This is a genomic window from Arthrobacter sp. efr-133-TYG-118 (assembly GCF_030209755.1).
Taxonomy (GTDB): domain Bacteria; phylum Actinomycetota; class Actinomycetes; order Actinomycetales; family Micrococcaceae; genus Arthrobacter.
The window spans coordinates 1-102969 of the sequence record NZ_JARVRH010000014.1; the positions used below are offsets into that span (position 1 = coordinate 1).

General features: G+C 61.6%; 98 protein-coding genes, 1 pseudogene and 1 riboswitch. Of the genes and pseudogenes, 63 read left to right on the forward strand and 36 right to left on the reverse strand.

The features are described from left to right. The first annotated feature begins 532 nt into the window (after positions 1-532). The 10 genes from QRN59_RS13395 (at position 533) to QRN59_RS13440 (ending at position 8560) form a co-directional block, all read left to right on the forward strand. Positions 533-778: a Flp family type IVb pilin gene (locus QRN59_RS13395; RefSeq protein WP_284982996.1), complete on the forward strand. Its 246-nt coding sequence runs from the start codon at positions 533-535 to the stop codon at positions 776-778. 80 nt (positions 779-858) lie between these two features. Beyond that, the gene (locus tag QRN59_RS13400; protein ID WP_284982997.1) at positions 859-1104 is read left to right on the forward strand and encodes a Flp family type IVb pilin; all 246 of its coding nucleotides are present in this window, start codon (positions 859-861) and stop codon (positions 1102-1104) included. Between the two features lie 124 nt (positions 1105-1228). Beyond that, complete coding sequence (locus QRN59_RS13405) at positions 1229-1603, forward strand: TadE/TadG family type IV pilus assembly protein (protein WP_284982998.1); 375 nt, start codon at positions 1229-1231, stop codon at positions 1601-1603. After that, positions 1591-2619, forward strand: coding sequence for a Tad domain-containing protein (locus tag QRN59_RS13410; RefSeq protein ID WP_284982999.1), 1029 nt, complete (start codon positions 1591-1593; stop codon positions 2617-2619). Before QRN59_RS13405 ends, QRN59_RS13410 begins: the two co-directional genes overlap by 13 nt. Before the next feature lie 33 nt (positions 2620-2652). After that, a complete protein-coding gene (gene cpaB / locus QRN59_RS13415; RefSeq protein ID WP_284983000.1) occupies positions 2653-3423 on the forward strand; it encodes a Flp pilus assembly protein CpaB in 771 nt (256 codons plus the stop codon). After that, positions 3420-4613, forward strand: a complete 1194-nt coding sequence (locus tag QRN59_RS13420; RefSeq protein ID WP_284983001.1) for a CpaE/TadZ family protein — start codon at positions 3420-3422, stop codon at positions 4611-4613. Before cpaB ends, QRN59_RS13420 begins: the two co-directional genes overlap by 4 nt. Continuing rightward, positions 4613-6145 carry a TadA family conjugal transfer-associated ATPase gene (locus QRN59_RS13425; RefSeq protein ID WP_284983002.1) on the forward strand — a complete coding sequence of 511 codons (1533 nt, stop codon included), beginning with the start codon at positions 4613-4615 and terminating at the stop codon, positions 6143-6145. The genes QRN59_RS13420 and QRN59_RS13425 overlap by 1 nt, the downstream gene beginning before the upstream one ends. A 7-nt stretch (positions 6146-6152) precedes the next feature. Then, positions 6153-7085, forward strand: a complete 933-nt coding sequence (locus QRN59_RS13430; RefSeq protein WP_284983003.1) for a type II secretion system F family protein — start codon at positions 6153-6155, stop codon at positions 7083-7085. An 8-nt stretch (positions 7086-7093) separates the two neighbouring features. Next, the gene (locus QRN59_RS13435; RefSeq protein WP_284983004.1) at positions 7094-7978 is read left to right on the forward strand and encodes a type II secretion system F family protein; all 885 of its coding nucleotides are present in this window, start codon (positions 7094-7096) and stop codon (positions 7976-7978) included. A 126-nt stretch (positions 7979-8104) separates the two neighbouring features. Further along, a complete protein-coding gene (locus tag QRN59_RS13440; protein WP_284983005.1) occupies positions 8105-8560 on the forward strand; it encodes an Hpt domain-containing protein in 456 nt (151 codons plus the stop codon). Positions 8561-8571: 11 nt separating this feature from the next. On the opposite strand, the gene QRN59_RS13445 is transcribed toward QRN59_RS13440, so the two are convergent. Beyond that, complete coding sequence (locus QRN59_RS13445; RefSeq protein ID WP_284983006.1) at positions 8572-9414, reverse strand: response regulator transcription factor; 843 nt, start codon at positions 9412-9414, stop codon at positions 8572-8574. Between the two features lie 253 nt (positions 9415-9667). Here QRN59_RS13445 and QRN59_RS13450 point away from each other — a divergent pair, with 253 nt between their 5' ends. The 10 genes from QRN59_RS13450 to QRN59_RS13495 all read left to right on the forward strand — a co-directional run bounded on the left by QRN59_RS13450 (position 9668) and on the right by QRN59_RS13495 (position 18599). After that, positions 9668-11368, forward strand: coding sequence for a sensor histidine kinase (locus QRN59_RS13450; protein ID WP_284983007.1), 1701 nt, complete (start codon positions 9668-9670; stop codon positions 11366-11368). Between the two features lie 230 nt (positions 11369-11598). Continuing rightward, positions 11599-11991, forward strand: a complete 393-nt coding sequence (locus QRN59_RS13455; RefSeq protein WP_284983008.1) for a hypothetical protein — start codon at positions 11599-11601, stop codon at positions 11989-11991. Positions 11992-12566: 575 nt separating this feature from the next. After that, positions 12567-13562, forward strand: a complete 996-nt coding sequence (gene paaA, locus QRN59_RS13460; RefSeq protein WP_184738604.1) for a 1,2-phenylacetyl-CoA epoxidase subunit PaaA — start codon at positions 12567-12569, stop codon at positions 13560-13562. Then, a complete protein-coding gene (gene paaB / locus QRN59_RS13465) occupies positions 13559-13879 on the forward strand; it encodes a 1,2-phenylacetyl-CoA epoxidase subunit PaaB (protein ID WP_284983009.1) in 321 nt (106 codons plus the stop codon). The genes paaA and paaB overlap by 4 nt, the downstream gene beginning before the upstream one ends. Further along, complete coding sequence (gene paaC, locus QRN59_RS13470; protein WP_284983010.1) at positions 13876-14814, forward strand: 1,2-phenylacetyl-CoA epoxidase subunit PaaC; 939 nt, start codon at positions 13876-13878, stop codon at positions 14812-14814. The genes paaB and paaC overlap by 4 nt, the downstream gene beginning before the upstream one ends. A gap of 11 nt (positions 14815-14825) precedes the next feature. Then, the gene (gene paaD, locus QRN59_RS13475) at positions 14826-15365 is read left to right on the forward strand and encodes a 1,2-phenylacetyl-CoA epoxidase subunit PaaD (RefSeq protein WP_284983011.1); all 540 of its coding nucleotides are present in this window, start codon (positions 14826-14828) and stop codon (positions 15363-15365) included. A gap of 10 nt (positions 15366-15375) precedes the next feature. Then, positions 15376-16611, forward strand: coding sequence for a 1,2-phenylacetyl-CoA epoxidase subunit PaaE (gene paaE, locus QRN59_RS13480; protein WP_284983012.1), 1236 nt, complete (start codon positions 15376-15378; stop codon positions 16609-16611). An 11-nt stretch (positions 16612-16622) separates the two neighbouring features. Beyond that, positions 16623-17402, forward strand: coding sequence for an enoyl-CoA hydratase/isomerase family protein (locus QRN59_RS13485; RefSeq protein WP_284983013.1), 780 nt, complete (start codon positions 16623-16625; stop codon positions 17400-17402). Positions 17403-17496: 94 nt separating this feature from the next. Further along, the gene (locus QRN59_RS13490; protein WP_284983014.1) at positions 17497-17820 is read left to right on the forward strand and encodes a PadR family transcriptional regulator; all 324 of its coding nucleotides are present in this window, start codon (positions 17497-17499) and stop codon (positions 17818-17820) included. Beyond that, positions 17769-18599 carry a permease prefix domain 1-containing protein gene (locus tag QRN59_RS13495; protein WP_284983015.1) on the forward strand — a complete coding sequence of 277 codons (831 nt, stop codon included), beginning with the start codon at positions 17769-17771 and terminating at the stop codon, positions 18597-18599. The genes QRN59_RS13490 and QRN59_RS13495 overlap by 52 nt, the downstream gene beginning before the upstream one ends. Before the next feature lie 205 nt (positions 18600-18804). Here QRN59_RS13495 and QRN59_RS13500 read toward each other — a convergent pair whose 3' ends face one another. Next, entirely contained in the window at positions 18805-20361 is a 1557-nt protein-coding gene (locus QRN59_RS13500) for an HNH endonuclease (RefSeq protein WP_284983016.1), read from the reverse strand. A 204-nt stretch (positions 20362-20565) separates the two neighbouring features. Here QRN59_RS13500 and QRN59_RS13505 point away from each other — a divergent pair, with 204 nt between their 5' ends. The 3 genes from QRN59_RS13505 to QRN59_RS13515 all read left to right on the forward strand — a co-directional run bounded on the left by QRN59_RS13505 (position 20566) and on the right by QRN59_RS13515 (position 22570). Then, complete coding sequence (locus QRN59_RS13505) at positions 20566-21207, forward strand: cation diffusion facilitator family transporter (protein ID WP_284983017.1); 642 nt, start codon at positions 20566-20568, stop codon at positions 21205-21207. Further along, entirely contained in the window at positions 21204-21878 is a 675-nt protein-coding gene (locus QRN59_RS13510; protein ID WP_284983018.1) for a hypothetical protein, read from the forward strand. The genes QRN59_RS13505 and QRN59_RS13510 overlap by 4 nt, the downstream gene beginning before the upstream one ends. 461 nt (positions 21879-22339) lie before the next feature. Next, a complete protein-coding gene (locus tag QRN59_RS13515) occupies positions 22340-22570 on the forward strand; it encodes a hypothetical protein (RefSeq protein WP_284983019.1) in 231 nt (76 codons plus the stop codon). Here QRN59_RS13515 and QRN59_RS13520 read toward each other — a convergent pair. After that, a complete protein-coding gene (locus QRN59_RS13520) occupies positions 22555-23070 on the reverse strand; it encodes a DUF2127 domain-containing protein (protein WP_284983020.1) in 516 nt (171 codons plus the stop codon). The two genes, QRN59_RS13515 and QRN59_RS13520, sit on opposite strands and share 16 nt — an antisense overlap. A 121-nt stretch (positions 23071-23191) precedes the next feature. Between QRN59_RS13520 and QRN59_RS13525 the strand changes: the two genes are divergently transcribed. Genes QRN59_RS13525 through QRN59_RS13535 form a run of 3 tightly spaced genes read left to right on the forward strand, consistent with a single transcriptional unit; the run spans position 23192 to position 25625 of the window. Beyond that, positions 23192-24112 carry an ABC transporter ATP-binding protein gene (locus tag QRN59_RS13525; RefSeq protein WP_284983021.1) on the forward strand — a complete coding sequence of 307 codons (921 nt, stop codon included), beginning with the start codon at positions 23192-23194 and terminating at the stop codon, positions 24110-24112. Beyond that, the gene (locus QRN59_RS13530) at positions 24109-24918 is read left to right on the forward strand and encodes a DUF2705 family protein (RefSeq protein ID WP_284983022.1); all 810 of its coding nucleotides are present in this window, start codon (positions 24109-24111) and stop codon (positions 24916-24918) included. The genes QRN59_RS13525 and QRN59_RS13530 overlap by 4 nt, the downstream gene beginning before the upstream one ends. Beyond that, positions 24915-25625, forward strand: a complete 711-nt coding sequence (locus QRN59_RS13535; protein ID WP_284983023.1) for a hypothetical protein — start codon at positions 24915-24917, stop codon at positions 25623-25625. Before QRN59_RS13530 ends, QRN59_RS13535 begins: the two co-directional genes overlap by 4 nt. Positions 25626-25683: 58 nt before the next feature. Here the strand turns inward: QRN59_RS13535 and QRN59_RS13540 are convergent, their stop codons facing one another. Then, positions 25684-26049 carry an ArsR/SmtB family transcription factor gene (locus tag QRN59_RS13540; RefSeq protein WP_284983024.1) on the reverse strand — a complete coding sequence of 122 codons (366 nt, stop codon included), beginning with the start codon at positions 26047-26049 and terminating at the stop codon, positions 25684-25686. A gap of 47 nt (positions 26050-26096) precedes the next feature. Next, positions 26097-26271, forward strand: a riboswitch (M-box (ykoK) riboswitch). 244 nt (positions 26272-26515) lie between these two features. Between QRN59_RS13540 and QRN59_RS13545 the strand changes: the two genes are divergently transcribed. The 6 genes from QRN59_RS13545 (at position 26516) to galU (ending at position 31925) form a co-directional block, all read left to right on the forward strand. Beyond that, a complete protein-coding gene (locus tag QRN59_RS13545; protein ID WP_284983025.1) occupies positions 26516-28153 on the forward strand; it encodes an NRAMP family divalent metal transporter in 1638 nt (545 codons plus the stop codon). Positions 28154-28310: 157 nt separating this feature from the next. Continuing rightward, entirely contained in the window at positions 28311-28817 is a 507-nt protein-coding gene (locus QRN59_RS13550) for an LCP family glycopolymer transferase (RefSeq protein WP_284983026.1), read from the forward strand. Further along, on the forward strand, positions 28792-29604 hold the full coding sequence (locus tag QRN59_RS13555) for an LCP family protein (protein ID WP_284983027.1): 813 nt from the start codon (positions 28792-28794) through the stop codon (positions 29602-29604). The genes QRN59_RS13550 and QRN59_RS13555 overlap by 26 nt, the downstream gene beginning before the upstream one ends. Before the next feature lie 294 nt (positions 29605-29898). Beyond that, positions 29899-30294 carry a hypothetical protein gene (locus QRN59_RS13560; protein ID WP_284983028.1) on the forward strand — a complete coding sequence of 132 codons (396 nt, stop codon included), beginning with the start codon at positions 29899-29901 and terminating at the stop codon, positions 30292-30294. Positions 30295-30481: 187 nt separating this feature from the next. Further along, on the forward strand, positions 30482-30958 hold the full coding sequence (locus tag QRN59_RS13565) for a carboxymuconolactone decarboxylase family protein (protein ID WP_284983030.1): 477 nt from the start codon (positions 30482-30484) through the stop codon (positions 30956-30958). 76 nt (positions 30959-31034) lie between these two features. Beyond that, the gene (gene galU, locus QRN59_RS13570) at positions 31035-31925 is read left to right on the forward strand and encodes a UTP--glucose-1-phosphate uridylyltransferase GalU (RefSeq protein ID WP_284983031.1); all 891 of its coding nucleotides are present in this window, start codon (positions 31035-31037) and stop codon (positions 31923-31925) included. Here the strand turns inward: galU and QRN59_RS13575 are convergent. The 5 genes from QRN59_RS13575 to QRN59_RS13595 all read right to left on the reverse strand — a co-directional run bounded on the left by QRN59_RS13575 (position 31922) and on the right by QRN59_RS13595 (position 37469). After that, complete coding sequence (locus QRN59_RS13575) at positions 31922-32524, reverse strand: arsenate reductase/protein-tyrosine-phosphatase family protein (protein WP_284983032.1); 603 nt, start codon at positions 32522-32524, stop codon at positions 31922-31924. The two genes, galU and QRN59_RS13575, sit on opposite strands and share 4 nt — an antisense overlap. 80 nt (positions 32525-32604) lie before the next feature. Then, the gene (locus tag QRN59_RS13580; RefSeq protein ID WP_284983033.1) at positions 32605-33057 is read right to left on the reverse strand and encodes a VanZ family protein; all 453 of its coding nucleotides are present in this window, start codon (positions 33055-33057) and stop codon (positions 32605-32607) included. A gap of 243 nt (positions 33058-33300) precedes the next feature. Next, positions 33301-33915 (reverse strand): LPXTG cell wall anchor domain-containing protein, encoded by a 615-nt coding sequence (locus QRN59_RS13585; RefSeq protein ID WP_284983034.1) that lies wholly within the window; start codon positions 33913-33915, stop codon positions 33301-33303. Positions 33916-34098: 183 nt separating this feature from the next. After that, positions 34099-35985 carry a DUF4012 domain-containing protein gene (locus tag QRN59_RS13590; RefSeq protein WP_284983035.1) on the reverse strand — a complete coding sequence of 629 codons (1887 nt, stop codon included), beginning with the start codon at positions 35983-35985 and terminating at the stop codon, positions 34099-34101. 41 nt (positions 35986-36026) lie between these two features. After that, complete coding sequence (locus QRN59_RS13595; protein WP_284983036.1) at positions 36027-37469, reverse strand: sugar transferase; 1443 nt, start codon at positions 37467-37469, stop codon at positions 36027-36029. 278 nt (positions 37470-37747) lie between these two features. Between QRN59_RS13595 and QRN59_RS13600 the strand changes: the two genes are divergently transcribed. From QRN59_RS13600 to QRN59_RS13625, 6 genes are all read left to right on the forward strand, one after another. Further along, complete coding sequence (locus QRN59_RS13600) at positions 37748-38872, forward strand: glycosyltransferase (RefSeq protein WP_284983037.1); 1125 nt, start codon at positions 37748-37750, stop codon at positions 38870-38872. Further along, positions 38869-39534, forward strand: coding sequence for an acyltransferase (locus tag QRN59_RS13605; RefSeq protein WP_284983038.1), 666 nt, complete (start codon positions 38869-38871; stop codon positions 39532-39534). Before QRN59_RS13600 ends, QRN59_RS13605 begins: the two co-directional genes overlap by 4 nt. Beyond that, positions 39531-40673 carry a glycosyltransferase family 4 protein gene (locus QRN59_RS13610; RefSeq protein WP_284983039.1) on the forward strand — a complete coding sequence of 381 codons (1143 nt, stop codon included), beginning with the start codon at positions 39531-39533 and terminating at the stop codon, positions 40671-40673. The genes QRN59_RS13605 and QRN59_RS13610 overlap by 4 nt, the downstream gene beginning before the upstream one ends. Before the next feature lie 538 nt (positions 40674-41211). Next, positions 41212-41715, forward strand: coding sequence for a glycosyltransferase family 4 protein (locus QRN59_RS13615; protein ID WP_284983087.1), 504 nt, complete (start codon positions 41212-41214; stop codon positions 41713-41715). An 80-nt stretch (positions 41716-41795) separates the two neighbouring features. Next, positions 41796-43187: an O-antigen ligase family protein gene (locus tag QRN59_RS13620; protein ID WP_284983040.1), complete on the forward strand. Its 1392-nt coding sequence runs from the start codon at positions 41796-41798 to the stop codon at positions 43185-43187. A gap of 719 nt (positions 43188-43906) precedes the next feature. Continuing rightward, positions 43907-44083 (forward strand): hypothetical protein, encoded by a 177-nt coding sequence (locus QRN59_RS13625; RefSeq protein ID WP_284983041.1) that lies wholly within the window; start codon positions 43907-43909, stop codon positions 44081-44083. Between the two features lie 568 nt (positions 44084-44651). Here the strand turns inward: QRN59_RS13625 and QRN59_RS13630 are convergent. Continuing rightward, complete coding sequence (locus QRN59_RS13630; RefSeq protein WP_350225236.1) at positions 44652-45518, reverse strand: polysaccharide pyruvyl transferase family protein; 867 nt, start codon at positions 45516-45518, stop codon at positions 44652-44654. A 416-nt stretch (positions 45519-45934) separates the two neighbouring features. Further along, a complete protein-coding gene (locus QRN59_RS13635) occupies positions 45935-47395 on the reverse strand; it encodes a lipopolysaccharide biosynthesis protein (RefSeq protein ID WP_284983042.1) in 1461 nt (486 codons plus the stop codon). Between the two features lie 375 nt (positions 47396-47770). Between QRN59_RS13635 and QRN59_RS13640 the strand changes: the two genes are divergently transcribed. Continuing rightward, positions 47771-48751 (forward strand): nitroreductase family protein, encoded by a 981-nt coding sequence (locus QRN59_RS13640; protein WP_284983043.1) that lies wholly within the window; start codon positions 47771-47773, stop codon positions 48749-48751. Between the two features lie 509 nt (positions 48752-49260). On the opposite strand, the gene QRN59_RS13645 is transcribed toward QRN59_RS13640, so the two are convergent. Both QRN59_RS13645 and QRN59_RS13650 read right to left on the reverse strand, forming a co-directional pair. Further along, entirely contained in the window at positions 49261-50811 is a 1551-nt protein-coding gene (locus QRN59_RS13645; RefSeq protein ID WP_502871054.1) for a tyrosine-protein kinase domain-containing protein, read from the reverse strand. 785 nt (positions 50812-51596) lie between these two features. Further along, on the reverse strand, positions 51597-52061 hold the full coding sequence (locus QRN59_RS13650; RefSeq protein ID WP_284983044.1) for an Lrp/AsnC family transcriptional regulator: 465 nt from the start codon (positions 52059-52061) through the stop codon (positions 51597-51599). Positions 52062-52232: 171 nt separating this feature from the next. Between QRN59_RS13650 and QRN59_RS13655 the strand changes: the two genes are divergently transcribed. Genes QRN59_RS13655 through QRN59_RS13665 form a run of 3 tightly spaced genes read left to right on the forward strand, consistent with a single transcriptional unit; the run spans position 52233 to position 56034 of the window. Beyond that, positions 52233-53465, forward strand: coding sequence for a thiamine pyrophosphate-dependent dehydrogenase E1 component subunit alpha (locus QRN59_RS13655; RefSeq protein WP_284983045.1), 1233 nt, complete (start codon positions 52233-52235; stop codon positions 53463-53465). Beyond that, positions 53462-54589, forward strand: coding sequence for an alpha-ketoacid dehydrogenase subunit beta (locus QRN59_RS13660; RefSeq protein WP_284983046.1), 1128 nt, complete (start codon positions 53462-53464; stop codon positions 54587-54589). The genes QRN59_RS13655 and QRN59_RS13660 overlap by 4 nt, the downstream gene beginning before the upstream one ends. Before the next feature lie 2 nt (positions 54590-54591). Further along, positions 54592-56034 (forward strand): dihydrolipoamide acetyltransferase family protein, encoded by a 1443-nt coding sequence (locus tag QRN59_RS13665; protein ID WP_284983047.1) that lies wholly within the window; start codon positions 54592-54594, stop codon positions 56032-56034. Between the two features lie 357 nt (positions 56035-56391). Here the strand turns inward: QRN59_RS13665 and QRN59_RS13670 are convergent, their stop codons facing one another. Beyond that, complete coding sequence (locus tag QRN59_RS13670) at positions 56392-57561, reverse strand: hypothetical protein (protein WP_284983048.1); 1170 nt, start codon at positions 57559-57561, stop codon at positions 56392-56394. A gap of 1199 nt (positions 57562-58760) precedes the next feature. Between QRN59_RS13670 and QRN59_RS13675 the strand changes: the two are divergent. Together QRN59_RS13675 and QRN59_RS13680 are read left to right on the forward strand one after the other, a co-directional pair. Beyond that, a pseudogene (locus QRN59_RS13675) lies at positions 58761-58905 on the forward strand (transcriptional regulator); the annotation flags it as partial. Continuing rightward, positions 58888-59118 (forward strand): hypothetical protein, encoded by a 231-nt coding sequence (locus QRN59_RS13680; protein ID WP_502871057.1) that lies wholly within the window; start codon positions 58888-58890, stop codon positions 59116-59118. The pseudogene QRN59_RS13675 and the gene QRN59_RS13680, both read left to right, overlap by 18 nt. A gap of 1 nt (position 59119) precedes the next feature. Here the strand turns inward: QRN59_RS13680 and QRN59_RS13685 are convergent, their stop codons facing one another. From QRN59_RS13685 to QRN59_RS13710, 6 genes are all read right to left on the reverse strand, one after another. Further along, positions 59120-59725, reverse strand: a complete 606-nt coding sequence (locus QRN59_RS13685) for a YdcF family protein (protein WP_284983049.1) — start codon at positions 59723-59725, stop codon at positions 59120-59122. An 89-nt stretch (positions 59726-59814) separates the two neighbouring features. After that, positions 59815-61074, reverse strand: a complete 1260-nt coding sequence (locus tag QRN59_RS13690; protein WP_284983050.1) for a sensor histidine kinase — start codon at positions 61072-61074, stop codon at positions 59815-59817. 12 nt (positions 61075-61086) lie between these two features. Beyond that, entirely contained in the window at positions 61087-61602 is a 516-nt protein-coding gene (locus QRN59_RS13695; protein WP_284983051.1) for a hypothetical protein, read from the reverse strand. Further along, entirely contained in the window at positions 61599-62258 is a 660-nt protein-coding gene (locus tag QRN59_RS13700; protein ID WP_284983052.1) for a response regulator transcription factor, read from the reverse strand. The genes QRN59_RS13695 and QRN59_RS13700 overlap by 4 nt, the downstream gene beginning before the upstream one ends. 566 nt (positions 62259-62824) lie before the next feature. Then, positions 62825-62995, reverse strand: coding sequence for a hypothetical protein (locus QRN59_RS13705; protein WP_284983053.1), 171 nt, complete (start codon positions 62993-62995; stop codon positions 62825-62827). Between the two features lie 72 nt (positions 62996-63067). Then, a complete protein-coding gene (locus QRN59_RS13710) occupies positions 63068-63712 on the reverse strand; it encodes a hypothetical protein (RefSeq protein WP_284983054.1) in 645 nt (214 codons plus the stop codon). Positions 63713-64483: 771 nt separating this feature from the next. Between QRN59_RS13710 and QRN59_RS13715 the strand changes: the two genes are divergently transcribed. Then, positions 64484-65077 carry an NADPH-dependent F420 reductase gene (locus QRN59_RS13715; RefSeq protein ID WP_284983055.1) on the forward strand — a complete coding sequence of 198 codons (594 nt, stop codon included), beginning with the start codon at positions 64484-64486 and terminating at the stop codon, positions 65075-65077. On the opposite strand, the gene QRN59_RS13720 is transcribed toward QRN59_RS13715, so the two are convergent. The 3 genes from QRN59_RS13720 to QRN59_RS13730 all read right to left on the reverse strand — a co-directional run bounded on the left by QRN59_RS13720 (position 65043) and on the right by QRN59_RS13730 (position 68461). Beyond that, positions 65043-65909 (reverse strand): hypothetical protein, encoded by an 867-nt coding sequence (locus QRN59_RS13720; protein ID WP_284983056.1) that lies wholly within the window; start codon positions 65907-65909, stop codon positions 65043-65045. The two genes, QRN59_RS13715 and QRN59_RS13720, sit on opposite strands and share 35 nt — an antisense overlap. After that, positions 65854-66399, reverse strand: a complete 546-nt coding sequence (locus QRN59_RS13725) for a type IV toxin-antitoxin system AbiEi family antitoxin (RefSeq protein ID WP_284983057.1) — start codon at positions 66397-66399, stop codon at positions 65854-65856. The genes QRN59_RS13720 and QRN59_RS13725 overlap by 56 nt, the downstream gene beginning before the upstream one ends. A gap of 556 nt (positions 66400-66955) precedes the next feature. Further along, a complete protein-coding gene (locus QRN59_RS13730; protein ID WP_284983058.1) occupies positions 66956-68461 on the reverse strand; it encodes an FAD-dependent oxidoreductase in 1506 nt (501 codons plus the stop codon). Between the two features lie 243 nt (positions 68462-68704). Here QRN59_RS13730 and QRN59_RS13735 point away from each other — a divergent pair, with 243 nt between their 5' ends. Then, positions 68705-69304: a TetR/AcrR family transcriptional regulator gene (locus tag QRN59_RS13735; RefSeq protein WP_284983090.1), complete on the forward strand. Its 600-nt coding sequence runs from the start codon at positions 68705-68707 to the stop codon at positions 69302-69304. Between the two features lie 39 nt (positions 69305-69343). On the opposite strand, the gene QRN59_RS13740 is transcribed toward QRN59_RS13735, so the two are convergent. The 4 genes from QRN59_RS13740 to QRN59_RS24650 form a co-directional block, all read right to left on the reverse strand. Beyond that, positions 69344-70417, reverse strand: a complete 1074-nt coding sequence (locus QRN59_RS13740; protein ID WP_284983059.1) for an EAL domain-containing protein — start codon at positions 70415-70417, stop codon at positions 69344-69346. Positions 70418-70556: 139 nt separating this feature from the next. Further along, positions 70557-71375, reverse strand: coding sequence for a class I SAM-dependent methyltransferase (locus tag QRN59_RS13745; protein ID WP_284983060.1), 819 nt, complete (start codon positions 71373-71375; stop codon positions 70557-70559). A gap of 9 nt (positions 71376-71384) precedes the next feature. Beyond that, positions 71385-72923 carry a putative bifunctional diguanylate cyclase/phosphodiesterase gene (locus tag QRN59_RS13750; RefSeq protein ID WP_284983061.1) on the reverse strand — a complete coding sequence of 513 codons (1539 nt, stop codon included), beginning with the start codon at positions 72921-72923 and terminating at the stop codon, positions 71385-71387. Between the two features lie 39 nt (positions 72924-72962). Further along, positions 72963-73343, reverse strand: a complete 381-nt coding sequence (locus QRN59_RS24650) for a DUF7793 family protein (protein ID WP_502871055.1) — start codon at positions 73341-73343, stop codon at positions 72963-72965. A 265-nt stretch (positions 73344-73608) separates the two neighbouring features. Here QRN59_RS24650 and QRN59_RS13760 point away from each other — a divergent pair, with 265 nt between their 5' ends. Then, on the forward strand, positions 73609-74424 hold the full coding sequence (locus QRN59_RS13760) for an MBL fold metallo-hydrolase (RefSeq protein ID WP_284983063.1): 816 nt from the start codon (positions 73609-73611) through the stop codon (positions 74422-74424). On the opposite strand, the gene QRN59_RS13765 is transcribed toward QRN59_RS13760, so the two are convergent. Genes QRN59_RS13765 through QRN59_RS13775 form a run of 3 tightly spaced genes read right to left on the reverse strand, consistent with a single transcriptional unit; the run spans position 74421 to position 76386 of the window. After that, positions 74421-75005: a cation efflux transmembrane domain-containing protein gene (locus tag QRN59_RS13765; protein WP_284983064.1), complete on the reverse strand. Its 585-nt coding sequence runs from the start codon at positions 75003-75005 to the stop codon at positions 74421-74423. The genes QRN59_RS13760 and QRN59_RS13765 overlap by 4 nt on opposite strands. Beyond that, complete coding sequence (locus QRN59_RS13770; protein ID WP_284983065.1) at positions 75005-75955, reverse strand: cation diffusion facilitator family transporter; 951 nt, start codon at positions 75953-75955, stop codon at positions 75005-75007. Before QRN59_RS13770 ends, QRN59_RS13765 begins: the two co-directional genes overlap by 1 nt. Next, complete coding sequence (locus QRN59_RS13775) at positions 75952-76386, reverse strand: ArsR/SmtB family transcription factor (protein ID WP_284983066.1); 435 nt, start codon at positions 76384-76386, stop codon at positions 75952-75954. Before QRN59_RS13775 ends, QRN59_RS13770 begins: the two co-directional genes overlap by 4 nt. A gap of 139 nt (positions 76387-76525) precedes the next feature. On the opposite strand from QRN59_RS13775, the gene QRN59_RS13780 reads away from it, so the two are divergent. Continuing rightward, complete coding sequence (locus QRN59_RS13780; RefSeq protein WP_284983067.1) at positions 76526-76669, forward strand: hypothetical protein; 144 nt, start codon at positions 76526-76528, stop codon at positions 76667-76669. Positions 76670-76757: 88 nt separating this feature from the next. Here QRN59_RS13780 and QRN59_RS13785 read toward each other — a convergent pair whose 3' ends face one another. Further along, complete coding sequence (locus QRN59_RS13785) at positions 76758-78311, reverse strand: chitinase (protein WP_284983068.1); 1554 nt, start codon at positions 78309-78311, stop codon at positions 76758-76760. A 218-nt stretch (positions 78312-78529) separates the two neighbouring features. Here QRN59_RS13785 and QRN59_RS13790 point away from each other — a divergent pair, with 218 nt between their 5' ends. The 11 genes from QRN59_RS13790 (at position 78530) to QRN59_RS13840 (ending at position 91143) form a co-directional block, all read left to right on the forward strand. Next, on the forward strand, positions 78530-80881 hold the full coding sequence (locus tag QRN59_RS13790; RefSeq protein WP_284983069.1) for a glycosyltransferase family 2 protein: 2352 nt from the start codon (positions 78530-78532) through the stop codon (positions 80879-80881). 208 nt (positions 80882-81089) lie between these two features. Then, a complete protein-coding gene (locus QRN59_RS13795) occupies positions 81090-81440 on the forward strand; it encodes an ArsR/SmtB family transcription factor (RefSeq protein WP_284983091.1) in 351 nt (116 codons plus the stop codon). Further along, on the forward strand, positions 81437-82144 hold the full coding sequence (locus tag QRN59_RS13800) for an aquaporin (RefSeq protein ID WP_284983070.1): 708 nt from the start codon (positions 81437-81439) through the stop codon (positions 82142-82144). The genes QRN59_RS13795 and QRN59_RS13800 overlap by 4 nt, the downstream gene beginning before the upstream one ends. Further along, positions 82141-82563: an arsenate reductase ArsC gene (locus QRN59_RS13805; RefSeq protein WP_284983071.1), complete on the forward strand. Its 423-nt coding sequence runs from the start codon at positions 82141-82143 to the stop codon at positions 82561-82563. Before QRN59_RS13800 ends, QRN59_RS13805 begins: the two co-directional genes overlap by 4 nt. Before the next feature lie 20 nt (positions 82564-82583). Further along, positions 82584-83957 (forward strand): FAD-dependent oxidoreductase, encoded by a 1374-nt coding sequence (locus tag QRN59_RS13810; protein WP_284983072.1) that lies wholly within the window; start codon positions 82584-82586, stop codon positions 83955-83957. A gap of 38 nt (positions 83958-83995) precedes the next feature. Next, a complete protein-coding gene (locus QRN59_RS13815; RefSeq protein WP_284983073.1) occupies positions 83996-84418 on the forward strand; it encodes an arsenate-mycothiol transferase ArsC in 423 nt (140 codons plus the stop codon). Positions 84419-84425: 7 nt separating this feature from the next. Continuing rightward, complete coding sequence (locus QRN59_RS13820; protein WP_284983074.1) at positions 84426-84971, forward strand: DinB family protein; 546 nt, start codon at positions 84426-84428, stop codon at positions 84969-84971. Positions 84972-85260: 289 nt separating this feature from the next. Next, positions 85261-86574 carry a MinD/ParA family ATP-binding protein gene (locus QRN59_RS13825; RefSeq protein WP_284983075.1) on the forward strand — a complete coding sequence of 438 codons (1314 nt, stop codon included), beginning with the start codon at positions 85261-85263 and terminating at the stop codon, positions 86572-86574. Between the two features lie 296 nt (positions 86575-86870). Beyond that, positions 86871-87716 carry a glycoside hydrolase family 25 domain-containing protein gene (locus QRN59_RS13830; RefSeq protein WP_284983076.1) on the forward strand — a complete coding sequence of 282 codons (846 nt, stop codon included), beginning with the start codon at positions 86871-86873 and terminating at the stop codon, positions 87714-87716. Between the two features lie 727 nt (positions 87717-88443). Next, positions 88444-89664, forward strand: coding sequence for an MFS transporter (locus tag QRN59_RS13835; protein WP_284983092.1), 1221 nt, complete (start codon positions 88444-88446; stop codon positions 89662-89664). 156 nt (positions 89665-89820) lie between these two features. Continuing rightward, complete coding sequence (locus QRN59_RS13840; protein WP_284983077.1) at positions 89821-91143, forward strand: acyltransferase family protein; 1323 nt, start codon at positions 89821-89823, stop codon at positions 91141-91143. A 3-nt stretch (positions 91144-91146) separates the two neighbouring features. Here QRN59_RS13840 and QRN59_RS13845 read toward each other — a convergent pair whose 3' ends face one another. Then, on the reverse strand, positions 91147-91941 hold the full coding sequence (locus QRN59_RS13845; RefSeq protein WP_284983078.1) for an alpha/beta fold hydrolase: 795 nt from the start codon (positions 91939-91941) through the stop codon (positions 91147-91149). A 174-nt stretch (positions 91942-92115) separates the two neighbouring features. Here QRN59_RS13845 and QRN59_RS13850 point away from each other — a divergent pair, with 174 nt between their 5' ends. Continuing rightward, complete coding sequence (locus QRN59_RS13850; protein WP_284983079.1) at positions 92116-92898, forward strand: hypothetical protein; 783 nt, start codon at positions 92116-92118, stop codon at positions 92896-92898. A gap of 108 nt (positions 92899-93006) precedes the next feature. Here QRN59_RS13850 and QRN59_RS13855 read toward each other — a convergent pair whose 3' ends face one another. Further along, positions 93007-94989 carry an S-layer homology domain-containing protein gene (locus QRN59_RS13855; RefSeq protein WP_284983080.1) on the reverse strand — a complete coding sequence of 661 codons (1983 nt, stop codon included), beginning with the start codon at positions 94987-94989 and terminating at the stop codon, positions 93007-93009. Between the two features lie 384 nt (positions 94990-95373). Between QRN59_RS13855 and QRN59_RS13860 the strand changes: the two genes are divergently transcribed. The 3 genes from QRN59_RS13860 to QRN59_RS13870 are packed head-to-tail and all read left to right on the forward strand — an operon-like array spanning position 95374 to position 98432. Continuing rightward, positions 95374-96426 (forward strand): permease, encoded by a 1053-nt coding sequence (locus tag QRN59_RS13860; protein WP_502871056.1) that lies wholly within the window; start codon positions 95374-95376, stop codon positions 96424-96426. After that, entirely contained in the window at positions 96416-97186 is a 771-nt protein-coding gene (locus tag QRN59_RS13865; RefSeq protein WP_284983082.1) for a TIGR03943 family putative permease subunit, read from the forward strand. Before QRN59_RS13860 ends, QRN59_RS13865 begins: the two co-directional genes overlap by 11 nt. Further along, entirely contained in the window at positions 97176-98432 is a 1257-nt protein-coding gene (locus QRN59_RS13870) for a hypothetical protein (RefSeq protein ID WP_284983083.1), read from the forward strand. The genes QRN59_RS13865 and QRN59_RS13870 overlap by 11 nt, the downstream gene beginning before the upstream one ends. A 145-nt stretch (positions 98433-98577) precedes the next feature. Here QRN59_RS13870 and QRN59_RS13875 read toward each other — a convergent pair whose 3' ends face one another. The 3 genes from QRN59_RS13875 to QRN59_RS13885 all read right to left on the reverse strand — a co-directional run bounded on the left by QRN59_RS13875 (position 98578) and on the right by QRN59_RS13885 (position 102725). Next, positions 98578-99426: a phosphatase PAP2 family protein gene (locus tag QRN59_RS13875; protein ID WP_284983084.1), complete on the reverse strand. Its 849-nt coding sequence runs from the start codon at positions 99424-99426 to the stop codon at positions 98578-98580. Between the two features lie 104 nt (positions 99427-99530). Beyond that, positions 99531-100517, reverse strand: a complete 987-nt coding sequence (locus QRN59_RS13880) for a glycosyltransferase family 4 protein (protein WP_350225237.1) — start codon at positions 100515-100517, stop codon at positions 99531-99533. Positions 100518-100553: 36 nt separating this feature from the next. Then, positions 100554-102725 (reverse strand): amylo-alpha-1,6-glucosidase, encoded by a 2172-nt coding sequence (locus tag QRN59_RS13885; protein WP_284983086.1) that lies wholly within the window; start codon positions 102723-102725, stop codon positions 100554-100556. Between the last annotated feature and the right edge of the window lie 244 nt (positions 102726-102969).

Consider the following 102969-nt stretch of genomic DNA (forward strand, 5'->3'; position numbering starts at 1 on the left):
GCGCTCACTTATGTGGTGTTTCCGGCGGACGCCCGCTCACTTGATGTGAGCGAGCATCACGCCAGAAGGCCTTATATGTGAGCGGGCGTCCTGGGGTGATGTGCCGGGGACAGTCAATTAGGGCCCGACGGCGGCAGTCCCGTTGCACTGTTTTCCCACCTTTGGGGGTGCCTCCCAGACGCGCGCTCACTTATGTGGTGTTTCCGGCGGACGCCCGCTCACTTGATGTGAGCGAGCGTCCCGTCAAAGGGCCTTATATGTGAGCGAGCGTCCTGGGGTGATGTGCCGCGGACAGTCAGTTAGGGCCCGACGGCGGCGGTCCCGTTGCGCTGCTTTCCCACCTTTGGTCGCGCTCGGCAGGGAAGCCCAAGATCGCAGGGTTTCCCTAGGTTTAACCCAAGAAATGCGCAGGATCGCGAGTCTTGCCACAGGTTGTCCCAAGGACTGCTCCATGGCGTATTTGGCCTTGCTAAGTTGCTTGTGAGCTGGTGCTGGACCAGCCCACATTCCCCAACTCGCTCAGGAGTTTCACATGTTTTCTCTGGTCTCAAACACCGCGTCCCGCATCCGTCGCGACGAAACCGGCGCCACCGCCGTCGAATACGGCATCATGGTCGCCCTCATTGCTGTTGTCATCATCGTCGCTGTCACGCTGCTGGGTGGAACCCTGAAGGAGACCTTCAACAGCACCGCTTGCAGCGTCAAGGGCGGCGTCTGGACCGGTACGGTCGCCGCGTCCGGCTCGACGGCGGCAGTCCCCGGCAGCTGCTCGAAGTAATTCCAACTGAGCTGTACCGGATCAACTAACATCCGATGCTCTCACAGGATCATCCGCTCTTACCTCAGCAAGGAGCTTCAATGCTTTCCAATGTCCTAAAGTCAGCAATCCGCGCGCAGCGTGACGAGACGGGTGCCACCGCGGTCGAGTACGGCATCATGGTTGCCCTCATCGCTGTTGTCATCATCGTCGCCGTGTCACTGCTCGGCGGCAACCTCGTCGAGACTTTCAATAGCACGGCCTGCAGCGTCAAGGGCGGCGTTTGGACCGGTACGGTCGCAGCGTCCGGCTCGACGGCGGCAGTCCCAGGCAGTTGCTCAAAGTAGCCGTCACCACAGGAGCCAGTTCGGTGGGTGGGGCTCAAATCCCACCCACCGAATTCCCTTCCTTCTAAGAGCTCCCTTCTTGTTTCAAGCGCACGCGACTCCACAGGACGAAAGGCAGACTCCCATGGCCAGGGCATCAGAGCGCGGTGCCGTGGCGGTCGAATTCGCGTTGCTGGCGCCGGTCTTGATCATGCTGCTCCTGGGCATCATGGAATTCGGCAGGGCCTACAACGCGCAGATATCGCTCTCAAATGCAGCCCGTGAGGCCGTCCGGGTTATGGCGATTTCGAATGATCAAACAGCCGCAAAGACAGCGGCCAAGAACGCCGGCGTCTCACTGAATCCAAAACTACAGGACGTGAATTTCGTCTTCACTCCCACCAGTTGTACGTCGGGCGCCCAAATGTCCGTGACCATCAACTACACACTCAGCACCCTCACGGGAATCGCGGGCCCTTTTCCCATGCAAGGAGTAGGAGTCATGGTATGCAGCGGCTGAGGGGCGAGAACGACGGCGAGCGCGGAGCGGTAGCGGTGCTCGTCGCTCTCTTGTTGGTCGTGTTGCTCGGTTTTGCAGCCATGGCAGTGGATGTAGGAATGCTGTACTCGGAACGGGCGCAGGTCCAGAACGGGTCCGACGCCGCGGCCCTAGCGGTGGCACAAAAGTGCGCCGCCAACACGAGCGATCCGAACTGCTCATCGACGTCTCCAATCGCAACCAGCATCGCAAACAAGAACGCCATCGACGGCCTGAACAACATCAAGTCTGTCAGTCTGGACCTGACAAACCGGAAGGTAACGGTGACCGCCGGGGCCCAGCAGGCGGGCGGCGTGCCGAACGCCGTCTCGCTCTTCTTCGCGCGCGTCCTTGGATCCAACACTGCCGACGTCATAACCACCTCGACCGTCCAGTGGGGGAGCGCCGTCGCCGGCAGGACTGCGTTTCCCCTCGCGTATTCCATCTGCCAGGTGCAGGGATACATCGGCGGAGCGCTCCAGCTTCTTCAGGATCACGGCTCCGGTGCCAATCCCAGCTGCAACTACGGCCCTTCAGGCGCCACGGTCGCCGGCGGATACGGCTGGATAGTCCAAGACACCGGTGTGTGCGGGGGCACGATTAACCTCGCGGTCAGCGAAGGTGGGAGCGCCCCGGGTAACAGTGCACCGGGTAACTGCGCAGCCACCCTTCAAAAGTGGGCCGACACCATCAACGCTGGCCGCGACGTCGTCGTCCTCCTTCCGGTCTTCGACGCCGTCACAGGTACGGGAAGCGGCGCCGTCTACCATCTGGTGTCCTTCGCCGCATTCAAAGTGACGGGGTGGACGTTCAGCGGCAACAACAGTCTTCCGGACAGTTTCCACAACACAAGTCCCTATGTCCCTTCAGCAGTTTCCTGCAACGGCAACTGCCGCGGAATCATCGGGAGTTTCGTCAAGTACGTCTCGCTGGCGGACGGCTACACGCTGGGGCCCGTAGACGCCTATGGGGCCACCATTGTCCGCCTCACGAACTAGTTTTCATCCATTCTTTGAGCACAGGAGTAGTAAGTGAAGTCACGCTTGTTGGCCGGATCGGCAGCGGCACTGCTGGCCGTCGTCGGGGTGATTCTCGTATTCTCCTATGCGCAAGGAGCGGATCAGCGGGCAGTCCAGAACCTGGCGCCTGTTGACGTGTTGGTGGTCAAGACGGCCATCCCGGCGGGAACGTCTGTGGACGCCATGAAAGATTCCGTCGTTACCCAGCAACTGCCCGGATCGGCCGTCCCCAAAACTGCGCTACACACGCTCGGGGACTCAGCAGGCAAGGTCGCCGCCGTCGACCTCGTCCCGGGCGAGACGCTGGTGTCGGAAAGACTGGTCGCCCCGGATGCGCTCAAGACTCCTGGGGACGTCAAGGTGCCTGCAGGGCTTCAGGAGGTCTCCTTTCAGCTGGAGCCCCAGCGGGTGGTCGGGGGACTGCTGGTTCCAGGTGACCACATTGGAATATTCATCTCCATGCCGACCGGTGGAATCGAGGCGAAGCCGGACAAGCAAACTACCGAATTGGCGATTCACAAGGTTCTTGTGACCATGGTCCAACGCGCCCCCCAAGCAGCAGCGAGTGCTCAAGCGACGCCGAATCCCAGTTCCGGTTCAGCAGGATCCAAGGACAGCGCACTTCCCACCGGATCCCTCCTGCTGACCGTTGCCGTGAGCGATGTGGACGCATCCAAGATTGTCTTCGCCGCCGAGTTCGAAAAGATCTGGCTCAGCAAAGAGCCGTTGGATGCCAAGGACAGCGGCCCCACCATCATGCAGCAGAGCGGGGTATACAAATGAGCCGCTTTGTCCTGATCACCCCCAATACCGATTTTGACCAACGGTTGCGCCAAGCAGTCGCAGGCGGCCTGCCCGGAAGCGTGCAGACCTTCTTCACGAGCGTTTTGCCAGCTGATCCAGCCGAATTGTTCGGCGCGCTCAATCAGGAACAACTCGAAGTCCTGATTCTGGGACCCGACGTGCCCGTGGAGGACGCTCTTCGCCTGGCGACGGTTTTCGATGTGCAATTGCCGGAACTGAGCGTGATCCTTGTCAGCGAACTGGATCCCGCATTCGTCCTCCAGGCCATGCGATCCGGCATTCGCGACATCATGAGCCCGGCTGCGGACGTGGCCCAGATTCGGGTCATGCTTGAGCGCGCGTGCCAGTCTTTCGCCAGCCGTCAGCGCACCATGGAACCCAAGCAGGCGGGCTCCCCGAAAGGCTTGGTGATCGGTGTCTTTTCGCCCAAGGGCGGCGTGGGCAAAACGACTATCGCCACGAACATCGCCGTAGGGCTGGGCAAGATCGCGCCAATGAGCGTGGTGATCGTGGATCTGGACTTGCAATTCGGCGACGTCGCCTCAGGGCTCTACCTCAATCCGGAGCACACTGTCACCGACGCCGTTACTCCTTCGGCCAGCCAGGATTCCCTGGTACTCAAGGCCTTTCTCACCGTCCACCCGGCAAGCATCTATGCCTTGTGCGCGCCGAAGGACCCCATCGAAGCAGACGAGATCTCGCCGCAACAGGTGGGTCGGCTCCTCGAACAGCTGGCCCTAGAGTTCCAGTACGTGGTGGTGGACACCGCGCCCGGGCTACCCGAGATCGGGCTCGCTGCCCTCGAACAATGCTCGGACGCCGTCTGGGTGACTGGCATGGACGTTCCAAGCGTCCGAGGCCTCCGTTCCGGCCTGGACATCCTCCGTCGGCTGAACCTGTTACCTGAAACCCGGCACGTGGTGCTCAACATGGCTGATTCCAAGTCCGGTCTCTCGGTGCAGGACGTCGAATCGACCGTCGGTGCTCCGGTTGACGTGAGTATCCCTCGATCGAAGGCCGTAGCGTTTTCCACCAACCGCGGCATTCCCGTGCTCCAGGACGCCGTGAAGGATCCGGCCGTCAAAGGACTCAAGCAACTCGTAGAGCGCTTCAATCCCACGTGGCGTGCCAGGGCGCAGCGCAAACTGCACAGAAGGGTAGTGGTCTAATGAAGCTGTCTGAACGCCTGCGTGCTGCCGAGGACAAGGTCGAAGCGTCCTCCGGACCAGGGGAAAACCTTGGCCTTGGCGGATTCGCCGCAGCACAAGGCGGTCCTAAACCGACATTCGCTGAGTCCACTCAGCAAGCCAGGCCAAATCCGGCCGGGAAGCCTAGCGGTGCTGCAAAACCCCACACTTCAGTCAAGCTGTCCGACCTACCTGACTCGCCGAAGCTCAGGGCCCAGCAACCGGTGGACGCCTTCGCTGCCCTCAAGCAGCGCGCCGCAACTGCGCTTTTCGAGCGACTGGGGGCAAGGTTCAACGACTCGAGCGTCAGCGAACAGGAGTTGCGGTCAACTGCTCGGGAAGAACTCATCCGGATCATCGACGCCGAGCAGGTCCCGCTGTCCGCGGACGAGCGCAGCAGGCTCGTGGCGGACGTGGCAGATGATGTCCTTGGGTATGGGCCGCTCCAACGATTGCTGGACGACCCAGAGGTCACCGAAATCATGGTCAACAGGATGGACCAGATCTACGTCGAACGAAAAGGCAAGTTGACCCTGACAGATTCCGGATTCAGCTCCGAGGACCATCTCCGCAGGGTCATTGAACGGATCGTTTCGAAGGTGGGGCGCAGAATCGACGAGTCATCCCCGCTTGTTGACGCGCGCCTTGAGGACGGGTCCCGTGTGAACGCCGTGATCCCTCCGCTTGCGGTGGGCGGTTCGTCGCTGACCATCCGAAAATTCAGCAAAATACCGTTGACCGTCAGGAATCTGATCGATTTCGGCACGCTCACACCCGAGATGGCCGAACTCCTCAATGCTTGCGTCAAAGCGAAACTGAACATCATTGTTTCCGGAGGTACCGGAACCGGCAAGACCACGTTGTTGAATGTACTTTCTTCCTTCATTCCGGAAGACAACCGCATCGTCACGATTGAAGACGCCGTAGAACTTCAGATCCAACAGCAACATGTGGTCAGGCTTGAGAGCAGGCCGCCGAACACCGAGGGCAAGGGTGAAGTGACGATCAGAGAGTTACTCCGGAACTCCCTTCGTATGCGCCCGGACAGGATCGTCGTCGGCGAGGTCCGCGGCGGAGAGTCCCTCGACATGCTGCAGGCGATGAACACCGGTCACGACGGTTCCCTCTCTACGGTGCACTCAAATTCCCCTCGCGACGCAGTGGCGCGCCTCGAAACCCTGGTGCTCATGGCAGGCATGGACCTGCCACTGCGTGCAATCCGCGAGCAAATAGCGTCCGCCGTGAATCTCATCATCCAAATCTCCCGGTTGCGGGACGGAACGCGCCGAATCACGCATGTGACCGAGGTCCAAGGCATGGAAGGCGACATCGTTACCCTCCAGGACGCTTTTGTTTTCGACTACTCGGCGGGTGTCGACGCCCACGGGATGTTTCTTGGAAGGCCCGTCCCAACGGGTATCCGGCCGCGGTTCATCGACCGCTTCGATGACCTGGGCATCCGTGTTTCTCCCGGGGTATTTGCCGCTCCTTTGGCAACAGCAGAAAGGACATGAACGAAACATGATGCTCATGACTGGAATGGCATTAATGCTCGCAGCCATCCTGTTTTTCGGGGTGGCTGTGATCTTGCCGAAAACCCCGGAAGTTCCGCTGGATCGGAGACGGCCCTACCAAGTAGGCTCAGGTTCCCAACTGACGCGCTTTGCTGGTTCTACCGCCGAGGTAGTCCACGGGGTCCTCAGTAGGCGCAACGTTCGGCTCTTCAACCGCGAAGAACTGGAGAATGCCGGACTGCGAATGAGCCAAGCGGAATTCTTCATTCTTGTGATTGCCGGTGCTCTCGTGGGTGCATTGATCGGGCTCATCATCGGCGGCCCGTTCGTGGCCGTCTTATTCTTCGTCCCAGCGCCTCTTGTTGCACGGCTCGTCCTCAGCTCGTTGGCCAGCAAAAGGCGCGGGAAGTTCGATGCTCAGCTCGGTGACACCCTCCAACTACTGTCCGGTGGCTTGCGGGCCGGGCACAGCATACTTCGTGCCATCGACGCTGCGGCCACTGAATCGGCCAGCCCAACGGCCGAGGAAATGCGCCGGATCATTACAGAGACGAGTCTTGGCCGCGATCTCCAGGCCTCGCTCAACGATGCGGCGGATCGAATGCGGAGTGAGGACTTTGTGTGGATAGCGCAAGCCATACAAATCAACCGCGAGGTGGGTGGAAACCTCGCGGAAGTCCTGGACCAGGTCAACGAGACCATACGCGAACGCAGCGAGATCAAGGGACACATCAAATCGTTGGCAGCGGAGGGAAAGTTCTCGGGATACATCCTGATGGCTCTTCCCTTCGGTATCGTGACCATGCTCATGGTTGTCAACCCCGGCTACATGGACGTGATGTTTACCCATCCCCTCGGTTGGGGAATGATAGCGGGTTCAGCCATCCTCATGACCATCGGCGGTCTCTGGATGCGCAAGATCATCGACTTGAAGTTTTGAGGTGACGCGTGAATCCCTCTCTCCTGTTGTCCTTACTGCTGGTGTCCCTGCCAATTGCCTACCTCGCTTGGTCCTTCCTGTCGGTTGACCGCAAAGCCCAGCGCGCCGTCCGGGAGCTTTTGACGAGGGGTGAAAACACTGCCGAGGCCGGTCCACAAAGTCGTGGCGGCGCACTCGAGTTCATCGGCTACCGCCTGACCCCCGGAAGCTACGTCCAGAAGTTGGATCGGATGCTCTCGCGGGCCGGCCGTCCGCAGTCGCTCCCTTTGGGACGTGTCCTCGCAGCAAAGCCTTTCCTCGGATTGTGTGGAGCGCTTTTGGGTCTATTCATCAGTGCCAATAGCTCGAGCGGGATCATCAAGCTCGTGGGGATTTTTGTTGTGTTACTTGGCTACTTCATTCCGGATCTTTTGCTGTACAGCAAAGGACAGGAGCGTCAAAAAGCCATGCAATTGGAACTCGCAAATACCATGGACCAAATGCTGATATCGGTCGAGGCGGGCCTGGGTTTTGAAGGAGCAATGGCACGGGCCGGAGAAAATGGGAAGGGGCCGCTGGCTGAGGAGTTGGTGCGGACGCTGCAGGACATGCAGGTGGGACGGAGCCGCCGCGAGTCATATCTGGCACTGGCCGAGCGCACTAACGTTCCTGAACTCCGGAGCTTCGTGCAGGCTGTGATCCAGGCGGACACCTACGGCATTGCCATCAGCCGGGTCTTGAGGGTCCAGGCGAAGGTGATGAGGGTGAAGCGCCGCCAACGCGCCGAGGAAAAGGCGATGAAGCTTCCGGTGATGATTCTCTTCCCTCTTCTGTTCTTCATCTTCCCCGTGCTGTTCATTGCAATCCTGGGTCCGGCCGTCATCAACACCATAACCACCTTCAGCGGAGGCTGAGCCCAATATCGCATTGTCTTAATTGGGCGCACGCGATGAAAAGGGGTTAAATCAAGAAAGGCCTAAGATTTCCTTAAGATAAGCATAAGTTCGGTTTTTCCGGAATTCAGAAAGTAGCATTGGGCTATGTTCAGTTCAGGTTCCAGCGAGGTCAACGAGGATTCAGATCCGAGCCATCCGGGCTCATCTGATGACTCGAGCACGCGGCCCGCTGTCCCGCTTGCCGAACATCCCATACTGGACCTCGCAGAATTCCAACTCCTGGAAGATCAAGTGGACAATCCGCTGATCGCGCGCACGTTTGCAGGCGACTTCGCGAAACTCTGGGCGAGGCGATACGAAATCCTGGCGACCGCCGTCGAGCGCGGTGACGTGGCGGCGGCACTAAACGCGGTCCTAAGCCTCCGGACCTCGTCCACCATGGTTGGCGGCGTTCGCCTCGCGGTACTTGCAGCGCAGCTAGAGGAACGCATTCGAAAAAGTGAATTGCGTGAGGCCCGGCCCCTGCTCAAGGAAGTTGCAGAATGCGGGCACCTGACGGTCCAGGAACTAAAGGACAGCTACGTCCTCCGGAACGATTGACGTTCGCCCGCTTAATCCGATCTTTTCGGCGTGAGCCTATACCCGACTCCTCGGACAGTCTGTAGAAAGCGCGGCGATTGTGGATCTTCGCGGAGCTTTCGGCGGAGGTTCCCGATGTGGGTCTCAACAGCCCGTTCGTCGGCGTCGCTGATGTACGCATCGTCGTCGTAGTAGTCACCGCGCGCTGCCTTCACGAGGTCAGCGCGCGTCCGCACTTCCCCTTTGGCCCGAAGCAGGTCCAAGAGCAGATCGAACTCGCTTCTCGTCAAAGTCAGGGATGAACCTTGAAGCGTCACTGTGCGTGATTTGTAGTTCAGGGCCAAGCCATTGTGCTTGATCACCGCTTGTTCGGCCGTGTCTGAACCGGCCCCGCCTGAACCGCCCCCGGCCGAACCAGCACGGTAACCGCCCCCGGCCGAACCGCCGTCGTAACCGCCCCAACCGCCCCCGCGATCCTCCTCCGGCAACGCAAGCCTGCCTTCCGCGCGTGGCCGCCGCATCATGGCGGTGACCCTGGCCCTCAATTCACGAGGCAGGAACGGCTTCTTGACGTAGTCGTCTGCGCCGGTGAGGAATGCCGTCAATGTGTCGGGCTCGTCGCGCCTGGCCGTCAGCATCACGACATATGCGTCGCTGAATTGCCGAATTCGCCGCAGGACCTCGTGGCCGTCCATGTCCGGAAGCCCGACGTCGAGCGTCACCACGGAGGCGTGGTGATCCCTTACAACTTCGACGCCTTCGCGTCCGGTGGCGGCAGAATGCACCACAAATCCAGCTTCTTTGAGGATGGCGTCAACCAGATTTCGTACATCTTCGTCATCCTCAATGACAACAGCTACCCCAGGCTCGCTCATTGGACATCCTTGAGGGTGCACATCGCCGCACAGCCCAGCGCAATGCGGTAAATGCCACCCAAATACTCACGATACAAGCATTGAAGCCATCTGGCATCTAATATGTGGATTAAGCGCTGCTCCGAACTTCCAGTTTGATCGTTCGGGTCGTCGTATTGTGGTTCCTTGGGGGAATAGTGGACTCCATGCGCTTCCTTCGGGAATCGCGTGGAGCTGTAATTGGTTCGCGAATCTCCAACGAAGGGTCTCGACTTTGAGTGAGCAGCCATTTTTCCGCGCGGCCGCCCGTTTCTTCAGAAAGCTCACGCCTCGCGCCCGGCTGGCTGTCTGTGAATTGCCGCTAACGCTCATCATCGCGGGCCTGGCCATCGCGGCACCCAGTCTTTGGCCGGGGTTGATCCAAAATTGGTTGTTCGTCACGGGAGTCCTCCTCCATGGCATCCTCTTCCTGGGCTGCCTGCTGGTCCCGTGGGAGCGATTGGCGCCGAGCGCAGGCCTGGCAATCCCTATTTTGGATCTAGTCGCTCTCTGGTTCACGCGAAACGGCGCCTTCAGCGCGATTCCGGGCCTCATTACATTGGCTATCTTTCCCGTGATCTGGCTGTCTGCGTCAGGCATGCTGTCCAAGACAAGCCTGGTCCTCAGCTTTGTGGGTCCTTTCCTCATCGCGCTTCCGCCAGTCGTTTCGCACTTGCCCCGTCCCACCTCATCAGACATTTCTTCAGTGCTGCTTTTGCCCCTCATGATGTTCGCAATGGCAGTCTCCATTCGTTTGGCTGGCTCAAATGCCCGTCTCCAGCAACGACGGGTAAGCCAGCGGGATCAGGCCCTGCGGCAATTGTTGGCCGCCAGCAGGGAGCGGGAAACGCTGCTCAAGACAATCCTGGACACGATCGACGTCGGAATTGTTGCCGTCGATTCGAAGGGCGAAACCCTCCTGATCAACAACCAACAAAAGGCATTCTTACGGGTGGCAATACCGGCGGAAGGCTCGCGGGGACCAGCGGAACAAGTTCCGCTGGTTTTCGGCCAGGACCGGCGGACGCCGGTTCCGCTCGAAAAGGGCCCTGTTCGGAGGGCCGTTCAGGGGGAGACATTTTCCGACTATCTCCTTTGGTTCGGCGCAGGTACCGAACAACGGGCCATATCTACGGCCGCGCGGGGTATGAGAAACGACATTGATGAAGGCTTTGGTGGCGCGGTCATCGTTTTCAAGGACGTGACGGATGTTGTCGATGCCCTTGCGGCCAAGGACGAACTCGTTGCCAACGTTTCGCACGAATTCGGTTCGCCACTGACATCGATCTTGGGCAACATCGATCTTGTACTCCGCGGCGCCGAAGAGCTCCGGCCGGATACAAGGCGTGGCTTGGAAGTCGCGGAGCGCAACGCCGAGCGGCTCCGCGCCTTGGTTGAAGATCTCCTTATGTCAGCCGTCGCCGTCGAGAGCGTGCACCCGCGGCGCACCGATTTGGCTGGGCTGGTGGAAAACAGCTTGGTTTCTGCACGGGCGCAGGCCGACGCTGCCCACGTGGGCCTTGTCGCTGACGTGCCGGCACCGCTGTGGGCAAACGCCGACCCCTTGCGACTGGGACAGGCCCTGGACAATCTGGTTTCCAATGCCATCAAGTATTCGCCGGGGGGCGGACTGGTGACGATAAGGGCGGAGCGGAACGACGGCTGGGTCCAGCTCGAAGTGCAGGACACAGGAATGGGCATGACCACGGACGAGTCGACCAGGATCTTCACCCGGTTCTTCCGGACAAACGCTGCCCGTCAGGCCCGGATTCCAGGCGTGGGCCTCGGCTTGTCTATCACCAAGTCCATCGTGGAACGCCACGGAGGCAGCATCTCCTGCAGCAGCAAGCCCGGCAGTGGAAGCACCTTCACTGTGGCGCTGCCGGCTGGTCCGCCCCAAGAGCCTTCACGGACAGACGCGCCGGCACTGTATTAGGGCCGGCACTGTATTAAGCCGGGTAGCTGCCCGCCGTGCAAGTAGCCGGCCGGGCAAAGTAGAGTACCCACTACTCGTGACCGGCCTTGGAGCCAACGGATTGAATGGAACCCAGTTGGTCTCAAGCGCAGTTCCTGGTCTCTGGGGGTTATCCGTATGTGTGTTTCATGCAATCCTGTTGTGTCCTTTCCGCGTCCCATAGCGACGGCGGCAGTCCGTTGAGCGCGGGAATGGAATCCGCTTCCATGTTCGCCGGGTCGTTGCCCGGGCTGATCCTGATGGACCTGGGCCAGGCAATGGTGGTTGTATGCCTGTGTTTCGACATGGTTCGTGCCCTGTCCGTGCCACGTTCGCATCGGCGCTATGTGGCCAGCACAATCTTCAGGACCCTGGCGGTGCCATCGATTCTCGTCATGGGCGTCAGCGTGCTGGCTAAGGCAATCCAATGGTCGTGGATGGACGTGGCCATGGGCGTCCTCGTGATCGTGATGATCGTCTTCCGCTGGCACCACGACAAGGATGAGGACAACTGGTGGAAGGGCAAAGGCAAGAAACTGGCCCGCTGGGCGCGGAAGCAACTGGCACCACCGCCCGCCTTGACCCCGGTGTCGGCGTCGGCCTGAGCGCCACGCCCCCGACGCTCGCTCACTTTTGAGGTGTTTTCCGTCGATGCTCGCTCACATGATCTGAGCGAGCATCGCGGCATTTGGGCTTATATGTGAGCGAGCGTCCGGTCGATGTGCCCGGAACGGTCCGTTAGTGCCCGACGGCGGCAGTCCCGTTGCGCCGTCGTCCCGCCTTTGCGTCGTTCCCCGTCTGACGCTCGCTCACTTTTGAGGTGTTTTCCGCCGATGCTCGCTCACATGATCCGAGCGAGCGTCGCGGCAATTAGGCATTTATGTGAGCGAGCGTGCCGGTAGTTGGCCTTATATGTGAGCGAGCGTGCCGGTAGTTGGCCATTTATGTGAGCGAGCGTGCCGGTAGTTGGCCTTATATGTGAGCGAGCGTCCCCGCGCCGCCCCGCCCGCCCCGACCGCCCCGCCCCGACCGCCCGCCCGCCCCGACTGCCCGCCCCGACCCGCCCGCACCGACCCGCCCGCCCCGACCCACCCCGCGCCGCCGCCAACCCGAACGCTTGACGCATCTCGCGCCTTCCGCATATTCTGAACGAACGGTCGGTAAATATTTAGGAGCAACCATGGCATCGCAGAATCTGCAGTCTGTGCCCGCTGAGCTGTCCCCCGAAGAGCTTGAGCGGGAACAGGCCGGTCAGGCGTACTTTGACCGCATCATCTCCGAGGACTCGCGCATCGAACCCCGCGACTGGATGCCGGAGGCCTACCGCAAGACGCTGCTCCGCCAGATCTCGCAGCACGCGCACTCGGAGATCATCGGTATGCAGCCGGAAGCCAACTGGATCACCAGGGCTCCGAGCCTCAAGCGCAAGGCCATCCTGATGGCGAAGGTGCAGGACGAAGCAGGCCACGGCCTGTACCTCTACTCGGCCGCGGAAACCCTCGGCCAAAGCAGGGACAAGATGACCAGCGACTTGATCGCCGGAAAGGCCCGCTACTCGTCTATCTTCAACTACCCCGCGATTTCCTGGGCCGACATGGGCGCAATCGGCTGGCTCGTCGACGGTGCCGCTATCTGCAACCAGGTTCCCCTGTGCCGCGCCTCCTACGGCCCCTACGGACGCGCAATGGTGCGCATCTGCAAGGAAGAGTCGTTCCATCAGCGCCAGGGTTTCGAGATCCTCCTTGAACTGTCGAACGGCACGCCCGCCCAGAAGCAGATGGCCCAGGACGCAGTCAACCGCTGGTACGCGCCGGCGCTGATGATGTTTGGCCCGCCGGACGACGATTCACCCAACTCCAAGCAGTCCATGGCCTGGAACATCAAGCGGTTCAGCAACGATGAGCTCCGCAGCCGCTTCGTCGGCATGATGGTGGAGCAGGTCAAGGTCCTGGGCCTCACGCTCCCGGACAAAGACATCCGTTTCAACGAAGAAACCAAGAAATGGGAGCACGGCCCCCTGGACTGGAACGAGTTCAAAGACGTTCTCGCCGGAAAGGGTCCCTGCAACGCGCAGCGGCTTGAGCGCCGCCGTGAAGCGCACGACGACGGCGCCTGGGTCCGCGAAGCGGCCGCCGAATACGCGCGCAAGCAAGCAGAAAAGGAATACGCAGCATGACAACCTCTCCGGCCAACGAAGCCAACGAACCCCACGAAACTCCCTGGAGCCTCTGGGAAGTCTTCGTCCGCTCCAGCCGCGGCCTGTCCCACGTCCACGCCGGATCCTTGCACGCACCTGACGCGGCGATGGCGCTGCGCAACGCCCGCGACCTGTACACACGTCGCAACGAAGGCGTGTCCATCTGGGTGGTTCCAGCCGATGCCATTTCCTCGAGCGACCCGGATTCCAAGGGTTCCTTCTTCGAATCTCCGCAGGGCAAGGACTACCGCCACGCGACGTACTACACCAAGAGCGAAGGCGTGAAGCACCTGTGACCGCCCCCGAAAACGAAACCCAAGACTTCGCCATCGAGGGCCACGGCGACATCTCCGTCGGCGTCAGGGGTGCAGGTGCCTCCGGAGACGGTTCCGCAAGCGCTACGCGCATCACCCCCGGGAACGCCCTGCGCCCGGAAGACATTGCCCTCGAAATCCGCAAGGGACAAGTCAAGCCGAGCGACGACGTCGCGGAATACGCTTTGCGTATCGGCGACGACGGCCTGATCCTCGCCCAGCGCCTGGGCCACTGGATCTCCCGCGCCCCCGAGCTCGAAGAGGACGTCGCCTTGGGCAACATCGCCCTCGATCAGCTCGGCCACGCCCGTTCCTTCCTCACCTACGCCGGTGCGGCGTGGGACAAGTCCGAGGACGATCTGGCGTACTTCCGCCGCGAGCACGAGTTCCGTTCCGCCCACCTGTTCGAGCAGCCGAACGGTGACTTCGCCGTCACCATCGCCCGGCAGTTCATCGTGAGCTACTACCAGTTCGAACTCTACAAGCGGCTGACCGGATCCACGGATGCCACCATCGCGGCCATCGCGGCGAAGGCCCTCAAAGAGGTCGACTACCACCGCGACCACAGCGCCCAATGGGTCCTCAGGCTTGCCGGCGGCACGGAAGAGTCCCGCCGTCGTATCGTCCAGGCTTTCAAGCTCGTCTGGCCGTACGTGGAGGAACTCTTCGAAGACGACGAGCTCACGGCCCGCCTCGCGGAAAGCGGAGCAGGCGTTCAGCCGTCCAGTCTCCGCGCGGACTTCGACCAGCTCACAGGCGCGATCCTGAGCGAAGCCGGCCTCGATGAGGAACTGAACCTCGAGCGCATCCCGCAATCCTTGGGTGGCGGCCGCCAGGGCAAGCATTCCGAGCACTTGGGTTACCTGCTCGCCGAGATGCAGGTGCTTGCCCGCGAACATCCCGGCGCAAGCTGGTGACGGTGGTGGACATGTTCGTTCAGGACACAAGCGCCAGGACCAAGCAAACCGCCGAGCAGAAGGCCTGGGGGATTGCGGCCACGGTCTGCGATCCGGAGATTCCCGTCCTCACCATTGAGGATCTGGGGATTCTCCGTAACGTCCAACTGTTCGACGACGGCGGGCTGGTCCCCGCGGTCCAGGTCACCATCACGCCGACCTACTCGGGTTGCCCCGCGATGGACGCCATCCGCGACGACCTCAAGACCGCGTTCCACAAAGAGGGCTACCCGAGCGTCTACGTCGAGCTCGTCCTGGCCCCGGCGTGGACCACGGACTGGATGACCGAGCACGGCAAGGCCAAGCTGCAGGAATACGGCATCGCGCCACCGAGCGGCAGGGCGGCGGCCGGAGGCCATGCCGGCAAAGTCCGGCTCAACCTCGCTGTGAAATGCCCCCAGTGTTCTTCGCTGAACACCAAGGAACTCACCCGCTTTGGTTCCACCTCGTGCAAGGCGCTCTTCGTCTGCCAGGACTGCAAGGAACCGTTCGACTACTTCAAAGTCCTGTAAGGAATCCGATATGCCCGTTGTCCGCCAGACCGCAGCCGAACAAGCGCAGGCCACCGGCCGCCGTCGTGCGTCTTTCCATTCCCTCAGTGTTTCGGAAGTCCGCCGCCTGACTGAAGACGCCATCGAGGTGACGTTCGATGTTCCGGCCGAGCTCGCCGGCCAGTACGACTACCTTCCCGGCCAGTACGTGGCCCTGCGAACCACGCTTCCTGATGAGAGCGGCGAGCCGCACGAGGTCCGCCGCAGCTACTCCATCTGCGCAGAGCCTCGCAGCTTCGCGGACGGCAGCAGCGAGATCCGCGTGGCCATCAAGAAGGACCTGGGCGGCATCTTCTCGACGTGGGCGAACGCGGAACTCAAAGCCGGCGACACCTTGGACGTCATGAGCCCCATGGGCGCGTTCATTTCCAAGCATGGCAAGGACGGCAAGACTGTCCAGCAGAATGTCATGAACTCCATGAACAATCCGGAGGACATGGCGGGGGAGTTCGGCGACGCCGGATCGTTCGTGGCCATCGCGGCCGGTTCGGGCATCACCCCGGTGATTGCGATCGCCCGCACGCTGCTGGCCGCGAACCCGGAGACGCGCTTCGACCTGATCTACGCCAACAAGGCCGCGATGGACGTCATGTTCCTCGAGGAATTGGCGGACCTGAAGGACAAGTACCCGTCGCGCTTGGCCCTGCACCATGTGTTGTCGCGCGAGCAGCGCATCGCACCCCTCATGACGGGCCGTATCGACGCCGAGAAGCTCCAGCAACTGCTGGGCACCGCCATCCACGCGCAGGACGTGGACGAATGGTTCCTGTGCGGGCCGTTCGAGCTGGTCCAGCTGTGCCGGGATACCCTTGCTGCCCGCGGCGTTGAGCCCGAACACGTCCGCTTTGAACTCTTCACCACCGGCCGCCCGGACCGCCCCGAGGGCAATGCCGGCCGTCCCGTTGTGGAGGACGAGTCGAAGGACACGTTCAAGATCACCTTCAAGCTGGATGGTTTGACCGGCGATGTCGCCAGCCCCACCCACGCGCGGGAATCCATCCTCAACGCGGCGTTGCGCGTCCGCCCGGATGTTCCGTTCGCCTGCGCCGGTGGCGTTTGCGGCACGTGCCGCGCCAAACTGGTCTCGGGGACGGTCAGCATGGACGAGAACTACGCCTTGGAGCAGGATGAGTTGGACAAGGGCTACGTGCTGACGTGCCAGTCCCACCCCACCAGTGAATCCGTCACGGTCGATTTCGACGTCTAAGGAATATACGAATGATCGAGCTCTCCATCGCCAACGGCATCGCCGAAATTGTCCTTAATGCCCCGGAAAAGCTGAACTCTCTTGACGAAGCAGCGCTTGCGGAACTGGATAGAGCGTACGACGACGCCGCTGCCGCCGCCTCCCGCGGGATGGTGCGGGCGCTGCTCCTCCGCGGAGAGGGCCGCGCCTTTTGCGCGGGACGCGACATTGCCGGTGTGACGCCGGAGAGCGACGACGCGAAGGCGTACTTGAACGGGCTCGTGGAGCCACTGCTCAAGAAGATGGCAGCCTTCCCCGCCCCGACGTTCGCCGCAGCGCATGGCGCGTGCCTCGGCGTCGGGCTCGGCCTGTTGCTCGCGACGGACGTGGTGTACGTGGCGGAGAACGCCAAGTTCGGTTCGCCGTTCGCCAAGCTGGGCGCCACCTTGGACTCGGGCGGGCACTGGTACTTCACGGAGCGACTGGGCATGCACCGGACCTTGGACCTGATCTACACCGCGGACCTGATCAGCGGCGCCGAGGCCGTGGCGCAGGGAATGTTCAGCCGGGTCATGCCGGACAGCGCCTTGCTGGAAGCCACGCGGATCATCGTCGAGCGGGTGGCGGCGGGTGCCACCGGTGCGTTTACGGCCAGCAAGGAGCTCGTGGCCCATATCCGCGATGAGCGCCTGGGCTTGTGGGCCGCCATGTCCGAAGAGAACGACGAGCAGGCCCGGCTCTGCAAGACCGAGGACTACGCCGAAGGCTTCCGGGCGTTCCAGGAGAAGCGGGCGCCCGTCTTCAAGGGGTAGTGCGTCCCGGGGGGTACTCGCCCAAATTCCAGCCGCGGATAACCTGGTCGTTTGATCTTGTCAGGGCAACGTCCCATACCTAGACTCTCTAGGTATGGGACGAAGTTCAGTGAACGGACAGCTTGACCTTTTGCTGCTTGGCTCGCTCGGTGCGGGCGAGGCACACGGCTACGCGCTTATCGCGCGCATTCACGAGCGCAGCGGAGCGCGGCTCGAGCTTCAGGAGGGCTCGGTCTACCCCGCGTTGCACAAGCTCGAGGCGGCGGGGTGCGTCTCGAGTCGTTGGGCGGACGATGCCGGCGGCCGCCGAAGAGTCTATGCGATCACCGGCGCCGGGCACGCCGAGCTTGCCCGCATGGTGGAGGAATGGAAAGGCTTCTCGACGGCGGTGCAGGGCGTTCTTGGGGCGGCGTCGTGAACGCGGGGAGCGGGGCCGGGGCCGAAGAGGGGCCCATCGATGCATACCTCGACGAGCTCTTCGTGGCCGCGCGTGACGGCGATCCCGCTGCCGCGCGCAGGCTCCTCGCTGAGACCGAGGCGCATCTGCGCGAATGCGCCGCCCGGCTGCGTGGGCAGGGCCTGGACCCGGAGGACGCCGAGCGCGAGGCTGTCCGCCGCTTCGGACCGGTCGGCACCGTGACGCCGGTCCTGCGCCCGGCCCTTCGAGACCTCGCCCGGCTGCCGTTGCGCGCGTTCTTGCGCCCCTTGGTCGGGCTCGCGGCTGTTGGCGCGATCGCCGTCGGCGTGAGCGGCGCCATATCGGAGCTGTTCGGCCGGATCTGGGGCGCGGGCTTCGTGGCCGGCGATCTCCCCGGCGTCGCCTACACGGCCGCCAGGTGCGCGGTCCTTCAGGCACCTTATGCTGGCCTCGACTGTGCCCAGGCCGCGGCGGAGCACCACTGGGGCGAGGTCGTCGAATATCGCGTGGTTTTTGGTGTGCTGGGCTTTGTCCTTCTGCTCGTATGGCGGCTCCTGCCCCGTGAAGCCCAGCTTCCGGCGGGGCTCGCGCCGTCGCTCGCAGCCGCGGCTTTCCTGCTCGCCGCCGCGGCGACCGGCGTCCAGGCACTCAACGCCGCCGTCCAAGGCTGGCAGGGCACGGGGGCATGGCTGAGCGCCGTCGTCGTCGCTTTGCCGCTCGCCGTCGTGTTCGCGGTAGCCGCCCTGCGCAGCATGCGGATGAAGCCCGCGGGTTCATAAGTCCGCACGGCGGCGGTGGACACCACCGAGCCGAGGCACTCTTCCGGGCCGGCGGGTAGAGGAACGCCGTGGTGGTCCAGCCCGGACAGTCCGCAGCAAACTTCGGCCGGTTAACGAGGACCCCGGAAGCCAGGGGCGCCGGGCAGCAAGCCGATCTCCGCACCCATCTGGTGACCGCCACCCTTTGAGGACGCAGCCGAATGATTCAAGCGGCCTGGAGTTCCGTGAGATGGGCGTATTTCAGCGCCTTGGCTTGGTGGCGTAGTCGCCGCCGGTGGTGTCTGGAACGCGGCGGCGCGGTGTCGGATGGCTCGGTGCCGTGTATCCCGGCTCCGGGCAGCGGCGGGGCTGTTGATTGGTAGGTATGACCGGTGGGGGTGCGGATGTCGAGGACATGCCGTGTCCCTGTGCCGGTTTGTGCTGTGCTTGTTCTTGCTGTGCTGGGTTGTGCTGTCCAGCCGGGGAGTTCTTTGGTGTAGTTGCAGGCTTCGCAGAGCCCGGCCCCGTTGGCCAGGGTGGTGGGTCCGCCTTGGTGCCAGGGGACGATGTGGTCGAAGTGCCGGATGGGTGCGTCGCAGTAGGGGGTGCGGCAGGTGTCGTCGCGGGCCTGGATGAAGCGCCGCATGCCTGCCTGGAAGAGCCGTGCGCGGGAGTCGGCGGCGACAAGGTCCCCGGTCCCGGGGGCGGTGTAGAGGCGCCGGAGCCAAACCTTCAGGTCCTGATCCTGCCCGGCTTGGTCCTGGGCAAGTTGGCTGGCGGGTTCGTTGCTGCAGCCGGGTCCTTCGGCGAGGAGTGTCCGTGCCCAGCCTGCGGGGACGATTCCGTAGCCGGGCAGGCGTGCCGGTTCGGCATCGCCCTGGAAGAGGGTGCGGTCGGTCATCACGAGTTGGATCTCCACCCCGCTGATCCCGCCGGGGGTGCCGGTGGTGCGTTCGATGAGGGTGTCGGCCATGATCTGTCCGCGGGTGCGGGTCTCCCCTCCGGAGCGGAGGGTGTCGGCGTGCCGGGACAGGGCCGCGTGCACGGCCACCCCTTGGGCGACGGGGAGCAGGGCGGTGAGGTAGGTCATGGTGTCGGGGGCCGGGCGGAGGCTGACGTGCCGTTCCTCGGCGGCACGTACCGCGCGCTGGGTGACGGAGCGGGGATCCCGGCGGTAGGCCGCGGTCCGGGCCGCCGTGATGATGGCCTTGTCTCCGGCGCCGTCGAAGGTTCCGGTGTCGGCGGCGAGTTCCTCGTCCACGGCGCAGCGGTCTTCAGCGGACAGGCAGGCTGTTTCTTTCACGAGCAGGGTGGCGCGCCATTCGTTCAACCGTCCGGTCTCGAGGGCGGCGAGGGTGTGCGGCATTTCGGTGACGAGTGCTTTGGCGAGTCCGTGGAGCCGGGATCCGCGGGCGGGGGATTCCCGCCGGGCCAAGGCCACCTGGGCTCCGACGCCGCGGCCCTGTTCCTCGGCCGGGATGCCCAGGTCTTTCTCGGCGCTGCGTTGGGCGGCATCGAAGGCGACGGCGATCCTGGCCTGCGCCGCGGCGGCCGCGGACTTCAGGTCCTCCAGGGCGCGCAATTGGTCAATCAATTCGGCATAGTCCGTCAGCTCGGTGAGTTCGTTGCCGCCCGCCAGTTCGAAGGCAGCGGTGGCCGCGCGAAGCGAGTTCATGGCGTCGATCAGGTCGCGCAGCCGGGCGCCCGGGACGGAAACATCCGGACCCGCGCTGCCCGAACGCGCGCCTGCCCCGATCAGCTGTGTTCCCCGGTTCCCGTCCATAACCAAAGCATTCCAGAGGGGTACGACAGTATGGGTCGAAGAACAACCTTCCGCCGAAAACAAGGAAAATTAGTAGAACTTTTCGGGACAGATGTACGCGTTGTACCCGCCCGCGGGGATCAGGGGACGATCCTGCGCACCTCGATGGGCCACAGCCTTGCACTCCGAGCCTGCCGGCAGTCCCCTGATGGTTACCCTGAAGGGGTGACTCGTACTCGTCGGCTGAGCGTCGTTCTGATTTTGAACCTTGCACTGGTGGCCGGGTTGCTTGTTGTGGGAATCTCGGCGAACTCGCTGGGCGTGCTCGCAGAAGGCGCTGACTACCTGGCCGATGCTGCCGCCATCGGGGTGTCCTTGTTGGCCGTCCGGGTGTCCAAGCTGCCGCCGACCGCTCAGCGTCCGCAGGGATATCCGATGGCCACGACGTGGGCCGCAGGGGTCAACGCCGGCTGGTTGCTCGTCTTGAGCGTCGCGATTCTGGCCGGCGCGGCTGGACGCCTCCTCACCGGTACCAGTGAGGTTCACGGACTGCCGGTGCTCATCGTCAGCGGGATTGCCGCCGTCGTGATGTTCGCGGGCGCCCTTATCCTCGGCGGTGACGGCAGCAACAAAGCCGGCGGCGATCTGAACATGCGCGCCGTCCTTCTTGATACCGCCGGCGATGCCGCGGCTGCGGCCGGAGTCGCACTGGCCGGTGCCGTCATCTTTGTGACGAAGGGCCTTTACTGGCTTGATCCTGTGGTCGCGGCGATCATTGCCGTTGTGGTGGCATATCACGCGATCCGGTTGCTCATCGAGATCTTCCAGACCCTGCGGGCGCATCGACGCAGCACCTCGCGGCCATGAGCGTCCCGGCAATGCACGGGACCGAGCGTCTGTTGCGGGTGCTCGTGGTGACCGCGATCGTTGGCGGCCCGTTAGGGTACGTCGTCGGCGGGCTGCTCGCCCCGGCCGTCCACGCCTCCGGAGCGTCAACTATTGAGTCGAACGCAGCAGCTAACCCGGTCACTAACGCCGTGCATTTGGCAGCATTCGTGGCCGCTTCATTCCTGCTCCCCGTTGGAGCTGCCGGGCTCGCCTATCTCTGTTACCACCGCATGCCGTGGCTCGCCACGATCGGTGGGTTGCTTGGCGTGGTGGGCTGGCTGCCGTTCTCGGCCTTGGCGGCGTTGGACGATCTCGCCAGCACGATGGCCCAGGGTCCGGATCAGGGTTCTTACGCTGCGTTGTTGGATCGGTTCACCAATGACGAGGTCATGAACACCTACCTCGTGGTCTACGTGGTCGGTCACCTGGCGGCCTATGTGTTGTTCGGAATCGGGCTGTACCGGGCGGGGGCCATCCCACTTTGGGCGGCGTGGGCGATGATCGCCAGTAGCCCTCTCACGATCGCGGCGTTCGCTTTCCACGGCGGCGGGCGCACCGCCGTCGGTGTTGTTGCGCTGATCTTGTTGCTGATCGGCAGCTTGCCTGCAGCTCGAGCGATGGCTGTTCCGCGCAGCACCTCCGGGGTCTGAGGGGTTGGCGGGCTTCCGGGTTTCGTGCTCGGAAAGACCGGGGCCGGTACTAAGTAATGTACGGGCCGAACTCTGCCTCAGTGTCGCGCTTTCTCCCTGGGAATAGGGCGCGTCCTGCTTCGTCAATGGCGATTGCGGGGATCAGTACGAGGCCCACGGCGATGGACAGCATGGTCCACCCCGCATCTTGCAGGACATCTTTCGGTGACCGCTTTGGGGGTTCTGGCCGCCTTGGGCCTCCATGCATGAGGGTGATCATGGTTTGAGGGTAGGGACCAGCATGGCGTGGCGCTTGAGTGGTAACTACTTGAAAAGATGCGCCAGAAACCACCCGCTGACCTGTTTTTGCTCTAAACTAATGCCCAACCGATGACAGTAAGCATGCTTAGTGTCTGCCATCCGTGAGGAGCAAGAGAAAGAACGAGCTCAGTCGAACGGTTTCCTGCCTGGAGGAGGCGCACGTGGAGAACTTTCCCTGGATCATCATCATGCTGGTCCCGTCTCTGGGATTCTTTCTCTTTTTGATCTACGCAAACATTCGCCAATCCCGCAGGCCAGAGGCTCGCGGACTGCCGCCTACCGAACCCATCCCGCCCCGTTCCAGGAACGGCCGGAGAAAAAACATCACCTACATCGTCGTCGATGAGAACCGGCGGCGCCCGCGCGCGGACGAGCCTCAGCCAGTGGACTGAGGTGCCGGAGAGGCCTGTTGATTCCGCGCCTTGTGGATGCGGTATTCGCGGGCGGTGATCCAGACGATGAAGATGTCGAAGGCTGTCAGGAGGACAAGGCCCCAGGAGAAGGCGACGGCGATTCGGTAGCCCTGGTAAAGGATGAAGACCAGCAGGAACGCGATCATCCAGGGGTAGGCCCAGAGCTTGTCCTTCAGGACGGCCCAGACGAGGACAATTTTGACCAGTCCGTGGAGCAGTAGGTAGATGGCCCCGAACAGCGTCGCCGAACCTGAGAGGTTGGAGCTCAGGTGCACCAGGCTGTTCGCAAGGAAGTCGTGAGGATCCTGGGCGAGTTCGTGCTGCGTGAGGAACCGGACCAGATCTCCGATTTGCTGGGGCGTCACCACCAAAAGAAGGATGCCGCCGATCAGTTCCAGGACACCGTCCAAGCCCTTCAGGATGAGGCTCACGCGAAATGTCCGGTCGAGCAAGGAAGTTCCAGCCGGTTTCGTTTCCATCACACTTCCCTCCGCTACCTCAAGATACATTCTTTCTTATGTGGACACTGCGGGACCTCACTGCGAGGGAACGTCCATTCCCCGAAAGGAACTATTTCCATGAACCGCACGGATGTAGACCATGCCTGATCCCGCAGCAGTTTTCGCAATTGAAACACATGGCCTGAGCAAGCACTTTGGCAGGCATACCGCCGTCGATGGCGTGACCATGCGCGTGCCTGCGGGAGCCATCGCAGGTTTTATCGGTCCCAATGGGGCAGGCAAGACGACCACCATTCGCCTGCTCCTGGGGCTGGTGCGACCGGATGCTGGCAGCGCCACGGTTCTGGGCCACTCTCTTACTGAATTCGAGCGTTACCTGCCGAGCGTCGGGGCACTGGTCGAGGCTCCTGCGTTCTATCCGGGCCTCTCCGGGCGGACCAATCTGGAGGTGCTCGCCCGCCTTGGAGGCCATCCCGGGTCCCGCGTGAGCGAACTGCTGGAGGTGGTGGGACTCTCCGATCGGGCGCGTGATCGGGTCGGAACGTATTCGCTGGGCATGAAGCAACGCCTTGGGGTGGCGATGGCCCTGCTGCCCGATCCGGAGCTCCTCATTCTCGACGAGCCGGCAAATGGCCTCGATCCCCTCGGCATCATCGAGATGCGCGAGATGCTGCGCCGTTTGGCCGGCCAGAGGAAAACCATCCTGCTCAGCAGTCACTTGCTCGGCGAGTTGGAACAGCTCACCGACTGGCTGATCATGCTCAATCAGGGGAAGGCCCTGTTCTGCGGGCCGGCCCGCGAGCTGTTCGCTCAACGCGTCGAGGTAGTGGTCGAAGCCCAGGACGCGGTCCAGTTGGATCTGGTGGCCCGGATCGCGGGCGAGGCAGGCTATGCGGTCACGAGGGAGGATCAAGTCTTGCGCATCGCCTGTTCTGCCGGTTTCGCCGAGACCTTGAACCAGCAGGCCAAGGAAGCCGGCGCGCCGGACCTGACCTTCCGAGTAAGGGAAGCCAGCCTCGAGCAGCTGTTCCTGGCTTTGCTGAGAGGAGACCGTTCATGATTTCCGTGATCCGTGCGTTTCGCAGCGAATTGCTCAAGTTCCGCCGCTGGAGTGTTTTGGCGGTCGCCGGGGTGATGCTGGTGGCGAGCACCTTCATCGCATATCTGACGTTCCACCAGATCGCATCCGGAGCCACCGGCCGTGAGATGACCGGCCTGATCGCTGCGTTCCCCACACCTCAGGGATTGGTTTCGATCATTGGCCAGGCCCGTTCCCTGATCATTGCCATCGCGCTGGTGATGGTGACAGCCAATCTCGCCGCGGAATGGTCCCAAGGGACGCTGCGCAACCTGTTGGTCTGTGAGCCGCGCCGCCTGCGGTGGTTGGCGGGCAAAATGCTGGCGCTGGTGCTTTTTGTGCTGCTCTCGATGCTGCTCACCCTGCTCATGAGCGGCACCTTCATCCTTGCCGTTGCTCAAGGCCAGGGGATTCAGACGGCGGCCTGGACCTCTCCGGAGGGGCTGCAGGTCTTCCTGGCGTTCCTGGGCAATGAGGTGCTGTGCCTCATCGGGGTGAGTGCCCTGGGCATGCTCATCGCAGTGCTCACTCGTTCGGTCGCGGCCGGTGTCGGGATCGCCCTGGCCTATATCCTGGTGGTCGAAGGCATCATCGCGGTGGTTTTGCCGCAGGTCACCCAGTGGTTCCCAGGCCGGGTGTTCAACACCATCGTGGGGACCGCGGTGCCCATGGTTGGCCCGACACCTCCCCAAGGCTATCCGGCGGCCCTGGGGGCAGCGCTCCTGTGGATTGTCGGCTTCGTGGTGGTGAGCGCAGTCGTGTTCCCCCGCCAGGACATCAAGGCGTGACAGAGTGGAACACGCCCCGTCCGGAAGGTGAGCCATCCGGCGTCGTCGGCAACGAGCGCCTGACCGCCCTGATCGGGGCTGTGGTGCTGGTGCTCTCGGTGGCCGAGATCGCCACTGTTCCGACTCTGGGCAGCCTGATCGTGGCGCACTTCTTCGTTGGCGTGCTCCTGGCGGGCCCGGTCGTGGCCAAGACGGCCAGCACCGGCTGGCGATTCATTCGCTACTACTCGCGGGATCCCGCCTACCGCCGCAAGGGTCCGCCCCGGCCGCTTCTGCGCGTGATCGCTCCGCTGCTCGCCGCCTCGACGCTCACGCTGATCGGCAGCGGGATCGCCCTGGCCATCACCGGGCCTGCCCCCGAGATCCTGGTCCGGGTGCACGTTGTCAGCTTCTTGGTCTGGCTCGCCACCCTCGCAGTGCACGTCTTCGCGTACGTGAGGCGGGTACCCAGGCTAATAGCGGAGGACTGGCGCCGCCCCTTCCGCCTGAAGCACGACGACGGGGCCGCACCGGAGCCGTCGGGACGCCGGACGCGGCTGGCGGTCAACATTGCGGTGCTCGTGCTGGCTGGGATCCCTGCGGTGCTGCTTTTGCCGACTGCCGCACCATGGGAGGGGTGGCGTGGCCAGGCCGTGACCGGACCTGGGGTCCTCGCCGTCGCAGTGAGCATCGGGACCGCGGTCGCGGTGATGCTCAAGCGCCGCTAGACGGTGAAGAAGGGTTGAACCACGACGGCGGTGGGGCTCGCCATTGCGGGCTGCCGGCTCACACCTCGTCCATGACGTCAGCGTGGTGGTGGCGCGGAGTTCCGTCAAGGGAGTGTTCGGCCTGGAAGATCGCGTCGGTAACGAGTTGGCGGACGTGCTCGTTCGCGAGTCGGTAGTACACGCGGGTTCCGGCCTGCCTCGTGGTGACAACGCGTCCGAGGCGTAGCTTGGCCAGATGCTGGGATACCGATGCCTGGGATTTGTGGACTAGTTCCGCGAGTTGGTTGACGGGCAACTCGCCGTCGCGCAGCGCAAGAATGATGCGGACCCGGGTGGCGTCGGCGAGCATCGCAAAGACCTCTACGGCGAGCTCGACGTACTGGCTGTCCGGCTCACGTCCACACACTGCGTTATCTGCATCCATGCTTATATTGTTTCATACGGATAAAATGAGGTATATATGTTGAGCAAGGTGCCGTTCGTTAGCTGAGGCTCCTTCGCGGAAACATGCCAGCGACCCCCAACGTCGAGAGACGCCCCGGGTCAGGACAGGCCGCCCCGGCATTAAGGGGTGGTCCCGATTGGCTCCTGGACACAGTCCGGGTTCACGCCGCGAAGTGCCAAAGGTCTTACGAGGAGGGGCATGTGCAGGCTCCCATGCCTGCCCTCCCCGCGGCGCGTCCAACGGCAGCAGGAGGTGACGGTTCCATCATGAACGATGGTCATAAACGCAGTCTCCCGTCCCGTTTTCCGGACTCTGCTTCAGACTGCTGAAACCCTGCGCTGATTCCTTCCGGCGCGCCTGAACAACGCCCACCCATGCCAAATGGCCCGGTGAGGCTCATCCATGACTTTTTTGTGCCCGTTTCCGGGCAGAAGGCCGGTACATCATGACCGAAACCAAGACCCTGCCAACGCCCTCCGCAGCGCTCGACACAGCCCACATCGGTGACATCAAAGGCGCCTTCGGCACCATCCGCGTCAATGACGAAAAGCCGCGCTCGGGCACCAAAGCACGCCTGAAGACCCTGCTGGCGATCATAGGACCCGGACTGATCGTCATGGTCGGCGACAATGATGCCGGTGCTTTCGGTACTTACACCGAGGCCGGACAGAACTACGGAACCTCCCTGCTGTGGACTCTGCTGCTCCTGGTGCCTGTGCTGTATGTGAACCAGGAAATGGTGCTGCGCCTGGGGGTCGTCTCCGGCGTGGGACATGCCCGCCTGATCCTGGAGCGCTTCGGCAAATTTTGGGGCGCGTTCAGCGTCATTGACCTGTTCATCCTCAACGCCCTGACCATCGTCACCGAGTTCATCGGCATCAGCCTGGGCCTGGACTACCTGGGCATCCCCAAGATCCCGGGAATCCTCCTGGCCACCGCGGTGATCGTGGGCGCCGCGAGCACGGGTTCCTTCAAGCGCTTCGAGCGTGTCTGCCTGACCTTGGTGGCCGGGTCCCTGCTGCTGGTGCCGATCATCTTCATGGTCCATCCCGACGTCGGACAAGTCGCCCACGACTTCGTCGTACCCGGTATGCCCAAAGGCGCGGACCTGTCCGGGGTGACCTTGCTGATTATCGGGATCGTCGGAACCACCGTGGCGCCGTGGCAGCTGTTCTTCCAGCAGTCGTACATCATCGACAAGCGCATCACCCCGCGGTTCCTGAAGTACGAGAAGGCCGATCTCTGGCTGGGAATCACCATCGTCATCGTGGGCGCGGCGGCGATCATTTCCTTCACGGCGGCGACGTTCGCCGGCACCCCGGAGTTCGGCAACTTCACGGACGCAGGCGGTGTCGCCGTCGGCCTCGAACAGCACGTCGGAAAGGTTGCCGGTGTCTTGTTCGCCCTCGCACTGATTGATGCCTCGATCATTGGGGCCGCCGCCGTCGGGCTTTCCACCTCCTACGCGCTCGGTGACGTTTTGGGGCTCAAGCACTCCCTACACCGGAAAGTCTCCGACGCCAAAGGCTTCTACGCAGTGTTCGCCGGAGTCCTGCTCCTCTCGGCCATTGTGGTCCTGATCCCGGGCAGCCCTTTGGGACTGCTCACGGTCGGTGTCCAGGTGCTGGCCGGAGTCCTGCTTCCCTCGGCCACGGTGTTCCTTCTGCTGCTGTGCAATGACAAGCAAGTGCTGGGACCTTGGGTGAACGGGCGGTTCATGAACGTCTTCACCTCGGCCGTGATCGCGGTTCTGGTGATCCTTTCCTTGGTCCTGACCGCCGGAGTGTTGTTCCCGGACATGGGCTCGGACGCCATCCTCGGCATCCTCATCGGAGGCGCCGCCGTCTCCGCCGTCGCCGGGGTCGGGTTCCTGATCTATCGCAGGATCCACCCCGCAGCGCCGAGCCCCGATACCGTCGACCGGTCACAGCGGTCGACCTGGCGCATGCCCCCGGTTGCCCTGCTCACCGCCCCCAAACTGTCCACCGGGTACCGGATCGGTCTGACGGTCCTGCGCACCTACTTGCTGATCGCGATGATCCTGGTCATCGTCCGTGTCGTCCAGCTAGCCCTTGGCGGCTGATGGTTTCCCGCGTCTTCGAGACCATTACGTGGATGGCCGATTACAATCTGCTTACCCGCTGGTCGCGCCGCGGACCCAGCCACCACGCCAACCGCGGCGGGGACAGGAGAACTGCATGAATGATGGGCCCCATACAAGCTCTCAAGGTCCTCGCCACATGCGGCGCAAGTCCCGGCGCAAATCCATCATCCTGATCTCGGCCACGGCGGTCACGGCCGCCGTGGCCCTGGCCGCCGCCGTCGCGGTCACCTATGTGGGCGCGACAGCGGTTGCGGTCAACAACAACGTCCACCGCTCGGATGTCCTCAAGGATCTGAAAACGCTGCCCGCGGCGGTGCCGAAGCTGAGCCAGGACACGAACATCCTGGTCATGGGCCTGGACACAAGAGTTGACGAGAAGGGCAAGCCTCTTCCCCCGGAGATGTATGACGCCTTGCACGCGGGGGATGAGAATATCGGCGGTTACAACTCCAACGTCCTCATGCTCATCCACATCCCCGCGGACGGTTCCAAAGCCGCGGGCATCTCCATCCCCCGGGATGACTACGTCCAGGTCGACGGGATACCGGGAAGCGGCCCCTTCAAAGCCCAAAATCAAAGAGGCGTACGGCTACGGATTCGCGGCGGAGAAGACCTCCTTGATCAATGCGGGAAAGCCCGATGACGACGCGACGTACCAGGCGGCCCGCGACGCCGGGCGCAAAGCCGAAATAGCTACCGTGACCAAGTTCCTGGGCAGCGTCCACATCGACCACTTCCTCGAAGTCACCATGGCCGCGTTCTACCAGACGGCCCAGGCCATCGCACCCATCACCGTGTGCGTGAACAAGGCCACCCAGGACACCTTCTCCGGGGCCGACTTCAAAGCGGGCATGCAGCAGATCGATGCCAAACAGGCCATGGCATTCGTACGGCAGCGCCGTGACACCTCCGACCCGACGTACCTGTTCTCGGACCTGGACCGCGAACGCCGGCAGCAGGCCTTCATCGCCTCGGTCTCCCACCAGCTCAAAGACGCCGGGACCTTCACCGACATCGGGAAAATGCAGGGTGTCCTGGACGCGGTGAGCAAGAACATCGTGGTTGATTCGGACTTGAACCTGATCCAGCTTGCCCAGCAAGCCACGTCCCTGACCGGGGGCAACATCTCCTTCAGCACCCTGCCGATCACAGGCTTCGGCACCTCCCCGGATGGCGCCTCCATCAACACCGTGAACGTCACCCAGGTGCAGGCCACCGTGAAGGAACTCCTCACCACGGTCCCGCCGGCTCCTCCAGCTACGACGCCCCCGACGACGGCGGCCGCCTCGCCAGCGGCAGCCGCACCTCCTGCAGCACCCGCCCCTGGGGCGGCAACTCAAGCACCACCCACCCCGACAGCACCTGCGAGCAACGTCTACGCGGATTCCACCGGAGCCCTCCAGGGCGGCGCCATAGCCTGCGTCAAATAGCCGGCACCGACGGCGTCGATCAGCGCCTGTTGCGTTAGTTCATCACCGCTTTACTCGAACAATTCCGGTCGGTTTCGAGTGCCCGCCACTCTATGCTGCGCCCCGCCGAATGCTTACCCTCAGGACCGTACCCAATCGAGTTCGGCTGCGTTCACAGGAACGCAGCCTCATGCGGAAGCTACTCGCGCTTCCGAAGGTATGAAATGACTGGCGATGGAGCAAGCTATGAAGATTCTCGGAACAATTGCATTAAGCCGGAAGGCTGCATTTGCACTTTCTGCCTCAGCTGCGTTAGTGGCTGGCGGCCTAGGATTCGCCGCGCCGGCGTCCGCCTATGGCAACACGGCTGTCTATCAGATCGAATTGTCTGCCAACCTCAGCGGCCATGACGGCGGGGGCGCCTGGCTGTGGATAGAACTGGAAAGCAACCACACAGGCGACTACAAAGGCTCGGACTGTGGCCACGCAGGACAGGGCGCTGTGCCCGATTCGGGAGAGGTGACTTGGTCGGACAACGGCACTACCCTCACGATCAACGGCGTCATACTGAAAGGCTTGGGAGACTTCCCGACCACCATTACCGTGCCGGATACCTACGGTCACTACACCGGAGGCCTCACCAGCTTCCTGACCCTTCCGTTCCCCATCCCGGCAACCGTCGGGAACTCGCAGCTCCAGGTGGCTCCCTGAGCGCGGAGTATCGAGTACTGATCGCCGCCACGACTTCACCAGCTTGGTGCCCTGTATTGGTGGGGTCGTGGCGGGCCAGGGACTTCTTCTTGGCATCCGTCACCGCGCGGTTCGGGGTGGATTTCGTACCCATTTCACCCCCTTCAGCTGTCGTCGGCTAAGAGGTTCGCTCCGATAGGCTCGGCGAATGACTGAAAATACACCGCGGCTCGCAGGCTATTTGGACAAGCAACAGCCCGGACTTTATCAGGCACTGTCCGGCTATGCGGAGCAGGTCACTGCCGAGGCAGACAGGACCGGGATCCCGCGTCGCACCTTGGAGTTGTTGAACTACCGGGCTTCGCAGATCAACGGCTGCGCCTTCTGCCTGGATCTGCATCACCGCCGCGCCATCCGCTACGGCGAGACTGAGCAGCGGCTTTCCCTGGTGTCGGTGCATGGCGAGGTCGGCCTCTTTAACGAGGCCGAACAGGTGGCGCTTGAGCTGGCTGAACAGATTACGCGCATGAGCAGCGCCCGTCCGACCGCCGAGCTGTTTTCCCGCGCGAGGAAGGTCTACACCGAGGAGCAGATCAGCGTGCTGTGCATGGCATGCATCGGCATCAACGCGTTCAACCGGCTGTCCATCCTGAGCGAGCATCCGGTACGCAAGGCCCGGAGCTAGCGACTTCTTGACCCGAGAACCAGAAATCTTGCCTCGGGGATTCGCGCTTTTTGAAATCCATTCGTAGGATTTGCCTATGTCTATGGGGAGATTGGTTCGTAAAGCAGTTATTCCGGCAGCCGGATTGGGCACGCGCTTCTTGCCTGCCACCAAGGCGATGCCGAAGGAAATGTTGCCGGTAGTGGATCAACCGGCCATCCAATACGTGGTCGAGGAGGCCGTGAAGGCGGGCCTCAGCGACGTGCTGATGATTACTGGCCGCAACAAGCGCGCTCTTGAAGACCATTTCGACCGGGCACCTGATCTTGAACGCACGTTGGAGCTGAAGGGCGACGAAGCCCGTTTGGACGCCGTGCAGCATGCTTCCGGGCTTGGGCCCATCCACTATGTGCGGCAGGGCGAACCGAAGGGCTTGGGCCATGCGGTGTTGTGCGCCAAGCAGCATGTCGGTGACGAACCGTTTGCTGTGCTTTTGGGGGACGACCTGATTGACGAGAGCGAGCAGCTCCTGTCAACCATGATTGACGTTCAAGCGAAGACCGGCGGCTCGGTGATTGCTCTTATCGAGGTGGACCCGTCGCAGATCAGCGCGTATGGCTGCGCTGACATTACACCCATCGCGGGGGAAGACTACGTGCGGGTCAACAGCCTTGTCGAGAAGCCTTCTGTTGAAGAAGCCCCTTCAAACTTGGCTGTCATTGGACGCTATGTCCTGCACCCGGCTGTGTTCGATGTCCTCGAAGAGACCGGGCCCGGGCGCGGCGGCGAGATCCAGCTGACCGATGCCCTGCAGACGCTCGCGGAGGGCGAATGCGAAGGCGCGGGTGTTTACGGGGTCGTGTTCCGCGGACGTCGCTACGACACCGGAGACAAGCTCAGCTACTTGAAGGCCGTCATCACCATGGCGTCCGAGCGGGCCGAATTCGGTGAGGACCTCAAAACCTGGATGAAGGAATTCCTCGGCTAGGACGGCTGCATGCTTAGCCGTGCGTAGCGCAGAATCCTGAGGATGGCCGGAGCCAACTCGTCTTCCATCCGCAGGTACGCCTCGGCGCCTTGTTTGTAAGGGTCAGCGACGTCGTTGTCCGAGGATTTCGCCGCGAGGACGAGGTGGCGCACCGAGGAAGCCCGTGCTGGCAATTCTCGCCATAGTTGGGTGTAATCAGAGCCCGACGGCGATGCGTCGCCTCGTTCTTCAAGGGCCGTCACCATCCGTGCGAACTCCCGGATGGTGAACGTCCGCTTGAGCAGCGAGGCATCCAGTTGCAGCACTTCTCCGCGGTGGTGTGATGCCATGGTGAGTACCAGGTCCGCTTCCCTCAGGATTTTCGAGGTGAGCTGCCGGGCGGCAAAGTCATCGGGTGTTCCGCCATACGTCCGGATGATATCGGCAGACAGCGGTTGGATGGGGCTGCCCACCATGGCGCGGGTGCCGGCGCTCCGGACCTCAAAGCCGCCGGGGAGGACTTGGTCCAGGCCTGCCTGGAGCAAACGTTCGGCTACGGGGGAGCGGCAGATGTTGCCGGTGCAAACGGTCAGTATCCGAATGGGTTGGGGCGATTCCAAAGGTGTAGCTCTTTCACTAGCTGGCAGGCGCGCGTGACACCTGTGATTTACAACTTAACATGGCAGACATCGGGGGTCATTCAAGGCGTGGCGGCGCTGAATGGCAGCCGTTTCAGCACTGCCGCAAGCACCAGTCCGAGGCCGACTCCAAGGGTGTTCATGAGGATGTCCTGCACGCTTGAATACCGATGTGGCAGGAACAGCAACTGGCCGAGCTCTATCGTTCCTGATACTCCCGCACCGAGCGCCAGGAGCTGCCACCATCGCTTGCGCCGGAGGGAGAATGCAAGAAGAAGCCCTGCGGGTGCAAATAGGAGTACGTTGGCCGAGGCCTCGACGAATCCGTAGTTGATCCATTCTGGTATTCCGTTTTGGTGCAGCAAATCCAAGAGGACTGAAAGGTCGCCTGCTGCCGGCTGGTCCACTGGGGTCGGCCAAAAAGCGATGAATGCGAGTACTACGAAATAACCCAGAAGTGTCCAGTGGAGCGGTCTAACGCGGGTAAGCGATTTCTGGAAGGAGCCGGATTTCACGAGTGCCGCATCAGCGCGAAAGCAGCCACGCCGAAGGAAGCCGCGGCCAGCAGGATCAGAAAAATGACGGGCCACGCCTGACTCGGAATGGCCGGAATTCGTGGAATCGCAGGCAACTCCACTCTGAAGTGCAGCCTCTTGCGTCGCCGCCAATGTCTCCCCATGTTCATAAATTACCGTACGCACAAACAAGGAGGGGTTGTTTCCGGATTCACCGGAAACAACCCCTCCTTTGTGTTGCGATTAGGCTGCGGCGACGGTTTCGTTCTTTGCGCGGCGGCGAACCACCACTACGGAGGCCGTGCCTGCGACGAGTGCGCCAGCGCCAACCAAGCCCCACAGAATCAGGCTGGAGTCAACGCCGGTGTTAGCCAGGCCGGTACCACCGGTGTTGGCCAAGCCTGCACTGCCGGTGTTAGCGAGGCCCGCGGCCGGTGCGGCCGCAACGACGGTCGCCGTGACGGTGTGTCCAGAGGTCGCACCAACGGCGGTCAGCTGGTAGGTGCCTTCCTCGGTAAGTGTGACCGGCAGAGCGAAAGCGCCGTTGCCGTCGGCAACTGTAGTCACTTCGGTCGGAGCGAGCGAAAGCGAGCTGCCAACTGCCATGACTGCGGCACCTGCACCGGGTGCTGCCGCGCCCTGCGGCTTGCCGGGCGCTGTGATAACGATGCTGATGTGGATGGTTTCACCGTGGGCGAAGCCGGTTCCGGAGAAAGTAATGGTCGCGCCAGGTGTGACGATGGAACCTGAGACGGCGCCATGGTCGATCGGTGCCGGGTAATTAACGGCCATTGCCGGAGCCGAGCCGACGAGTGCGATGCTGCCCGCAAGCGCGAGCACTGCAAGTGTTTTCTTCAATTTGTCCCCCTGAGACCTTGGTACGTACTTGAGACCTGCTACGTAATTCATTGTGATGACATGATTTCATCCACCACGAACACGTGAACTGAAACCTGAGACCCACCCAACAGAGAAGCTATCATCCTAAGGGTGCTGACGGCAAAGTAAATCCAAAGACGTTACAAAGGGTTAACGTGCCGTCTATCCCGGAGCTCCGCATGTTTCCGATTGGGTCGGGAGGATTACATTGTCCATGGATTGGACTGTAGGAGTCACCACCACTTCAGGCTGGCTGTGCTGGACGATTTTGATAAAAGTGAATTCGATCGTGCTGCTCTGTCCTGGAGCCAATTGTTCGGAGAGCATGCCGACGGGCCGGTCGTCGTGGCGCTGTGCACCAAAGGGGACCGTTTTCCCGTCCTGCGTGGCAGATTCAACGTAGGCCTGGGCAGGACCATAGGCGATGACGTTGCTTTGGGCAGTGCCGGGCGGCACTCCGTAGGCTCCGCCGCCGGTAACGTATGCCGGCAAGGAAGTGGCCGCGTCGGCAGGAGCGGTATTGGTGCTGGTGATTCGAACCTTGACTGCCCCGTAACCGTCGGGAGTCGTGCACTGCTGGATAAGCTGAACCGTGCGTTTCACGTAGTAGTCCATTTTGGCGCCCGTGCCGTCATTGAAGTAGGCGCCGAATTGGGCCGCGGGAACGCTGGGACCGGAAATTGACCCGCTGAGGGTGTACTTCGTGAGAACGGACTGTTCGCTGGTGTCTGTGGACCAGAGCAGAACCCTGTGTTCGCCCACGCCTTTCTCGACTCCGGCAAGCAGGCTTTTCGCCTCGCCTTTGCCGGAAGAGAAGGCACTGAAGATTTCCTTGGCCACCGCTGCGAAGTAGACGTCCTGCGCCTTTGGATCCTTGATTTGGGCGTAGACATCCGATAGCAGGGTCTTCACCACGTTCTTCCCCGTGAGCTGGGTCGGCAGCTTTCCTTCAGTCAGTGCAATTATCTGCGGGTCCTGAAGGCTAACCGGTCCTGTGGCATCCAGGATGTAGCCGAGAGCCACAGGATCGATTGAAATCGCTCCATCAAGTTGTTCTCCCTTTTTCTGTTCCCACATTTTCAGCGCTGTAGTAGCGGAGGTGGGGAAATCGGGAGTGAAGTTGACGTCCTGCATGAACGTGCCCATGCGGTCCGAATAGATGCGTTGCTGCTCAGCATCGACGGCTACTGGCGGGTTGAACACTCCAAGCTCGGTGGCGCTGGTTTCAGCGGAGAGACTGATTTTGCCTCTGTCTGCAGTCAGTACCACCAATGCGCCGGGAATGCCGCCGGTGGCCCGGGCCTCGGCATTGTTCTGAACGAGGAGCAGGTAATGCCGCGGCTTGTCGGAACCCAACATGGCCGGGGCTAGGCCCGCTGCGTCGGATGCCGTGTCCAACTCATCCACAACGGAGCTGAGTTGCTGTCTGGCTTGTGTCAGCGGCCCGGCGATCTGGGGGAGAAGGCTGCTGGCGTCGATCCCATTCAGCCGTTCAGCCGAGGCGCTCACGGCGTGTGCAGCGGACGCAACGGCAGGGGCCGCCTTTCGAATCGGCTCCAAGTCCGTTCCGCTTCCACCCGGCATCAGCTTGTCCCAGTTCAGGGAGTCGTAAACCTTCACCAAAGGAGCGGCACCCTGAGTGGCGACGTCATCTGCTGAGCGCGCGATTTCCGCAGTCGCGGAAAAGTTCGCACCGAGCCAGGGAGCGGCCGATGCCAAAGTCCAGATGGGATCGGCTGCGGCGTCTCGTGCGGTCGCGGTGTGGCGCTGGAGTTCGTCGACCGCTGAGGATGCATCTGCCGGACGATTCTCGAGGATGCTCGCCTTGAGCTTGGGCACCAATTGTGTTGAGGCCTCAAGTTCCCTCTTGATGGTGGAAGCCTTTGCGCCCAGCCATAGAACAGCGGCTCCAGCGATCACCAGAAGGGTCGCAAGACAAATTCCTACTGTCAACAGACGACGACGGCCCTTGCCTGGAGCGCGTTGCGGCGGGGCTGGGTGCTGCTCGGTTTTGTCCGTGATCGTTTCGGATCGTTGGCTGTCGGTCATGCGTGACTAGCCCGGTTCAAAGTCATGGAATAGTTCCCCATCTAGTAGGCGCCGTTGCTGCCGAAGACCGCGCGAGCGGTACGAAGAAGGATGACAAGGTCGCCGGCCAATGACCAGTTTTCCACATAGTAGAGATCCAGACGGACCGAGTCCTGCCATGAGAGATTTGACCGTCCGCTGACTTGCCAAAGCCCGGTTAGTCCCGGCTTCACCAAGAGACGCCGGCGCACCTCCAGCTGGTATGCCTCGACCTCGCGCGGCAGAGGAGGCCTCGGGCCTACTAAGCTCATTGAACCGCCAAGAACATTGAATAACTGAGGGAGCTCGTCCAAGCTGTATCTGCGCAGAAAACCACCGACGCGCGTGACTCGAGGATCGTTCCGGATTTTGAAGAGTAGGCCGCTACCCTCATTCTTTTCGATGAGCTCCGCCAACTTTGCTTCGGCGTTCACCACCATGGAGCGGAACTTGAGCATGTTGAAACGAGTGCCTTCGATTCCCACTCGTTCCTGCCGGAAAAGGGCTGGGCCGGGGCTGTCGATTTTGACAAGAAGAACCAAGAAAGCCATCAGCGGGGAAGCCAGCAGTAGCAATGTGGCTGACACGGCAATGTCGAAGAGACGCTTGGCTACGCGTTGGCCAGCCTCCAGAGTGGGGGTGGTCACATGTATGAGGGGCAGCCCCGCAACCTGCTGAGTGTGGATGCGTGGTCCCGCAATATCTGTGAGCGCCGGCGCCATGATGAGGCCTATGTTTCGATTGGCAAGCTCCCACCCCAGATGGCGAATTGTTTGGGGGTGAAGCTGCACGCCTGCAGATACGGCGATAGCGTCTGCACTGCAGAGGCTGATCGCGTCCAGAATAGAGTTGGTGTCAGGATCGTTGCCGAGCACTGGCAAGCCGATTCCATCTAGTTCTGGGTGGCGATCATGGGAGCCCGGTACGTACGCGGCAACCGGCTGATATCCCGCGTGCTTTTCGCGGGCCAACGTCTCGGCAAGATGGGCAACGGCGCTGGGTCCGCCAAGCAGAAGAAGCCGAGACATTCGTCTTCCGTTTTGCCTATGAACGCCGAGATGCTGCCGCAGGAGCCAACGAGCTAGGAGCAGTCCAATCAGACCGGCAGGCAGCGCAATTCCGACGTATCCGCGAGCAGTTTCGAGTCGAAATACATAGGAAAACATTGCAACGAGCCCGAAGAGCCACAGAGACGCGGCGGCCACGCGTTTGTACTCATCTGGACCGGAACCCAGAATTCTGCTCTGACGCGTGCTCCACGCTTCCAGCATCAACCACCACGCGACCGTTAGGAGCACGGAAAGCCAGAAGTAGCTAAAATCCCCAGTTCCCGCCAAACTCGGATCCAAACCGAACCGAATGACATAGGCGCCAATCACGGCCCACATGATGACCAGCGCATCAACCAACCTAAGGGTGCGCGACGTTCGTACGCGCCAATCAGTTCTAGTCTCCACTAAGTTCATCCCCCATCCCCCAATTGTGTTGCTGTCCGAGTGGCCGGAGGAGCCCTTGCCAACCATACATTTAGCAGCGGGTCATCAGGAATGTTTCGACCGCAATTGATCTTCGAGCGGCCCTGCCAGCGTCACACACTGATGGAAAACCTTCGGACTAGACCCGTTGTCCCGCAAAACCACGGTCGTAGCAGTCCGACCCAAAACAAACTCGTCCAGAAGGGGATGATAATCTCTGGCTTGTACTAGGCGCAGCCTATCGGTAAACCATCAATGGGGGCACAAGCATGGTGGGATCTGTCGCGATCATCGGAACGCGTGGGTATCCGAGCTACTACGGCGGTTTTGAAACTGCGGTCCGCAAACTCGCGCCGTATCTAGCTGAACGAGGCTGGGATGTCTCAGTCTACGGCCGACCAGGTATCAAGTCGGATGACCCGAACCGCGACTCTCGCGTTAGGGTGATCGAAACTCCTGGCATTGAAAACAAATCTCTCAGTACGCTGAGTTTTGGGCTATCGTCCTGCCTTCACGCTATGTGGACACGCCCGGACGTCGCGCTGATAATGAATGTTGCCAACGGATTCTGGCTTCCGCTCCTGGCGTTGCGGGGAATTCCCACCGTTGTCAACGTGGATGGAATTGAATGGGAGCGGGCCAAATGGGGCAGGCTCGCCAAGACGATCTTCCGGTTTGGAGCTCGGATGACGGCACGATTCGGCACCACACTAGTAGCGGATTCGATCGAGATCCAGAGACGATGGATGTCAGAATTTTCTCGACAGAGCGTTTACATCCCGTACGGTGGCGAAGCTCTGACTGACACCAGTGAAGTGGAGCATCCACTTCGTCGACGACGCTTCGTTCTGGCAGTGGCAAGATTCGTCCCGGAGAACACCATTCCCGAATTCCTAGAGGCAGCGAAGCGATTGGCCGCCGATTATGACGTAGTCATCGTAGGGTCGGCTGGTTATGGAGGGACCTTAGACGAAGCCGTCCGATCACTTGCCGAAGAATTTTCGAGCGTGCATTGGCTGGGCCACGTCTCTGATGACAAGCGACTTCTATCTTTGTGGAAGCACTGCGGAGCCTATTTTCACGGACACAGCGTTGGCGGCACCAACCCAGCTTTGGTTCAGGCGATGGCCAATGGTGCTCCTACGATCGCCCGGGACACCGTGTACAACCGCGAAGTTCTTGGTGCCGACGGAGTTTTTTGCGAGCCAGATCCCCATGCAATCGAGGCCGCAATCCGGAGAGTAATGGATTCCCCAGACGAACAGCGACGACTCTCGGATGTCTCGTTTCGACGCATGGAGGAGGGCTACACCTGGGAGGCGGTGTGTCGATCGTATGAATCTGCCCTTAGTGGGCCGATGGCGGAAGTTTCACACGCAGGGAAATCCGCATGAAACTTCTCCGCTATGAAGGCCTACCCATTGGTGCCAACGTACTAGCAACAGGGCAGATGCTTGGACGAACCGCTCCGATGCTGCTCAGAGGGTCTCTGGTTAAACCATGGTTGAAGCATTCAGGGGGGGTGCTATTTGTCGGACGCGGCGCACGCCTGAAGAATCCTCAGCTGATCTCGCACAAAGGCCGATTTGTCGTAGAGGACTACGCAGAAGTCCAAGGGCTCGCTCAACATGGTCTTAACTTCGGCGACGAAGTCTCGATTGGGCGTGGAACGCTCATTCGCCCGTCGAGCTATTACGGAGGAGAAATTGGCGTAGGCCTGTGGGTGGGGGATCGCTCAAGTTTCGGGGCTGGATGTTTTATCGGTTGTTCTGGAGAGATTCGAATCGGTAACGACGTTATGCTCGGTCCGGGAGTCCGTCTATTTTCCGAGAATCATATTTTTTCAGATCGAGATAGAACGATCAAGTCTCAGGGAGTTAGCCGTGAGTTCCTTTCTATCGGAGATGACGTTTGGATAGGAAGCGGGGTCACGATCACCGCCGGCGTGAAAGTTGGATCCGGTGTGGTGATCGCGGCAGGCAGTGTTGTTACGCACGACCTTCCCGATAATGCTGTAGCCGCCGGCATTCCTGCCAAAGTCTTGAGGACTCGATGACGGCCGCATATGACAGGCGGCCACGTCTGATCGCATTTATGCATTCGTCAAATGAGATGTACGGTGCAGACAAGATTGTCCTCGAAGTCCTTCGTGCGCTACCGGAATCAGACCGAAAGCGCACGGAAGTCTGGTTGCCGGATGACTTGCCAGTGGGGCAAAACCGCCTCAGTTTTGAACTCGACTCTATTGGCGTGATACATGACACCCAACCGCTGGCCGTTCTCCGGCGGCGCTACCTGTCGGTTTCGAAAATCGCGCCTTTAATCTCGCGTCTCTGGAAGACTTTTCTCAGGCTGAGAACCAAGCGCCCCGATGTTGTATACTGCACCACTTCGGCGATGGTTTTGTGTCTAGCTCTGGCACGCTTTGCAGGAGTTAAGCACGTTGTCCTCCATATGCAAGAGATATGGTCGCCTCGTGAAGCAGCCGTGCTTGGTTTGTTTGGCCGAGCTGCCCATCGAATCTTTTGTATTTCCGGTGCGGCGTTGGACTCTCTCCCGGCTCACCTGCAGTCGCGCGCTGAACTATTGTTGAATGCCCATAGCGAACCTGGCTCAGATTTGGTCCCGATTCGATCCGACGATAGTCATTTGAGGTTCGTCGTCGCCAGCAGGTGGAACTCCTGGAAGGGGCATCGGTCGCTTCTAGATGCGTGGAATAGCGAAACCTGCCCCGGAGAACTCGTAATCTTGGGTGGGCCGCCTGCCATGGGAACTGGTGTTGATGTTCCGGGACTTATCGCTCAAGTTAGACATGGCGCCTTTGTATCCGTTGTTGGGGAAGTAGACGACATCACCCCCCATATTGATGCGGCGGACTTCCTGATTTTGCCCTCTGAGAAACCGGAACCATTTGGACTCGTCTTGCTTGAGGCCTTCGCCAGAGGACGAGCGGTTGTTGCCAGCGATGCTGGCGGTGTTCTAGACGTGGTCACCGACGGATTCGATGGCCGACTTTATCCCATCGGACGAGCTACCGACCTAGCTGCCACGCTGATCTCATTAGACAGATCGATGGCCGCGCAGATGGGGAAGAATGCGCGGATTAGCTATGAACAAAAGTTCTCGATCGAAGCCTATAGAACACATTTTCGGGAACTCTGGACTCAGATGACGAATGAAGACAAACGGGGGTAACGTGAGGACGGCAAACATCGTCTATTGGTATGGGCTTTCGGAAATGCCACGTGACGGGGGAGGCTTGCGTGCTCTGGCTTGGCATGAGGCCTTGAACGCTCTTGGATATAAGACGACTATTCATTCCCTTCGATCTCTGGGGAGCGCTGAAGGCCGCCAAAGTCGTTTGCGAAGGTTCAAGAAGAGCTTGATTCCAATGCCGTTACAAGGTAAATTGCCTGCTTTACCAAATGCCGATCTCAACGTAGTGACAGTCCCGTCCGTGTTTGCATCCGCTAGCAAAATGTTACCGAAGTCAAAACTGATTTTTGACTGGATGGATCTTTGGAGTGTCAACGCAAGAACGATGGGAAAGTCATCATTAGCGCTGCAGCCTGGCGGTTACGCACAGTCACTTTGGTGGCGGGCGTTAGAGTCCAGATTGCCCAGCAAAGCAGCGGGTAATGCATTTGCGGGACATCATGACTACATATCACTAACGAGATCCGGTTCAGGGGCAGCAGCCTGGCTGCCCACTCCGGTCGAATGGAAAAGGGAAATGGCTCCGCGTTTGCCCGGACCAATCCGCCGAGTCGGTTTTCTAGGAAACATGAACTATCCGCCGAACGTAATGTCGCTAAAGAAGTTCTTGGCCGACTATTCCGCCCGGATTGACTCACTTGGCCTTGAGCTGATTGTCGCTGGATACGGATCCGAGGTCGTGAGGACCTGGGGGACCAATACGACGGTTCTTGGTTCTATAGACGACGTCGTTGAGTTCTATTCGATGGTTGATGCCGTGGTAGTACCTATTGATCACGGGGGTGGCATAAAGGTCAAGGCGGTCGAAGCAATGGTCCACGGAGTGCCTGTCTTCGGTACTGAGCACGTCCGCAGCGGATTCGATACCTCATTCCGCGGTTATGTGGGTGATATCGACGACCTCATGTCAGGCAATAGAATAACAACCACCGCGGCGCCGCCCGGAGTCGTTCGCGAGGCGTTTAGTGAAGTTCAATTCCAGAATGGAGTGAACGACCTGCTGGCGCGTTCTGGATTTTAATCGTCGACTCGCTAAACCAGACATGCAAGAGCCGTTTGTCCGAATCCTCCCCTTCAAGGCTTCATGAAAGGCCCGCGTTGATGACCGTCGCCATCATAGTAGTTGCAGTTGCTGGTTTGTACATCCTTCGCACAGTCGCGGGGCCTGTCAACACCATCATGGCTCTCGCCATGACCACCATGTGCTTCCTGCCAAAAGTTCTGTACGGTGGCACGGAAGCAGACTTGACGCGAAGCGGTATCGCCGGGTCAGAGCCTCGAATTCTGACATACACAGTTGCTATCGCCATCATTGCGATCCTCGGCGTTTTGGCGGGTCGCTGGTTGCGCGTGAACCTCTTACTTCTCCCATTTGTTGCCTTCCTTGTGATTTGTTACGGATTCGTGTGGACGCAAACCGGAGAGGTACAAGCCGGAATGGTGCACTTCTTGACCGCCGCTGCCGCCTGGGCGGCCGGTGCATATGCAGCAACCTGCGTTGATAAGGACGCGAAAACGGGGCGGACTTTCGTGTATTGGATTCTGGGAACGGTCCTGCTTCAGCTTGGAATTTCATTTCTGCAATTCGCGGGAGTACCCCTGTTCCCGACTAACGCGGTGACTTCGGAACTTGTCGGAAGTCGCATCAATGGCTCCTTCGGCCACCCAACAACCTTGGGCAAAGTTCTCTTGCTCTTCATGATGGTCTGTTTGCCCTTTACACGCTCCGCCATCCGACAAACTCGGTTGGCGGCTTGGGCCGCGATCCTTGCAACATTTCCAATGTTCATCATGTCCGGAGGGCGCGCTAATTTCTTCTCCGCCGTCGTTATGATCCTTATATGGACACTTCTTCTCCCGCGTGGAAGGGCCCTCGGCAGCAAGCTGGCTATACCCTTGGTGGTTGGTATAGCGGGATTTGCCTCGGCAGGAGTCTGGGTGGCTAGATTTGAAGAGGACCCCACGGGAGATACGCGGCAGCATTTCAACGATGTGGCCATGGCACTAATTCCCGGAAACCCAGTTGCCGGAACCGGACCTAACACCTACATCACAACAGCTGGTCCTACCGATGCGCTTACTGCGCAAGGTTGGCCCGTGCACAATTCAGCCTTGCTCGCAGCCGTCGAAATCGGTATTGTCGGCGCGGCTCTGCTTTTCCTTCCCTTGGTTATTGCGTTCATTGTTGCGTGGCGCCAGCGTCGTGAGGACAGCAGCGTCGGTGATTTCGCAAGGGCGTATGTCGCCTCAACTCCCGGCATAGCGTTGGTTGCTTTGACCGGTTGGGGGATGATGAGTGACACCCTGCCACTCTGGCTATTTCTGGCCGCGTTCTGCTTTCAGCAACAGTTGTCTAGTCAATTGACACCTTCTTCAATCTGGGACGAGTCTCACCGAGCAAAAGGAATTGATACGCGGTGGGCCAACAGATCTGCGAGGCTATCGAAAAGCCGAGGCGCAGTTCGGCCGAAGGGATATTACGTCTCTTCATAGAATGCAATTCAGACCGTCCTGACTTTGGCAAATTTTATTTCTTCGCCTGTCTGATGAAATCGTGCTGTTGTGAGGGTGAATTTGGATTTAGGTTTCCTACCACCCCATTTGAATTGGTGGATCGTCTGCCTTAAAACCGCAGTGCTGCCGGCCAGAAGGGCGGGCTAGGGGATGGCGTTCTCGCCGGCCTGTCCGCTGGGCCGGTTCATCAAATCTAGTAACCGCAAAGACGCGGTTTTTAATGCCGAGTGCCACTGCAATCGGATCCTTGTCTAGCAGCAGATCGTCCACTACGACCGAAGTCCTTGAATTTGGGCAGCGTCGGATCTGCATCGAATCGACGGCCGAGGCCGGCTGCCCTGGTGCGGGTTCATCGGTGCCCGGATGGATTCGCGCCGGTTCCAACGTCTCCGCGACATACCCATCGCCGGGCCGGTCGAGGTGCGCTGCTCCAAGCGGAGGTATTTCTGCTGCCGTCATGTTCTCCTCCAGTGGCCCGCTGAAGGTTCTGTTTGCTGGTGATTCCCTGACTGCTGGCTACTTGGCAACTACGCAGGACAATGGCTACAGCCTGCTTGTTATGACGGAGCTACATAAGAAGGGCGCCATCGACAGGTTCGGAACGAACGACATCCAGGCAAGACCGATCGCGCAGTTTTCCCCGCTCAGTATTATGCCCTGCTGAGCAAGGTCAAGGCAGTTTCGCCAACTAGGCTTTGGTGTGCATCGGCACTTGGGGCAGTGCGGGCGGCCACACCGACGCCTACGACAACGCCATCCAAGCGAGCTGCGAAGCTCACGGCGGCAAGTACGTAGACGTCTGCGCCGAGTTCTCCATGGCTAGCAACCGTGGGCCTGCTGCCTTGAACACGACCGTGGATGACAGCGATCGTTGACCTGGACACCGGCCAGGGCCTCGGGATCGTGGACTGACGGGACAGCGAAGGCGTCGGCGAGTGGCAGTTCGCCCGGCCACTTTAATGGCGCCTGGGCGTATAGGTCGTCGCGATCGACCCTGCCGCGGCGGTCTGCAAGGCCCTGCGGATGTGGAATCCCCGCACCGCGTTCAGAGTGGATGCGTTTCATCTGGTCAACTGGCAACGACATCCTTACCGAAGTCCGACAACGGGAGCCCTCTTGACCGGCCCGGAGAGGTTCTGTTTCGCCTCGGTGACTGCCTAGTTTGCCACGCAGGCCAGACGACAATGGTCGACCGCCAGGCGGTGCGCCGAGGCCATATCCTCGGCGCATCGCGGCAAGCGACCGAGGGCCGGTCGTGACGGCCTGCCCGGCTCAACGCAGGCCGATGGGCCGGGCAATGCGCCTATCCCTGAGGTCCTTATGGCTAACCATGAGGACCGTCCGGCGACCTTGGAAATCGCGAAGGACGACTTGGCAATTTCTCGTTCCCGACAAGTCGAGGCGGCGGCCTGAATTTGTCTACATGACGCCTAAGTTCTCCGGTCACCGAGATTCGAAGAGCTCAAAGTTCTTCTGGGACAGTCTGCGGACGGTTGGTAGGTTCGACGTCACTTTCGTAATGACCGTGTGGCGGTTGGCCTCAAGGTGGACCAACAGTCGAGCTACCCGTTTACCAAACCCTTCTGTTGGCTCAACACAGTGGTCCGGTAAGTCGAACAGTCTCATCAGACCGGAGACTTTGCCCTGAGTCGCCAGGGCTATGACGGGTCTTCCGGCCAGGAGGGCCAAAATGGAAAGATGCATTCTGCCTGTAACGACCACTTCAGAACGCTTCACGATCGACAACACTTCAGCCGGAGAAAGTAGCGTATCTATGAAGATCGCCCTCCTCGCGGCGGCACTTTCAACCCGAAGTTGCGCAATAGCGGCGATGTCGTTCACATTCGAATGACTCACGTGAGGCAACAATAAGCACTTGTATCCAAGTTCTTCCAACGCGGCGAGGAAATGTTCGTATTCAACATTCTGATCAATCGTCGCGCCGATAAGGCCGCTTATGTTGACGACAGCAAGTTTCTCCTCAGGGTTCTGCCAATTCATAATTGCTGGTGCCGGCATGTGGATTGTCAGATCATCCAAGAAAGAGAAAACCATGTCTGAAGACTGAACTATGCTTTCAATGTCGTCGTCTAACAGTCGCTTGTGCGAATCGGGATCCCTTGAAAGAATCCGTACGCCAGAGTGGCCCGCCAAGCGCGCCTGTCGCACGACCTCCTTCGGTGCCCGTCCATTCCAACTGAATCCCAGAACTCTTGCGGGAATGCCCGCATCTTGTACAGTTCTTGCAAGATTCCATTCGACCACGGACGAATGGATTCCGTAGCCACCATCCATGATGTCTGCGCCCATGATGGAGAAACTCTCGGCGGAACGAATTGCCTGCCCAAGTTGACGGAGGTCACGGTAGTGCGCAGGGCCCTTTGAGTAAACCAAGTTAGGTAGAACCAAGAAGGATACTCGATCAGGATCCAAGCCCTCCGGTAAGGCATACGCATCGGGCGATTTTACTACCGCAACTATATGACCCGGCACGTTCTTCACGAAGCTCTCGAACATCGCTTGATCGCCGATGTTGCCGGATCCTGGTGAGTTAAGGATTATATGTGAATTATTCGCTGGGCATGCTCCCGCGAGCACGAGTCTGAGTACTAGCCTGTCGGCTAACGACATCAGCCGTAAAGCAAGAGGCTGGGCGGCTACCTTTGACGCAATTGCTCGCACAATCGACTCTAGTCGTTCTTGCGCGGACGACGATGAGTTCGTTTTCACTTAGACTCCCCGATTCTAATATTTGAAGTGCTCATGCTACTGACTGTCGCCAAAATCATTCCGACATCGCTTCGACTTTGTCGGAATACGAAAGGTAGGAGCAAGCCAACTGCCCAACCTATTGTGGAACTAATGATAGTAGGTAGTTGGTCAAATGCGACCGGAAGCACTAACCCGGCGCTGACAGCGGCCACACCCAAGCTTATAAATCGGAAACCACCGAAAAACAAAGGTCCCGATGGTATTCTATTCTTACTCATCCAGATTAGAGAGATCGGCCATGCCGCGACTAATCCAAGCGAATACCCGATAACAATGCCTTGAACTCCGAAGAAGGTGCCAAGGATCGTCAATAAGAGAACTATCCCTTTGGTTACCAGGTTGTATTTCAGTAGAGACCCGGTTTGACCTTTGGCAAGAAACACCCAATAGGACACAAAAGTCGCCGCCTGGAATGTCGCTCCTGCGCAAAGTATTTGGAGGAGAGGCACTGCAGACTCCCACTGGTGGCCAAGTAGGAGGCTCACGAGCGGTTTGGCGAGTACGATCAAGAAGGAAAAGCCAATGGCGGCGGCGTAGCCCAACATCAGTTGAAGTTTCGCTATGGTTCGCTCGAATTGCTCACTGTTATTCAACCGCACAAGCGTGGTTAATGCAACATTTGTGAGAGGCCCGAAGATCTGGTTTACAGGTAAGGTCGCTATCTGGGAAGCTCTCGAATAGGCTCCAAGTGAGACCGGCCCAAAAGCGTAGCCGAGCAGGACACTCGGTGCGTTGGCGCTTACGTAGTTGATAAACTGAGCCAAACCAAGGTGTCCCCCATATCTCAGGAATCTTCCGATTCGACCGCTCCGCCCTGGCCACCCTGGGTGCCACTCACTGGTTGCCATGCGGCTTACCAATAGTAGGACAGCAGCAACTAACTGCATCATTATTAATGCCCAGTAACCGGCACCCAGAATTGATGCAATGATGGCGACGCACAGCGCGATTGCATTCGAAGCGACGTCCGTTATCGTTAGTGTTTTGAATCGAAGTGTACGAGTCATTTCGACCTGATACTGCGCCTGAATCCCGTTCAATAAGAAGACACTAGAAATAGCTAGAGTGATTGGGATTAGGCGGGGGTCCTGGTAGAAGGCGGCCAGCGGCTGGCTAAATAACGCAGTTAATGCTGCCAAGCCAAGTCCGAGTCCTGAGTTGATTAGGAATAGATTATTCTTTTGTTTTCTGGACAAATGTTCAGCTTGAATGCTGGCGGTGGTGATCCCAAAGTCTCGGAGAAGTTCGGCTACTCCGATTACCGCAGTCACCATGGCGACGAGGCCAAAGTCCAGAGGGGTTAGTAGTCGCCCCAAAATGACCAGGTTGAAAAGTAGAAGCACCATCTTGGCGGCCTGACCAACCAGGGTTATCAAGCCTCCGCGGGCGGCTTTTCGGGCGGTTGTTGTGGTCATCGGACTCTACAATCGCTTTCTCTCATCAGCCACCATGGGGCAGTCTGTGGATACGTGGTCACTCGGCCGACCTGCGGCTCCTGGTTAGTCGACAAACTGGCTAGGGCGAATCCACGTCAAGGAGGAAGCGCAGTCGTAAGGCCGACGTGGGGCTGCGCCCTACGAGTGGTTCGAAGGACGGGCTCAGCCTCATGAAATCCTTGGCGGCTATACACGGTCTCGTGCAGGACTGTAGTTTAGCCTTTTTGGTCTGCTTTGAGGCGTCAGGGTAATAGTGTTACCGGCATTCGTAGTCTATGCCTTCTCAAGGAGGCGATCGACTAGAATTTGGCATGGATAGGAAGAACGAAAATGGGGATCCAGGGGGAACTTAGCATGACGATGGTTAAGAGTCTATTCAAACAGGTGGTTCCGCAACCTCTCTTTATTCGGCTAAAGCGAGACTATCGAAAATTCCTCGTGATCCGGGAGCTCGCCATTGATGCGCGCCGGCACATCAAGTTCGGAGCGGAGGAAGATGACCTCTTTTCCGGTACCGGGTCCAGTCGTCATGTCGAATGCCAACTGACCAAGGATTACCATCGAATAGAAAAGGGCTTGGCTCTCAAGAGTCCGAAGCGGCCTTTCGGTGAAAGCGTACGGCAGCGGCTTGAACTGGGTCTGGAGCATCCGAAGACCAACGAAGAACTGTCTGAAGTTGCCGGGTATGCGCAGTCAGCTCTGGACGCGCTCAAGGACTGGAATTCCGACGAAATGATCCCAGAGGATGTAAGCCCTTCTGTTCATGCGCGATCTGTCTGGGATCCGATCTTGAAGACGGATGCCCAAGGCCTGCTGAACCACTTTTTTTCGTCACGACGAAGCGTTCGAGTCTTCGATACCGAAACGCCGGTGAGCATTGAAGATATTCGACAAGCAGCTATCACAGCGTTGAGCACACCGTCGGTTTGCAACCGTCAGGCTTGGCGGCTCCATGTTTTTGCTAATGCCGAAGATGTTTCCCGCGTGATTCGGCATCAGAACGGAAACTCCGGGTTCGGGCAAACAGTCCCAGCTCTAGCGGTCGTCACGGTGGATACCCGATTGTTCGCGGGGGCTGGTGAAAGACATCAACGTTGGATTGACGGTGGGTTGTTCGCAATGAGCTTTGCCTACGGTCTCCACTTGAGGGGCTTGGCTTCATGCATGCTCAACTGGTCGATGAACAACCAAGCCTCCAGCAGCCTTCGGGCTGCTGCGGAGATTCCCTCGCATGAAGACGTTGTGATGCTTGTTGCGATCGGGCACTCAGAAGAGACTTTTCGGGTCGCAAGGTCACCTAGACGATCTGTGGACTCTGTACTGGAAATTCACTGAACGGTGAAGCGCAATAGATTGTATTGGCCGGTCATATGTGATTTTATCCGGGTGGGCAGATCAACTCAGAGCTGGCCTGCCCGGAGGTGTACTGCCTAGAACCGATCGTCGTCGGCTGGTTGGTGATCTGAGTTCTCAATCTGAGGGCTGCTTGCCCTGAGTCGTCCGGCCCGGAGAGAGCGCACAGTCGTTGCGTAGGCGAAGAACGTAGCTCTCGCGAGGTCCAACGACTAGCATCGGAGAACGGACACTCGCAGTGCGCCGCACGCACCAACTTCGCATGGGCCGTAGCCCCGGCGCCGAATCGCTGCCATACAAACCTAGGTCAACATGCGACAAACTTGGCTACTTCTCAGGGGCCTGACAGAATCCCTGGTTTGGAATCGGGACAGGCTACATATTCTCGCCACGACTGATCGCAGGCTAACCCAAGGTAGTTTCTTTCGTCCTCCGACCTAAGTAGAAGGCCGGAGGACGAAAGTCGTCAAATGAATTCTAGCGCCGCTGAACTAGCTACGGAATCGGCCCGAGGGAAATGTCTTTTCTGTCGCGGTGTGGGCGCCTAACAGGGTTTCGTCAAATTCGTCAGGTTCAGCCGTTGCCGCAACGTCGAATTCTGGTGCGGCATTTTTCCTGCTGGAGATCCTTGGAGCTCGCGAATTCTTAGCTTCGTTACTGTTGCTGCCATAGTAGTCGTAGGCATACGCGTCTGGACCCTTGGCTGGGAGTCTGTTGAGAACGACGCCCAAGATATTGGACCCAACCATGTCGAGTGCGTTGAGCGACTTCTCCAAATCATGATGGCGTAGTTTCTGCGCTCCAACCACCAACAGCACGCCACCGACATGCTGTGAAAGAACTGCGGCATCGGTGACGGGCAACAACGGTGGCGCATCGATCACAACGGTATCGAAAGCTTGTTCTAGTCGCTCAAGTAACTGCTTCATTTCTGTAGAACCCAAGAGTTCGCTTGGGTTAGGCGGAATTTGGCCGGATGCAAGCACAAACAGATTTTCGTCGCCCCACGGCTGAAGAAGTTCGTTCAAGTCGCCTGCACCTACTAGGGCCGTTGTAAGTCCTGCGTTCCTCTCCAGCCCCAGGTACTCATTGACCATTGGGCGGCGAAGATCGGCGTCTATTAGGCACACTGTCTGGCCTGCCTGAGCAAGGGCAATGGCCAGGTTTGTTGCGGTCGTGCTCTTGCCTTCGCCCGGGACGGACGAAGTAACCAAAACTGACTTCGCATGGCCGGAAACGTTGGCAAATTGAAGATTGGTACGCAACTGGCGAAACGACTCAGCACGTGGACTTTGAGGTGCGGCTTGCGTTAGTAGCGGTTTCCTCGTCGCGTCGTTGTCGAATGATATCCCTCCCAATATGGGAGCGTCAGTGACTTGGCGGAGATCGGCTTCACCGCGAATCCGGCTGTCCAAAGTCGTTCTAAGAAGCGCAGCACCCACGCCGACCGTAAGCCCGGCTACAAGTCCAATTAGGAGGTTTAGTTTTGTGTTTGGAGCCGATGGAGCCACTGGAGCAGTGGCTGGTTTGATCACTGACAAGCTGACAGGCGATGCCCCACCCGTTCGCGGTTTTTCCAGCGAGTCAACAACCTTAATTAGGCTGTTTGCTACGGCTTGGGAGATGGCAGCGGCTTGAACTGCGGATTCGTCGGAAACCGCAATATTGATCAGCACGGTACTTGCCTCAGTAGTGGCCTTGACGTTTGCTGCGAGTTCTTCGGCGGTGACCTTAAGCCCGAGGGAGTCAATCGCAGGCTGGAGGACCGCGGGAGATGCAACGGTCTTGACGTAAGACTGGACGCGAGCCTGGCTGAAATTGTTTCCCAATTGCAGGTCCTGAACGGAGCCTGAGCTTTGGATTGCAACAAATAGTTGAGTCTCAGCTGTATATGTCGGCTTGATCAATACGGATGCAGCACCTGCCAAGAGGAGGCCGGCCAACGTTGACGCAATGATGAGTACCCAATTGCGGCGCAGGATGCGCAGATAGTCGCGTAGATGCAAACCGGTTCCCCTTGTGTCGGTTGCTGGGGCGGCCACACGGCACACCACCAGAACGGCAATATTCGTGCAGTGTAACTAATAGTACTGGCTAGATTGGGATCTTAGGGATTGTGAAATTGATAGATGTGGAATCTAGGTCGCCATGAGCAGGATTTGGTGTGGGTCCCGGCGGAGGGCGAGCCCGTGGCCAGCATCCAGGAGGGGATTGGTCTGGCGCAGTGTAGCGAACCTTCGGGATGAGCCGAAGAAATGATGCTGCAACTTGAGCGGGGCCTAGGCTGATCACTTCAGACCGGCGGTGATGTGATCCGCCGGGGCGGATTTGGTGAGTGCGCTCTCGCCCGTCGGCCGAGAAGCTCAAGGGTGTGCGTGGTCCGCGGCGTTGCACGTATTTTCTTACTCGAGCCGACATGTAGCCGATACTCATTCAGGGGATGTTCAAGAACGTCAAAATGGAGGACGCTTTGCCCGGCTACGTAGACATCAACCCCTACCGAAAAACGACCCCGAAACGATTCAAATTCGGTGGATTGATCGTCTTGTTGTTGGTCACGGCCGGGGTCGTCTACCTAGCCCTCTCTCGGTAAAGGTCGATGTCTCTCGAAGGCTACTTCGAAGGCCTGGCAACCATGTTGGGCGCACTTGGATTCGTCGGAGCAGTTTGCATGCTGATCCTGGTTCTTCGGATACGGCGGAACAACAAGCGGGGTCTTCCTGCCTGTTGCGCCCCCTCGATGACCTGCGTTTGTCCCACGACGTAGGGTGAGACACCGACGGAGCCGAACCTAGGATCCTACCGGCCACCTCAGGCATTCGGCGCCTTACCTCGTATCCAGATCCTCAAACACCAGGAACGTTTGCGTATCCTGCACGCCTGGCATCGACTGCAGTCGATCGAAAATGACCCTGCGCAGATGAATGTTGTCGGTGGCGCGAACCAGCAGGATGACGTCGAAATCACCCCCCACCAGCGCAATGTGCTGCACCTCCGGAATGAGCCGAAGCTCTTCACGGAGTTCGCGCCAGGAATGCTGCTGCACCTTGAGCGTGACGTAGGCCGATGACTTCAAGCCGGCCTTGATGGGGTCAACCAGCGCGGTGAACTTCGTGAGCACGCCTTCGCCCGTCAGCCGCGAGATTCTCGAGTACGCGTGCGCCCGGCTGATGTGGACGTTTTCCGCCACCTGAGTCACCGACATCCGGCCGTCCCGCGTCAGTTCGGCAATGATGTCCCTATCCACTTGGTCAAGAGGAACCTCCGCATGATCCGCTTCCACCTCGGCCATCGCATCTCCAATTCGTCCACAGCGTGGGTTCGTTACCCAGCTCACATTTGCAATTTGTCTTCCAGACTAGAGGTTTCAGACAAGCTTTTCCACGATTTTGCCCAGAGCTGGATACGAAACTTCTCTATGGAACATACTGGTGACAAATAGTGGATACAGAAGGACGGACCAATGACGATCTCCGCAGACCATGAGGCTCAGGGTCTGGCTGACGCTCGGCCGGACAACACCGAAGCAAGCGACCAAGCGTCCGAAGTGCGGCGCAAGTTCGGCATCAGCGTTGAGGACTACATGCTGCCGGCCCGCCATCAGATCCAGATGGTCGATCCCTCTGGCGTGCTCAAGCCCGAAGCTGAACAGGGCACGGAACCCGGCCACGAATATCCCATCCCCGGCGATTCCGAACTCATGGCAGCTTACGAACAACTCGTCGTCGGACGCCGCGTCAACGATCAGAACTCCGCACTCGTCCGGCAGGGCCGCATGGCGGTTTACCCGTCGAGCCACGGCCAAGAGGCCTGCCAAGTAGCCGCCGCCCTGTGCCTTAGCGAAGGCGACTGGCTCTTCCCCACCTACCGAGACGCCGTAGCGGTCATGTCCCGGGGCGTCGACCCGGTAGAGACCATGACCATCTTCCGCGGCGACTGGCACGGCGGCTACGACCCCACCAAGCACAAGGTCGGTATCCAGTGCACGCCGCTGACCACCCAGCTGCTCCATGCCGTCGGAGTTGCCCATGCCGCCAAACTGCGCGGCGAGGACACCGTGGTGTTGGCAATGTGCGGCGACGGTGCCACGAGCGAAGGGGACTTCCACGAAGCCCTCAACTTCGCGGCTGTCTTCCACCTCCCCGTGATCTTCTTTGTCCAGAACAACAAGTACGCGATCTCGGTGCCCTTGAGCCAACAGTCCGTGGCGCCGTCGTTGGCGCACAAGGCTGTTGGTTACGGGATGGCCGGTGAGCGCGTTGACGGTAACGACCTGGTTGCCTTGCTCGCAGTGTTGGACCGGGCGGTGAAATTGGCCCGCGAAGGCTCCGGCCCGCTTCTCATCGAGGCCCACACCTACCGCATGCAGGCCCACACTAACGCCGACGACGCCACTCGCTACCGGGAAGACAGCGAAGTGGCCGAATGGACAGCCAAGGATCCCATCAGCCGGATGACGTCTTATCTCACCGGCCGCGGACTGCTCAACGACGACGGTTCCAGCCGAATCGCGGAAAAGGCCGAAGCCGTTGCATCCCAGCTTCGCGAAGGCCTGGGGGAGGACGTCCCGGTAGACCCGCAGAATCTCTTCCGCTATGTCTTCTCGACACCCACTCCGCAACTGAAGGAGCAGTCCGCCCTGCTCGCCGACGAACTCGCCCGTGAGGCATCCAGCCAGAAGGAGGCAGGCAAATGAGCCCCGCCGTCACCACATCCTCTGAGGCCACCGAGCACGCCGCAACAGGTGACGTCAGCTCCGCCACCGCCAGTGCGGCAGCCAGCGCGGCAGCAGTCGCCGAAGCCTCCGGCCCGCAGACCGTCACCATGGCCAAAGCTCTCCACACTGCGATGGCGGACGCCATGGAGGCCGATTCTTCCGTTTTGGTGTTCGGGGAAGACGTTGGCCGCCTGGGTGGCGTCTTCCGGATCACCGATGGCCTAATGGCCACCTTCGGAGAGCAACGATGCTTTGATACCCCCCTGGCCGAATCCGGCATTGTGGGCATGGCCGTGGGTATGGCCATGAACGGAATGCGTCCTGTTATTGAGATGCAGTTCGACGCTTTCGCCTACCCGGCGTTCGAACAGATCGTCAGCCACGTGGCCAAAATGCACAATCGGACAAAGGGTGCTGTGAAGCTGCCCATGGTTATCCGCGTCCCGTATGCCGGCGGGATCGGCGGCGTGGAGCACCACTGCGACTCGTCCGAGTCCTACTACGCCCACACCGCCGGCCTGAAGGTCTTCACACCAGCGACCGTAGCGGACGGCTACCGCATGCTCCGCGAGGCCATCGATTCCGACGATCCCGTCATGTTCATGGAACCCAAGAAGCTCTATTGGTCCAAAGACCAAGTGGACCTGGGCGCCCTGCGCGCCGAACACGCCACGAACGCTGCGACAGGATCCAGCAGCGAGGGGCGCGCCGCCGTCGCACGTCCCGGCACTGACGCAACGCTCATCGCCTACGGCCCCTCGGTCCCGACCGCTCTTGCCGCCGCAGCCGCGGCCGCTGAAGAAGGTCGCTCGCTTGAAGTGATCGACGTCCGGTCGATCGTGCCCTTCGACGACGAAACTGTCTGCGCCTCCGTGCGCAAGACCGGGCGAGCTGTTGTCATCGCCGAAGCCCACGGTTTCGCGTCCGTATCCTCCGAAATCGTCGCCCGGGTACAGGAACGCTGCTTCCACTACCTGGCCGCGCCCATCCGCCGCGTGACCGGCTTCGACGTCCCGTACCCGGCTCCGAAGCTGGAGCACTACTACTTGCCAAGCGTCGACCGCATCCTCGACGCTGTTGACGACCTTCAATGGGAGAACTGACCATGAGCGCAGAAATGCAGGTGTTCCTGCTTCCGGACCTGGGCGAGGGCCTCACCGAGGCCGAACTCGTCAACTGGCTTGTTGCCGTAGGCGACGAGATCAGCGTGGACCAGCCGATTGCCGAGGTCGAGACCGCCAAGTCCATGGTGGAGGTGCCCTCGCCGTACGCGGGCATCGTCGCCGTGCTGCACGGCGAGGCTGGCCAGACGCTCGACGTCGGGAAGCCCCTGATCTCGGTGGCTCCGGTGGGCGCTTCGGTTGCTGCTGAGCCCGAGCTTGTGGAAGCGGCCGGTCCTGCGGAAGTTGTTTCCGAGGCACCTGCGGCGTCCGCAGCTGCCGAGGCCTACCGAGCCGAAGAGAAGGCCGGATCCGGGAACGTGCTCATTGGCTACGGCACATCCGGAGGTGGCGAGGCTCGCCGCACCCGGCCGCGGAAGGTTCCTGCTTCAGCTGTTGCTGTGACACCGGCCCCCGACTTCGCCGAACTCTCGCTGTCCCGCACGCGGATTCCAGGGAAGCTCTCTGCCGTGATTTCCCCGTTGGTGCGGAAGATGGCCCGGGACCATGGGGTCTCGCTGGACGCAGTGCCTGGTTCGGGGGAGAGCGGGCTCATCCTGCGACGCGACATCGAGGCCGCCATCGGAGGTGCCACGGGCGAGACCGTTCCGGTTGAGGCGCCCGCCGTTGTCCAGCCTTCCACGGGAGTCCAGGATGCCCGTACCGGCTTGACCGTGGCTTCGCGCACTCCGGTCCGCGGGATACGGAAGGCTGTTGCGGCCAACATGAGCCGCAGCCGGTCCGAGATCCCTGAGGCAACTGTCTGGGTAGACGTTGACGCCACTGCGCTCCTTGAGATGCGTGCAGAACTCAAGATGCGGGATCCGCACGGCGCGCCCGGGCTGCTCGCGTTCATCGCTCGTTTTGTCACAGCTGGGCTAAAAAAATTCCCCGAGCTGAACACCCGGTTTGTGACGTCCGAGGATACGGCTGGCGGTGAAACGCAAGAGATCATCGCTTTCGACGGCATCAACCTTGGCTTCGCCGCACAGACGGACCGCGGGCTCGTTGTTCCGTCGGTCCGCAACGCCCACCTGTTGAACGCCCGCGAACTCGATGCCGAGATCCGCCGGCTCACTGCCGTCGCGCGTGACGGCAAGGCAACTCCGACGGAGCTGGCCAGCGGCACCTTCACTCTGAACAACTACGGTGTGTTCGGCGTGGACGGTTCCGCCGCGATCATCAACTACCCCGAGGTAGCCATGCTTGGTGTAGGCCGCATCATCGACAAGCCTTGGGTAGTGGATGGCCAGCTCGCTGTCCGCAAGGTCACTGAGCTGACGTTGGCGTTCGACCACCGGGTTTGTGATGGAGAAACGGCTGCTGGGTTCCTGCGGTATGTGGCCGACGCGATTGAGAACCCTGGGACGGTGCTGGCGGATTTGTAGGCCACTGCGATGTAGGTTGTCTGCTCCGAGGGCGTTGCGGTCCTCGCATTCCGGGCGGGCTTCGCTCCAACCGGCGCGTCTTCCAGCTGAGCGCGATCTCGACTGCGCTCAAAGTCCTTTTGCATCTTCAGCGTGGCCAAGGGATTTCACGAGCGAAAGTGTCGGCGGGGGGATCCTAGGGATCCTGGCGGGCTTGGTGACGTTGGCGCGGACCTGTTCTTTGCCATCAGCGGCTTCATCGCGATCGTCACGACAAGCTGCGTGGATCACACCCCGAGCAGGTCCGAAACTCCCTTGGACAGCTGATACTTCAACTCGCATGGTGTCCGCCGTGCATTGGTCGGGCACTCAGCTGGATTAAGGTTCTTGGGCCACTACCTGCGTCGCTCCGGTCGGGAAAACGGCAACAATCTGACCTTTACCACTTCCGTTGTCCTTGTGCATCAAGTACGCGGTGTTAGCTCCCGTGGACGGGACGGAAGTTGCTTTCCCCTCAAAGTAGAACAGGGGGGAAGTGAAAGACCCGCCGCTGGTCGTAAGTGTGAACTTTGGGGCCTTCCATGCGCCATCTGTCCGAATGAGTCCAGCACCTTCCCGGAAGAAGCTTGTGTCTAAGGCGCCGGATCCTGGCCCCAATCGAATCGCTCCGTCGGCGCGGACTTCAAAGCGGTCAAAGCTCTCAGAGCCTACCCGGCTGTGGATGATTGGCGTGGTGTTTGTTCCGGCAACATAGTCAGATCGTCGCTGACGCGCATAAATCGCATTGTAATCTGAATAGACGTCCAGGGTGTGGTAGCTCGGGTCAAACATGTTCCCCATAGCATTGATGAACCCAACACCCGGTCCGGTCTGAATGGCGTATCTCGTCTGAGCCGTGGTGCCCTGTTGGAAGCCTGAAACGTTGCCGACGATATTGACGTTGCGAACCTGCTCCAAGTAAATGTCTGGATAGGCCCCCAGAGCGCCGGTGCTGTTGCCCCGGAACTCATTGCCCACGAGGTTCGCATTCAGTGTGCTGCCGCTTGATCCGACGATTGAAACCCCTCCGCCAACATTATTGTCGATCATGTTCATCATGACAAAAGAGTCATATGCGTTCTGCGTGAGTTTAATTGCGTAGCCATTTGCCGAGTAGAGGCCGGAATTGCGTACCCAGTTGGCCCCGCCGTCAATGACAATACAGTTGGCCCCGATGCCGATTGCGCCGTCGTAGAAGCCGCAATCGGTCGAACCCATGTAGACGCCGTAAGCGCCGAAGCTTCGGATCGCGACGTGGTGCATCTGGATTTCAATGCGCTTGGCCTCAATCCGGATACCGCCCGTAAGGCTGCTCAAGACTTCGGTGTGGACGATGTTGGACCTGTCTGCAATACGAAAGGCCCCGGTGTATTGCTCAAAACGGATGCCGTGCGAGGTGCCGGTTTGGTTCGCTCCGTTGCAGTCGATGACGCCGCCTAGGATGTGAACGGACAGCGCGTTTGCACCGACGCGTAGCCAGTCATCGTTGGACCCGTTGGCGAGCTTCACGCAAGCGCCTCGTAGGTCTAGCGTCACGTGCGAGGAGTCGATCCGTACCGGGGCGCTCGTGTAGCTTCCCGGCGAGACGCGGATCACGCAGTAATCGCCATGGGCGGCTGCCGCCGCGAAGAGGGCCGGGATACTCGCGTAGTTCTTTGAGTTGAACTCAACTAGTGGGGCATAGATCGCGGAAAGGTCACTGGGGCTTAGTGCTGTTGGCGCAAGTCCGGGGAGCCCGTCAGCTTGGGCGGGGCTGGCCTCGAAGCTTGATACAGCGAATGCGCCCGTGACGGCAGTGGCCAAGGCTCCTAGCCTGAATAGGCCGCGGCGTTTGACACTAGCGCCACCCCCCAGCGGCGCACCTCTTTCCTCAGATTCGTTGTACATGACTGATCACAATCCCAGATGGTGTTAATAGGAGACCGTTGATCGACCAGGAAGAGTTGCGCAGGTGGATGGGAACTTGAAGAAGCCCCGAGGTAGTGCGCATTCCTACAGGTAAATCAACATGTCCAAACGCTAAGTGCGCGGGATTGCCCTAACCACAGTGGCTATTACGCCTTTTTCGCTATCCATACTCGCTTTTGGGCGCTGAACTACGTATTTCATTCGATGCGACTTACCGTGAACACTCGCGGCAGGGGCGGCGGATCGACACACTTTTTGCCAAAATTTAGCGTGCGATAGCACAGCCGCGAGGTTGGTCTGCGAAATCAAAAAGGGGATCTGACGTGGGATTACGTCGAAAGAACCGTGTCTGTCGGGGATGCCGCGTGCGGGGACCCGCGTTGTAAGGTCAGAATTTTCTTAAGAAACAAGTACCGTAAGTTTAAGGTTTGGGTTACTAAGGCGACTTACCGAAATTTAGCAAATCTTATGGACGGTATCCGGCGATCGCCAACGCGAGCGGGGTGGTCGTGGAATCTCCTTATGGATCGGACCTCGGTGCTATTATTCAAGTTCTTTTATAAAGAAGCTGGAGAAATTCGCTTTCAGTTCAGAGGATGCTCCGGAAAATTTTGCGCCGTAATTCGACCGCACGACCGGTCGCTCAATCGATGTAATTCGAGGCGACTCGGGGCGTTCCCAGCCCGCTGGCGTCGAACGCTAACGCTGCGAACGGGCCCCTTTGGCGGCCCGAGCAACCTTTCTCCTTGCTCGCGGAGTACAGGATTGCCTGAATACATCCGAAACTGGGCTTTGGGCCCATGGAAACCCTCTCGCATGCGCCCGTGTTGGCCCGTTTCGGCCATGCGGTCTCACAACCAACGCGGGCGCGGGTCCTGTTGGCCCTCGCGGATTAGGGCGGAGTCCATTGAGGTTTCCCACCGGAGCATGTCCAACCACCTGACGTTGGCAGCGTTCGGCGCAGTCGATTCGGTCAGCTGCCTTACCGGCGGGGGAGCAGCCCAGCCTTCTACGCCCGGCATTCTGTTTGCAGCCCTTAGTCTTGCAATCACGGTCCTGTCCTTGGCCCAGCGCGGCGCGGGCCGCGAACTCCGTTCAAAGACTGCGGTGGCGGATTCCGCGACACTCCTGCAACTGTGCTCTTCCGGGAAAGCTTGACTCAGCAGTCCGGGTGGATCGCGACTTTGACGAAGGCCGCTGTCTGGTAAAGGTACTGGTATGCCCAGGAATAGGTGAGGTCGGTAACAGAAATCAACGGCAAGTCCATCTGATCAGCGACCATATGCAGGTCTCCTGAGTAGCAGCGGCCTACGATCACCCGCGCCCGCGTTACGTGGAACTGGGCGGTGAGGACGTCCGCGCTCTTCCATCCATATTGGTCCGACAGGTTTTTGAGCGCCCGTGCTTCGCCTTGCGTGGTGAAGGGATCGGTCTTGAAGCAGATAACGCGGTACACCCGCTGGGCCCCGCAAATGCTCGCTTCGAATCTGCCGTATTGATCTATTGGACTTGAAACCGCAAGTGTCGGCGCATACCCCTGCTGCATCAGCTTTTCAGCGTAGCTGATCCGATTATCAGGGGGCCCGAGCACGAACAGCACATCCGAGCGTTTGGGCTGGTCAGCAGAGGGAGCGACGTACAGAAAGATCCCAGCAACGGCCCAGAAGATTGCCAAGGCTGCAATGACAGCGAACGACCGAAGGAACAGACGTTTCCTTCGGGCAGGCGGTGTGGCCTGAGTTTCGTGATCGCGGAGAAGTGTCATACCGTCCTCTTACCAATGCGGGATGTGGGCGGCAGCGCTGCACTGGATCCAAGACTACTATCTGCTGACACAGAGACCGATCGGCGGACTTATGGAAGGCTCACCCGGAGGACGACGTTGTCGCCATCTTCGCTGAGTGTTACTTCCTTGGACAGGGTCTGAAGCGTTGTCATCCCGAGGCCGGGGCGGATCTGGCCTCGGAGCCGGCCGGGGGAACTGATGGTTATGTGAACGGCTCCGGTCTCCGCCGCCGCTCGTGTCGTGTGCGGCTCTTGGGCCGACATTGTCACGCGGACATGGCTTCGTTCACCGTGGCGGATGGCGTTGGTGAATCCTTCTGAGAGCACTTCGATGACTGCCTCAGCCCGGGCTGGTTCCTCGTCGCACAACGCCCACACTCCAGGGTCAATGTCGCATGCCAGCTTCAGCACGCGCCCCCAGGTACTCAGCAGGTCCTGGATACTCGATGCTGCGCTCCCTGTCTGCCCGGGCGAGTCGTCCAAGATCTCACTGTGCGCAGTAGCCACGGCACGCGTCAGGATGTCCCTGACGCTCTGCGGGGCAAGATCCTGTTCTGGGCAGCTCCCTCCGGAGGCAGCTAAGGCGAGGGCGCTCGAAACCAGGCTTCCCTGGAGGCTGGTGTGCAGAATCCTGGCGACCCTCCGGCGGGTGTGGAGCAGCTTTTGGTGCACGCGGTCGGCTAGCTTGAGTTGCTCGTTTAGCGAGCATGCCAACCTGACTTCATGCCGCCGTCGTTGGCGTTCCGCAGCTCGAAGAACCGCCACAGTGAGCGCCGTCAGCGGATAGGCCCAGACGGCGGACCAGTAGAAGAACGGGGCATAGCCGAACGCGTCCTGCAGCAGGCAGGTCACCGACGCGCCAATTGCGGCCGTGCCCGCGTAGCAGAGGGTCAGGGCGGAAATTCGCCGCAGGGGACTGGTAATCCTCCGCACGGTCCGGGCCGTCGCGGCGTTCCCGACAAGCAGGATGGCCCCGCCGACAACCCACTGAACCAGCAGGAAGAGGACTTCGTATTCCGCTAGTACACGCACTGCGATGAGCGATTCGAAGAGCAGGACAGGCAATCCGACCGGCGCAGCTCGGATCAAATGCGTGAGTCCCTCGGTGCGTCCTGCGCGGGAAGGCGGCCGCGGAGGGGCCGTCTCATGCGGCCAAGGTGTGTGGTCGTGGAAGAGCTGGTGGCTCATCGGGCGGACGACGTCATCGGCGATCGACCGCAACAGCTGTGAGGCCTCGGATCTGTCGAGGGTTGTCGTCATCAGGGCATCGAGGACCGTGTCAAGACGCTTGGAGAGTTCGGCGACATAGTCGGAACGGATCGAGCGCAAGCGCTGCTCATCCTATCCGAGCTGCGCCTCGATCGCAGCCTGGGCAGCGCGCAGCCGGGGTTCGAGCACGGCGTGCCCGCGGATGGAGTCCGTCAGCATCGCGATCGCCGAGAGGAAGACCAGGGCCGCCCCGATGTTGATGAGGACACGGGCCCACAGATCTTCACTGAGGTCTGCGATATTCAAGGCCTGCGCGGACCAAGCCACCAGGAGAGGGCGGCAGGCGCCCAGGAACGCGAAGGTGCCGAACGCCGTCGCGATTCTGCCTTTGAGGCTCGGGCGTGCCGTGATCAAGGGGCGAAGGAGTATCCCCAAAAGACCGAGCAGGACGTGCACCAGGAACACGATCGCCGTGCCGGAACCTTCCACAGCCAGCGTGACCGATCCCGTCCCAGCCAGCGTGATCGATCCGGCGAACATGTTCATGACCGTCAACGCCAAGGGCAAGGTCAGAAGCCACGACCAGAGGCTCAGGGCATTCGTACCGCCGATACCCCGGGCCCAGAGTGCAGGGGAGCGGCCGCTCATTCTTCGCTATCGGCAGGGACCGGCAACCCAAACGTGCGCGCGTACAGCGTTGCCGCGGCCACCCGCGGATTGACGCCCGGGCTTCGGTTCAGGCCAAGGGCCTCGAACGTGCGCGACACGGCCTTCTCCACCGAGCGCATGCTGCTTCCCCGTTGTTTGGCGATTTCCGCGTTCGACCAGCCCTCCGCGATCATTCGCAGGATATCCAGCTGCACGCGGGTCAGCGCGCCGATCTTCGCTGCGTCCGACGCCAAAGGGGGAGTCATAGTGACGGGAAGCTCCACGAGGGTCGAGTTCACTGCACTGATGAGGGCGTCCACGGAGTCAAGTGACGACTTATTGACGAAGGTTGATCCCGCCGGCAACTCGGAAAAGGGAGCTTCCGACGGATAGTTGGTAAGGAAAACGATGGCGCATCCCGCGGAGAGCGACTTCACGACGTGCGCCAGTTCGACGCCGTTGGGCCGGGTACCCAGATCGATGTCCGTCACGAGAACATCGGGATCGACGGCGGCGAACATGGCTAGAGCCTCGGACGCGGACGCGCAGTCATGCACGTCGAACTCCGCGCCCCTCAAGGCCTCGGCAACAAGCCCGCGCATGAATGGTTGATCTTCCACAACCAGCACCCGCCGAACCCACCCCAGATCCCCCATGGTTGAAGGCTATCCGAGCGCGCCCTGTGATTCACCAGCGGCACCTGTTGGTTACGACTCGGGACGGATTACGACGGCGGTTCGCCGGCGGTACTCTTCGCGACGCCGGCTGCCGGTGGTGTCGCCTCAGTGGCGGAGAGCAATCGTCACAACGAAAATTGTGGCGGCAGCCAACACCCCTAATCCAACGTAGGACAGCTGCCGCTGAATCCTTCTTCGACGCTCGCGGCGATCATCCCTGGCCAGATATCCCGTTCTGAAGTTCCCCATGTCGGGAGGATATCGTCGCTGGTTTTGCGTTGGGCTCCCGGGGTTCGGTTATTGCGACCAGGTTGGCTGCCGCTACTCGTCCTTCCCATGGTTGTTGAGAAGGTAGTAAGTTTGTGGCCAACGTTTCGAAGATGACTCCGCCCACGCAAACCATCACGCCGATAATGAGCAGCCGGCCCCTTGACGGGCGTAGGGAACGCCCCACCCACGGGTGGGACGCTCCGCTTAAAATCAGCTGTCATATCGCTTATAGCCAACTTGGTCCGCGCCATGATTGCGCGTCGTCGATCGAGGGACTAGGAATGCGGCTCCCGGTAGGCGTGCACCATCGAGTCGGTGCGATCGAGCTCGGCTGCGCGTGCACGGGCGGCCTTCTCCTTCCGATAAAGAACTACTTCATTGATGCCATAGGGAATCAAGACAAGCAACGGAAGAAGGATTCGAAGGGACAGGTCCCAATTGCTCATAAAAAGAGGCACCAAAGACGCCATAAAGATCAGCTGGTGCACCCAGCGGTACCATTTCACGGTTGCCTTCTCTCAGAAACCACAGTCGCGCCCAGGCATATCCCGTAGCGGAGCAGACGGGTTGGAAAGGTTGATGCCGTAACACTTAGTGGCGACAAGGTTGGCACCCCTAAACGTGCCATTGATGATAGCGATCGCAGACGCAACACCACCCACGCCGATCACGGTACAAATCTGGCTCACGACTTTTGCGATCCATCCGGTCAGCTTGCTGAATGTGCAGCCTACCCACGCTCCGCCCACGAACACCGCGGCCGTGAGACCGGCAAGCACTTTCAACTCGGCGCCGCTAATGGCGAGAACTGGCCATGGTACCCACTGAACGCTCGTGGGATCGGCCGTTAACGGAAATGCGTTCGAGGAATTGAAGTCAATGCGCTGAACTAAGGTACCGTCCTCAATCCTGAATGTCGTCGGCACCGGCTCGCCCTCGGCGTCGAATGCCCATGGGGCGACAAAGGCGCTTGTAGCCGTTCCAGCGGCGTCTCGAATGAGGACCGAGCCGTCAGCTTCCACCTTCGCCGTGGATCCAGTCGAGAGAGCTAATGGGAATCGGTAATCGTGAGGTGCTTTGTCCGATTCGACTGTGATCAGCGTCTGCGAGCCGCATGGAGTGCTGTAGGTAGTTGTTGTCGCGCCGGACAGGACGGTTGTCAAAAGTGGTGCGCCTTCGCCAATAAAGTGCCCGACTGGTACCCCCACAAGCTGGGCGGGTCTCGTCTCTGACTTTTCGCCGGGAACGGTAATCCGTACCGCACCCGAGGGAGATTGCGTATGGACTGTCGCGGTTCCGGGGGCGTTCCCGTCCATCACGTACACGTCGTCGCACTTCTTGGCGATTCCATGCACTGGACTGGCACTTCGCCCGGGCGACAGTCCCTCATACCAGGCGACAGACTGAACTCCACGGCTGGTATCGGCCCATATCGGCTGATCTACCCGTTCCTCGGGTGTCGTGTTCCTTTGGAGCAGTATCTGCCCGTGCTGGTGCCGCAATAAAGATGGCAGCAATCAAAGAAAGGCATGCAGAAGCTGAGGCAAAAATATGTAGACGTCGCAAGGGAAACTCCTATTCATATAGGCGCCCCCGCGACCCACGCGAAGTCGACTGTGGTGCGTTTTCTCGCCATACGCCTGGCTGGTCACTCGCCGTTCCCCTGAACGACACGGGCCGCGAAGCCTTCCGACGGCCCGTGCGGAGGGCTAGGATGCCGGAATGAAAGTTACGTTGCTCCGTGGGGAGGGCGATGGCTGGCCCGACTGCCCGCATCAATTCGTCGGTCGCTGCAATGATTGTCGGGATGCTGACCGAAATTCCAGTGGTGAACCGGGTGGCCGTGAGCCCGTAGGCTCCCGCGAATAGTCGGTGTGGAGCCTCCGAGAGGTGTTCTTCGTCCGGACTTGCTTCGAAATGAGTAGGTGGGATCCATGCGGATTACCGTGATTGGGCGGGGGCACGTCGGCGGCGCGCTGGCGCGACGCTGGACGGCTGCAGGCCACGACGTGACTACGCTTGGCCGGGACGGCGGTGATGCCACAGGCGCCGACGTCGTGGTGGTCGCCATTCCGGGAGACTCGATCGCCGTCGGGTTGGCCAAGATTGCCGGCCTAGACGGTCAGGTGACAATCGATGCGAGCAATACCTTCGGCGATCGCCCGGCCGGATACGACTCGATCGCCCAACAGGTCAGATCGATGATCGGAGGCCCCACCGCAAAGGCCTTCAACACCAACTTCGCATCGATCTATGACGCCGTCGACGCGGAGCCAATTCCACCAAGTACCCTCTTCGCAGCCGACGCCGAGGCTCGCGAGGCGACCGAGCGGCTCATCCGGGACGCAGGATTCGAGCCGATACATCTTGGCGACTTGGCGAAGGCACCGTTGCTGGAAAGCCTTATCACCCTGACCTCTACCCTCGAGAGGGGAGAACTCGGTCCGTTCTTCTACCGCTTCCACCGCCCAGGCGAACTTGCGAGTTCGCGGGCTATTTCCGCGCCTCATCGAACCGTAAACCCTTGATTAGCGCTCCAAATCGAGCCGCTGCAGCTTCGTTCTTGTTGACCTGGCTCCCTCGAAACATCCCTCTCCGGAGGTCGGACACAAACTGGCTGATCTCAAGCTCTGACACCTTGTCTACAAGCCGGGCGTGTTCGCTGAGATCGAGAAGTCCAGCCAGTTGACGTCCAAGGAGCTCGGTCACTGTGATGGCCATGTCAAAACTATTTGACATGAGAAGTTCATACTCGTCTTCGAAAATAAGGTCGTCATGTTCGTTGCCATCGAGCCAGGTTAATGCAGTTCCGATATCCTCGGCGTCTTTTGTCCTGTGCCATTTGGAACGGTCTGCCAGGGCTTCGAGCTTCAGAATCACGTAGAACGGCGGTGACACTACTAAGACCGGACCTATAACAGGCAGCACGAATTCTTCCGCAGCTTCATATGCCCTCGTGTAGCCGAGGACATTGATTTGTTGGAAGTCATCCGGAATCTGCACAATGCCCTTAGGATCTTCAATGCCTCCGAAGGGGATGACGTCCACCGGGATGTCCTCGATGCTGAATCTAATCGCGGACTTGCTCGAGTTCATGACTCGAAAAGCGGGGGTAAGCTGCCCGAATCCCTGCCAGGAGGGCATCGCCAAGGCTATGTCGACGTCGCTCGTTGTGCTCAGGTGTGCTGGGTCTAAACCGAAGCTCAAGTGCAGCAGATTTCGTGCCTCCGCTCCGACCACCATGAATTCACTCGAAGCCAGCTCTGTCTTCGAAGTAACTGATGCCACGACGCTGGCAAGCGGTTCAAATTGCACTCTGGCTAAGCCAGTGAAGTCGAGGCTCCTCTTGGAGGAATACATGTGCCACCTCCCGCTCTCTGGGATCTTTAGATGCGATGAGGTCGGCGTAGACCAGAAGGGGGGGCGCGGTAGCGATTCCAGGCGCTTGCCAGTGGAAGTCCCAGAACTCCTCGCGTGGCGTTCGCCAGAAGAGCCTGCGGAGCTCAACGGTAGGCCGGTCACCCTTTCTTAGCCTATTCACGCGAACGAACTTCGCTGTCAGGTCGGGCACGTAGACAGTGGATACTGCTGATTGGATCAGTCCAGGAATTGCTGAGCCGCCGCCGAGTGTGGCGTCCTCAATCTTGAACCTGCCGTCATCAGCCCCCTCCATGAACGTGAGGTGTAGAGAGGGACCGAGCTTGTTGCGGTAGGAGGCCAGCCAGGCCTGAGCCACGGTCAATCGGCCGGAGTCCACCCAGGTTCGATCACGCAGTAGTCCTTGGTCCTCCAAGTACCCCACGGTGCGCGGTACAAGTCCGAGGGAAACACCGGCCACATCGGAAATCATTCGAGTGGGAGCTTTCAACAGTTTTGGCCAAGTCAGCAAGCAGAATATGAGTTGAGCGGATTTAGGAGAGGTCAGATCCACGACGGCCGATCTTTTGTGCTCTTGCAGCCAGACGCTGAACGCGTTCTCCACTGGGGACCCGGCTGAACGCCCTTCCATCTCCAAGACGGCATGGGGTGACCGGAGACTTATTCGTCCGCTTAGATCTGCGTGATTCATTGACAGAGTGCGAAATTCTGAATTTTGCTTGGACCCGATTCGGGGAGCCAGAATGAAATCCGCGCCTTCTTCCCTTGCGACGCTGATAGCTAAGTCAGAGGGCAGGGGGTACCTCTCAATTTCGACAACGCGCAGAGGGACGCGCACTTCGCCTAGGTCCATAAGGGCCTCGTAGCTCGGGAAAGGGCTCCCCGCACTTATGGCGGACCCACGCTCAACGCGCCAGCCATGATCAAGGCATGCCCTTTGGAACGCTGAAAACATCACGCTGGAAGCCATGTTCAATACCTTACCTCGTTCAATCACATTGAACGAGGTAAGGTATTGAACACCCCTTCTACTGCAGCTTGAACAAATTGTGCGTCGCCGGCCCCTCCAACAGCTTTCCCGCGGCAGAGTAGCGCGAGCCGTGGAGCGGGCAGTCCCAGGACTTTTCGGCGTCGTTCCAGTGCAGGATCCCACCCAGGTGCGCGCATTCCGCTGACACTTTGCATACCACGCCATCCACCGTGCAGACGGCCGCGGGCTTTCCGTGGAAGAGTCCGGTCACGCCCGTGCCCTCGGCGGGGCTGGTTTCCTCCGTGATGGCAGGCTTCTCCTTCAGGGCTGCCTTGTCCCGGAAATTCTGCTGCTGTGTCTCTATGTTTAACGAAATCGTTGACGCTGCCCCGCGGGGACCCGTGACCCGGTGGTGGATGGTGTGGGCCCACTCCAGCTTTTCGCCACGGATATCGGCTGTGACGTCGAGCGCCGCCGCAACACCATTTGTCATGCCCCACTTGTTGTAGCCGGTGCCGAAGAAGATCTTCCCGTGGCCCCGGGGGAACCTGCCAAAGAACGGCATGAGATTACCGGCCTGGTAGTCCTGGGCAGACCAGGTGTGCGTGACCTCGGAACCCGGATAGTGCTGTTGGGCCCAGCCGAGCAGCTCATTCACATGGACCTGCGTCGACGGCGCCCGGCCGCCCGCATGACCGAACCCGCCCACCAGAAGCAGCGCCCCGCCGTCGGGCATTGGATAGTCCCTCAGGGAGCGGGTGGGCGGCTCTGCTGAAAGGTACATCCCTGGCGGCGGGCTCATGCCTTCCGGCAGCCGCAGCGCGGCGGCGTACGAGCGATTCGGCCGCAGCTTCGCGAAGTAGAGCCCGCGGTTCAGGATGGGTGTCCCGGTGGCGAGCACCACGTAGCGGGCGCGTACCTCGCCCTTCCTGGTGACCACCGTCAGGGGATCGCCGTTGCGGACGTTCATGACGCGGATACCCTCCACGATGCTGCCGCCGGCAGCCCGAACATCCGCGGCCAGCGCATCCAAGACGTCCATCGGGTTGAATTGGGCCTGCTTCGGAAGCCGCAAGGCGGCGTCGACGTCGAACGGCAGCCCCGTCTCCCGGGTCGACTTGACGTTGAGTCCGGCAGCCCTCGAAACGCTGGCCTCGGCGACGAGGTGCTCCGCGCCAGTGGGTGTGGTGGCGAAGGTGTAGGCATCCCGGTACTGGAAAGGCACGCCCCGGCCCTCGAGGTAATCGAGCAGCCACCTCTGGCCTGCCCTGTTCGCGTCAACGTAGGCACGGACCACGTTCACCGAATACTGGTTCCGAAGCCTGGACAGCGTGGTGCCCTGCAACAGACTCAGCTTGGCCGTGGTGTTTCCTGTGTTAACCGCCCCGATATGTCGCGCCTCGAGGACCAGCACGCTGCTCCCGGTCCGTGCAAGCATGAGTGCCGTGGCCAGGCCCGTGATTCCGGCGCCGACCACGACGGCGTCGTACCTGTTTCCGGGCGTGAATTCATCGGGGCTCGCGGCTGCGGAAGCCTCGCGCGTGTCTAGCCACAAAGAAGTCATAGCGGTCCCACGTCCCTTCAGCCGGGCGCGGTCCACACCGGAAGTAGCGCGGCGGCGGCCCGGTAGTGCCAGAGAAGCAGAAGGCCGGTAGAGAAGCAATAGGGGAGCGCCGACGTCTCGGGATGCGTGTGCCAAGTTCACGCAAAAAGGCCCCGACAGGCCGATCTGTCTTGTAGGGGCGCGAGTAATATTGCTTTCACCATGAGTACCCCAGATGCCTCGGACGCACCCGGCTTGTCTTCCATGCCAGCCGGACAAACGACCACCCGTGATGTCGCGGTGGATCGCATCTTGGACGCTGCCTACGAACTCTTCTCGCGGCGCGGGATCAGCGCTGTCGGGGTCGATCAGCTCATCGAGCGTTCAGGAGTAGCGAAGGCCACCTTCTACCGCCACTTTCCATCCAAGAACGACCTGGTTCTTGCCTTCCTCGCGCTTCGCGACCAGATCTGGACCGTGGATTTGATCATCTCCGACGCCCGGAGCCGGGGAAACACCGCCGAGGAGCAGTTGCTCGCCATCTTCGACGTGTTCGGTGACTGGTTCCAGCGGGAGGATTTTGAGGCGTGTTCGTTCATCGACGTCCTGCTTGAAATGGGGCGTGAGCACCCGCTGGGGAAAGCCAGCATCGGCTACCTCGCCAGGATCAGGGGACACATCCGGGAGTTGGCAGAGGAAGCCGGGCTGGAGCGCACCGAGGAATTCGCACGCTCCTGGCACATCCTGATGAAGGGCTCCATCATCTCGGCCACAGAAGGAGACGTCCTGTCGTCCAAGCGCGCGCAGCAGATGGCGGCTTGGCTGATAGACCAACATCGAGGCCCGGACCGCCCAACTTCCTGAGTCTTCTGAGGCGCCGGGCTTCCTGAAGCGCGAGGTCCGTCAGCTCCGCGTGGCCCTGCCGCGACCCCCGAGGGAGGCGAGATGCCAGGAGCGCCTGCCCCATTTGGCCCATTCGCGGGGCTGGACCGAGGGCCGCCCAAGGTGATATCCCTGTCCGAGGGTTACACCCAGGCGTGCAAGAGCAGCGAGTTCGTCCTTGGTTTCGATGCGTTGGGCGGTCAAGTCCGACCCGATCTCCCGCGCGAACCCGACCTCCGCCTCGACGAGTTCCTGCCGAAGGGAATCCAGATTGAGACCTGCAGTCAGATTCCGCTCCAGTTTGATCATCTCCGGCTTGAGCCGAAGAATGTGGCTGGCCCCGGCGAAGAAGGAACCCGTGTTTTCGATGGACAAGCGCACGCCGGCACTACGTAGCGGCGCTACTGCCGCGTCGAGCGAAGCGGCCTGGTCCTGGGGGAACTTCCCGGAGACTTCAAGGATCACCCGGTTTGGCGCCACCGGAGTTTGCTCGAAAAGCCCAGGAAGACGCGGATCCAGGCAGACCTCGTCGGAAACCTTCAACGCCACGAAAAGGTGGCGCGGCAGTTCCAGCGCGGCCTTGAGTCCCGACTCCAACGCCGCGAATTCAAGGTCAGTTCGGAGCCCCGAGTCCTCGGCTTCCGCGAACCAGTAATCTGCAGGGTCTCCGCTATCGCTAACGAAGCGGGTCAGAGCCTCGGCGCCGACGACGGTCCCAGTGGTGAGATCGAAAACGGGCTGGAAGGCGGTCATCAGCATCTGGTCCCTGAGGACCGCCTCGAGCCGCGGGCTGCTTGGGTGCTGGCTGCTTGGGTCGTCCTGCGGGTTCGGGTCGTCTTGCGGGTTCGGCTGTTCCGACCGGAGCGAAGACAAGTGTTCCAGCAGCGCCTCTTCCGGACGCCCGGGGTGGGCAGCAATGTGCTGGCGAAGTTGTTCGCGCACCGCATCCGTTGCAAGCGAAGAGTCCGCGAAGACTTCTTCGATGATTTCCAGGACCTGCAGGCGTAGCCCGCGGAGCTGCTCGAGCGGCGGCTCCACAGTCCCCGGACTGGCCCGCATTCCGGCGTTGGTCAAAGGCGGTTTCTGCGTCGACATGAAATTATTCCTTTGCTTTTAGCTCCGGCTGAGCCCGGGACCTGCAAACTAAGGGAATACTACAGCCGAACAAACCGGTCGGCCCGGATTGAAATCAAATCTTCATTGGGATGTAACGCGCGGCGTGCAACGGTTGCAGTCACACCCGGCCGTGCTCAGTTCCGGAATCTTCCGCGCCTGACAGGAGTGCGTAATATCCCGGAACCCACTGCGGAAGGCCGCTGGCGTTCATCGGGACCACTTCGATGTTAACCGGGCCGTCCGCAATCAACCGCCAGTCCGAATCCGAAAATACGCCGTGCCGTTCCCTGGCACCGAAATGCCCGGGCCGGGGAAGGTTCTCCAAGGCGCGCCGCAACTGCACGGGCATGCTTTGCCGGGTGGCGCCGAGCTCGGTCAGGTAACCGAGGCTATTTCCGCGGAAGTTCGTTTCGGCCAGCAACACCCGGCCTCTGTTCCCGATGACCTTTCGCAGGTTGGCAGCCATGGCGGCCTGCTTGCCGGGTTTCAGGACGTGGAAGACTCCGCGGACAAAGACATTGGCGGGCCCAAGCCGCTCCAACAGGGCCTCTCCGGCACCTGCCGCGGCGGCATCCAGAACCATGAAGTCGGCGTTTTGGATGCCTGCTGCTTCCTTGCTCGCCATCTCGATCGCCCCCTTGGATACGTCGATCCCGAGAACTTGCGGAAACAGGCCGGCAAGCCAGCGGGTGTGGGTGCCGTTGCCACACCCGACGTCGACTACCGGAAGGGCTGGATCGAAGTGAGCCGCAATCGCGTCGGAATACTGCGCACGCTCGGCCGAAGAGTCGGAGTCCCAAAGCACGTCTCCGGAACGGCCGGTAGTGCGGATTCCGCGCCAGTATCCTTCCCACGCGGCGTCCGGGTTGCGCGGTGCCCGGGAAGCGAGGCGGACTACTGTGGGGACGAGCAGCATCTGGTCCCAAAGCTTCGACATGCGCTAACTCTACAGATGCCGCGCGGGCTGGCGGAGTTGAGACGGTATTTCCGCGGCCGGTACCGGATACCCGAAAAAGTAGCCTTGCCCGTAGAGGCAGCCCATGGCCCGCAGCTGGGCCGCCTGCTCGGCGGTTTCGATCCCTTCCACGGTCGCGTTGAGCCCCGCAGCGAAAATCAGCTGGAGAATGGCCGAAACGAAGTTTTGCTGCCGGGGGTCCGACTCCATGTCCTTGATGAGGGATTGATCGACCTTCACTGTGTCTGCCGGAAGCGACCGAAGGTAGCTGATGGACGAATAGCCGGTACCGAAGTCGTCAATTTGCAGCCCCACGCCGAGCTCCCGGAGCCTGCTCAGGACTTGTTCCTGTCCGGTTCCCCGGGACATCAACACGGTCTCGGTGATTTCCAGGACCAGACGCCGCGGATCCACGCCATACGTGGCCAACGTGTCGCTGATGTCCTCCAGCAAGTCGGTTCGAAGCAGTTCGGCGGCAGAAAGATTGATGTGCAGGCAAAAGTCTGTCAGGTCCGGGTCGGTTTGGCTCCAGCGCGCCATTTGGGCGAGACCCTCATGCAGCACCCACCGTCCCAGCTCAAAGATCAAGCCGGTTTCTTCTGCGATGCCAATGAAGCTGCCCGGCATAATGGTTCCGCGGACGGGGTGATGCCATCGGAGGAGGGCTTCGATGCCGATGACGCGGCCGGAAGCCAATTCGACTACCGGCTGATACAGCAGCGCCAGTTCCCCTCCGGCAACGGCAGTGCGTAGTTCGGCGGTTATTCGCGACCGTTCCTGGACTGCGTCAAGCATCTCCGGGTGGAAGAGCTGGACATTGTTGCGGCCCCGTGCCTTTGCCTGGTACATCGCAATGTCCGCATCACGCATCAGCGCCTCCGCCCGGTACCCCGGCTTGCCGACGCAAACGCCGATGCTCGCCATCGCCCAAACCGTTTCTATCCCGATACACATGCTGTCCTGCAGATACTCCGATGCGCGGTGCGCAATTCGAATGATCTCCTCTTCCGTGGCCGCGGTAATGAGGATGGCAAACTCATCCCCGCCCAGGCGGGCCACAGTATCCTGTGGCCTGACGGCTGAGCGGAGACGTTTGGCAACCTCCACCAGCACGGCGTCACCGGCGCTATGGCCCAGGATGTCATTGACGGCCTTGAATGAGTCCAGATCCAGGAGCAACACGGCCGGGGCTCTTCCGCCGTCCGTGCAGGACAGGATCGCTTCCTGGATCCGCTCGGTAAGCAGCGTCCTGTTTGCAAGTCCGGTGAGGGCATCTGTCTTGGCCATCTGTTCGAGCTCAACCTGTGTCCGCCGCAGCATCGCCGTGCGTGCGGCCACGCGCTGTTCGAGCTCCGAATGAATGTGGCCCAGTTCTTCTGCGAGCAGGTTGACTCCCGTGATGACAGCATCAATGTCATCCCGGTGCTCTGAGGGTTTAATGCGTGCGTCCAGATCGCCGGCAGCCAATCGGACAACGCCGTCAACCAACTGCTGCAGGCGCGGGTCCTCAACGCTTTCCGTCGAGGTCACGTAATCCCTGCGGTCAGAAGCAGGAAGCACATCCGCGGCTCACGCACCCGAATTAAGCCAGTCCAGGGCCTCGCTGCGCGATGTAAAAAACCGGGTCGGGCAGGGCGGGATGTGCACTCCGAGGAAGAAGTTCGCCAGGACCCGGTCTACAGGCGACGTACCCAACAAAGCGATGCGCGAAGCGCCGCAGGGAATAGACCATATACCCCTGGCCTCTCGGCTGACGGAAGCGACTGTGGCCATGTCTACAAGCATTGGATGCTGCTCCTGCTGGCACAGCTCGTTGACTTTCGCCATGGCCGCCCGGGCATCCTCAACTTCAATGTCGACCCCGGGACTCCAACGCAGATGGAGAAGTCCGTCGACGCCTAAAGCGACACTGGCCTTTCCACCGTCCGCAGTATCCGGCACCACGATCACGTCCTCCCCCGAGTAGGCCGCCGTACCTTTCGGCAACTCCCCGAAAAGTACTCCGCGTTCCCAACTTCTCTTGCCTAGTTAACAAGTAGCAATCGCCAACCCCGACAGCGTAGCTTTCACGAGCACCGGTCCTCAAGCCCCTCGTATGCATTGCATTTCGAACGGCCCGGGCCTCCACTGCGCCTTTCGTCCCGATCCTCCCAGCTCGTCGTGGGTAGAATCGAGGCCTGAACACTGCCGGAACGCATCTGAAGACGGAGAAACAATGTCAGCATGGCTCGAAGTCGGCCCTAACAACTACGTGTTGGAGACCGAAGGGTGCCTGCTCAACACGGGCCTCGTTGTAGGCACGGAACGAGCCATGGTGATCGACACCGGTTGCGGCCCCCGCCAAGGCCGGCAGATCCTGGCCGCCGTCCGCGAAAAGACCCAGCTGCCGCTCGTCGTCGTGAACACCCACGCCCACTACGACCACTACTTCGGCAACGCCGTTTTTGCCGACGACGGCGTCACCGAGTTTTGGGGGCACGTCAACTGTGCGGCGACAATCGACGACGACGGCGACCACCAGCGCCGCTTCGTCTCCGCCACCGAACCTGAGATGGCCGCGGGCCGGGGCGACGCCGTCGAACTCGTCATTCCCAACGCGATCGTCAAGGACCAGCCCGTCCTGGTTGATCTCGGCGGCCTCACCGCCACCCTGTTCTACCTGGGCCGCGGCCACACCGACGGCGACCTCCTGGTAGGCACGCCCAGCACCCTATTCGCGGGTGACCTCGTGGAACAAGGCGCGCACCCCTCGTTCGAGGACTCCTACCCGGAAGATTGGGCAGACGTCCTGCGGCACATCTCCGCCCTGCGGCACCGCTACGAGTTCCTCATCCCCGGCCACGGCAAGCCCTGCAGCGACCAATTCGTGAAGACCATGGCCGACACCATGTCCACAGCGGTACGGCAAGCAAGGCAGTCAATCCGGGACACGCCGTCGGACGCTACCAAAGCGATCCCGGTGCTTCCCTACGGACCCGAGCAATCACGCTGGTTCATCAAGCGGCTCCAGGAGACGCAAGCGCACCACTAAGCGGTGTGTTTGAGGGCGTGGCGGGCCTCCACTGCCGCGTAGTAGATGATGACGGCGCCGGCCAGCGGATCGGCCCACCACCAGCCGAACAGGGCGTTAAGTGCGAGCCCTAGCAATACCGCGCCGGCCAGGTAGGCGTCCACCAAGGTCACTTTTCCTTCTGCGCGGAGCACCGGATTGCCCAAGCGGTGCCCGGTGCGGATCTTGCCCCACGCCAGGGCGAGCATGACCACGAAGGTCAGGGCCGTCCAGGCGATGCCCGGACCTGAGGTTGCAGGGCGGACGCCGGTGGCAAACACAACGGCCACCTGGATGAGCAGGTAGGCGCCGAGAACGGCGAAGGCCGTCCCAATCAGGCGCATCGCCGGGGCTTCGCGCTCCTTGTGGGAGCCTTTGAGCTGCCACACCACCACGATCGAAGCAAAGATCTCGATCAGGGAATCCAAGCCGAAACCGGCAAGGGCCGGGGAACCAGCCTGAATGGCGGCGACCGCCAGGACGCCGAGGCCCACCACGTTCCAACCCAGGGTCGCGTATTCAAGCCGCAACCCGCGACGCAACAGAGTCACGGTAGTGGTCATCAGTGGGTTCCGGTTTCGTGGACGGCGTGGCCAGCGGGTTCGAGCTGGAAGGTGGAGTGCTCGACGTCGAAATGCCCGGTCAGGCAGCTTTGCAGCTGGTCAAGGATGAGCGGGGCATGTCCGTCGTGGAAGCAGCTCTCGTCCAGGACGACGTGCGCGGAGAGGGCCGGAAGGTCCGAGGTGACTGTCCAGACGTGCAGGTCGTGGACGTCGCGCACGTGCCCGGTTTCGAGGAGGTGTTCCCTGACCTGGTCCAGGTCGACACCTTCCGGCGCGCCTTCCAGGAGGATCCTCCCGGAGTCCCGCAGCAGCCCCCACGCGGCGTGCAGCATCAGGGCCACCACGATGAGCGAAGCAATCGCGTCCGCACGGGTAAAACCGGTGGTCAGGACGATGAACCCGGCGACCGCCGTCGCAATGAATCCGTAGAGGTCGGTCAGGATGTGCTGGAAGGATCCCTCGACGTTCAGGCTGGACCGGTTGGCCTTGGCCAGCACCCACACCGCAACGAGGTTCACGATGACCCCGAGGATCGCGACGACCAGGACAGGGCCGCCGTCGACCGGTGGCGGATCAAGGAGGCGATGGATGGCCTCCACAGCCACGAGGGCGCTGATGACCAGCAAGGTGATTCCGTTGGCGGCGGCGGAGAGGATTTCCGCGCGCTTGAATCCGAACGTCCAGATTCCCCTCGCCGGACGGGCCGCGAGGCTGATCGCCCACAGCGACGCGGCGATCGCCCCGGCGTCGGTGAGCATGTGCCCGGCATCCGAGAGCAGGGCCAGCGAGCCGGAAACGACGGCGACAATCACCTCGACGATCATGAAGCCGACAATCAGCGCCAACGCGACAACCAGATAGCGCCGGTCCGCGTTCGCTGCTATTGCGTGGCTGTGGGCGTGGTGTTTGGCTGGGTTGCTTGCCGTGTCGTGGTCATGGTGGGTGCTCATTGGCCCTTGTCTTTCTTTGCCGCAGCGGTGCTGGCCGGACCCGTGCGCTCGGGGTGGACGGCGACGGTATGTCCGGTGTGGGTCAAGCCCAGGTCCAGCAGCATCCGCACGTGCGCATCATCCAGACGGTAGTAAGCCATCCGGCCGCGCCTCGAGACGGTAACCACCCGGTGGGCCCGCAGCAGCCGCAACGCATGGCTGACCGCACTCTCGCTCATCGCCGTCGTCGCTGCGAGGTCGCACACGCACAGTTCCCCGCCTTCCAGAAGCGACGTCAACAGCCTCAAACGCCCCGGATCGCCCAGCAGCGAGAACACATCCGCCAGCTCGGCAATGTCATGATCCGAGGGCAGGGCCGCCCGGACGAGTTCGACCTTGTGGGGGTCGACAAGTTTCACGCCGCATTCATCGACGGCTTCTCGGGCAGCCACGGGACCTCCAACATCTGAACAAGTATTCAGATGTCAGTATAGGGGACACGGTTCTCTGCCAGGGGTTGCCAGCTGGGAACTTCCTAGCAGTTATCCTCCTTGTTGCCTGAGCGAAACAATCGCGGCGTACGCTTCCCACATGGGGAACAAGATGATTGGGCTCTCGGCCCGTGAATCCAAGCGGGAAATTCTGAAGCAGCGCCTTCAGGTGCTTGCATACGTGGGGTTGGGGATCCTCGCTGTGGCGACTGTCGTCGTCGTCGTCATCGCGCTGCGACGCTAGGACTCACGCTCGTTCCTCCACCTAGCGCGAACAGGCAGCAGATGCCCTCTGGAAACGATTTTGCGGGCATCTGCTGCCAGTTCGCGCTTCAGGAGGCCGGCGCGGTCTGGATTTGGGCCGGGGTCAATCTTGCCCAAGGGGAGTCCGGGGCGCCTTGGACTGCGGCTTCCGGGCTATCTCCCTGGGTCCACCACTTGGCTTCGAACGCGGACCCTTCGAAAAGGATGCGATCGCCCTTGTGGTAGATGGTCTCCGGCGCCCATCCCGGGAAGGTTCCCGCAGGCACGGTTGCTTTGGGGCTTGGCCGATCTCCGGGGAGCACCGGACCCACGAGTTTCCACGGGGTGGCACCGCCCTGCAAGACCGGGTTATCCGGGACGTCAGCGCGGGTCCACCATTTTGCCTCGTAGACGCTGCCGTGCCAGACCACCCTGTCGGCCGCGGTGTAGGCGGCGTTGGTATTCCAGACCGGATAGGGGCTCGTCGCCGGGTCATCGATGGTGGCCGTGGCACTGCTTGAGGCAGTCCCTGTAGGCGATGGAACTACAGTCGGGGTAGGCAACGCCACGTCATTGGCAAGGGTGGCGGAGAACAGCTGGGAACCCTGGACCACCCCGCTGCAGCTGTCCGAGACCTTGCTCAAGTCTGGGTAGTTGGGGCTGCACGTCCTATCCCTGTTCATGGACCACATCGACAGTCTGCCGAGGCCTTTGTCTTTGGCGAAGCTGTTCATGGTGGAGGCGTCATTGAGGGTGAAAATTTCACCGGCGATATCGTTCTGGCCGACCATGACGGTCAGGCCAAGCTTGCGCCAGAGGGTTTCGCTGCCAAACTCAGTTCCGGCATTGCGGTAGAGGGCGTCAAGCTGACCGTGGGCGGCATCCGCAGCTGATTCTGCGGCCCGGGACATGCTCCAGCTTGCAGGCTTGCTGGCGCCGAAATCCATCGTCATGATGTTCACGCCCTCGAGTTCCACCCCGCCGGCGAGAGTATGCGCCACGATGCCCTGGCCTTGGCTCGTGAGGCCATTCGGGTCAGCCGCAAGAGTCAACCAGACGGTAAGGGGCTTGCCGCTGGCTGTGCGTTCCTTCTGAAGGGCGGCAATGGCTTGCGAGCGTCGGTCGGCAGCGGCCGTGTCCGTCAGCGCATTGCTTTCGATATCAAGATCAATGGCGGTGAGATCGTAGCGATCCACAACCTGCCGGTAGGCGTCAGTCAGGGCCTTCGTGTCTTTGCAGGAAACCGCGAGTTCGTTGTTGTTCAGCCCGCCGAAGGAAACCGCTGTGGCCCCTCCAAGCTGGCGGAGCCGGGCGATCCTCCGGTCCAGGTCGAGATCGGTAGCTGCCTGGTCAGGGCTGTACACCGCACCCCAGGACGGGGCGCAGTCCTGCTTCGGATCGGCGACGACAAAGGACAGCACCACGGCTTTCGCGCTGGGCACGGCTGGATCTTCGAACGCGAAGCGCGGCGTCGCCGTCACGTCCACATAGCCGGAGAACACCGAAGGCATGGATGCCGCGGCACTGACGTCCTGGACGTTGCGGAGGCCGAGGTAGCCCGCCGTGACCGCCGCGACCACGATGACGCAAAGGATTCCCAAACGCAGGATGGACAGCCGGCGGCCGGGAAAGCGCTTTGACACAGAGATACCCCTAGAACTTTGTGAATAGGACTTCACGGATGTCTGGGAAAGATCTCACTCCCCGGGAAGCGTCGCATCTTGCGTAGCATTTCCATGAGTTCTGTCGGAACTCCGCGTTGTTCGCCTATCATAGGGGCGCACTGGAGTGCGGTCCGTTACATTACGCCCGCATTGTGCCGCGCGCCCGCTGGGGGTGCACGGACAGCGAATGGGGATTCATGTCGGATCAGATCGTGCTGCTTCGCCCCGATGAACAGGGAACGGCGCTCGGGCAGTCTTCAAAAGCCCGAAAGCGTCAGTGGGGCGCGGAAAAACGCTCTGAACCGCTCTCGATAGTCCATCCTGCACCATCGCGGCGGAAAATAGTCCTCGGCCGCATCGGCGTCCTCACCACCGTGCTCGCCTGGATCGGCTATGTGGTCACGACGGTGCTCAAGCAGCTGGTGGACAACCCCGGCGCTGGATTCCGCTTCGGCGCCGAAAGCCTGTCCTATCTGGTGGTGGTGTCGTTCCTGACGTTCTCGGCCTTGATGTACCTCACCGCCCGGCAAGGCGCCCTGACTCGCTTTCGGGCCCACCGTCGGGTTCCCCGCGGGGAACTGGACCGGCACTTCTTCGACTACTCCCAGGGCATCACCGTGCTGATTCCTTCCTACGCGGAAGAGCCGGAAGTTGTCCGTGGCACCATGTGGTCCGCGGTCCTGCAGGAATTCCCGGACCTCAGCGTTGTGCTCCTTCTCGATGATCCGCCCTTCCCTGAAGACCCCGACGTGCTCCGACGCCTGGAAGCCACCCGCGCGCTCGCAGGTCAGATCACGGAAACCCTCAAAGAACCCGCTGCCAGGGTCAACGCCGCCTACGGGAGGTACCGCCGTCGTCGTGATCAGGGACCCGAACTGGACGCGGGCACCGAAGTGGAGCGGCTGATCGCCGAATACGAATACGCTGCGGAGTGGCTCGAAGCAATGGCGGAGACCGAGTCCGTCGAGGACCACGTGGATGAGTTCTTCGTGGACCTGGTCCTCATGGGCCTGGCCCGGGAACTACGACTGGTGATTCTGGCCCTTACGGCCGCCAGCGCGCAGCAGGCCTCGCCCGGCCCGGAACGCATCGCTGAGCTGTACGCACGGCTTACCTGGATCTTCAACGCCCGGGTGTCCACGTTCGAGCGAAAGCGGTTCGCCAGCCTCTCCCACGAGGCCAACAAGGCCATGAACCTGAACGCCTACCTCTCGCTCATGGGCGGGACCTGGCACCCGGAACAGACAGCGGACGGCACCGTCTTGCGGCCCGCAGGGGATACTGGACCCGCCGGGGTGGCCGACGGCGACGCGCTGTCGATCCCGGATACCACCTACGTCCTGACCCTGGACGCTGACTCGCTGCTGCTGCGCGATTACTGCCTCCGCCTGGTCCATCTCCTCGAATCCCCGGGCAATGAGCAGGTAGCCGTCACCCAGACCCCGTATTCCTCCTTCCGAGGCGCCCCGACCCGGATCGAACGCATCGCCGGTGCCACCACGGACATCCAGCACATCCAGCACCAGGGGATGACCCAATACGGCGCCACGTTCTGGGTGGGAGCGAACGCCGTGATCCGCAAACGCGCTTTGGAAGACATCGTTGAGATCTCCACGGTGGGCGGTTTCGAGGTCAGAACCTACATCCAGGACCGCACCGTCATCGAAGACACCGAGTCCAGCGTGGACCTCGGCAAGCACGGCTGGACCTTGGTCAACTACCCGGAGAGGCTCAGCTACAGTGCCACGCCGCCCGACTTCGGATCGCTCGTGGTCCAGAGACGTCGCTGGGCCAACGGCGGCCTGCTGATCCTGCCCAAACTTTGGGAACAGATCCGCAACCGCCGAGGCCAGGCCCGGCCAGTCCTCTTCCGCGAAATCCTGCTCCGGGTCAACTACATGGCCTCCATCACCTGGGCCAGCTTCGGGCTGCTGTTCCTCCTCGCGTACCCCTACGACAGCCGTCTCCTCAGCCCCTTGGTCTTCCTTGCCGTCCTGCCCTACTTCCTGGCCATGGGCAGCGACCTGCGGGACTGCGGCCACCGGTTCAGCGACATCTTCCGGATCTATGGTTTCAACCTCGTTCTCTTGCCGGTCAATCTGGCCGGCGTCCTGAAGTCTCTCCATCAGGCGCTGACGGGAGACAAGATTCCGTTCGTCCGCACCCCGAAGGTCAAGGACCGCACCGCGGCCCCGGCCCTCTTCGTCCTCGCTCCGTACCTGATCGTCGCGTTCTCCTTGTTGACCGTCTGGCGCAACTGGGAACTGGGAAACTGGGGCAACGCCGCATTCGCCGCCTTCAACGCCGTCATGGCCGCGGGCGCGATCAGGGCCTACATCGGACTGGCCAATTCCGGAGTGGACATGTACCTGGGCGTGTTGAACTGGCTGTATGTCGCGCCCAAAAAACCGAAAGCGCTACCGCCGGCCATCATTCCCAAAACCCCCGAGCAGGTCGATTGGGAGTCGTTGCTCTATCACGGGGACCGCCGCCTGAACCGCGACCTCCGCGGCAAGGACGACCGCCGGAAACGGGCCGGATCGGCGTAGGGCTACGCTGTCCTTGGACGCTGGCGTTCCGGCACCGCAAGGGCATCGGAAAGTGCCACGATGAATCCACTGGCAGCCGGCCGCTGCCCTTCCATGGCGTCATCTTCAAAGGAATGGCCAACCGCATCACTGCCGCGGCGGCGTCGATGGCGGACGACGATCCGGCCTTGCCTTAAACATCGACAAGTGTAAATATTTACCTGTGTCTATGTCCTTGGAGTTAACGCCTGTCCAGACGGTGGCGTGTTGTTCGCCGCTGTCCAGGGAGCCCTTGACGGAATCCGAAGCCGAAGGAATCGTTCCGCTGCTGAAAGCGCTGGGCGATCCGGTGCGGCTGCGGCTGATGTCGCTGGTGGCGTCCCACGAGGGCGGCGAAGCTTGCGTATGCGACCTGAACGACGCCTTTGAGCTGTCACAGCCGACCATCAGCCACCACCTGAAGGTCCTGCACGAAGCGGGTCTCCTGGAACGCGAGAAGCGCGGCGTCTGGGTCTACTACCGCGCCCGGACCGATGCCCTGTCCGGCCTGGCGGCCTTGATCGGGGGACAGGCCCAGTGAGCGTGCTGTCACGGCGGGCCGTGGCGGAGTTCGCCGGCACCGCCTTCCTGGTCATGGCCGTGGTGGGGTCCGGCGTCATGGCCTCGCGCCTGTCCCCGAACGACGTCGGACTGCAACTCCTGCAGAACAGCATCGCCACTGGCGCCGCGCTCGTGGCGTTGATCCTGGCCCTGCAGCCGGTCTCGGCATCCTTCAATCCTGTGGTCACTTTGGTCGAGCGCGCCCTGGGGATCCTGGACACGCCCACGGCGGTGGCACTGGTCGCCGCCCAGTTCGTTGGAGGCCTGGCCGGGAGCGTGCTCGCCAACCTGATGTTCGGCCTCGACGCAGTGACGCTCTCCACGCATGAACGTGCCGGGGCAGGGCTGTGGCTCGGCGAAGTCGTCGCCACCGTCGGGCTGATCCTGGTCATCTTCGGCACCGTTCGCTCCGGTCGACCGGACAAGGTTGCCTTTGCCGTCGGCGGGTACATCACGGCCGCCTACTGGTTCACCAGCTCCACGAGCTTCGCGAACCCTGCTGTGACCGTGGCCCGGACCATTACCGACACGTTTTCCGGGATCGCCCCGGCCTCCGCCCCGGCGTTCATTCTCGCCCAGTTGCTCGGCGGCGGCCTCGGGTTCTTCCTGATCCGCGCCCTATACCCAAGTGTTGCCTCGTTGCCCGCACCCTTCCCGGCGCCCGATCGAAAGGTCCTCTCATGAGCACTGAAACCGTCAAGAAACCCTCCGTTCTCTTCGTCTGTGTCCACAACGCAGGCCGTTCCCAGATGGCTGCCGCCTTCCTCACGACTCTTGGCGAGGGCCGGATCGAGGTCCGCTCCGCGGGTTCGCAGCCCGCAGACAAAGTCAACCCGGCCGCCGTCGAAGCGATGGCCGAACTTGGCATCGACATGTCCGCCGAAATCCCCAAGATCCTCACCACCGAAGCCGTGAAGGAATCCGACGTCGTCATCACCATGGGCTGCGGGGACGAATGCCCGTACTTCCCGGGCAAGCGCTACGAGGATTGGGTCCTCGAAGACCCGGCCGGCCAGGGCCTGGACGCCGTCCGCCCCATCCGCGACGAGATCAAGAGCCGCATCGAGGGCCTGATCGAGTCCCTCACCCCGGCCGCCGAGTAGCGCAGCACGAGGAGGACAGCATGGATTCACAGAGGGCCCTTCCCATTGCCGTGATTGGCGCCGGACCCATCGGCCTGGCCGCCGCCGCGCACCTGCTTGAACGCGGCCTGGAACCGGTGATCTTCGAAGCAGGCCCGACGGCGGGCGCCGCGATCGAACAATGGCGGCACATCCGCTTGTTCTCGCCTTGGCGGTTCAACCTCGACGCCGCCGCCGTCCGCCTGCTCGGTCAAACCGGCTGGGAACCTCCGCGCCTGACCGCACTGCCCTATGGCGGGGAACTCATCGACGATTACCTTGCACCCTTGGCCGCACTTCCGGCAATCGGTTCCCGCCTTAAGACCGGTGCCCGCGTCGTCGCGGTAACCCGTGCCGGGCTGGACAAAACCCACGCCCGGGACCGCGACACAACCCCGTTCACCGTAAGGGTCGAGCACAACGGCGGGGAGGTCCGGGATCACACCGTGGCAGCCGTGATCGATGCCTCGGGGACCTGGTCCGCCCGGAACCCGCTTGGCACATCGGGCCTGCCGGCCATCGGCGAGAACACGGCCGTTGACTGGATCTCCTCGCCCCTGCCCGACGTTTTGGGCCGGGAACGGGAGTCGTTTGCCGGCCGCCGCGTCTTGGTGGTCGGAGCCGGGCACTCTGCGGCGAACACCCTGATCAACCTCGCGGAGCTTGCCAAGGACGAACCCGGAACCCGGATCGTGTGGGCTGTCCGGGGCGGGTCCGCGGAGAAGGCCTATGGCGGCGGGGACGCCGACGGCCTGCCCGCCCGCGGCCAGCTTGGCGGAAAGCTGCGCCGCCTCGTGGAGGCCGGAAAGATCGAATTGCACACCGGATTCGGCATCGCGGCCCTGAAATCCCTGGACACGCACGTGGGCGTCGAAGCCGTCGACGGGCGCACCCTTGAGGCCGACGTTGTCGTACCCTGCATCGGTTTCCGTCCGGACCTGGAGATCCTGCGCGAGCTCCGCCTCAACCTGGACCCTGCCGTTGAAGCACCCGTCGAATTGGGCCCGCTGATCGACCCGGAATTCCATTCCTGCGGCACCGTCCCCCCGCACGGGGCTCGTGTTCTGGCGCACCCGGAGAAGGACTTCTACATTGTCGGCATGAAGTCCTACGGACGGGCGCCGACCTTCCTGCTGGCCACCGGCTACGAGCAGGTCCGCTCCGTTGCCGCCGCCCTCGCCGGGGACCAGGCAGCGGCCGACATCGTCCAGCTCGAACTGCCGGAAACAGGTGTCTGCTCCACTAACGGCACCAGCTGCGACGCGCCCGCCACGGGCACCACCGCATCCGAGGAATCCGGCTGCTGCGCGGCCCCCGAACCGGTTCTCGTCGGTTTCCCCACCGGACTTTCCCACGGACGCTCCGGCGGACTCTGATGCAAGAATCGGCGATCTCTGATGCAAGAATCACAGGCATGACCGAGACCACCCACACCCCCAGCGTCCTATTCGTCTGCAGCAAGAACGGCGGAAAGTCCCAGCTCGCCGCCGGACTCATGCGGGACCTCGCCGGAGACACCGTCAGCGTGCATTCCGCGGGCACCAAGCCCGGCGAGGAACTGAACCCCGAATCCGTCGAGTCCTTGAATGAACTCGGCATCGACATCACCGGCGAGCACCCCAAAATCGTCACGGACGAGGTGCTCAACGCGGCCGACGTCGTGGTTGTCCTTGGCACCGAAGCCAAACTTGAACCCCGCAGCGCGGCCCGCTTCGAGTTCTGGGAAACGGACGAACCTTCCACTCGCGGCATCGAAGGCATGGAACGTATGCGCCTGGTCCGCGACGACATCAATACCCGGATCCAAAAGCTCTACGCCGAACTCCTCGAGAACTAGGAACCCGATGGATCTAGCCCGGGAAGGATGCCTCGCCGGATACAGCCGGGCCCTTCAGGAGTTGAACAGCTGGCTGGAGAACGCGACCACCTCGGAACTGCGGCGCAAGAGCAACGGAACCCGCTGGACCAACGAGGAACTGCTTTTCCACATGGTCTTCGGATACATGATCGTCCGTTCCCTCTTGCCTTTGGTCCGCATCATGAGCCGTCTGCCCCGGTCCTGGAGCCGAGGCTTCGCCGCCGGTTTGAACGCGGTCACCGGCCCGTTCGATGTCGTGAACTATTGGGGTTCCCGGGCGGCCGCCATGGTCTATGACCGGCACCGGATGGGCCGGAAGTTGGAAAAGACAATCACGGCCCTGGCGCACCGCCTCGAACGCGAAACCGCGGTTTCCTTGGCCAGATCGATGCCTTTCCCGACTCGGTGGGATCCTTTCTTCAGGGCCGATATGACCCTCGCGGACGTCTACGGCTATGCCACACTGCATTTCGACTTCCACGCCAAGCAGTTGAGCCTCCGGCCACCGGATTCCCCACCCGGGCCATCCTGATGTCCGCGGCGCAGGGCACATACTGCTGGATCATCGCCGAGGTACCGGAGGGAGACCCGCGTGTTTCCTGGGAATGGGCCGTGGGCGACTCCCGATGATCCAGCAGAATGTCGATTCGCCCCCTCTGGCGCTGACGCGAGGGCCCAAACGAAGGCCGCAAACCGCCGTCCAAACTGCCAGGCACGGCCCACATGTCAGGTTTGAGGCCGTCGCCACTTAGACTTGCTGGTTGAAGCAATCTAAACGAGAGCCGCGGCGCACAACGCTGCGAGTCTTAGGGGACAAGACCATGCCGGATTCTTTGGACAACGAAGCCAGCGCCGCTGCATCGAACGAAGGACAGCCCGACCTTCGTCGACGCCGCGATCGCCGTCGCGCCGAGGGTGACCCCTGGACAGGAACTATGCCGATCATTACGCCAAACGATTCCGACGCGCCCGCATCCACTCCTGCCCCGCTCCAAAGCAGATCCTGGGCTGAAGCGGCAGCCGCCGCCGACGCGTCCGCCGGGACGGTAACGGACCGCTCGGAAACAGACAGCGAAGACTCGAACAGCGGTGACGCGAGCCTTGAGGAACCACGCCGTGAGATCCCGACGGCGGCAGCACCGGCGTCGGGCGCTGTTCCCCCAGGTGCCGCACGAGCCGGACGCGCCGCAGCCGCCAACGCTCCGATTTCGGACTTCATCTCCTCACCGGGTTCCTTCGTGAGGGAACAAAAACCGCGTCCCATCGGTGGCTTCCGCGGCATGCTCTACAAGCTGAGCGGCGGCGCCTGGAACCTCGGGCCCAGCGCCAAGCAGCGCGAAGAGGACGAGCTGGCGCGACGCATTTCCCGCCAGCTCCAAGGCAGCTACAACACGGCCGTCTTGAGCCTCAAGGGCGGGATCGGCAAGACCTCCACCACGGTCGGCGTGGGCCTCACGCTGGCGGAATTCCGTGGCGACCCGCCCTGCGCCATCGACGCCAACCCCGATTCCGGCGACCTCGTGGAGCGCGCCCTGGGCGAGGGCATCTACCAGAAGGCTACGCCGCGCACCATCACGGACCTGCTCAAGAACGTCGACAATGTCGATTCGCTCACGGCACTCGCCCGGTACATGCACCATGCCGGCCGACTGCACCTGATCGCCGGCGAACAGGACCCGGAAGTTTCGGATTCATTGACAGCCGAGGAATACCTGCGGATCCGCCAACTGATCTCGGGCTACTATTCCGTTGCGCTGACCGACTGCGGAACCGGCGTCACGCACAACGCGATGAGCGGCATCCTTCAATCGGCCGACAACCTCATCATCGCCGCCGGCTACGCCGTGAGCGGGGCCAAGCGGGCCCGCAGCACCCTTCAGTGGCTTGCGAGCCACGGCTACGAGGAACTCGCCCGCAACGCGATCGTGGTCATCACGGACAAGGACGAGGTGTCGTCCCGCGTGGACAAGGATGCCATCGAGGAACACCTCTCCGGGATCTGCCGCCAGTTGATCGCCGTGCCGCACGACAGGGGAGTGGCCGACGGTGACCTGGTCACCCTTGATGTCCTGCGCCCCGATACCCGTCGTGCGTACAAAGAGATCGCGGCCGCGATCGTGGACGGGTACGTATAGCGCCTCCGCTTTTGGGTGGGGCTACTTAGTTATTGCCTAGGGTGACGCTGTCGACACTCTATTTACTACTTGGTTTTGCCTAGGTGAGAGCGGGTTTTTACTCGACTACTACGCGGATTGCAAATTGTCGCTTCCGCCGGGATTTCCCTAGAGTTGCACCTGGACGTCATTCGCTTTGCGGGGCGTCCTCGCCATGACCGGGAGCTGGGCCCGGGCATGGTGCACCAAATTCCGTGCCTTCATGACACCCCGCTGCGCCCGTTTCTGAACCCGAGGCCAGCACCCAGGAGCCTCCTTTGATTCCCAAAAAACTTGCCTTGATGTTCGCTGCCGTGCTTCTCTTCGGACTGACGGGTGCCACTGGCGCTCGCCCCTCCGCCAACACAGCGCCCGACGCCGCCCCCGCACCAATCGCGAACGCCGCACCGGCCGCTGAAGTCGCCCCGCTCGTTACCCCGGATCCAGCACCGGCCGCCGTTCCGCAGCCTGCCGCCGCACCCGCGCCCGCCGTCGTCGTGCCCCAAGCTGCCGCCGTACCCCAAGGCGGCTCCGTTAAGGTGCTCGACACCACCGCGGCCATCACCGACCCCAACTGGTTCCGCCAGGCCTATGCCGAGGGTTTTCGTCTCTACGTCATGCACTCCACCGTCTGGGGCACGTGCACCCCGTGGCAACAGACCCAGGCCCAATTGAAGATGGCGCTCGACGCCGGCCTCAAGATCGCGGTCTACACGCGTGATGCTTCGTGCTGGGAGAACGGGATCAAAGCCGCTGGCCCGTACATGTCACAACTGCAGTTCTTCGCCCTGGACATCGAACCCGGTGGATCCCTGGTAACGCGGGCGATGGTGGATGGCGTGCGGAGCCTTGGCGTCCGGCCCGTGATCTACAGCGGCAGCGGCATGTGGCCCGGCTTGATGGGCAACAGCACCGCATTCTCGGATGTCCCCCTCTGGGATACCGACACGAGCAGCCTCAACTATTCCAGCTGGACCGCGGACTACCTGGCGCCGGCACCTGTGCAGTACGGCGGCTGGAATACGGCCGGCACCATGCGCGTGGGGATCCAGCAGAAGTTCGAACATACCCTGAACGGCATCAACGTTGACTTGAACTCGTTCAACGCGAGCTTCCTGAAGTAGGCGCTGCGCTAAATTCCTGACCTAGAGGGTATTCCGGGGTCGCAGGGACAACATGGTGTCGGCGAGTACGGGACGCATCGCATGCGCCAAGGAGTGTACGTTGACGGCGCCGCATGGGCCGCAATGAAACCGTGGGAACAATACCGTGTCCGGGTCAGCGCCTGCGGCCGAAACCTCTAGCGCACGGACCATATTCGCCAGCCGCTCGGCAGCATCTGTGTGGGGGATCCCCACCATAGGCGTGCGTCATCAGGTGCAGGCCCTGACTCTCCAGAACGACGGCGGCCGCTCGCGGGCCGGGATATCCCGCCACTATGCGGACCCCGCTAGCGTCAAGGTGTATCGCTGCGAGGGACTGCTGGTGACTGACAGGGTGCGCACGGTGCTGGACCTGGCCGCCTTCACCCCGTTCGTTGAATCCATCGTTCCTTTGGATCACGTGCTCAAGACCGACCGGAAACGGGGATTGCCCGCCGTCACGAAAGAGACGCTTCTGGCCGGAGCGGACGGAATTTACACGGCAGCGGCCATCCGGAGAATCCAAGCGGCGGTGGATTTCGCAGATCCCCTTTCCGGATCTGCGGGGGAATCCTACAGCCGCGCCTTGATGCATGTCGCAGGATTCGAGGCCCCGGTTCGCCGCGCTGAATGCCTGACGCGGCCGGAATTCCCCGTGCGACAAGTATTTGGCGCGTCGCAAAGGAGGCAGCGTCCTAGGATGAAAGGGATGACCACCACCAGCACCCTTCAGCCCTTCAATCTCCGCAGCATTGCCTTGCCCGCCTTTGGGCCCGCCCTGCTGTTCTGTATCGGCGAAGGAGCGGTGCTTCCGGTGGTGGCATTGTCTGCCCGCGACCTCGGTGCTTCCGTGGCCGTTTCCGCGCTGGTGGTCACCCTGATCGGGCTGGGGTCGTGGTTCTTCAACCTGCCCGCTTCGCTCATCACCATCAAGTTCGGCGAACGATGGGCCATCGTCGCCGCAGGTGCCGCCGGAGCATTGGCCTTGTTGGCCGCCGGATTCGCGCCGCTCCTTGCCCACAACGGCATCTGGCTGCTCGCCGCGGCGATGACCGTCGTCGGGATGTCCACAAGCGTCTTCAACCTCGCGCGCCAGAAGTACCTCACGGAAGCCGTCCCGGTCATCTACCGGGCACGCGCCCTCTCGACGCTGGGCGGCGTCACCCGGATCGGCGTCTTCATCGGCCCGTTCGTCGGCGCGGCCGTCATGCAGTTCGCCGGGATCAGCGGCGCGTATTGGGTTGGCGTGGCGGGCATGGCGGCCGCCGCGGTCCTGTCCCTCACCATCCCGGACCTTGTGTTGCCGGACGACGTCGACGGTGGACGCAAGGGTCCCGAGCCCACCCTCCGTGGCGTCGCGGTTTCCCACGCCGGCGTGTTCTTGACCATCGGCACCGGGATCCTGCTGCTCAGCGCGCTGCGGGCCTCGCGCCAAGTGGTCATCCCTTTGTGGGCGGACCATCTGGGATTGGATGCCACGCACGCGTCACTGATCTACGGTCTGTCCGGCGCGATCGACATGCTGGTGTTCTACCCAGCCGGCAAGCTCATGGACCGCAAGGGGCGCATGTGGGTCGCAGTGCCGTCCACCCTCATCATGGGTACGGCGTTGTTCCTGATGCCGTCGTCCGTGGATTTTGTGGGGCTGCTGCTGGCCTCGCTCCTGATCGGCTTCGGCAACGGCATCAGCTCAGGACTCATCATGACGCTCGGCGCCGACTTTTCCCCGAATAAGGGTCGTGGGCAATTCCTCGGCTTGTGGAGGTTCATTTCCGACGCCGGTGCCACAGGAGGGCCCGTGTTACTCTCGGCCCTCACTGCCGCCATATCGCTCGCAGCAGGCGTCTGGGCCACGGGTTTCCTTGGCGTGGCCGCGGCGGCGGTCTTCGCCGTCGCACTCCCGAAACTCAAGCACCGCAGGAACTATTGATCCCCACCGGTGCGGGCCCAACCGCCGGCTCACCGGTGTGGGCCCAACTGACTCGCATTAGATGTCGTTTTGGGCCCTGAAAACGACGTTAACTGCGAGCTAGTTGGGTATGCAGCTCCCAGACTCCGGTCAGGTGCCTCCGGTATGGTGAATTGGATGTTCTCAGTCATCTCGCCTCCGCATCGTGCCCCCACTGCGAATCCGACCCCTGGGAAACCCGACACGGACAGCGTCCCGCCGCTCGGTTCCGGAGCGGAGAATCGCCTGCCGAAGAGCGAACCAAAGCAGTCCCGGCCTGATCTCGCGACGCTCACCGCACTGCGTTTTGTTGCCGCGCTGTGGGTGGTGTTCTTTCATCTTCAAGCCATGCAGCACACCTTCCTCGCCCCCGTCTATGAGCTGTTCCGTCCCGTCATTGCCAACGGCGACCTGGGCGTGGACGTGTTCTTTGTGCTCAGCGGCTTCATCATCACGTACACCTACCTGGACCGCTTGGGCCCACGGTTCCGCTGGAGGGCTGCAGCGGACTTTGTCTGGGCCCGGTTTGCCCGGATGTGGCCCGCGTTCGCGCTGGTGGTGGGCGTGGTAGGCCTGTGGTTCGTGTACGGGACCGCGCAGGAAACCGTGCGGGAGTGGTCCCTCCAGACCCAGGCTCCGGACCTGTCGCCGTGGGGTCTGGCCAAGCAGTTGCTAATGATGCATCTCTGGTTCCAACCCGGCACCGACGGCGCGAGCTGGTTCGGTCCGGGCTGGACCGTCAGCGCCGAGTGGCTGGCCTATTTGGCGTTTCCGCTGCTGGCGCTGGTCCTGTTCCGGTTGCGTCGGATGCATCCGCTGGCGGCGCTGGCCGCCTCTGTGCTTACCCTCCTTCCGACAGCCATCTGGGGGCCGGACTTGCCGATCCCCACGGACGGGCACCAGCCTTACGAATGGCTGCTGCGGATCGCCTGCTGCTTCATTGCCGGCGCTTTCGCTTGCATCGCCGCACGGAATGCAGACCGCATGAAGTTCAACCCTGCCCTGGCCGGTCCCGGCGCCCTGCTGACCGGAACCGCCGTCGTCATCTTCCTGGCCACGGCCGGAAAACCCGGCCCGGGACGGCTGGCAGTGCTTGCCTTCCCGCTGCTCATTGGCCTTCTTAGCCTGACCCGCGGCTGGCTCCGCTCGGCGTTGTCCGCGGGGTGGCTACAGTACGGCGGGCGCAGCTCCTACAGCCTGTACTTGGTCCACATGTTCTTCATCTACCTCTTCTACTGGCTCATCAGGGACTGGCCGAATGGTGCCGGACCGCTGGTGGAGAACCTGCTCGCGACGGCGTGCCTGCTCGGGATTGCCCTGGCCACACACCTGCTGTTCAAGTACGTCGAGGAACCGGCCCGGCTCCGCCTGCGCGCACTGGTGCCGAGGGTTGGTGCCGCAAGGGTGGCTAGGGCGACTGCCGCCGTCGGGCACTCAAGCCGTGGCGGCGGCCGCCCGTGAACCTTATCCGAGGGAACTGAGGAACGCAGTCGCGTCCGCTGCCACCTGGTCCGGACACTCCCACAAGACCAGGTGCCCTACCCCGGGATAAACCTTCAACACGGCGCCTGGTATTCGAGCCGCCAAGGCCTCCTGGTGCCTTCGAGGCAGCACGGAGTCATGTGCGCCCCACAGGATCAGGGTGGGCGCGAGGATGGTTCCGGACTCCGTGGGCGGAGTTGCCGTACGCAAGCCATCGAGGATCCGCTTCCACGCATGCGCGGGCATCCTGACCCCGTCGCGTACCCGGTCCTCGATGAACCAAACAGGAATCGCATGCAGCAGTGGGAACCAAGCCAAGGAACTCCGCACCCAGTCCTCGTCGACGGGATCCTCGAGAGTGGCGACTTCGTCGGCGAAAGCAGTCCGACCGCGAAGGCTCAGCGGAGAGCCCACCAGCACGAGCGCCGCGACACGATCCGGATACCTGATGGCTAACTGCTGGGCCACGTAGCCGCCGCTGGAGGAACCGAGGACGAACGCCGTCTGGACATCGAGCGCATCCAGGATGGCGGCGGCGTCATCGGCCTGTTCTGCCAGCGAATATCCGAGCTCCGGTTTCTCCGCGTCGCCCTGGCCGCGGAGGTCGGGCGCGTAAACCCTGAAGTCCGTCAGCAAAGGTACAACGCGGTCAAAGCTGCGACGGGATTCACCCCAAGCGTGCAAAAGCAACAGCGGCTTCGCGTCGGCGTCGCCGTGGACGAGGCACGGAACCCGTATGCCCGTGGTGAGCCTGAGATCCAGGACTTCGGCGCCCATAGCATCAGGGTACGCCTCGCCGCGCGGCACTTAGGTGACTGCCGCCGTCGGGCATTCACGCCGAAAGCTAAAGTTGAGTCGCCCGGCGATCCTGAGACGGAATCGTTGACACCTGGGAAGCATCGGCGTTCGATGATCGCAGGGGAGCTGCCTTGGCGGGAAGGACCGGGGTTCATGCGGGTAGTCCGGAATGCGAAACCTGTATCCATCGTGGCAGGCAGCGCCCTATTGGTTGAGGGCTGTGCCGGGATGTGGCTGGCCGCCACAGCGCCGGCTGGACCGGAGAACGGCAGGATTGTTCTGTTTTCCTTCTTCTATGCCGTCGTTGCCCTGATCTGGGGTGTCGTCATGCTGTCCTGGCGCCTCTGGTCCAAGCCGATGGTCCTGGTGCGGGCGCAGGTGGCCGATGCCTTTCCCCTGGTCTTGCCCATTGCTGTGTTCGTGTCCGGGTTTCTTTCCGTGCCCGAGATCGCAGATCCCTTCCGTCCATACCTGTGGATGGGCTGCCTGCTGTTGGGGTCGGTGGCCATTTCAGTAGCGACTCCGGAGAATGCGACGCTCTCGGAGGTTCCTCCGCTACGCCCGGGACACTTCCTCGATTGGCTCAGATGGCAGAATTTCGGTGCCGGCTCGCTGTGGGTTTCGATTTTCTTTACCGCATCGTTCTTTTTAGATTCACGCCAATCTGGTGTCTTCACGCCATTGATCATCGTGCTTGCACTCGCTCAAGCGACCGTGAGCGTTTGGCGCATCATCGAGCACCGACAATTTTCCAAGGTCGGGGTGCGCCTTTCCGGCCTGCAGATCAATTGGCTGCGCGTCATCCACGTCAGCCGCGGACACGAGGCGGCCGTCAAGGAGCTCCGCACGATGTACCCCAAAATCGGTCCTGCGCTCGCCGACACCACCATCGAAAACCTTTATCGAGCGGACGCGCCAAGCGGGCCGAGCCTCTAGATCCGACCACCTTTGGCCGTGTAGCAGTCCGGGATCCCCGAAAATACGGGGATCCCGGACTGGAAGTGGTTCAAAAGTGGTCGAATGTTGAGCCAGGTTCTTCTAAGGTCAGACCCTGGGGAACTTGGTGTTGAGACGGAACAGGAACGCAGCGGTCGCGTCGCGGTGTACGGGTTGAAGGGGCTGGTATATCGCTCCTCCCGGTACCGCCCAGCCGGTCGTGATGCCGTTGGCGGCGAGCCAGCTGATCTCCTTATAGAACGGGTAGGTCGAGGGCACGTCGAGGAACGTCACGGTCGGGGTAACCGCTGGACTTCCGCTCAAGCGGTAGAGGAACGCGGCCATCGCATCCCGGTTCACCGAATCCAGCGGGTGGAAGCTTCTCGTGTTGTTCGGCCCAGGGTACCCGGTGGTGATGCCGGTGGAAGCCAGCCAGGTGATTTCCTTGTAGAACTGGTCCGTGGTGGGAACGTCCGTGAACGGGGAGGCAGCGGGTGCGGTAAACGCTGGGCTGCCCTTGTACCGGTAGATGAACGCAGCCATCGCTTCCCGGCTTATCGACTGCAGCGGCTCAAACAAGGTGGTGCCGTTGGGCTGCGGGAACCCGGTAGTGATTCCGTTGGCGGCGAGCCACGTGATCTCGTTGTAGAACGGATAGCTTGGCGGGATGTCGGCGAACGAGGTGCCGTTGTCGTACATCTCGTAGTCGTCGGTGGTGATGGTGCCGTTGGCTTGGATGTTCAGGCCCCAACTGATGCCTGACGCGCCAGCCGGCAGGGGAGGCGTGGTCCAGGTAATTTGGGTCCAGTTCGCCGCGGGGAGGACCAAGGGGCTTGCGGTCCAGTACGTCCAAAACCCGTTACCGACGCGGTAATAGAGTTCGAACTGGGTGTCCGCGGTGGATTTATACCAGGCTTTCAGCTGATAAGTGTGTCCAGGTGTGCCGGTCGGTGAGCAGCCGCCCAGGTCCAGGGCGGGCAGGAGTTTCGCGTCTCCGGACACCCAGCCTGTCAGGGTGAGCTGTTCAGCGTTCGTGCCGGTGTGGCCTGGCGTGACGATGGAGAAAGCGGGGGTGTTGGTGCCATACCCGCCGGCGGCCCAGCACTGCGGGATCGTGTTGACCAGGGTTTCCAGGCTGGCGTTTTGGATCAAATTCGTTCCCAGCGGTGGCGGTGGAGGTACGGCAGGGCCCTGGACAGCTGGCTGCTGGGTGCCGCCGACGACCTGGTCCACGGTCTGCACGGCGACGGTACCGGCCGCCTTTTGCTGTGCCAGCCACGTGGCGAACTGGGTGAACAGGGTCGGGGTGATGGTCAGCGTCGGGTCCGTGCCGACGGCGATGTGGTGGAACGTCAGTTGGACCCACCCGCCGGTGGTTGTCTGGGCGTGGGTCACCTGGTTCTCCAGATTCGCCAGGGTCCACGTGCTGTCCACCTCATCCGGTGCCGCCGTGTCATAGGCGTTGACCGGCGGGATGGTGTCTGCTGCGGGAAGCGTCGCAGAGGCCGGGTCCTTGCTGGCAGCGTCGCCCAGGCCACGGGCACTGTTGAACCCGCACCCCTTCACCAGGGCCTCGGTGGCCGGGTTTTCGGAAGCGAAGGGATAGGCGAAACTCGTGACTTTGAAGCCCATGTTCATCAGCGCCACCCGCCCGTCGCAGATCTGCCGCGACGACTCAGCGGGGATCAGGGACACAAGATCCGGGTGGGTCACGGTGTGGCCGCCGATCTCATTGCCGTCGGCGGCGATTTGCTGGAGGTTGGCTGTGGTCAGGTAGGTGGGCTGGTCGATCCACCCGGTGGTGATGAAGAACGTGCCGACCAGGCCCAGGCCCTTCATCGTGGCTTCTGCCGTCAACTGGTCCGCGTTGCCGTCATCGAATGTCAGCGACACCACTGTGTTCGGGGCAGCATGCGCCGGTGCGGCGAGCCCCACCCCGGCCAGCAGGCCGGCAACCATCAGCGCCGTGCTGCCGAAGGCGGTCCAGCGTTTGCGAAAGTGCTTACCGAGCCCTATCCCGTTCGCATTGGGCCGTGTGCGGCCCTCGCGTGGCGATTCCGTCGCCCCTCGCTGCTCATTCGTGGTACTCATGGTCAACTCCTCCCCAGGCTAGGTAACGCACTAGCAGCCGGGTGATCCCTCGTTGGTGGGCCAAGAAGGTGCCGCTCGAAAGGGGAGTCCGATCTGGGTTTCCAGCGGTGGTACTCGGTGCCGGTTTTTTATTCACACTCGTGTAAATGCGAGGCTACGACCCCAAGCAGCTATTGAAACGAGTGGCCAATACTTGTTTTCCCACGCTTCTTTAGGTGGAGCTTCTGATGTGTCTAGGTAGCTTCCCCATCGTCCCCTCGGAACGGTGTCTGGGCCTCGCCCAGGGGTAGTCGCGCAAGCACCCCGCGTGTACAGTCGGTTTCGCCAGCCCTTCCGGGTCAGGCGCGCCCGGCCGGCTCCGTGGAGGAAGGAGTGCCCGTGACTCTGCCTGCAGTCGACAAACGCGAACAGCCGGAACACGAGCACGGAAGCCCGTCCCGTGCTTTTAGGTCGAAGTCTGCCGCCGGTTTCATCGCCGGACTCGCGCTCGTTGCTCTGTTCGCGCTCGTGCGGGTGCTGGCACCGTCCACGCCGGAGAATTTCGGGCTTCCCAACGCGGCCCGCGACTTTGCCACGCTATCGATCAGCGTCGTCGTCGAGTCCTTGCCGTTCGTTTTCCTCGGGATTGTCCTCTCGATCGCCGTCCAGGTCTGGCTGCCGGAGGGCATGCTGCTCCGTCGCCTGCCTCGGAGCCCGGTGCCGCGGAGGCTGGTCCTCTCGGTCTTGGGAATGCTGCTGCCCGTCTGCGAATGCGGTAATGTTCCACTGGCCCGCGGTCTGGTGGTCAAGGGCCTCACGGTTGCGGAATCGATGACGTTCCTGTTCGCGGCCCCGATCCTGAACCCCGTGACCATCGTCACTACCGCGCAGGCGTTTGGCTGGGACAACGGCATCCTGGTCTCCCGTGTCTTGGGCGGTTTCTTCATCGCCAATCTTGTTGGTTGGATCTACAGCCGGCATCCGCGTCCCCAGGACCTGCTGACCGCCCGGTTCCAGGAAACCTGCAACATTGCAGACCACCACGACGGCGCCGCCGGCAGGGTGAGGCGCAGCGTGCAGATGTTCTCGCAGGAGACGCGCGCCATGATGCCTGCCCTCTTTATTGGTGCAGGCATGGCGGGGCTGATCCAGGTTGCCGTTTCCCGCGAAGTGCTGGTCGCCCTGGGCAGCAATCCCGTCTGGTCTGTCCTGGCGTTGATGCTGCTGGCCTTCGTCGTCGCGATCTGCTCAAACGTGGATGCCTTCTTCATCCTGTCGTTCGGGGCAACCTTCATGCCGGGAGGCATCGTGGCTTTTCTCGTCTTCGGGCCCATGATCGACGTGAAAATGCTCGCCTTGATGCGCACCACGTTCACAGCGAAAACCCTCCTTCAGCTCAGCCTGCTGGTGGCACTCTGCGCGGCGGTCCTCGGGTTGGCGGTCAACTATGGTCATTAGGCGGCTCGTGGGCCGCTGGCAAGGCGTGGTCCTCAGCCTGATCGGCCTCACAGCGACGATCTGGCTGGGCCTGACGGGGCAGCTTGCCTTGTATATCCATCCACGGTATTTCGTGTTCACGGTCATCACGGTCATCATGGCCGTGATCGCCGGAGTGCTCGCCCTGGCAGCCTTCGCCTTCGCTCCAACCGCCCAAGACGGACACGGACACGAGCACGGCGATGAGCCCGGTTCCCGGTGGGGCTGGCTGTGGCCGGTCGGGAGCGTGCTGACCATCGTTGCCGCCGTCGTCGCCTTGCTGATCCTCCCGCCGTCGACCCTAACTACCGCAACCGTCGCACAGCGGGACCTCAACGGCTCAGCGTCCGCCCTCACCCTGAAAGCACCCGCACTGCCCGGCAAGGGAGACTACTCCGCATTCACGGTAAGGGACTGGGCATCGCTGCTCCGGTCCGGCGCGGGGCAGGACTTTTTTGCCGACAAGACTGCCACCGTGACCGGGTTCATCAGTGCGGACAAGACAGATCCAAACGTTTTCTTCGTGACCCGTTTTGTGGTGACCTGCTGCGCAGTCGATGCCCAGCCGATTGGCGTTCCCGTCTATCACCCCGGGTGGCAAAACGAATTCAAAACCGACAGCTGGGTCACGGTCACCAGCAGCTTCCGTGCGAATCCCAACGCGGCCAGTCGCGAGGCAATCGTCCTGATACCGGACTCCATCAAGCCCACCACTCAGCCAGCGCAGCCCTATGTCTACTAAGCGCCGTCCCGTCTCGGCCAAACGGGCTGCTGCGATTGCCGCGGCCGCGGAGCTGCTGGCGGGACGCCGTTTCGCCCGGCGCCTCTACGGCACCATCGCGATCCTCGCCGTCCTCGCGGGCGGGTTGACGGTAGCGAACCTTTCGAAGCTGCCGCACCCCAACTCCACCTCGGCCCTGGCCCGCTCCGCCACGCCCGCGGCCTTTGACCTGTACAGCCTGCAGAGGGACACCGGCAAGGACAACACAGGGCTGAAGAAACCGGACACTATCCTCGGCACAAGCCTGTCCGGCGGCGACCAAGGCACTGTGATTGTCAGCGCCCCCCGCATCCAGGAGTATGCCGCCCTTCCGTCCGCCCTCGCCGTCGTCACACTCAACGATGACAACACCAGCTCGCTCGAAATCGTCCCCCTCACCGGCGGCCCGCCAACCCTTGTTCCATTGCCAAGCTTGGGAACAGTGGCGAACCTCCATGCGGCGGGATCCAAGCACCTCATAGGCTTCACCTTCACCGCTTCTTCGGGCACTGGACAGTACTGGAAAACACTCTTCGTGTACGACCTCGACAATCCGTCCTCGGCTCCGCGGGCCGTCCAGGGGATCAACGGTCCGGTTTCGGCCGCGGACTGGCGCTTTGTCCCGGGTGCGGCCACTGTGGTGGCGCAGACCGACGACCAGTCCATGTTCCTCATTGATGCGCTGGAAAGCGGCAAGGTGTCCCCTCTGGGCGCGCATGCCGGGATCCTTGGTTTCGTCCCCGGCAGCAATCAACTCGCCGTCGCCGACCCTGGGCTGAAAAAGGGCGTGGACCCGCCACGGTATTCGACCATCAACCTCGCCACCGGGACCTCCGCGCCGCTCACCCTCCCCGGCGCTTTCGTGCCCGATGCCGCGAACGGGGTCACCACCACCGCGAGCCAGCCCATGGTCCTCGCCGCTTCCGGCCAGTACACGCAAGTAGTGAGAAAGTACGACGGCGGAAAGGAAGCCTCCGTCGTCAACCTCAGCGACAAGAACGGCTCGCGCCAGCTGTACCGGCCCGCCGCGGCCTGGTCGCGGATCCTGGACACCTGCATCTCTCCGGCCAGCGACTACCTCGCCGTCGAAACAGCAGCACCGCAATACACGGGAGACCAATATCCCGTCCTCCCCGAACCGACTCCTATCCGGACCGACCTGGTGGACTTGAAGTCAGGAACCGTCCTGAAAAGCGTTCCTGGGTTCCTCCCCAGCTGGTGCGGTTGATAGAGGCCCGTCCAGTCCGCTGAATCTCCCCGCCTTTGGCCGGGCAGCATCTCAGGAATCCGCGGAAATACGGGGATTTCGGACTACGATACCGGCCAAAAGTGTTCAAAAGTGGGGAAACCACGACGGCGGCGTGCGCGCGGCACTACGGTGACTGCCGCCGTCGGGCACTCAGACCGAAAAGCCAGGTGGCAGCCACCGTTGCCAGATAACCAGTGATGACGATCAGGGAGACGCCCGCCCAGAAGTAGTTGGTGGTGTTGCTTTCCTGCCCGAAACCGCTCGCAATTCCAATCAGCGAGTACACCGCGACGGCCGCGGCTGAGACGCCCGCCAGAGTCGACAGCGAAAGCCACAAACGCGATGACGCCCAGTGTTCCCCGCGGCCGTCCTGGACGTTCCAGCGCTTTCCAGTGCGCAGCACCAACCAGCCGGCCGGCAGCATGACCGCTCCGACCACGAGGAACGCGGCGACGACGTCGGCAGGTCGGTGCCACTGGTTGATCAGCGTGGAAACCCCGGCCGCCACCGCGAAAGTGCCACCGAGGAACCCCGCGAGGGGCCGCCAGCGCGGCGACACCACCAAGAAGACAGCGGCAGCCGCCGAGGCCGCCAAGGTGGTGTGACCGGAGGGCAGCGAGTTTAGTTCGATGGTCTGGACGCCGCGGAACGGTCTGTTCGGAAACCAGTCCTTGAGGAGCTGGGTGGCCAGGTTTGCCGCGACACAAGCGGCCACCGCGATCCCGGCGGACTTCCAGCGGCGGCGCATTATCGTGACGAAAAGAACGACGACGGCGGCGATCGCCACCGAGATGACCGGCAACCAATCGAGGAACTGGGTGGTTGCCCGCTCGGTGGGACCGTTGATGGTCGTGGCTTCCACAAGGGCGGATTCGTCGATGTACTGTCCCGTGGTGGTGCGCACGAAAAAATAGTAGGTGGCAATGAAAGCGGCCATGCATGCCAGGGTTGCGAGCATAAAAAGGAGGCCCATCCCAGCGCCCGCCCAGCGCCTGGTATCGGTCCCACGTGTGGCCGGCAGTCGGCTCGTCTTAGGAAAACTCATTACTTTCAGGGTGTCATATTTGGCTGGGAGGATCACTTTTGCTCGGCGAGGAGTTCCTCATAGAGCGCCAAGTGTTCGGCAACCATCCGCTCGGCGCTGAAGTAGTTTTCCGCGGCACGGCGGCACTCTCCGCGATCCAGCGTCGCGGCGGCAATGACTGCCTGGGCTAGCTCCGGGGGACTGGAACGGAGATAGCCCGTGACGCCCTCGGCAACGATCTCCGGGGCGGATCCCCGGAATGTTGCCACCACCGGAGTCCCAACAGCGAGGGACTCGATCATCGCCATCCCGAAGGGTTCATCCCACTGAAGCGGATTCAACAGGGCCACGGACCCGCCCAGGAGGACGAACTTGTCCGCAGCGTTCAGCTCGCCGAGGTATTCGACGTCGGGCCCCAGCAGTGGTTCGATGACCGCGGCGTAGTACTCGTGTTCCTCCGCACTGTACATCTTGGCCGCAATTCGCAGGGGAACCTGGGCGAGGCGGGCGGTCTCTATTGCCTCCGGCAGGCCCTTGCCGGGGTGCATCCGGCCGAGGAAACTGGCGTAGCCGCCGTCGCCGGCTCCGAGCGGGACGGACTGCGTGTCTATCCCGTGATGGATGACCCTCCGTATCTTGATTCCAGGGGCAGTGTCTGCTTGATGGTGCGAGATGGCAATGATCGCAGTGTCGGTGGCCATGGCCTGGTAAATGTCATGGTTTTCGGCCGAAAAGGGGAGGTGGGCCGTTGCTACGATGGGCGTTCCCTTCGGCCGATGCCTGTAGAGCGGGCCCGCCAGGGTGTTGTCGTGGATGAGGTCGACGTCGTCCATCGCCGCGAATGCGTACACGCTGTGGCGGAGTTCATCCGTCCCGTTCCCTATCCTCGAGCCGTCGGCAAGCGGTGGGCCGGGGACTTTGGCCACCGGACATGTGCTCCCGGACGCCGCCGCCAGAAGCACATCATGGCCAGCGGCAACCAGGCCACGGGCCAGGATATCGATGATCGACTCCGTGCCGCCGTATGCAGGCGGCGGCACCGGAATCCAGGGCGGGGCAACCAGTCCGATGCGCACCTAGTGCCCCCGCCCCAGTCCTGCGGTGACGTGGTGGACATCCAAGAGATCGGACAACGGTTTGCGGGCTTCGCGGTGCAGCGCGATATTCTCGGGCAGGTCCGTGACCCGTGTTTCTCCGTTGACCACCTCCACTGAGATCCGGGAGCCGGCGAGCGGGACGTTGCCCATTTTGATGTCGCCGAAGCCTGCGGGAACCACCGGTGCCAGCCAGAGGCCGCCGTGGGTGAGGCAAGGATCGAAGCGCAGCAATACCCTCAGCAAGTGAACCGGTGTGGCGGCGGCCCAAGCCTGCGGCGAACATGACGAAGGGTATGGGACGGGCGTCCCGTAGGTTTTCCTGTCCAGGCCGCAGAACAATTCCGGTAGCCGCCCACCGAACGCCTCGGCGGCTTCCAGGATGCCTGTGACGAGGCGCTGGGACTCCTCAACGAAGCCGTAGCGCATCAATCCGCCGGCAATGAGTGCATTGTCATGCGGCCACACCGAGCCGTTGTGGTAGCTCGCCGGGTTGTAGGCTGCCATGTCCGAAGCCAGCGTCCGGACGCCCCAACCCGTGAACATGGTGTCCGACATCAGCCGCTCTGCAACCAACGGAGCCTTGTCGTCGTCGACGATTCCGCTCCAAAGGCAGTGGCCCATATTGGACGCGCATGCGTCTACCGGCCGTTTCTCGCGATCGAGGGCGATCGCGAAATAGCCGCGTTCAGGGAGCCAGAATTTCTCGTTGAAAAGTCGCTTGAGCTCGGCTGCCCGAGCGCCCCACACCGCGGCCAGCTTCAGATCGCCGTCTTCTTGGGCCATCAAGGCCCGGCTGAGATACGCGGTGTAGACATAGCCCTGGACTTCGCACAAGGCGATCGGCGGCTCCGCCAATGTGCCGTCTGCGAAGTTGATTCCGTCCCCGGAATCCTTCCAGCCTTGATTGAGGAGGCCATGGTCCGTGGCCCGAGAGTACTCAACGAAGCCGTCGCCGTCGGCGTCTCCGTAGTCGCGGATCCAGTCCAGGGCGCGGTCCACGGCTGGCAGGAGGGCCTCCGAGACCTCGGAATGGAATCCCCAACGGGTGAGCTCCCCGGCGAGGGTGACGAACAACGGCGTGGCGTCCACTGAACCGTAATAGGCACTCCCGCCGCCAAGTGCAAGGCCCGTGGTCGCGCCGAGACGCACCTCGTGCAGGATCCGGCCCGGCTCCTCCTCGCTGAGCGGGTTGACTGTCCGGCCCTGATGGTCGGCCAAGGTTTTGAGGGTTCCCAGCGCCAGCGAAGGATCCAGTGGAAGTGTCATGAAGGAAGTCAGGAGCGAGTCGCGGCCGAAAAGGGCCATGAACCAAGGCGATCCTGCAGCCACCACCGTCCGCCCGGGATGGTCGGGGTCGAAGATCCTGAGGGAGCCGAGGTCAGCCCTGCTCTGGACCAGCGCTTTCTCGAAGGCCTTGTTGGCAAGTTCCGTTGTGGGAACCTTGCCATGCCACTCCTGCAGCCTTTCCTCCGGGACATCGTAAGGGCGCTGGTTGCCCCAAACCTGGGCGTCCGCCTCGGGGCCGACCCCCTCGATGCGTGGCGTGGCCGTCACACCCGTGGACCAATGGCCTTGGGGCTCAAGAGTGAAGTCATAGCTGATGACATCACCGTCAACCACGCCATTCGGAGCGTCAACGGTGACAAGGACGTGCCGCCCCTGCCGCTGGGACTCAAGGACCAACGAACCGTCGCCACCCCGCGTCAAATGCACGCTCTCGTGGCGTGCCCGGCCCTCCTTCACTTCGAAGATGTCGGCAAAGTCCGCATTGACCGTGAGCGAAACCGTGGCGCGGGTGGGCTTGCTGGAAAAATTCCTGACCGTAATCTCTTCGTGCACTCCGCCGAACAGGCTCCGCCGGCGTTCAATCAGCAGATGGCTGTCGGCCAAGCCGTCGGTGCGGGACGCTCGGCCGACGAAATCGGCGCGATAGGGCTCCGGGACAGGAGAACCCAAGGCCTCGATGGGGTGACCGTTCACCTCCAAAGCCCAGTTTGAAACGAACCGCGTGTCACGGAAGAACATCCCATGCGGGCGCAGTTGGTCCATGTCGCCGTTCGCCGCAGAGACGCAAAACGATGTTCCTGCCAACAGCGTCACGGCACCTGCGCCGGCCGAACCTGCAAGGTTCTCGGCATTCCAACCTGTCATCAATGGGCTCCAAAGCTAGGGACGGGGGAATGGGGCAGCTTGTTTCAGCGTATTCGCCGCGTCTTCGGAAGTGAACCCTCCTGCAGATATGGCGGGTTTTGGGTGGACGCTCGCTCGGGTATGGGGCGTTTTCGGTGGAAATTGGGGGGATATGTGAGCGGGCGTCGGGCCAATTGGGGGGATATGTGAGCGGGCGTCGGGCCAATTGGGGGGATATGTGAGCGGGCGTCGGGCCAATTGGGGG

Coding starts and splice junctions, on each gene's coding strand:
- QRN59_RS13795 (WP_284983091.1), top strand. CDS start 81,090: ATGTCCTTGGAGTTAACGCCTGTCCAGACGGTGGCGTGTTGTTCGCCG.
- QRN59_RS13510 (WP_284983018.1), top strand. CDS start 21,204: ATGAGCGTCCCGGCAATGCACGGGACCGAGCGTCTGTTGCGGGTGCTC.
- paaB (WP_284983009.1), top strand. CDS start 13,559: ATGACAACCTCTCCGGCCAACGAAGCCAACGAACCCCACGAAACTCCC.
- QRN59_RS13825 (WP_284983075.1), top strand. CDS start 85,261: ATGCCGGATTCTTTGGACAACGAAGCCAGCGCCGCTGCATCGAACGAA.
- QRN59_RS13455 (WP_284983008.1), top strand. CDS start 11,599: ATGGAATCCGCTTCCATGTTCGCCGGGTCGTTGCCCGGGCTGATCCTG.
- QRN59_RS13760 (WP_284983063.1), top strand. CDS start 73,609: ATGTCAGCATGGCTCGAAGTCGGCCCTAACAACTACGTGTTGGAGACC.
- QRN59_RS13425 (WP_284983002.1), top strand. CDS start 4,613: ATGAAGCTGTCTGAACGCCTGCGTGCTGCCGAGGACAAGGTCGAAGCG.
- QRN59_RS13805 (WP_284983071.1), top strand. CDS start 82,141: ATGAGCACTGAAACCGTCAAGAAACCCTCCGTTCTCTTCGTCTGTGTC.
- QRN59_RS13650 (WP_284983044.1), bottom strand. CDS start 52,061: ATGGCCGAGGTGGAAGCGGATCATGCGGAGGTTCCTCTTGACCAAGTG.
- QRN59_RS13715 (WP_284983055.1), top strand. CDS start 64,484: ATGCGGATTACCGTGATTGGGCGGGGGCACGTCGGCGGCGCGCTGGCG.
- QRN59_RS13790 (WP_284983069.1), top strand. CDS start 78,530: ATGTCGGATCAGATCGTGCTGCTTCGCCCCGATGAACAGGGAACGGCG.
- QRN59_RS13495 (WP_284983015.1), top strand. CDS start 17,769: ATGGAAAGGCTTCTCGACGGCGGTGCAGGGCGTTCTTGGGGCGGCGTC.
- QRN59_RS13700 (WP_284983052.1), bottom strand. CDS start 62,258: ATGGGGGATCTGGGGTGGGTTCGGCGGGTGCTGGTTGTGGAAGATCAA.
- QRN59_RS13845 (WP_284983078.1), bottom strand. CDS start 91,941: ATGGGCGCCGAAGTCCTGGATCTCAGGCTCACCACGGGCATACGGGTT.
- QRN59_RS13540 (WP_284983024.1), bottom strand. CDS start 26,049: ATGGATGCAGATAACGCAGTGTGTGGACGTGAGCCGGACAGCCAGTAC.
- galU (WP_284983031.1), top strand. CDS start 31,035: ATGTCTATGGGGAGATTGGTTCGTAAAGCAGTTATTCCGGCAGCCGGA.
- QRN59_RS13780 (WP_284983067.1), top strand. CDS start 76,526: ATGGGGAACAAGATGATTGGGCTCTCGGCCCGTGAATCCAAGCGGGAA.
- paaE (WP_284983012.1), top strand. CDS start 15,376: ATGCCCGTTGTCCGCCAGACCGCAGCCGAACAAGCGCAGGCCACCGGC.
- QRN59_RS13630 (WP_350225236.1), bottom strand. CDS start 45,518: ATGGGCGCAGACATCATGGATGGTGGCTACGGAATCCATTCGTCCGTG.
- QRN59_RS13740 (WP_284983059.1), bottom strand. CDS start 70,417: ATGTCGACGCAGAAACCGCCTTTGACCAACGCCGGAATGCGGGCCAGT.
- QRN59_RS13405 (WP_284982998.1), top strand. CDS start 1,229: ATGGCCAGGGCATCAGAGCGCGGTGCCGTGGCGGTCGAATTCGCGTTG.
- QRN59_RS13815 (WP_284983073.1), top strand. CDS start 83,996: ATGACCGAGACCACCCACACCCCCAGCGTCCTATTCGTCTGCAGCAAG.
- QRN59_RS13720 (WP_284983056.1), bottom strand. CDS start 65,909: ATGTATTCCTCCAAGAGGAGCCTCGACTTCACTGGCTTAGCCAGAGTG.
- QRN59_RS13595 (WP_284983036.1), bottom strand. CDS start 37,469: ATGAACTTAGTGGAGACTAGAACTGATTGGCGCGTACGAACGTCGCGC.
- QRN59_RS13730 (WP_284983058.1), bottom strand. CDS start 68,461: ATGACTTCTTTGTGGCTAGACACGCGCGAGGCTTCCGCAGCCGCGAGC.
- QRN59_RS13660 (WP_284983046.1), top strand. CDS start 53,462: ATGAGCCCCGCCGTCACCACATCCTCTGAGGCCACCGAGCACGCCGCA.
- QRN59_RS13870 (WP_284983083.1), top strand. CDS start 97,176: ATGTCTACTAAGCGCCGTCCCGTCTCGGCCAAACGGGCTGCTGCGATT.
- paaD (WP_284983011.1), top strand. CDS start 14,826: ATGTTCGTTCAGGACACAAGCGCCAGGACCAAGCAAACCGCCGAGCAG.
- QRN59_RS13835 (WP_284983092.1), top strand. CDS start 88,444: ATGACCACCACCAGCACCCTTCAGCCCTTCAATCTCCGCAGCATTGCC.
- QRN59_RS13610 (WP_284983039.1), top strand. CDS start 39,531: ATGACGGCCGCATATGACAGGCGGCCACGTCTGATCGCATTTATGCAT.
- QRN59_RS13525 (WP_284983021.1), top strand. CDS start 23,192: ATGCCTGATCCCGCAGCAGTTTTCGCAATTGAAACACATGGCCTGAGC.
- QRN59_RS13735 (WP_284983090.1), top strand. CDS start 68,705: ATGCCAGCCGGACAAACGACCACCCGTGATGTCGCGGTGGATCGCATC.
- QRN59_RS13590 (WP_284983035.1), bottom strand. CDS start 35,985: ATGACCGACAGCCAACGATCCGAAACGATCACGGACAAAACCGAGCAG.
- QRN59_RS13865 (WP_284983082.1), top strand. CDS start 96,416: ATGGTCATTAGGCGGCTCGTGGGCCGCTGGCAAGGCGTGGTCCTCAGC.
- QRN59_RS13665 (WP_284983047.1), top strand. CDS start 54,592: ATGAGCGCAGAAATGCAGGTGTTCCTGCTTCCGGACCTGGGCGAGGGC.
- QRN59_RS13875 (WP_284983084.1), bottom strand. CDS start 99,426: ATGGGCCTCCTTTTTATGCTCGCAACCCTGGCATGCATGGCCGCTTTC.
- QRN59_RS13635 (WP_284983042.1), bottom strand. CDS start 47,395: ATGACCACAACAACCGCCCGAAAAGCCGCCCGCGGAGGCTTGATAACC.
- QRN59_RS13430 (WP_284983003.1), top strand. CDS start 6,153: ATGATGCTCATGACTGGAATGGCATTAATGCTCGCAGCCATCCTGTTT.
- QRN59_RS13765 (WP_284983064.1), bottom strand. CDS start 75,005: ATGACCACTACCGTGACTCTGTTGCGTCGCGGGTTGCGGCTTGAATAC.
- QRN59_RS13545 (WP_284983025.1), top strand. CDS start 26,516: ATGACCGAAACCAAGACCCTGCCAACGCCCTCCGCAGCGCTCGACACA.
- QRN59_RS13840 (WP_284983077.1), top strand. CDS start 89,821: ATGTTCTCAGTCATCTCGCCTCCGCATCGTGCCCCCACTGCGAATCCG.
- QRN59_RS13615 (WP_284983087.1), top strand. CDS start 41,212: ATGGCTCCGCGTTTGCCCGGACCAATCCGCCGAGTCGGTTTTCTAGGA.
- QRN59_RS13500 (WP_284983016.1), bottom strand. CDS start 20,361: ATGGACGGGAACCGGGGAACACAGCTGATCGGGGCAGGCGCGCGTTCG.
- QRN59_RS13850 (WP_284983079.1), top strand. CDS start 92,116: ATGCGGGTAGTCCGGAATGCGAAACCTGTATCCATCGTGGCAGGCAGC.
- QRN59_RS13705 (WP_284983053.1), bottom strand. CDS start 62,995: ATGAGCAATTGGGACCTGTCCCTTCGAATCCTTCTTCCGTTGCTTGTC.
- QRN59_RS13395 (WP_284982996.1), top strand. CDS start 533: ATGTTTTCTCTGGTCTCAAACACCGCGTCCCGCATCCGTCGCGACGAA.
- QRN59_RS13820 (WP_284983074.1), top strand. CDS start 84,426: ATGGATCTAGCCCGGGAAGGATGCCTCGCCGGATACAGCCGGGCCCTT.
- QRN59_RS13440 (WP_284983005.1), top strand. CDS start 8,105: ATGTTCAGTTCAGGTTCCAGCGAGGTCAACGAGGATTCAGATCCGAGC.
- QRN59_RS13420 (WP_284983001.1), top strand. CDS start 3,420: ATGAGCCGCTTTGTCCTGATCACCCCCAATACCGATTTTGACCAACGG.
- QRN59_RS13530 (WP_284983022.1), top strand. CDS start 24,109: ATGATTTCCGTGATCCGTGCGTTTCGCAGCGAATTGCTCAAGTTCCGC.
- QRN59_RS13445 (WP_284983006.1), bottom strand. CDS start 9,414: ATGAGCGAGCCTGGGGTAGCTGTTGTCATTGAGGATGACGAAGATGTA.
- QRN59_RS13680 (WP_502871057.1), top strand. CDS start 58,888: ATGTCCAACCACCTGACGTTGGCAGCGTTCGGCGCAGTCGATTCGGTC.
- QRN59_RS13410 (WP_284982999.1), top strand. CDS start 1,591: ATGCAGCGGCTGAGGGGCGAGAACGACGGCGAGCGCGGAGCGGTAGCG.
- QRN59_RS13550 (WP_284983026.1), top strand. CDS start 28,311: ATGCGGCGCAAGTCCCGGCGCAAATCCATCATCCTGATCTCGGCCACG.
- QRN59_RS13520 (WP_284983020.1), bottom strand. CDS start 23,070: ATGGAAACGAAACCGGCTGGAACTTCCTTGCTCGACCGGACATTTCGC.
- QRN59_RS13685 (WP_284983049.1), bottom strand. CDS start 59,725: ATGACACTTCTCCGCGATCACGAAACTCAGGCCACACCGCCTGCCCGA.
- QRN59_RS13655 (WP_284983045.1), top strand. CDS start 52,233: ATGACGATCTCCGCAGACCATGAGGCTCAGGGTCTGGCTGACGCTCGG.
- QRN59_RS13695 (WP_284983051.1), bottom strand. CDS start 61,602: ATGAGCGGCCGCTCCCCTGCACTCTGGGCCCGGGGTATCGGCGGTACG.
- QRN59_RS13745 (WP_284983060.1), bottom strand. CDS start 71,375: ATGTCGAAGCTTTGGGACCAGATGCTGCTCGTCCCCACAGTAGTCCGC.
- QRN59_RS13620 (WP_284983040.1), top strand. CDS start 41,796: ATGACCGTCGCCATCATAGTAGTTGCAGTTGCTGGTTTGTACATCCTT.
- QRN59_RS13400 (WP_284982997.1), top strand. CDS start 859: ATGCTTTCCAATGTCCTAAAGTCAGCAATCCGCGCGCAGCGTGACGAG.
- QRN59_RS13725 (WP_284983057.1), bottom strand. CDS start 66,399: ATGATTTCCGATGTGGCCGGTGTTTCCCTCGGACTTGTACCGCGCACC.
- QRN59_RS13810 (WP_284983072.1), top strand. CDS start 82,584: ATGGATTCACAGAGGGCCCTTCCCATTGCCGTGATTGGCGCCGGACCC.
- QRN59_RS13490 (WP_284983014.1), top strand. CDS start 17,497: ATGGGACGAAGTTCAGTGAACGGACAGCTTGACCTTTTGCTGCTTGGC.
- QRN59_RS13640 (WP_284983043.1), top strand. CDS start 47,771: ATGACGATGGTTAAGAGTCTATTCAAACAGGTGGTTCCGCAACCTCTC.
- QRN59_RS13885 (WP_284983086.1), bottom strand. CDS start 102,725: ATGACAGGTTGGAATGCCGAGAACCTTGCAGGTTCGGCCGGCGCAGGT.
- paaA (WP_184738604.1), top strand. CDS start 12,567: ATGGCATCGCAGAATCTGCAGTCTGTGCCCGCTGAGCTGTCCCCCGAA.
- QRN59_RS13600 (WP_284983037.1), top strand. CDS start 37,748: ATGGTGGGATCTGTCGCGATCATCGGAACGCGTGGGTATCCGAGCTAC.
- QRN59_RS13565 (WP_284983030.1), top strand. CDS start 30,482: ATGACTGAAAATACACCGCGGCTCGCAGGCTATTTGGACAAGCAACAG.
- QRN59_RS13855 (WP_284983080.1), bottom strand. CDS start 94,989: ATGAGTACCACGAATGAGCAGCGAGGGGCGACGGAATCGCCACGCGAG.
- QRN59_RS13770 (WP_284983065.1), bottom strand. CDS start 75,955: ATGAGCACCCACCATGACCACGACACGGCAAGCAACCCAGCCAAACAC.
- QRN59_RS13485 (WP_284983013.1), top strand. CDS start 16,623: ATGATCGAGCTCTCCATCGCCAACGGCATCGCCGAAATTGTCCTTAAT.
- QRN59_RS13605 (WP_284983038.1), top strand. CDS start 38,869: ATGAAACTTCTCCGCTATGAAGGCCTACCCATTGGTGCCAACGTACTA.